We start from the raw sequence: 115,343 nt of genomic DNA on the forward strand, positions 1-115,343 counted from the left end.
TGTCGCTACCCCGTCTGGATTGGGTGATGAACTGATGAATCGTTTTAGCAGACCTCGGTCTCGCTTGTCATGACTCATCTCATCGTTCGGCGGTTCAGGGTTTTCGATCGTGGAACGGCCGGCACCTACGGTCATGGCCTCAGATGCCCCCCTTGTTGGCCCCCAATGCCCTCAACCCGTGCGCGTTGGTGCCTTATTGTTGACCTGTGCCTGATCACAATAAAAAGTGCTCCCCGCGAGGGATGCCCAACGAGAGGACAACCATGCGGGCCAGTCGAGTCTCTGAAAAGCCTAGCCTTTGTTTGGCGTTGATGGGCGGCATCTTCGCCGCGCTGCTGAGCGGTTGTGGCGATGAGCGGAAAAGCCCGGCGGTGCACGGCGACGCGGCCAACGCCATTCCCACAATAAGAACGGCGGATGCGATTCATGACGATGGATTTAACACGGCGCCAACTGCTGCAACGGGCGAGCGTCATTGGCGCCTTCACCGCGCTGGGCTCAACCCCCGCGTTGGCCGAGTTCCTGCGCGGGCCACGGCTGATTCCCTGGCGTAACTGGTCGGGCGGCCAGAGTTGCTTGCCGGCAGCCGCACCTTGCGTCGGCGCCTGACCGAACATGCGCTGACTTTCGAGACGCTGCTGGAACAAGTACGCCAGGCCCGGACGATGAGCCTGCTGGCCAACCCGGACCTGTCCATCGAGCGCATCACCGAAGAAGTCGGCTACAGCGACGTGCGCAGCTTTCGCCGAGCCTTCAAACGCTGGACCGGCATGAGCCCGAGCGCGTTTCGCAATGAATCCCCACTCTCCACAAATCCCATGTAGCAACTGACTTGTGGTGAGGGGATTTATCCCCGTTCGGCTGCGTAGCAGTCGTAAAACCTGAACGCACGGTCTATCTGGCGCACCGAGTTGTCTCATTTCACGACGGCTTCGCCGCCGAACGGGGATAAATCCCCTCACCACAAGGAAGCTGCGACAGGGAGTGCACAGAAAGGCTCATCCCCGGTTAAACTCCGCGCTCTTTTTAAGGAGTTCATATGAGTTACTACCAGCCGGGCATTCTCGCCACCCCCGTTCCGCCTCAAGCCCGTCATATGTTCTTCGCCCTCGAATCCGCCGAAGCCTTGCCAGCCGCGCTCGATAACTTGATGCAGCTGGTGGACGGAAAGTCGGTGGTGGTCGGCTTTGGTGAATCCCTGGTCAAGGCGCTGCACGCGCAGATCGATGGCCTGCGACCGTTTCCGGCGCTGACCGGTGTCGGCGTCGACAACCCGTCGACCCAACACGCGCTCTGGTGCTGGCTGCATGGCGTCGACCGTGGCGAGTTGCTCAATCGCAGCCACGCCATCGAAGACGCGCTGGCCCCGGCCCTGCGCCTGGTGCAGATGAACGAAACCTTCCGCCACATGACCGGCCACGACCTGACCGGCTACGAAGACGGCACCGAAAACCCGCACGACGAAGCCGCCGTGGCCGCCGCGCTGTTGGGCGACGGCGCTGAAGGCCTGGTCGGTGGCAGCTTCGCCGCGATCCAGCAGTGGCAGCACGACCTGAAAGGCTTCCACGCGATGCCGTCCCATGAAAAGGACAACATCATGGGCCGACGCTTGAGCGATAACGAAGAGCTGGATGACGCGCCGATTTCCGCCCACGTCAAACGCACCGCCCAGGAAAGCTTCGCCCCTGAGGCGTTCGTGGTCCGACGCTCGATGCCGTGGATCGAAGGGGATCGTGCCGGCCTGATGTTCCTGGCGTTCGGTTTTTCCCTCGATGCGTTCGAGGCCCAGCTGCGACGCATGAGCGGACTGGAAGATGGCATCACCGACGGTTTGTACCGCATCAGCCGCCCGATCACTGGCGGTTACTATTGGTGCCCGCCGCTCAAGGACGGTCATCTGGACCTGCGCGCCTTGCGCATCGGCTAAGGATCAAGGAGAAAACATGGACGTCGTACGCTGGGGCATGATCGGTTGTGGCAGTGTCGCCGAACGCAAGAGCGGGCCGGCCTTTTACAAGGCGCCCGGCTCGGCGCTGGTGGCAGTGATGGGGCGACGGCTGGAGGCGGTCACCGACTACGCCGCACGCCACGGCATCGCCAGGGTTTACACCGATGCACAGGCGCTGATCGATGATCCCGAGGTGGACGCGGTATACATCGCCACGCCCCCCGACAGTCACCATGCCTATAGCTTGATGGTCGCTGCGGCCGGCAAGCATTGCTGCGTCGAAAAACCGATGGCGCTGAATGCCGGGCAAAGCCGCGAGATGCAACAGGTCTTTGTCGACGCCGGATTGCACCTGTTCGTGTCCTATTACCGACGCTCGCTACCGCGCTTTCAACAAGTGCGGCAGTGGTTGGAGGAGGGGCGGATCGGCGAGGTGCGGCATCTGTCCTGGACCCTGACCAAAGCACCTTCCCCGAACGATCTGGGTGGCGCCGACAATTGGCGCACGAATCCGGTGATGGCCGGCGGCGGCTACTTCGCCGACCTGGCCAGTCATGGTCTTGACCTGTTCCAGTATCTGCTCGGCGATATCGTCGAAGTCGCCGGTTTCACCGCGCGGCAGGCCGGTTTGTATGCCGCCGAAGACGCCGTCAGCGCCAGTTGGCGGTTCGCTTCGGGTGCCCTGGGCATGGGCTGCTGGAATTTCGTGGCGGATCGCCGAGAAGACCGGGTCGAGCTGATCGGCAGCAAGGGCCGGATCAGTTTTTCAGTGTTCGATGAACACCCGGTGCAGCTTGAAGCGTATGAGCACCTGAGCCTGCTCATCGACCATCACGAGCACATCCAGTGGCATCACGTGCTGGGCATGAACGCTCACATCCGTGGCGTTTCGCAGCATCCGGCGGTGGCCGAACAGGCGCTGAAAACCGATTGGGTGATGGACCAGATCCTCAAGCGCACCTGAAACCTCCCGAGTTCACTCACGAAACGGAATCGCTGGATCAGCTGCCGACCACCGCGAGGCTGCGTTGTGGCGCAGTGCCGGTTATCAGCCATTGCGATGCGGTACGCCGAGCGGTCTATGCTTGCCAGTGCGCCCATCGTAATGGGAGAACTCTGATGATCAACGTACGCACCGCCCGCATGCTTGCCGATTACAAGCAATGGGCCGATCAGCGCCTCTTTGACAGCCTGGCCGCATTGCCGCCGGGAGAGGTCAACAAGGCGCGAGTGTCGGTGTTCAAGAACATGATCGGCACCCTGAACCACATCTACGTCGTGGACTGCATCTGGCAGGCTCACCTCGAAGGCCGAGGGCACGGCTTCAAAACCTCACACGATCTGCTGCATCCCGACCTCGCTGATTTGCACATGGCGCAAAGGGAGATCGATCACTGGTATTGCAACTGGAGCGCCCGACAGACAGAGAGGTCGCTGGATAAACCCGTCGAGTTCACTTTTGTCTCGGGCGAAAGCGGCACCATGAGCGCCGGGGCGATGCTGCTGCACGTGGTCAATCACGCCAGTTATCACCGTGGCTGGGTGATCCAGATGTATTTCGACATTCCCGCCATGCCGCCGATGACCGACATGCCGATCTTTCTGCGCGAGACCGATCCGGATTTCAACTCGCTCAGAGCACCGGCAGTTCAGCCGACATGTGTTGGGCAATTCGCGAGCGCAACCAACGTTCTGCCGGATCGTTATCGTTGACCCCGTTCCAGACCATGGACAGTTCGGACAGCACGATGTCAAACGGCGGGTCGTCGGCTCGCAGCTGGTTGCTGCCTTCGATCAACGCACACGCGGCGTAGTCCGGCACCGTGGCCAGCATATCGGTGCCGGTCAGCAAGGCGCGCAGCCCGGAGAACTGCGGCACCGCCAGCACCACCCGCCGCGAGCGGCCGATGCGTGCCAGATCGTTGTCGATGGCACCGGTCAAATCCCCGGAAAACGACACCAGCGCATGGGGACGTTCGCAATACTCATCCAGGGTCAATGGACCCGGACGGTTATCGCCACGCAGAATCTTCACGCTCAAGTCCCGCAACTTCTTGCGCTTGGCATTGGCCGGCAGTTCCGTGGTGTAGCTGATCCCGACGGAAATCTCCCCGGAGGAGAGCATCGGTGACATCAACAGGTAATTCACCCGCCGCACCACCACCACGACGTTCTGCGCTTCTTCGCGTATCTGCTTGAGCAGCGGCGGAAACAGACCGAACTCGGCGTCGTCGGACAGGCCGATGCGAAACACATCACGGCTGGTCGACGGGTCGAAATCCTTGGCCCGGCTGACCGCACCGGAGATGGTGTCCATCGCCGGCTGCAACTCCTTGAGAATCGCCAACGCCCGTTGGGTCGGCTCCAGCACCCGACCGTTGCGCACCAGCAACGGATCGTCGAACAGATCGCGTAACTTCGCCAGCGAAGCACTGACCGCAGGCTGACCGAGGAACAGCTTCTCCCCGGCCCGGGTCAGGTTCTTCTCGAACATCAACGTTTCGAAAATCACCAGCAGGTTCATGTCCACGCGGCGCAGGTCGTTGCGGTTCATGGAGGGGTACTCGCAGGGTTTTTGGGGTCTTTTCAGTAAAGCATCAAACCCTGTGGCGAGAGAGCGCCGGTGATGAGGGGGTTACCTGTGATGCAAGGCCCACCTGAAATGAAAGCCCTACCCGTGGCGCAGGGATTTACCTGTGGCGAGGGAGCTTGCTCCCGCTCGACTGCGCAGCAGTCGTAAACCCTGTGCATGCGGTGTACCTGAATGACCGCAGTTGCAGGTTTTGGGGCCGCTTCGCGACCCAGCGGGAGCAAGCTCCCTCGCCACAGAAAGCGGCGCTTATTTGGGCAGATCAATCTTGTCCAACACCCGGTTCGCGGTGATCTCCGCCACCATGATGCTGTTGGAGATACCCAGCAGGGCGTAGCGCGACTCTCCCTCCAGGTGATCCACCAACTGATGGACCATCACGTCGACCGAGGCGAGTATTTCGACCAGATAGACCGCCAGGGTTTCGGCCGTGGCCTCGGGGTCTACGGAGAACAGGGTGCTGCGGGTTCGCGGGGTGGCTTTGATGTCGGCGTTCGATGGGAAGTGGAAGTCGAGGGCTCGCTCGGCGGCCTCGTTGAGTTTTTTTGAATCGGGTTCATACGGGGATGCCGGATCGGCGTCCGGTGGGTTGGGCGTTACTTTGAACATAGATGCTTCCCTTTTGTAGTAGGGGCCGCAACCATCTCGCGACTAAACGAGGGGGTGGCAGCCGTGCGCAAGTTAGTCGACCGGCAAGGAAAAGCAAAAATCCGGCGCGTCCGAAGACGCCTTGCGCACAGCTGCCATAAAGTACAGGCGAATACCTGACTGACAATGCTCATGCGACCGCTTTAACTTAGCCGGGCGACTAAACCCGATCACTGATGGGCAGTGACGGGAATCAAGTTACCGAGCAGCCCCAAGGCGCACAAGCCGGCGGATTCTGGCGCAGCCGTAGGCAACGGCGCAAGGTTTTGTAGCTTTCAGGAAGTATCTTTGAGGGCGTTTAAACAAGCGCTGTTTCGGTGTTAAACAGGCGAGCGCGACAGGACCTATTCATCCACCCATCATCCCCTCGCCACAGGGGTTTTGTGAACTCCAGACATTGAGGTTTTGCAGGCCAAAAGGTTTTTGATCGCTCCCACGCGTGGGAACGATCAATGCGGGCCCGGCTCGGTCAGCACCTTCCTGAACGTCTCCACCAACGGCCGCAAATTGATCCGGTGCCACGCTGCCCACAAGGGCGTGGTAAACGAAATCCACGGCACTTCCCGCAACACCACGCCCGGCGGTGCGTTGCGGCTCAAGCCTTTCTGAATCATCGCAATCCCCAGCCCCGACGCCACCAGCCCCAACGCGGTGAAAGGCTCGGTGGCTTCCATGCGAATGTCCGGGGTGAAACCGGCGCGGATGCAGGCGCTGACGAAGTCTTCGCGGCTGGCGCAATTCTGGCGGTGTTGCACGCCGATCCATTCCTGATCGGCCAGGTCCGCCGGGGTCAGCGTGGCCTGCAGGGCCAGGGGATGGTGTTCGGGCAGGGCCAGCAGCATCGGGTCGTCCAGCACTTGAAAACCCAGCAGGTCCGGGTCATCGGCGACGGGCGGTTCACTGACCAGCGCGATATCCAGACTACGCTGGCGCAGGCCTTCGAGTTGTTCGGCGGAGCTCAGGTTGTACAGCGCAACGTGCACGCTCGGTCGGTCGACGCGCAGCACCCGCAAGGCATTGGGCAACACGCCGGCGTGCATGGCATTCTCGATGTAGCCGATGCACAAGCCGCCTTCTTCGCCGCGACCGAGGCGTTTGCCCAGGGATTCGAGGCGGCTGGCGTGGGTCAGCAGGGCGCGGGTTTCGGCGAGGAAGGTCTGGCCGTCGCGGGTCAGGCGGATGCGCTGTTGGCTGCGCTCGAACAGGGTCAGGCCCAGGCGTTCTTCGAGCTGGGCGATCTGCCGGCTCAGGGGCGACTGGGAAATGTGCAAACGTTCGGCGGCGCGACCGACGTGTTCTTCTTCGGCGACGACGACGAAGTAGCGCAATTGGCGAATGTCGATCATGTCAGACCTATCAGGACTTAAGTGCTGCGCATTATGTCTTGGACGGTCCGACCATCGCAATCTAGGATCTGCTCAACGGTCAGGCAACTGACCACTGAAACTGACGAGGATTGAATCATGAGCTTGAAAGACAAACTGCCCGGCACGCTGGGTTTCGGTACCGCTCCACTGGGCAACATGTTCCGCGCGATTCCTGAAGACGAGGCGCAGGCCACCGTTCACGCAGCCTGGGACGCTGGCGTCCGTTACTTCGACACCGCGCCGTTCTACGGCTCGGGCCTGTCGGAGATTCGCCTGGGCACCGCACTGGCCCAATACAACCGCGACGACTACGTGCTGAGCAGCAAAGTTGGCCGGGTCATCCTGGATGAAGTCGAAGACGCTGCCGCCCGCGACCTGGGTGAAAAGAGCGGGGTGTTCGAACACGGCCGCCCGAACAAGATCGTCAACGACTACAGCGCCGACGCAACGATGCGCTCGATCGAAGACAGCCTCAAGCGCCTGCAAACCGATCGCCTCGACATCGTCTGGGTGCATGACATCGCTCAGGACTTCTACGGCGATCAATGGCTGGAATACTTCAATCAGGCCCGTACCGGCGCGTTCAAAGTGCTGACCCGTTTGCGCGAAGAAGGCGTGATCAAGGGCTGGGGCCTGGGCGTGAACAAGGTCGAACCTTGTGAACTGACCCTTGATCTGACCGAAGCCCAGCCGGACGGTTTTCTGCTGGCGGGTCGCTACACTCTTCTCGACCACGACCGGGCCTTGCAACGTCTGATGGACGCAGCCCTGGCGCAGAACGTCGAGATCGTGGTCGGCGGTCCTTACAGCTCGGGCATTCTGGCCGGCGGTACGCACTTCGAATACCAGAAAGCCAGCCCGGCCATCGTCAACAAAGTCGAGCAGATCAAACGCATCGCGGCTGCCCACGGTGTCGACATCAAGGCTGCAGCCTTGCAGTTCTCGCTGGCCAACCCGGCCGTGGCGGCGGTGATTCCGGGCTCAAGCCGTCCGGACCGGATTGCTGAAGATGTTGCGGCACTGTCGGCCGTGATCCCCGCTGCATTCTGGCAGGCGATGCGTGACGCGAAACTGGTGAGCGAACGCGCTCCATTGCCAATCTGAGGAGTTTGAGCATGAAGATCGATCTGACTGGAAAACTCGCCATTGTCAGCGGCAGCACTGCCGGCATTGGCTTGGGCATCAGCAAGGCGCTGGCCGAATCCGGCGCCACGGTGGTGGTGATCGGCCGCGAGACGGCCAAGGTCGAACAGGCGCTGGCGAGCATTCGCCAGAGCGTGCCGGGCGCGCAATTGCGCGGCCTGACCGCCGACCTCGGCACGGCCGAAGGGGCTGAGCAACTGTTCGCCGCCGAACCGCGCGCGGACATCCTGGTGAACAACCTCGGGATCTTCAACGAGGTGGATTTCTTCGACACGCCGGACAGCGAATGGACGCGTTTCTATGAGGTCAACGTGATCTCCGGCGTGCGCCTGTCCCGGCATTACGTGCCGGACATGGTCAAGCAGGGCTGGGGCCGGGTGATCTTCTTGTCCTCGGAATCCGGTATCGCGATCCCGGCCGACATGCTCAATTACGGTGTGACCAAAAGCGCCAACCTTGCGGTGTCCCATGGCTTGGCCAAACGGCTGGCGGGCACTGGCGTGACGGTCAATGCGATCCTGCCGGGCCCGACGTTGACCGATGGCCTGGAGCAAATGCTCAAGGACGCCACCGCCGAATCGGGGCGCAGTGTCCGGGAAGAGGCCGACGCATTTGTACGCAAGGCGCGGCCGACCTCGATCATCCAGCGCGTGGCGGATGTCGAGGAAGTCGCCAACCTGGTGGCCTACATCGCTTCGCCGTTGTCCTCGGCCACGACGGGCGCGGCATTGCGGGTCGACGGCGGTGTCGTCGACAGCATGGCGATCTGAATTTTATTGATTGAGAGAGAGCATTACATGGCAAAGGCATCAGCGTTTATTGATATTCCGGCTTCGGCCGATGCGGTGTGGCAATTGATTGGCGGCTTCGACACGCTGCCGGACTGGCTGCCGTTTATTCCGAAAAGCGAACTGAGTGAAGGCGGGCGAGTGCGCAGTCTGCAAACGTCCGACGGCGCGGTGGTGGTTGAGCGGTTGGAGACGTTTGATAACGCTGGGAAGACGTACAGCTACTCGATTTTGCAGGCACCGTTTCCGGCGACTGAGTACCTGGCGACGATCAAGGTAGAGGCTCAAGGGCAGGGGGCTCGGGTGACGTGGTCGGGTCGGTTCACGCCCGTCGGTGTCAGTGAGGCCGAAGTTGAGGCGTTGTTTGCCGGGATCTATCAGGGCGGGCTAGAAGCCCTGCGGGCCAATTACCCAACCTGATAAACGCAGTAGATCCCCTGTGGGAGCGAGCCTGCTCGCGATTGCGTCTTCAGCTTCAACAAAGATGTTGACTGATCGACCGCTATCGCGAGCAGGCTCGCTCCCACAGGGGGGATGTGTCAGTTTGGGAAATCGGGTCAGGTCTGGGAAATCAGATCCTGTCCGCAATCGAGCACCAACCGCGCCCCACCAAGCTCACTGCTGCCCACTTCAAGCGCAAACCCATGCAGGCTGACAATCGCCGCAACGATCGACAGCCCCAACCCGAACCCGCTTTTCTGATTCCCGCCCTCGGCACGATAAAAACGCTGGAACACCGCTTCACGTTCGCTTTCCGCAATGCCGGGCCCTGAATCGAGCACCTCGATTCGCGTGCGCCCACCTTCATTGACCCCGCGCAAAATCACCTCGCCACCGGGCGGTGTGAATTTGATCGAGTTGCTCAACAGGTTCGCCACCGCTTCAAACAACAGCGCCCGATCACCGTTCAACATCGGCAGCGATGCCGGCAGTTGCAGCTTGAACACCAGTTCGCCTTCCTCCGCCAGCGGCAGGTAAAAGTCATGCAGTTCCTGCAACAACGGCACGGGGTCCAACTGGACAAAACCGGATCGGCGCTGGCGATCCTCCAGTTCGGAAATCCGCAGCAACCCGCGAAACCGTGCCATCAGCGTATCCGCTTCACCGAGGACGGAATCGAGCTGCACGGCCAGGGGCGAGCCGTCATCCGCCTGCTGTTGGATCCGGTACAACTGCGCCCGCAAGCGGGTCAGCGGTGTGCGCAGGTCGTGGGCGATGTTGTCGCACACACCCTTGACCTCGTTCATCAGGCGTTCGATGCGTTCGAGCATGGCGTTGACGATGGCGGCGAGCATGTCCAGCTCATCGCGGCGGTTGGACAGCGGCAAGCGCCGGGTCAGGTCGCCGGCGACGATGGCCTCGGCGCTGGCCTGGATCGCCCGAATCCGCCGCAGCGGACGCCGCCGCAACAGATGCCAACCGGCGATGCCGGGCAGGATGGTCAGCGTCACCCCCCAGAGCAGCGCGTGCAGAATGATCCGGGTCACGGCAAACAGCGAACCGTTATCGCGCACCAGCACCAGCCAGCGACCGTCCTTGGTCTGGGTCGCGACCGCGTCGCAACTGTCGGTGGGCAGGCTGGGGTCGTCAGACTCTGCGCAGTCGCCGAGCATGTGAATCTTGCCGTCCAGCGGCAGGCCTTCGGGCATGTGCCGCAGCGCGCCGCTGAGGTAGCGGTGCTGCGAATCGAACAGGCCGTAGGCGTCGATGCCGCGAATGTCAAAGGTCATGCTGACGGCGAGGGCGTCGGCCAATTGCTCGCCCTTAAAGTGCGAAAACAGATGCTGGCGTTGCATCAGCGAGTGCTTGGCCAGGTTGTCCAGGTACGCGGACACTTCGTAGTACATGACCCCCATCAGAATTCCGCTCCAGATCACGAACAGCGAACTGTAGAGCGCGAGCAAGCGGCTGCTGGAAGAGCGCCAGCCGTTAGAGGGGTTCAGCAATGACATAACCCGAGCCTCGCACGGTCCGAATCAGTGGGACTTTGCCAGGCGGATCGATCTTCTTGCGCAGCCGGCCAATGTGCACGTCGATCAGGTTGGTGCCCGGGTCGAAGTGATAACCCCAGACCTCTTCGAAGATCATCATCCGCGAGAGGATTTGCCCGGTGTTGCGCATCAGGAATTCCAGCAACTTGTACTCGGTGGGCAGCAGCGTCAGCAACTGATCGTCGCGACTGGCTTCATGGCTGATCAGGTTCAACTCCAGATCGGCGACCCGCAGCGTGGTCGCCTGGGCGGTCACGGTGTTCTGGCGACGAAGCAGCACTTCAACCCGGGCGGCCATTTCATCGGTGGCAAACGGCTTGGTCAAGTAATCGTCACCACCGGCCCGCAAGCCGCGCACCCGCTCATCGACGTCGGAGAGGGCGCTGATCATCAGGATCGGCGTGGCCACGCCCATGGTCCGCAGCGTGGTGACGATGGCCAGGCCATCGAGCTCCGGCAGCATGCGGTCGAGGGTGATCAGGTCGTAGTTGCCGCTGACCGCACGCTCCAGGCCTTCGCGGCCATTGTCGACCCAATCGACGTCGAGGCCATGGCTACTGAGTTCGGCGACGATTTCCCGGGCGGTCACGGCGTCGTCTTCGATGGTCAAGATGCGGGTCATAGGGCTGGCCTGATAGTCAGTTCATGGCAGAGTGTGGGGGCATTTTGCCAATAAATGCTTGCGGACTTTCTAAATAAAACTTCACGTGAAGGAAAGACAAGAACTCGCAGCCTCGTTTCACTCGACAGCGGCTACAGAGTAATGCGTATTCCCTGTAGCAGCTGTCGAGTGAAACGAGGCTGCGAGCTTTGGATCGTCCAATGCATAAAACCCGCTGCGATTGCCGCTTCCTTGCAATTTGCATGGATTTCGGAAGTTCAAAATTTATAAGTAGTTGAAATAAATCGTTTTATTGAAAGTTGGCGACTGGCACGGTGACTGCAATTACTCATTCGAAGAGTTGTAACACCATCTTTCCTGCCTGGAGCGATACAACAATGAATAGATCCTCTGATGGTTTCTATCCTGCCGCAGAAGAATCAAGCACGCTCTCGGGTGTGTCCTGGGGAGCGATCTTCGCCGGTGCCGCTGCGGCAGCTGCGTTATCGCTGATTCTGGTACTGCTGGGTTTTGGTCTTGGATTCTCGGCCGTTTCGCCTTGGGCTAACGAAGGTGTGAGTGCCAAGGGCCTGGGGATTTCAACGATTATCTGGCTGGCCGTTACACAGATCGTCGCGTCCGGGCTCGGTGGTTACATCGCCGGTCGCCTGCGGGTCAAATGGGCCAACATGCACGGTGATGAAGTCTATTTCCGTGACACGGCTCATGGCTTCCTGGCTTGGTGCGTTGCAACGCTGGTGACCGCGACGCTGGTCGTCGGTTCGGTCAGCAGCATCGTCAGCGGTGGTGTGCAAGCCGGGGCGAGTGTGGTCGGTGGCGCTGCCGGTGTTGCGACTCAAGCCGCGGGCACTGCGGCGGGCAATACCGACAGCGACCAGTATGGTTACTTCGTTGACAGCCTGTTCCGCGATGATCGTCCGGCTGCCGTCAGTGATGACGCTGCCCGTAGCACTGTGACGCGCATCTTCGTCCGCTCCCTGAGCAATGATGGTCAGCTGTCTGCCGAAGACCGCACTTACCTGGCCCAGCTGGTCGCCCAGCGCACCAACCTGACCCAAGCCGATGCCGAACGCCGTGTCGATGAAGTCTATGCCCGCACCCAAAAAGCCGTGGCCGACGCCAAACTGGCTGCACAACAAGCGGCTGACACTGCTGCCAAAGTCGCTGCCTGGACGTCGCTGTGGATGTTCATTGCGCTGCTGATCGGTGCGTTTTTCGCCAGCCTCGCCGCTACCTTCGGCGGTCGTCGTCGGGATGCCGTGGAGTATGTGGAAACTGACGCTTATGTGACCACCACTTCCGTGCCACCTGTTCGCTAACCCAGGAGAATTACCATGCGCTCATTACTGCTGTTCTTTCTTGGCGTGCCAATCCCGATCATCATCCTGATCGCCCTGTTCATGCATTGATCTTCTGAGGCTCATGCCTCTGCCGCTTCCGCCTCGGGTGGAAGCGGCGTTTTGCTTTCTGGCGTCCAATAAAGCGAAGATGCGCCCCTTAGTTTGCATTGACTCAAGAAGGGGAGAAGTACATTGGACAAAAAGGAAATCAAACGGCAACTGGTGGCGATGCTCGACGCCGGGCGTTCCAAAACCGAGACGTTCAAGGCGTTCTCCGGTGGGGCGGTCAAGGATCGGGTACTGGCTTACTGGATTGGGGCCAGGCCGGATCCGGCACTGCGCGAAAAGCACTCACTCAAGGTCAACATTCTGATCGCGCTGACTTGCGTTCAAGCCTTGCTGGGAGCGGTCTCCGGGTTTTACCTGGGCGCGATGATCGGCTCCGGTGCGGTCGTGTTCTTCACCTTGTTTGCGGCATTGGTACCGCTGGCGTTCGCCTGGGGCTTCTACAAGTACGTGCCACAGGCTTACACCATTTACGTGATTCTGACGGTCAGCCAGGTCTCGCGGATGTTCAAGGGTTATGAAGAAGACCCGGTGATGACTGTGGTCGGCGTCGCAATCACCTTGGGCATGGCGTTCTTCGTCGCCTTGGTCAAAAACCTGCTGTTCCCGGACCTGGGCTTCATCGGCGCGAAAAAGGTCAGGGGCGAGTACGTGTTCTCCAACTGATCGACGAGGTGGGGGCGGCGTCTTTCACTGGCCTGGATCAATATTCTCTTACGCAATATCTCCTACCGTAAAAGATCCAAGCCCCTACTGCGGCTTCGACTACATTGCTTTGACGCGCACCCTGTTGCGCTGTCGAAGTACCAGTGCGAGTTTTTACATAGCCGTGGCCCGCAAGGTGTAGTGCAGCAAGGAGCTGTGGAACCTCACCTGAACTCATCATGGATGAACATCGCAATGCCACGCTTAGACAGAACATTTGATATCCAGCCGCTGCTGCGCGCGGATATGACTGTGCACATCAACGGCCAGGCGGTCAGCGCCGCCCTCGGCGAAACCGTCCTCTCGGTCATTCAATCCCTTGGCCTGCGCCAGGTGGCCCGTAACGATCACGACCAAATCAGCGGCGCCTATTGCGGCATGGGCGTGTGCCAATGCTGCCTGGTGAAAATCAATGGCCGGCACAAACGTCGTGCCTGCCAGACCGTGGTGCGTGATGGCATGAGGGTCGAAACCCAAGTCAACCGCGTTGTTGAGCAGGAGAGCGTATGAGCCTGCTTCCGGTGATCGTCGGTGGTGGTCCGGCGGGGATGGCCGCGGCCATTGAACTGGCCCGACACGGCGTGCGTTGCACCTTGCTTGAAGAAGCTTCGCGGCTGGGGGGTGTGGTCTATCGCGGACCGTTGCGCGATGACGTGCAACTCGACTATCTGGGACCGCGCTACTCGCAAGCGCTGGCCACCTTGCATGGCGAGTTTCAGGAACACTCGGCGTTGATCGACGTGCGCCTGAATCACCGGGTAATCGGCGCCGAAGGCACGCGTGCGCTGGTGGTGCTGGACAGCGACGAGCAATTACTGGAAATCGACTACCCGCAACTGCTGCTCGCGGCCGGTTGCCATGAGCGCAGCGTGCCGTTTGCGGGCTGGACCTTGCCCGGCGTTATCCTGCTGGGCGGTCTGCAATTGCAGATCAAGAGCGGAGTGGTCAAGCCGCAGGGGCCGGTGGTGATTGCTGGCACCGGACCGTTATTGCCGTTGGTGGCCTGTCAGTTGCACGCGTCCGGCGTGACCGTCGCGGGTGTGTATGAGGCGTGCGCGTTCGGCAAGATCGCTCGGGAAAGCCTGTCGCTGCTGAACAAGCCGCAGCTGTTCCTCGATGGCTTGAGCATGCTCGCGTTCCTCAAACTGCATGGCATCCCGATGCATTACGGCTGGGGCGTGGTGGCGGCGCAGGGTGAGGGTGAATTGAGTTCCGTGACCGTGGCGCCGTATTCCAGCACCTGGGTGCCGGACCTAAACCGTGCCGAACAGATTCCGGCGCAAACACTTGCGGTCGGCTACGGCTTCATTCCACGCACCCAACTCAGTCAGCAGATGGGCCTGAACCACGGTTTCAGCGACGACGGTTACCTGCGGGCCAGCGCCAATATCTGGCAGCAAAGCAGCGAGCCTCACGTGCACCTGGCCGGTGATATGGGCGGGATTCGCGGTGGCGAAGCGGCGATGCTCGCGGGGCGGATCGCGGCCACGTCGATCCTGTTGCAACGGGACGTGCTGGACGCGGAGTTGGCGTTGGTTCGGCGCAACCGCTATTTGTCAAAACTCAAGGCCATCGTGCGCTTCCGTGCAGCAGTGGACCGCTACACCGAACGCGGCGCCGGGCAAACCGCGCTGCCGGCCGCCGACACGGTGATTTGCCGCTGCGAGCACGCGACCCGCGCCGATATCGACCGGGCGCTGGAGCAGGGCGTGCAAGACCTGGCCAGCCTGAAAATGCGCACTCGGGTGAGCATGGGCGATTGTCAGGGGCGGATGTGCGTCGGCTATTGCACCGACCGCTTGCGCGAAGCCACCGGTCGGCAGGACGTGGGCTGGTTGCGGCCGCGTTTTCCGATTGATCCGATTCCCTTTTCTGCGTTCCACTCCGTCGGCACGGAGGCCGCACATCATGAGTAGGTTTTATGACGTGGTCATCGCCGGTGGCGGTGTGATCGGGGCGTCCTGCGCTTATCAGTTGTCGAAACGCAAAAACCTCAGGGTCGCGTTAATCGACTGCAAGCGCCCGGGAAATGCAACCCGCGCTTCCGCCGGTGGCCTATGGGCGATTGGCGAGTCAGTGGGGCTGGGTTGCGGGGTGATTTTCTTTCGCATGATGTCGGCCAACCGCAAGCGCGAAGCCCAGGGTTCGGCAGTGGTGGTGGACGCCAGCACACCGCACATTTTGCCGCCGTCGTTCTTCGATTTTGCCTTGCAGTCCAACGCGATGTACCCGGCGCTGCACCAGGAGTTGAAAGACCACCACGGGATGGATTTCAAGTTCGAGAAGACCGGCCTGAAGTTCGTGATCTATGACGATGAAGACCGCCTCTACGCCGAGCACATCGTTGCCTGCATTCCGCATCTGGCGGATCAGGTGCGCTGGCTCGATCAGGCGGCGCTGCGCGAGGCCGAGCCGAGTGTCAGCCATGAGGCGAGCGGGGCGCTGGAGTTTCTCTGCGACCATCAGGTCAGCCCGTTCCGGCTGGCCGATGCCTACACCGAAGGCGCGCGGCAGAACGGCGTCGACCTGTACTTCAACACCAACGTCACCGGGGTTTTGCACCACGGTTCGCGCGTCAGCGGTGTGCAGACGGCCGAAGCCGGAGTGTTTCATTGCAACACGCTGATCAATGCGGCGGGTGCCTGGGCCGCGGATTTGAGCGAGCAGGCCACCGGGATCCGGATTCCGGTGAAACCGGTGAAGGGGCAGATTCTGCTGACCGAGCGCCTGCCGAAAATCCTCAACGGTTGCCTGACCACCAGCGATTGTTATGTGGCGCAGAAGGACAACGGCGAAATCCTGATTGGCAGCACGACGGAGGATAAAGGCTTCGACGTGACCACCACGTACCCGGAAATTACCGGGTTGGTGCAGGGGGCTGTTCGGTGTATCCCCGAATTGGCGGACGTCAACCTCAAACGGACCTGGGCCGGGCTGCGGCCGGGGTCGCCGGATGAGTTGCCGATTCTTGGGCCGATGAAAGGGGTGGAGGGTTATCTCAATGCTTGTGGGCATTTCCGCACGGGGATTTTGACGTCGGCGATTACCGGGGTGTTGCTGGATAAGCTGGTTAACAACGAACCGTTGCCGTTGGATATCACGCCGTTTTTGGCGGATCGGTTTGGGGTGGAGGAGGTCGGGTTGAAGAAAATGGCCTGACATCACACCGCGTTATCGTTCATCGCGAGCAGGCTCGCTCCCACAGGGATTGTGTGAACACTGAAGATCCACTGTGGGAGCCTGCTCGCGATGGCGGCATACCTGCCGCCACAAGGCTCAAACCTTACCCGCTTCCCGCTCCTCCATCTGATCCGACTCAAACAACCGCGCCAATTCCGCCCGGGCTTCCTGGGCGGTCTGCAGCACCTTCGCCGCATCGTCATACACCGCATGCTGAGCCTCCAGCACCTGTTCATCGTGATGCTTGAAGCGTTTGATCCGCGCATCGGCCTGCGCCTGGGTCAGCCCCAGCCCGACCAGGGTACGACGGCTCATTTCCAGGCTCGAATAATAGGTCTCGCGAATCGCCTCGGCGCCCAGGTCCACCAAGCGGTGCACATGCTGGCGGTTTCGTGCCCGGGCGATGATCTTGATGTGCGGATAGAGCTTGTGCACGATTTCGGCAGTCTTGATGTTGGTGTCCGGGTCATCAGTGGCGATGACGAAGTATTCCGCCTGCTCGACCTTGGCCGCGCTGAGGATTTCCGGGCGCATCGGGTCGCCGTAGAACACCGGCACGCCGCCGAAGCTGCGGGACAGCTCGATGGTTTCCACCGAGGTGTCCAGCGCCACGAACTTGATGTTCTGCGCCCGCAGGATCCGCGCCACGATCTGGCCCATCCGGCCCATGCCGGCGATCACCACACGCGGAGTGTCGGTGTCGATTTCGCGGAATTTCTCCGGCACCACCACGGGCTGCACTTTCGGCGAATACAGGCGTGCGCACAGCAGCAACAGCAGCGGCGTGACAGCCATGGACAGGGTGATCGTCAGCACCAGCAAGTCGTACAGGCGCGGCTCGAACAAACCCTGGTCGCGACCGATCTTGAACACCACAAACGCGAATTCACCACCGGCAGCGAGCACGATGCCGAGACGAATGGCGCTGACTTTGCCCAGCCCGCCGGCCAATCGGCCCACCACAAACAGCAGCGGCAGCTTGATTGCGATCAGCAACAGGGTCAGCCCCAACACCGTGATCGGTGCGCTGAGCAGCAGGCTCAGGTTGGCGCCCATGCCGACGCTGATGAAAAACAGCCCCAGCAACAGCCCCTTGAACGGTTCGATCTGCGCTTCCAGTTCGTGACGGTATTCAGAGTCTGCCAGCAGTAACCCGGCGAGGAACGCCCCGAGCGCCATCGACACGCCGACCAGGTCCATCAGCCAGGCCGTGCCGATCACCACCAGCAACGCGGTGGCCGTGGACACCTCCGGCAAACCGGTCCTGGCCACCACGCGAAACACCGGGCGCAGCAGATACCGCCCGCCGATCACCACCACCGCAATGCTGCCCAACACGCGCAAGCCGTGATTCAAGTCCTCGGCCGCCGTGGTGGTGTGATCGCCGCCCGCCAACAGCGGCACCATGGCAATCAACGGGATCGCGGCGATGTCCTGGAACAGCAGAATCGCGAACGCCAAACGTCCATGGGGACTGGTCAGTTCCTTGCGCTCGGCCAGGCTTTGCAGGCCGAACGCGGTGGACGACAACGCCAGGCCAAGGCCGAGCACAATGGCGCTGTTTAACGGCTGGCCGAAGACAAACAGCGCCAGCACGCCGATCACCGAACCGGTCAGCAGCACCTGCGCCAGCCCCACGCCAAACACCGATTTGCGCATCACCCACAAACGACGCGGCGACAATTCCAGGCCGATGATGAACAGCAGCAACACCACGCCGAGTTCGGAAATATGACTGACGCTTTGCGGATTGCCGATCAAGCCCAGCACAGACGGACCGATGATGACCCCGGCAAACAGATAACCCAGCACCGCTCCCAATTGCAGGCGTTTGGCCAAGGGCACGGTGAGCACCGCTGCGAACAGAAAAACGACAGCGGCTTGCAACAGGTTGCCTTCGTGGGGCATGACAAAAACTCCATTCACTCAGTACGGCGGGGGCAACAGGATAAAGGTTGGAACCAGACGCGTCAGCAAAGAGCTGGAGTCATGCTGTTACAACTTGCATCAATTGGTTACATTCATAGGATAAGCTGATCAATCTGTCCGTCCCACGAGTGCACACAATGGCGATCAACTTCGACCTCAACGATCTGCAAGCCTTCCGTGCCGTGGTCGAGCAGGGCAGCTTTCGCAAGGCGGCCGATACCGTGCGCATTTCCCAGCCAGCGCTAAGCCGGCGAATCGAAAAACTCGAAGATGCTCTCGGTGTGCGCTTGTTCGAGCGCACCACCCGCAAGGTCAGTCTGACCCAGGCCGGGCGCGGTTTTATGCCAAGTGTCGAGCGATTGCTCGATGACCTCGACATCGCATTGCTGGGCATCAGTGAAGTGGCTTCGACCCGGCTCGGTCATGTCACGGTTGCCTGTGTGCCGTCGGCGGCTTACTACTTCATGCCGCGCGTGATTGCCCATTACCACCGCCATTTTCCTCGGATCAAAGTCAAGGTCCTGGACTCCAGCGCCCATGACGTGCTCAGCGCAGTGGTCAACGGTGAGGCGGATTTCGGTCTGAGTTTCATGGGCACGCTGGATGCCGAGGTCGAGTTTGAGCCGCTGGTGCAGGAGGGTTACGTGGTGGCCTGTCGGCGCGATCATCCGTTGGCCGGGCGCAGCAGCGTGACTTGGGATGAGTTTTATCAGCAGGACTATATTTCGCTGGACAAGACGTCCGGCAACCGCTTTCTGCTCGATCAGGCACTGAGCGGTATCGTGCCGCAGCGACCGAGCATCTGCGAAACCCGCCATGTCACGACGATGATCGGGCTGGTGGAGGCGGGGTTGGGGGTGGCAGCGGTGCCGTTGATGGCGATGCCGGCCGCCGATCATCCGATACTGACGCGGGTGCCGCTGACCGACCCGCAGGTGATGCGCAGTGTCGGTCTGATCAAACGCCGGGGGCGAACCCTGACCCCGGCTGCGTTGGAGCTGGTACGGCTGGTGGTGGAAATGAAAGTGCAGCCACTCGTTATCAGCGGCTGACCGAGTCCAGCCCGGTTGCTTTGACGTCCGGCTGAGCGGCGGAGGAGGCCATATAGTCAAGCAGTGCCTTGGCTTCGGCCGGGTGTTGTGCATTCATCGGGATGCCGGCTGCAAAACGTGTCACCGACTGTACCGATTCCGGAATCTTCGCCACAAAACTGACCCCCGGTACGGGCAGCAATTCGCTGACTTGCTGGAATCCCAACTGGTAATCGCCCGTGGCAACCACCGAACCGACCGGGATTCTGGGGATCATGGTTGATTTGGGTTTCAATTGATCTTCGATGCCCAGGCGCTTGAACAGCTGATCCTCGATGTAAACGCCGCTGGCGCTGTCGGAATACGCCACCGACCGGGCGTCGAGCAACGTCTTTTTCAGGCCGTCCACAGAGCTGATGTCTGGCTTCGGCGCGCCTTCGCGCACCACCAAGCCGATCCGCGAGTCCGCCAGTTCCACCCGTGAAGCAGGGTCGACTTTGCCTTGCTTGATCAAGTCGTCGAGGGCGTAGCCGACCATGATCACTACGTCGGCCTTTTCACCTCGGGCGAGTCGATTGGGGATCGCTTCCGGCGCCTTGCCCATCGACGGGCCCAGGACGGTGTCGAGCGTGTTGCCGGTGGATGCGGTGAATTTAGGACCGAGGACTTTGTAGGCCGCGGTAAAACCCCCGGAGGTCATCACGCGAATCTCTTCCGCCTGGGTGACGGTACTCAGGCCAAGGCTGGCCACCAGGGCCAGGGCTGCAATATTGAATAGCTTCTTCATGGGCATTTTCTCTAAAAGGGCAGGTTCAAGACATCGCCGGTTGCAGGCGACCGGTCGAGCGACGATAGAGATACAGCGTCGCGCACAAGGCGCAGAGCGCGGCAAAACTCATCCAGTAGCCGGGCGCGGCCTTATCGCCGGTGTACTGAATCAAAAAGGTCGACATCGCTGGGGTGAAGCCACCGAATACCGCCGTGGCCAGGCTGTAGGCCAGGGAGAAACCGGCGACCCGTACCTCGACCGGCATGATTTCCGTGAGCGCGGCGATCATCGCGCCGTTGTACAAGCCGTAAATGAACGACAGCCACAGCAACACCAACAGCATGTGCATGAAACTCGGCGCGTTCACCAGGAAGGTCAGCGCCGGATAGGCGGTGGCAAGGGTCAACAACGCCATGGCAATCAGCACCGGACGCCGACCGATACGGTCGGACAAGGCTCCGCCCAGCGGCAGCCAGAAGAAGTTCGACACACCCACCAGCAACGTCACTAACAGCGCATCGGACGTGCTCAGGTGCAGCACGGTTTTGCCGAACGTCGGTGCGTATACGGTGATCAGGTAAAAGGCGGTGGTGGTCAGCGCGACCATCATCATGCCGGCGAAGACGATCACCCAGTTTTGCGCCAGTGTGCGGAACACATCGCCCATGCTCGGACGGTGCTTGCGCGCGGCGAACTCTTCGGTTTCTTCCAGGTTGCGGCGCAGGAAGAAAATGAACGGCACGATCATGCACCCAACGAAAAACGGAATTCGCCAGCCCCAATCGGCAATCATCGCCGGCGCCATCCACTGGTTCAGACCATAGCCCAGCGCGGCGGCGACAATGATCGCCACTTGCTGACTGGCCGACTGCCAACTGGTGAAGAAGCCTTTATTGCCGGGCGTGGCGATCTCCGAGAGGTAAACCGAGACACCCCCCATTTCCGCACCCGCCGAGAAGCCCTGCAGCAATCGACCGATCAGCACAATGGCCGGTGCGAACAACCCGATCGTTTCGTAACCGGGCACCAACACAATCAATATCGTGCCGCTGGCCATGATCGACAGCGTCACAATCAGTCCTTTGCGTCGGCCCACATCGTCGATGTACGCACCCAGCACCACCGCACCCAAAGGACGCATGAGGAAGCCTGCGCCGAACACTGCGAAGGTCATCATGAGTGAAGCGAATTCACTGCTGGCCGGGAAGAATACGGCGGCGATTTGCGTGGCATAAAAGCCGAAAAGGAAGAAGTCGAACTGTTCGAGGAAATTGCCTGAAGTGACCCGCAATATTGCACTGGCGCGAGAACGCCCGGAAGGTATTGATGTTGCCATTGAGCTGTACTCCACCGCTTTTATGACGTGCATTGCCTGGACGCAGTGCACGGTTCTTATTGAGGCAAATGGTGGAACAGGGCGATCGATATGATAAGTGCATTGTTGGCATGCATTAATGCGTGAAGCGGATCAATGAGCGCTGAAGGAATGATTCACCGTTCGCGCAGTCGGAGTTTGGGTATGCCATCAACGGAGGATCACCCATGAACAGCAAAACCCTCATCGCCGCCTTGGCCATTGCCGCTGGCTTTGCCGGTATCAGCCCCATCGTTCAAGCGGATGACCCACCCCAAAAAACCGTCCAGCCCGGGGTCAACAACACCCGCGAGCTGGTGGTCGGCGACCGCGCCCCGGACGTTTACCAACGCAGCGACAAAGCACTGCGCAACTGGAAGGCGAAAGGCTTGAAAGCACCGAAAGAACAGGCGCAGTGGGTGCAGATCAATGACAAGTACATGATGGTGATGGTCACCAACGGGACGATTGTGGACATCACGCCGGTGGAGCGTTAGGCCACCGAAAGACTATTCGCTGTGAGCACGCGCAGGGTTTTCAGTGCCCAACCGATACTGATTATTCCCGCTGCGTTTCGCCTCATACATCGCCAGGTCCGCAATGTGAATCAACCGGTCCATGCTCGGCGCGTGGTCCGGGAACACCGCCACGCCCAGGCTGGTGCCGATGTGGCGCTGGTCGTTGCCGATGGTGATCGGCGGTGACAGTTCGACGAAGATTTTCTGGCAGATGCGGCGTGCCTCGTCTTGCAGGCTGACGCCTTGGGGCAAGCCCTGAAGAATGACCACGAATTCATCGCCGCCGATCCGGGCGACGGTGTCGGTTGAACGGAGGATTTTCTTCAATCGTGTGGCCATAGTGATCAGCACTCGGTCGCCGGCCGTATGCCCGTAATGGTCATTGATCGCCTTGAACCCATTCAGATCGACAAACACCAACGCCACCCGCGTGGCGCTGACGCGTGCCTGTTCAAGCGCTTCGCAAAGGCGCTCTTCCAGCACCAGGCGATTGGGCAGGCCGGTCAACGGGTCGTAATGCGCCAGGTGCTGCAGATAGCTGGCCGAGGCTTTTTCCTCGGTGATGTCGCGCACCACGCCCATCATCTTGATGGTGGCGTCATGGTCGTTCTTGACCACGTTGCCGGTTTCCCGTAGCCAGCGAATGCTGCCGTCGGGCCAGACCACGCGGTATTCCTCATCATGGTTTTCGCCGGTTTCCAGGCAACGCAGTTCCCCGGCCCGGACTCTGGCCCGGTCGTCTGGGTGTACGCAAGCGCAGAACAGGGCGTAGGAGGGCGTCACCTCGCCGATCTTGAAGCCGAACATTCCATAGATGGCGTCTGACCAGTAAAGCTTGTCGGTATCGACATCCCAATCCCAGGTGCCGATGCGAGCAAAGTATTGGCTGCGCTTGAAACGCTCGGCATCGCCGTCCTGGCGGATGTGCAGCCCCTCGGACAGGCTGTCGATCAGTGCGCGTTGCTCAGCCAACTGCTTGTGCAGCGAGCGTTCGCGCCAGATCAGCGCGATGATCAGGGCAAGCATTACCGAGCCGATGGTTGCGCTGGTCCAGACGTCATTCATTCAGGAATTGCCATCGTGTCGTATTGATCCGTGTGCCTTGGTGTGCCTTGGTGTGGCTTAGCTTAGTTGAGGTTAATGCCCAAAATCGTTCCGAATGGGTTGCCAATGGCGCGCATTTCTGGGAAAACGGCGCCCATTGGGCCCTATCGGGCGAGAGAACAATAGAGTGAACGTGATGAATGATGAACTGCAGGTAATCGATCTGGAAGTGGGCGACGGCAAAGCCGCCGTGAAAGGCGCGCTGATCACCACCCAATATCGCGGCTGGCTGGAAGACGGCACCGAATTCGATTCTTCCTACAGCCGTGGCAAACCTTTCCAGTGCGTAATCGGCACGGGGAGGGTGATCAAGGGTTGGGATCAGGGAATTATGGGGATGCAGGTCGGCGGCAAGCGCAAATTGCTGGTGCCGGCGCACTTGGCTTACGGTGAGCGGACGATGGGCGCGATCACGCCGAATTCGAACCTGATTTTTGAGATTGAATTGCTGGAAGTGCTGACGCGGGATGATTGATTGGCGCGTGGGTTGAAATGGCATGTGCAGCGAGGGGGCAAGCCCCTCGCCGCAATCAAACGGTTTTAGCCACTACTCTCGCACCCCTATGAAGAGGTCCAGGTCAGTCGGTAGCTGCACATCGAGTGCCATGGCGATTTGTCGGATTTGTTCAGCGGTCAGCAAGCAGTCCCCGTACGCGCTTTCTTCAAGATTTTTCCAGCCGAGTACACGCATCATTGCGTCTTCAAACTCAGGTAGAACGGTCAATTCGTACTTTAAGACGTCACCCTCGTGATCACCCTTTGAAAATCCACTGATCCAGAAAACATAATGGGCCTCCTGATTTTTGCCCGGATAGTCCTGCGAGGTCTTGCGGGCGGCGTGCCCGTCGCCTGACGGTGGGTTTTGAATCGGAGGTATGTTTGTGTTGCTAGCCATGAGCGTCCTTGTTTCAACTTTTGTAAGCGATGCGGACGCTATCTCAATGGGCATTAAATGGATGTAGGCATTTTCTGAATATTGAGTTGTTGTTGCAAAAGGTACGGCTCGCTACGGCTCTTGTGGTGAGGGATCCGCCTCACCACAGAATTCCGCTAGCCTTTCGGATCGATGCTATCCAGCGCCCGGTTTACCGCCAGTTCGTCCAGCATGACGACCTTCGCAATCCCCAGCGCCTTGCTGCGATGCAGGCCTTTCAGCGGGTCGGCGAAGTCGCTGTAGTGATCAAGCGGCTGCACACCTTCAGACCTGAAATGTCTCCCGATAGGCATACAACCCTGGCGTTCCGCCCGTCATGACAAACAGCACATTGTCACCGCGCTGGAAACGCCCGTGCCTGAGATCGCCCAGCAGCCCGGCAAACGCTTTCCCGGAATACACCGGATCAATCAACACACCTTCGGCGCGAGCCATCAGGTGCACCGCGTTCAGCATGTCGGGCGTCGGCAGACCGTAACCGTCGCCCAACTGACTGCCATCAATGACAATATCTGAAGCCTGAACCACGGCGTTGCTGCCCAGTAACATCAGTGCGTCCTGAGTCAACTTCACGGTCCTGTCCGCTGACGTGTCCCGATCAGACAAGACCGAATACGACTTGACGATCGACGTCCCCCGACCCAGTAACTGGAACCCTGCTGCGAGCCCGGCATGGGTGCCAGCGCTGCCATTGGGCACGATCACCTGGCTAAAAATCAGGCCGAGTTCCGTTTCCTGCTGCGCGATCTCCGCTGCGCAACGCGCATAACCGAGGCTGCCGAGCGGCGTTGAGCCCCCCGTCGGTATCACCAAAACCGTGCGTCCGGCTTCTCGAAGTTGCACGGCGCGTTTCTCAGCCTCGGCGAGTGAGTCACTGCCACCGGCAAGCACCCGTATTTCTGCGCCAAACAACTGGTCGAGCAGAATGTTGCCGTTCAGCTCGTAGTCCACTTCGGATTTTGGCACCGACCGGGTCAGGATCAGTTCGCAGGCAATGCCCAGACGGGCGCACACCGCTGCGGTCAGGCGCGCATGGTTGGACTGGAGACCGCCGATGGTAATGACCGTGTCGACCCCGGCCGCGAGCGCCGCGCCAAGGTGGAATTCAAGTTTGCGCAGTTTGTTGCCACCACCACCGATCAACATGTGATCATCGCGTTTGAGAAACAGGCCGATGCCTTGCGCCTTCAAGCCCAGCAGTTGTTCCAGGCGTTCAGCCCGCTGAATCGGCGTGGGGCCTTGCAACAGGTCGGCCCGCGCAAAAGAACTCAGTGACGTGTCCAGTAGGGTTTGCATCAATGGCGCCTCGTTATGCACTTTATTACAGTGACTCTAGGGACAAAGTCCCGGGTGATAAACGCATCGGCGGTTATTACTCCTTTAACCTGATGTATTGAATGCAAGGCAGGATGATGAGCAAACTCAGGCAAATGGAAGTCTTCGTCGCCGTCGTCGAGGCGGGCAGCTTCGCCGATGCGGCCAGTGAAGTCGGCATGTCGGCGGTCATGGTCGGGCGGCACATCCAGGGCCTGGAAAAATCCCTCAATACCCAGTTGGTCAAACGCACCACCCGCCGCCAATCCATCACGGGCGAGGGGCGCTTGTTTTACGAAGAAGCCAAACTGGCGCTGGAGCAAGTGAGGTACGCGTTCAGTCGAGTGGAGGCATCAAATCCAGAGCCTAGTGGTCTGCTGCGGATCACCGCGCCGATGAGTCTCGGCGTTTCCCTGGTAGGGCCTCTGGTGGCCGAGTTCATGCAGCGTTATCCGCAGATTCAGGTTGAGTTGATTCTCAGTAATGAAGTGGTGGACTTGTACGAAACGTCATTCGATCTGGCGTTCAGAATTTCCGAACTGATCGGCGTCAACCTGCTGGCCACACCATTGCCGCCGTATCGAATGGTGATCTGCGCCTCGCCCCGGTATCTGGAAAAATGGCAGGAACCGCAGTCCCCCGAAGACCTGCACCGTCACCGAATTCTCACCCACACATCCTGGAACAACCGCTTTGCCTGGCCGCTACGAAATGGCGCCAGCGAAGTGCCATGGCCTGAAGGCGCGGTGTTGAAGAGTAATGACGGTCAGGTGCTGTTGCAGGCGGCCGTGGCCGGCGAGGGGATCTTGATGCAGCCCGATTTTCTGGTGTCGGCGGCGTTGGCCAGCGGTGACTTGGTGCGGATCATGGACGCCTACGTTCCGCCGCCCAAACCGGTGCAGATGGTGTATCCGCGCTCCAGGAAATCGCTGCCCAAGTTGCAAGCCTTCGTCGACTTTGTCGCGGGTCGACTGGCGTCCTGAAGCGCAGAAAGATGCAGGGCTAGCGCAGGGTGTAACCGCTGTCGACCACCCAATCCTGGCCGTACACGCTACGTGCGCTGCGGCTCAATTGGACCAGGCTACGCTGCCCCCCGATGGTTTCACTTCTCTACGTGATTGCCTTATTGCCAGGCCTGCCCGCATCGATGACTATGTTTGTCATATAGGGGGAGGGGGTATTGGTATGTCGCATATTCACGAACACAAAGACGATTTGCTCAACCGGGTACGGCGCATTTCAGGTCAGGTCCAGGCTGTGGAGCGCGCGCTGGAGTCCGACGCTGACTGCGCCAAGACCCTGCACCTGGTCGCCGCCATCCGGGGTGCGGTCAATGGTTTGATGGATCAGTTCATCGACGCCCACGCCCGGGAACATGTGGCCCGTCCAGGCTTGAGCGACGAAGCGCGCGCCGAAGGTCTGGAAGAGTTGCTGCAAGCCATCCGTCGTTACTCGAAATAAGGCCAAAACCCATGACACTCACGCCGCAGGCTTCGCGCTTTTCCCACGACCATGTGTTCTTGGGTGCTTCCCATGATGAAAACGCCCGCCGCACCTTGTGGGTGGTTGCGTTGACGTTTTTCATGATGATCGGCGAGATTGTCGCCGGTTACATCACCGGTTCGATGGCGCTGCTCGCCGATGGCTTTCACATGGCGACCCATGTCGGTGCCTTGGGCATCGCGGCGGCGGCCTACGGTTATGCCCGACGTCACGCCAACAACGCCCGCTACAGTTTTGGCACCGGCAAGGTGGGGGATCTGGCCGGTTTTGCCTCGGCCATGGTGCTGGGGCTGGTGTCGCTCGGCATTGCCGTGGAGTCCATCCTGCGATTATTCCAGCCGACCACCGTGGCCTTTACGGAGGCGACAGTGATTGCTGTGGTCGGGCTGGCAGTGAACATCGCCAGTGCCTTTTTACTGGCGGGCAATCATGGGCATCACGGCCATGATCATAGCCAAAGCCATCACCACGAGCACCCTCACGACAACAACCTGCGGTCGGCTTACGTTCATGTGCTTGCCGATGCCTTGACCTCGGTGCTTGCGATTGCGGCCTTGCTGGCGGGCCGTTACCTCGGCTGGGTCTGGCTGGATCCGGTGATGGGCATCGTCGGCGCCATTATCATTGCCAAATGGGCCTATGGCCTGATGCGCGACAGTGCGGCGGTATTGCTCGACACCACCGACGAGCCTGTCGCTGCTGAAATTCGGGAGTTGCTGGAATCGGCGGGTGACGTGCGCATCAGCGACCTTCACGTCTGGCAGGTGGGGCCTGATGCGCGGGCAGCGATAGTCAGTGTCGTAGCCACCGGCCAGGTCAGTGCCGACACTATTCGCGAACGTCTGGCACCGGTTCATGAGTTGTCTCACCTCACCGTGGAGTTTCGCAACGCCTGATGACGCCAGTGGAGCGATCATTGAAATGCGGCAGGCGGCTGTTGAGGGAAGGGCGGTAATGCCAGGTCAGGCAATCCCAATCGGGTTGATGGGCCAGAATCTGCGTCAACGTCGCTCTGGCAATCTGCAGTGCCAATAATTGCCCCGGACATTGATGGCGGCCTTCGCCAAAAGTAAAGCTGCGCCGACGTGGGCGATCCAGAATAAAGGCGTCGGGATCTTCATTGAGCAGCGGGTCGCGATTAGCCGAAGCCAGCAGCACCAGAATCACATCGCCTGCATTGAGGTGTACGCCCTCGATTTCGCACGGTGCCGCGACAAACCGGCGGGTGTTTTGTACGGAAGGGTCCAAGCGCTGAACTTCTGCGATCAAGGCTTCAACCGGCGTCGAGTCAGGCAGAAATAACGGGGTTCGGATCAACGCCACGATCGCGTTACCAATCAAACCGGCGGTGGCTTCATACGTCTGGGAAAACAGGCCAATCAGATTGGCAATCAGCGTGTCGTAGTCGGCCGCGAAACGCTGGCGAATCCCGGCGAGCAGTGCGCTTCTGTTGTCCGGATCATCCAGCAGTTCAACGAAATACCCCCTCAACTGTTCCGCTGCTGCATGGGAAACCTTCAGTTGGGCCTGCTCACTCAGCGGCGACAGACACGCCACGAAATCCGCCGTCAGCTCACTGATCGCCCGGCCCTGAGCCGGCGAGAACCCCAACAGCGCCGCCACCACGCAAACCGGGCCGCGAAACATCGCGTTGTACAGTCCATCGGCATCCGGCGTGATCAGCCTCGCGCTCACCAGCGCATTGACCTCGTCGACATCAATCAACACCAACCCAGGCTCAATCGCCGACCTCGGGCAACGCTGACGCTCACCCTCATTCATCCGCATCAATTGGCCAAATACCTTGCCGGCCATGCCGTCGGCAATCGACTTGGGCACCGGCTCACTGGGCGGTCGGACATGACAATCCGGATGCGCCAGCACCGCCGCAACGGCCCGGGCGCTGCTCGCCACCCACAATTTCAGTCCTTGGTGAAATACCAGCCCACCCTTGGCGCGCAGCCGGGCGTAATAGGGATAGGGGTCGGCATGAGTCGCAGCGGTGATCGGGTCCATGGGGCGCAGCCTTGTTCGTGGAGGGAGAAGTGTTGCTACTATCCCCAGTTCAAAACGGCCTTGATTCGTCCGGGAGCGAAATATGAACGTTGAACAACACGACATCGGCGTCTCGCAAGTGGCCGCGGCCATCGCGGAACCGGCCCGGACGAAAATCCTCTGCTCGCTGATGGACGGCCACGCCCGCACCAGCACCGAGCTGGCGGCGATTGCCGAAGTCAGCGCCTCCACCGCCAGCGCGCACCTGGCCAAGCTCAAGGAGCTGGCGATGCTGCGTTTGCACGTGCAGGGCCGCCATCGCTATTACAGCCTCGCGGACAAACGCGTGGCCCAGGCGCTGGAAGCGCTGATGGTGATCGGCCAGAACACCGCGCCGCCCTTCAATTCGCGCACGCCGGACCGCCTGCAATTCGCCCGCACTTGCTACGACCACATGGCCGGGACGCTGGCGGTCCTGCTACATGACCGGATGCTGGAAAAAGGCTGGTTGCTGGAAACCGACGAGCAGGTTTATCGCCTGAGTGAAAGTGGCGAGGCGCTGATGCAAGGGCTGGGCATCGAGGTCAACGACTTGAACACCTTGCGCCGCCGCTTTGCTTGTCCGTGCCTGGACTGGAGCATGCGTCGGCCGCATCTGGGCGGATCGCTGGGGGCGGCATTGCTGCAAGCGGCGATCAAGCGCAAATGGGTAACGCAGGATCTGGACAGCCGGGCATTGGCATTGACGGCGCTGGGACGCAAGGAGCTTGGCGCACGCTTCGACCTGACGCTGGCGCAGTCAACCCTGCAACCCGTCCGCGAGCAACGCCAACCGCTGCCTGCACAGGATGTGATCTGACCCGACCAAGGGTTCGCTGATGACTTGTGCCTTGGAGATCGACCCTATACTGTATATCCACACAGTAAAAGGCGTGCCCCATGGAACTCATCGACAAGCTCAGCATTCTCGCCGACGCCGCCAAGTACGACGCGTCGTGTGCCAGCAGCGGCGCGCCGAAGCGTAGCTCCGAGGGCAAGAGCGGCCTGGGGTCGACCGACGGCATGGGCATCTGCCACAGCTACACGCCGGATGGGCGTTGCGTGTCGTTGCTGAAGGTTCTGCTGACCAACTTCTGTCTCTACGACTGCCAATATTGCGTCAATCGACGTTCCAGCGACGTGCCACGCGCACGCTTCACGCCGGAAGAAGTGGTGACGCTGACCATGGATTTCTACCGGCGCAATTGTGTCAGCGGGCTGTTTCTCAGCTCCGGCATCATTCGTTCGGCGGACTACACCATGGAGCAGCTGATCCGCGTGGCCAAGCTGCTGCGCGAAGACCACGAGTTCCGCGGTTACATCCACCTCAAGACCATTCCCGAAGCCGATCCGGCGCTGATCGAGGAAGCGGGGCGCTACGCCGATCGCTTGAGCGCGAACATTGAGCTGCCCACCGACGCCAGCCTGCAAACCCTGGCGCCGGAGAAACAGTTGGGCTCGATCAAACAGGCGATGAAAACCATCTACACCGGTGTCCAGACCGTACTTAACGAACCCCGCGCGCCGAAATTCGCCCCGGCCGGGCAGAGCACGCAGATGATCGTCGGCGCCGATGACACCGATGACAGCACCATTCTCCACAGCGCCCAGGCGCTGTACGGCAACTTCAGTTTGCGGCGGGTCTATTACTCGGCATTCAGCCCTATCCCCAACAGCCCGAAAAGTGTGCCGCTGGCCGCGCCGCCGCTGATGCGCGAGCACCGCTTGTATCAGGCTGATTTCCTGTTGCGCAGTTATGGCTTCACCGCTGGCGAGTTGTTCAAAGGGCCGGGCCACCTGGCGCTCGACATCGACCCGAAACTGGCGTGGGCACTGGAGAACCGCGAGGTCTTCCCGCTCGACCTCAATCGCGCCGAAGCGTCGTTGATTGCGCGCATTCCAGGTATCGGCCTGCGTACCACCGAGCGGCTGGTGGAATTGCGCCGTCAGCGCCGCATCCGCTACGAAGATCTGGCCCGAATGCGCTGCGTGCTGGCCAAGGCCAAGCCATTCTTCATCACCAGCGATTACCACCCGCAGCAGGCGGAGGTCACCAGCCACTTGCTGTATCAGCAATTGCGCGACCGGCCGCAGCCGCAACAAATGGGGTTATGGGGATGATCAGTCTGGATTGTGATGACCTGTTCGACATTTGGCGCCAGCAGGCACGCTGGCTGCTAAGTCATGAGGTGGACCCGAGCCGGGTGAGTTGGGCCAGTGGAGGTGTGTCCGATCTGTTTGCCAGCGACGATGCGCCACCCCAAACCCAAGGCCCGTTTCACGCACGAATACCGCGAACGCTGCTGGACACTCTTGAACGCGCGGCTCGTTATCGGGGTGATCAACGTTGGAGTCTGCTGTATGAAGTGCTGTGGCGGGTCAGTCACGGCGACCGCACCGCGATGCTCGCCGGCGACAAACTAGGCAGTGAATTTCATAGGAGAATCAAACAGGTACAGCGTGAAGCTCATCACTTACATGCATTTGTGCGCTTCGTCGCGATGCCTGAAGGTGAGGAGCCGCAATACGTTGCCTGGCATGAACCGGCCCACGACATCCTGCACAGTGCCAGTGAGCATTTTGTCGGGCGCATGGGCCGGCATCGCTGGTTGATTGCAACGCCCAGGGACGGGGTTTACTACGACGGCGAGCAGTTGATCCATCAACGCCAATGCCCGGTTGAATGGCAGCGGCTGGCACAAAACGTCGATGACCCGCACAGCGACATGTGGTTGACCTACTACAGCCACATCTTCAATCCGGCGCGCCTGAACCCGAAGGTCATGCAAGGTCACTTGCCGGCCCGGTTCTGGAAAAACCTGCCGGAAGGCGCGTTGATTCCGGGGCTGATCACCCAGGCCCGCACGGGTAAGCAACAGGATGGTCAGGCGAGCGGAATCAAGGGTAGGGAAGGCAAACGTATTGCGCGGGGAGAAGCCGAACGTCGTTCATAAAAAAGCCCCCCATCGCCAATACGATGGAGGGCTTCGATGCCGCTGGGGTCAGATCAAACCTTAACGATCCAGCCCGCTGGCGCTTCGACGTCACCCGTCTGTACACCGGTCAGCTCTTTGTAGAGCTTCTGGGTGACCGGGCCGACTTCGGTTTCGCTGTGGAACACGTGCAGGTGGTCGTTGTAGCTGATGCCGCCGATCGGGGTGATCACGGCAGCAGTACCGCAAGCGCCGGCTTCCTTGAAGTCGGACAGCTTGTCGATGAACACGTCACCTTCAACCACTTCCAGGCCCAGACGCGATTTGGCGAGTTCGATCAACGACAGACGGGTGATACCCGGCAGTACCGACGGCGAGTTCGGTGTGACGAACTTGTTGTCGTGGGTGATGCCGAAGAAGTTGGCCGAGCCGACTTCTTCGATTTTGGTGTGGGTCATCGGGTCCAGGTAAATGCAGTCGGCGAAGTGGGCTTTCTTGGCCTGGGAACCTGGCATCAGGCTGGCCGCGTAGTTGCCACCGACCTTGGCTGCGCCGGTGCCTTGTGGGGCCGCGCGGTCGTAGCTGGAGATCAGGAAGTTGTGTGGGGTCAGGCCGCCCTTGAAGTAAGCGCCGACCGGAATGGCGAAGATCGAGAAGATGAACTCGGGGGCGGTGCGCACGCCGATGTTGTCACCCACGCCGATCACGAACGGACGCAGGTACAGCGCGCCGCCGGTGCCGTAAGGCGGGATGAAACGCTCGTTGGCGCGGACCACTTCCTTGCACGCTTCGACGAACTGCTCGGTGGACACCTGTGGCATCAGCAGGCGGGCGCAGCTGCGTTGCATGCGGGCGGCGTTCTGATCCGGGCGGAACAGGTTGATCGAACCGTCCTTGCAACGATAGGCCTTCAGGCCCTCGAAGCATTGCTGGCCATAGTGAAGGGCAGTGGAGCCTTCGCTGATGTGCAGCACGTTGTCTTCGGTCAGGGTGCCTGTGTCCCACTCGCCATTACGCCAGTGCGACAGATAGCGCTTGTCTGTCTTGATGTAGTCAAAACCCAACTTGTCCCAATTGATGCTTTCGTTACCCATGACACCCTCTATCACTTAACAACCGCCGAAACGGTTCAAGGCTTCTGACGTTTTTCTGGATGGGGACAACAATACTTCATTCCGGGCCGGTTTCGCAGCCCGGACTATCGGATGGCAGACAGATAAATCGAGTTGACCTCAAGAAATCGCCAGCAGGCTGGCTCCCACAGGAGAACGCATTCAAAATGTGGGAGCTAGCCTGCTAGCGATGAGGCCATCCATGCCGCCATCCATTGTTCTGAATCATAGGTGTAGCGCATGCCCCAAAGCTCGCAGCGCGGCTTCTTGCACCGCTTCGCCCAGTGTCGGATGCGCGTGGATCGTGCCGGCAATGTCTTCCAGCCGCGCGCCCATTTCCAGGCTCTGGCCGAACGCGGTCGACAACTCCGACACGCCCACACCTACCGCCTGCCAGCCGACAATCACATGATTGTCACGCCGTGCCACGACGCGCACGAAGCCGCTTTTGGATTCGAGCGTCATCGCCCGGCCATTGGCCGCAAACGGGAAGCTGGAAACGATGCAGTCCAGGCCCGCCGCCTTGACGTCGTCCGGGGTCTTGCCGACGACCACCAGTTCCGGGTCGGTGAAGCACACGGCCGCGATGGCGGTCGGGTTGAATTCGCGGGACTTGCCGCTGATCAGCTCGGCAACCATCTCGCCCTGAGCCATGGCTCGGTGCGCGAGCATCGGTTCGCCGCTCAAGTCGCCGATGGCGTATACGTTGCGCATGCTGGTCTGGCAGCGGTTGTCGATCTTGATCGCCGAACCGTTCATGTCCAGATTCAGCGCTTCAAGGTTCCAGCCCTGGGTGTTCGGCTTGCGACCGACGGCCACCAGCACCTGATCCGTTTCCAGGTTCAGGGTGTCGCCGCCCGGCTCAAGAACTTGCAGTGTATTACTGGCAGAATCAAAGCCTTGGACGCTGTGCTTCAAGTAAAGCTTAACACCGAGTTTTTTCAGTTCGTCGTGTACCGGCTGGGTCAGTTCGGCATCGTAGGCCGGCAGAATGCGCTCCTGCGCCTCGACCACACTCACGTCAGCACCGAGTTTGCGATAGGCAATCCCCAACTCCAGGCCGATGTAACCGCCACCGACCACGACCAGCCGTTTCGGCACGGACGTCGGCGCCAGGGCTTCGGTGGAAGAGATAATCGGCCCGCCAATTGGCAGCATCGGCAGGTTCACGCTTTTCGAACCGGTCGCCAGCACCAGGTGCTCGCACTGGATACGCGTATCGCCCACGTCAACGGTTTTGCCGTCGATCACTTTCGCCCAGCCTTGAATGACCTGGACTTTGTTCTTTTTCAGCAGGGCCGCGACGCCCGTGGTTAGGCGATCGACGATGCCGTCCTTCCACTCGACGCTCTTGCCGATGTCGAGGGTCGGCGCCGACACGCTGATGCCCAGGGCCGAATGCTGGCTGTGATGCTGCGTCTGGTGGAACTGTTCAGCGACGTGAATCAGCGCCTTCGACGGAATGCAGCCGATGTTCAGGCACGTACCGCCCAGTGATTCGCCTTCCACCAGAATGGTCGAGATGCCCAGCTGGCCGGCACGGATCGCCGTCACATAACCGCCAGGGCCGCCGCCGATGATCAGCAGCGTGGTGTTCAAAGTTTGCATCTCTTACTCCACAAACAGGGTGGCGGGTTGTTCGAGCAAGCCACGAACGGCCTGGATGAATTGCGCCGCGTCCATGCCATCGACCACGCGGTGATCGAAGGAGCTGGAGAGGTTCATCATCTTGCGAATCACGATCTGGCCTTTGACCACCATCGGGCGTTCGACGATTTTGTTGACGCCGACGATCGCCACTTCCGGCAGGTTCAACACCGGCGTACTGACGATGCCGCCCAACGCGCCGAGGCTGGTCAGGGTAATGCTCGAGCCGGAGAGTTCGTCGCGGCTGGCCTTGCCATTACGTGCGGCGTTGGCCAAACGGGAGATTTCGGCGGCGTTGTCCCACAGGCTGCGGGCTTCAGCGTGACGCACCACTGGCACCATCAAGCCGATGTCGGCTTGCGTGGCGATGCCCACATGGACGGCGCCGAGGCGGGTGATGACCTGGGCTTCGTCGTCGTAACGGGCGTTGATCTGCGGAAAGTCGCGCAGGGCGACGACCAGGGCGCGGACCAGGAACGGCAGCAACGTCAGCTTGCCACGGGTTGCGCCATGTTTTTCGTTCAAGTGCGCGCGCAGTTCTTCCACGGCAGTGACGTCGATTTCTTCGACATAACTGAAGTGAGCGGCGCGCTGTGTCGCGTCCTGCATGCGCTGGGCGATCTTGCGGCGCATACCGATGACCTGGATTTGCTCTTCGTCGTTACGCTGAGCGTAAGCGGCGGCTACGGTCGATTGCGGCTGCTGACCCTGGGCCAGATAAGCTTCCAGGTCTTCGTGCAACACACGACCGGCAGGGCCGGTGCCACGGACCAGGCGCAACTGGATGCCGAGGTCCAGCGCATGTTTGCGCACGGCCGGGGAGGCCAGCGGGCGTTCGTCGGCTTCGCGAGCGACCATCGGACCCTGGCAAACGGCGGCCCGTGGCGCTGCGGCCGCAACCGGTTTGCTGGCCACCACGGCTTCAGCTTTAGGCGCTGCAACCGGCGCTTCTTTAACAGGAGCAGGCTGGGCCGACTCTTTAACGTTGCCCGCGCCTTCGACTTCAATGCTGATCAGAATGCTGCCAACCGCCATGACTTCGCCCGGCTGTCCGCCCAGCGCAATCACCTTGCCGTGCACCGGCGAAGGGATGTCGACCATCGCCTTGTCGGTCATGACATCGGCCAGCACCTGATCTTCGACGACCATGTCGCCGACTTTGACGTGCCACACCGACAGTTCAACTTCTGCAATGCCTTCACCAATGTCCGGCATTTTAATAACGTGCGTGCCCATTCAGACCTCCATAACCCGTTTCAAAGCCGCGCCCACTCGGGACGGACCAGGGAAATACGCCCACTCTTGCGCGTGCGGGTAAGGAGTGTCCCAACCGGTGACGCGTTCGATCGGCGCTTCCAGGTGGTGGAAGCAATGCTCTTGGACCAGGGCGACCAGTTCGGCGCCGAAACCGCAGGTGCGGGTCGCTTCGTGAACGATCACGCAACGGCCGGTTTTCTTCACTGACTTGACGATGGTGTCCAGGTCCAGCGGCCACAGGCTGCGCAGGTCGATGACTTCAGCGTCGATGCCGGTTTCTTCGGCGGCGACTTGCGACACATAAACGGTGGTGCCGTAGGTCAGGATGGTCACTTCCTTGCCGGGACGGGCGATGGCGGCAACGTCCAGCGGCACGGTGTAGTAACCGTCCGGCACTTGGGCGGCCGGATGTTTCGACCACGGGGTTACCGGACGGTCGTGGTGGCCGTCGAACGGGCCGTTGTACAGACGTTTTGGCTCAAGGAAGATCACCGGGTCATCGTTTTCGATGGAGGCGATCAGCAGGCCTTTGGCGTCGTAAGGGTTGGACGGCATGACCGTGCGCAAACCGCAGACCTGGGTAAACATGGCTTCGATACTTTGGCTGTGAGTCTGGCCGCCGTAGATGCCGCCGCCGCAAGGCATGCGCAGGGTCATCGGGGCGGTGAACTCGCCGGCCGAGCGATAACGCAGGCGCGCGGCTTCGGAAATGATCTGGTCCGACGCCGGGTATACGTAATCGGCGAACTGAATCTCGGCCACAGGACGCAGACCGTAGGCACCCATGCCAACGGCGACGCCGACGATGCCGCTTTCGGAGATCGGTGCATCGAACACCCGGGAGGTGCCGTACTTGTTCTGCAGGCCTTCGGTGCAGCGGAATACGCCGCCGAAGTAGCCGACGTCCTGGCCGAACACCACGACGTTGTCGTCACGCTCAAGCATCACATCCATGGCCGAGCGCAGGGCCTGGATCATGGTCATGGTGGTCGTGGTCATGGCGGTTTCCAACTCGATATTGTTGTTGTGATCGTTCATGTCAGATCCCCAACTCTTGACGCTGGCGCTTCAAGTGCTCCGGCATCTCTTTATAGACGTCTTCGAACATGGTCGCGGCGCTCGGAATCTGGCCACCTGCGAGGGTGCCGTACTGCTCGGCTTCTTTCTGCGCGGCAATCACTTCGGCTTCCAGTTCGGCGCTGACGGCGACGTGCTCCTCTTCGGACCACTGGCCGATTTTGATCAGGTGCTGCTTGAGGCGCGCAATCGGGTCGCCCAACGGGAAGTAGCTCCAGTCGTCGGCAGGACGGTATTTGGACGGATCATCGGAGGTCGAGTGCGGACCGGCACGGTAGGTGACCCATTCGATCATGGTCGGGCCGAGGTTGCGGCGCGCACGTTCGGCGGCCCAGGCAGAGGCGGCATAAACCGCGACGAAATCGTTGCCGTCGACCCGCAGGGAGGCAATGCCGCAACCGACGCCACGACCGGCGAACGTGGTGGCTTCACCACCGGCAATCGCCTGGAACGTCGAGATCGCCCACTGGTTGTTGACCACGTTGAGGATCACTGGCGCACGGTAAACGTGGGCGAAGGTGAGGGCGGTGTGGAAGTCGGATTCCGCGGTGGCGCCGTCGCCAATCCAGGCCGATGCGATCTTGGTGTCGCCCTTGATCGCCGAGGCCATGCCCCAGCCCACACCCTGTACGAATTGGGTGGCGAGGTTGCCGGAAATGGTGAAGAAGCCGTAGTCCTTGACCGAATACATGATCGGCAGCTGACGGCCCTTGAGCGGATCGCGCTCGTTGGACAGCAGTTGGCAGATCAGGTCCACCAGCGGCACGTCTCGCGCCATCAGAATGCTTTGCTGGCGGTAGGTCGGGAAGCACATGTCATCGACATTCAGCGCCAGGGCCTGGCCGCTGCCGATGGCTTCTTCGCCAAGACTCTGCATGTAGAACGACATTTTCTTCTGACGCTGGGCGACCACCATGCGGTTGTCATAGATCCGCGTCTTGAGCATGGCGCGCATGCCTTTACGCAGGATCTCGGACGGAACGCCTTCAGCCCATGGCCCGAGGGCATTGCCCTGGTCGTCGAGCACGCGGATCAGGCCCTTGGCCAGGTCGGCGGTGTCGGCCGGTTCAACGTCGATTGGGGGTTTGCGCACCGTGCCGGCGTCGGTCAGACGCAGGTAGGAAAAGTCGGTTTTGCAGCCAGGACGGCCCGATGGTTCGGGAACGTGCAGTTGCAGCGGTTCGTACGCTTGGTTCATGGCTTCTACGCTCGATCTTGTGAATTTCTTGTAGTGAGCTGACCGTCATTCTTCGATAAAAGAATTCTTGTCCTACAACAATCATAGGCCCGGCGCAGAAGAATATTTATCTCTGTTTCGTTGCGTTGGCGATCATTTGAGGATAAAAAATCTGCATAAACATAAAAAGCAGGTGGTTTTGTCTCATGCGCAAACTGGACCGTACCGATATCGGCATTTTGAACAGCCTTCAGGAGAACGCCCGTATCACCAACGCCGACCTCGCACGCTCGGTCAACCTGTCGCCGACACCGTGCTTCAACCGGGTCAAGGCGATGGAGGAACTGGGGCTGATTCGCGAGCAAGTGACGCTGCTGGACGCCGACCTGCTGGGGCTGCACGTGAATGTGTTCATTCATGTCAGCCTGGAGAAACAGGTGGAGGAGGCGCTGCAGCATTTCGAGGAAGCAATTTCCGATCGCCCGGAAGTGATGGAGTGCTACTTGATGGCGGGGGACCCGGACTATCTGATTCGGGTGCTGGTCCCGACCATTCAGTCGCTGGAGCGCTTCATGATGGACTTCCTGACCAAAGTCCCCGGCGTGGCCAACATCCGCTCGAGCTTTGCGCTCAAGCAAGTGCGCTACAAAACCGCGCTGCCATTGCCCGCCAACGGCCTGACCCTCAACAACTAAACGCCCCCTCTGTAGCCGCTGTCATTGTGGCGAGGGGATTTATCCCCGTTCGACTGCGAAGCAGTCGTGAATTCAGAGAACGCGGTGCATCAAATAGACCCTGCGTTCAGGTTTTACGACTGCTTCGCAGCCGGACGGGGATAAATCCCCTCGCCACAGTGCCCTGCGCGATAGCTGCTACGGGGCGGGAAAGTCAGAGTTTATTCAGGGGGATTTTCAGGTAGGTCACGCCGTTATCTTCCGCCGGCGGCAAATTCCCCGCCCGCACATTCACCTGGATTGCCGGCAGCAAGAGCGTCGGCATGCCCAACCCGGCATCACGCTGGGTGCGCATGGCGACGAACGCCGCTTCATCGATGCCGTCATGAACGTGAATGTTGTTTTTACGCTGCTCGCCCACCGTGGTCATGCAGCGGGATTCGCGGCCTTCGGGGGGGTAGTCGTGGCAGACGTACAGTCGGACGCTGGCGGGGAAGGCCAGCAGTTTGTGGATCGAGGCGAACATCTGGTGGGCGTTGCCGCCGGGGAAATCGCAACGGGCGGTGCCGACGTCGGGCATGAACAAGGTATCGCCCACCAGGATCACATCGCCGTCGATCAAATAAGCCATGTCAGCCGGTGTGTGGCCGGGCACATGCAGGGCGGTGGCCTTGAGGTGGCCGATCATGAACGATTCGTCCGGCGCGAACAGATGGTCGAATTGCGAACCGTCGCTGCGAAATTCCGGCTCAAGGTTGAACAGGGTCTTGAACACACCCTGGACCTTGCTGATCGACTGGCCGATGGCAATTTTGCCTCCCAGTTCCCGGCGCAGATACGGTGCGGCAGACAGGTGATCGGCATGGGCGTGGGTTTCCAGCAGCCATTGCACCTGCAGTTGATGTTCGCGCACGAAGGCGATGATCTTGTCGGCTTGCGTGGTAGCGGTGCGCCCGGCGGCGGGGTCGTAGTCGAGCACCGGGTCGACGATGGCGCATTGACTGCCAGCACCTTCGTAAATCACGTAGCTGTAGGTGGATGAGGCAGGGTCTAAAAAAGCTTCAATCAAGGCGGGCATGGTGGCCGTTTCTTTCAGGACAAGCCATGAGGGTAGTGTCATTTTCCCTGCGCTGACCAGCCCCGCGTTAATTGATGAAGGAAAAAATCCGCACGGGCTCTATCCTGTCAGTCATCGATACCGGGCGTCCCCGGCTTTTTTCGCGGATCACGAGCGTTTTATGTTGTTGGCAAGTTTCTTTGGGGTGGTGATGGGTCTGGTCCTTGGATTGACTGGGGCCGGTGGCGGCATTCTGGCAGTGCCGGCCTTGGTGCTGGGACTGGGTTTGACCATGACCCAGGCCGCGCCGGTGGCCTTGTTTGCGGTGGGCAGTGCGGCGGCGGTCGGGGCCATTGACGGTTTGCGCCATGGACTGGTGCGCTATCGCGCGGCGTTGCTGATTGCACTGCTGGGGGCGGTTTTTTCGCCGGTCGGCATCTACTTCGCCCATCAACTGCCGGAAAAAATCCTGATGATCCTGTTCAGCCTGCTGATGGTCATGGTGGCCTGGCGGATGCTGCGTCGCGAGCGTCAGGAAGAAGGCCCGAGCGACCATGGCCACGCCAACTGGGGCCAGAAAAACTGCATGCTCGATCAGCAGACCGGGCGTTTTTCCTGGACCGCCAAATGCACCGCGACCCTCGCGGCGCTGGGCGCAGTGACCGGTGTTGTCTCTGGCCTGCTCGGGGTTGGCGGCGGCTTCTTGATCGTCCCGGCCTTCAAACAACTGACCGATGTGCAGATGCGCGGCATCGTCGCCACGTCCTTGATGGTGATCAGCCTGATTTCGGCCATCGGCGTGATCGGCGCGTTTCATGCCGGGGTCAGGATTGATGCATTGGGTGCCGCATTCATCGTCGCCAGCGTGGTCGGCATGATTGTTGGCCGAAAGCTCTGCGCGCGCGTGCCGGCCCGAGCGCTGCAAATCGGTTTCGCCAGCATCTGTGTCGTAGTCGCCGCTTACATGCTGTTCCGGGCGGGCGTCTAGGAAGTACCGGTTCCTGTGGCCGCCAGTCTGCCGGACGGGCGTACGTCCTAAGTTTCGGGTCCTGGTGCGACCCGGTCTTACACCGAATTTGCCGCGCTTAACCTGCCACTCCAAAGCACTTCAAAACCGCCCCCAAGGCAGCGTATGCCGCCGCCGGTCACCTTTCGATAATCGCCTCCGACATCCAGTCCCCCGCTGCGGAGCGCGTCATGCCCAACAATAAGAACTTCAAGCATCGTTACTTGCCTGCCTTCATCGCCAGCCTGTCGACCCTTGGTTTGAGCTCAATGGCCTAGGCCGAGATCGTGCTGTACGACAAGGACCAGACCACATTCTCTACCGACGGCTACATCAACGCCTTCTACGTGAACAGCGATGTGGACCGTGCCGGCGACCAGTACGACCGGAAACAGGCGCGGGTGAAAATGGGCTATCTGCCCAACTATCTGGGTTTCAACATGGGCAAACAGGTCGATGACCTGAAGCTCGGTGCGCGGGCGTCGTTCTGGGTGACCATCAACGACAGCCAGACCAATGGCACCGACACCGCCATCGACGTGCGGCAGTTCTACGGCACCGTGGCCAATCCGGAGTGGGGCGAAGTGCTGATCGGCAAGGACTTCGGCCTGTTCGCCCGCTCCAACATTTTGCTTGATGAAATGCTCGCCGGTTACGGTCAGGTCAGCGATACCCTGGGGTTGGTGGACGGTGGCGGCGTGTCGTTCGGCAATATCGGCACGGGTTATCCGTACCCGTTCCCGACCTCGCAGATCACCTATCGCACCCCGGTGATGGAGGGGTTGCGGGTGGCCGTGGGGATTCTCGATCCGGTCGACACCAACGACAGCAGCCCGTTGGGCAAGGCCTATCAGGAGAACCCGCGTACCGAGAGCGAGGTCACCTATCAGTTCGACGTCGCCGGCGCGAAGATTTACAGCTGGGTCAACGGCAGCTACCAGACTTCCGACAATACCGACTCCACCGTTGAATCGGTCACCTCCAAAGGCGTCGGCTATGGCGTGCAGGCGAAGATGGGCGGGTTGTCGCTGACCGGCTCCGGGTTCCAGGCCAAGGGCATCAACCCGTTCTTCACCAACAACGCCGGCGAACCGACCTTGCGCAACGTCGACAGCGACGGCTACTTGCTGCAGGGCTCGTACAAACTGGGCAAGAATCGCCTGGCCTTGTCATATGGCAAGACCAACGATGACGGCAACGGCGTGGTCGGCAGCGGCGCGGATTATGAGACGCGCGGGATTGCGCTGTTCCATGACGTCAACGACAACCTCAAGCTCGTGGCCGAGTACAACCAGTTCGAAATCAACGGCCACGACACCAGCGCCCAGAACGAAGACACCGACACCTTTGCGGTGGGGGCGGTGTTGAACTGGTAACGGCTTGACAGAGATGACCTGTGGCGAGGGGACTTGTCCCCGTTGGGTCGCGAAGCGGCCCCCTTCGGTTGCGCATCGACCGCAGGGGGCCTGCTACGCAGTCCAACGGGGACAAGTCCCCTCGCCACAAGGGTTCGAACGTCACACTGAACTCATCCCATCGAAGCGCCTGACCGCTACCCAAGTAGCATACGTCGCAGCCCGCAAGCTTCGTACACTCGAGCCTCATACACGCGCACCTGCGGGGGGCGACCATGCAGCAGGTCCAGAGTGAAGGAGTGGTCAGCGGCATGTCCCAGGCCACCGATGCCCAACAAGTCGCTCAGGAGCTCGCGCGGCAGTTATTGCACCCGCACCTGGGCTTCGTGCTGTTCTTCTGTTCCGCCGAGTACGACTTGCAGGCGCTGGGCCAGGCCTTGCAACAGAGCTTCGGCGGCATTCGCCTGGTGGGTTGCACCAGCGCCGGGGAAATCACGCCGCTGGGTTACGGTCGCAACTGCGTGACGGCGGTGGGATTCGACCATCGGCATTTCTCCATCGACGCCGAACTGATCTGCGAGATGGAGCGCTTCAGCCTGATCGACGCCCAGCAAATGGTCGAGCGCCTGGTCAGTGGCTGTCGCAGCAACACCCTGGCGCCGATCAAGGGCAACAGCTTTGCCCTGACCTTGCTCGATGGTCTGTCCAGCCGTGAAGAGATGGTCCTCGCGGCGTTAAGCGCGGCGTTGGGTGACATCCCGCATTTCGGCGGTTCGGCCGGCGACGATAACTACCTGACTCACACCCACGTCTATTTCGGCGGCAAGTTTCACAGCGGCGCGGCGGTGGTGGTGCTGGTCAATACCTGGCTGGATTTCGAGGTGTTCACCACTCACCACATCTTGCCGAGGGCGGAAAAACTGGTGGTCACCGGGGCTGACAGCGCCTCGCGCCGGGTCTTTGAACTCAACGCCGAACCCGCCGCCGAGGAGTACGCCCGGCACATCGGCGTGCCGGTGGCCGAGCTCGACCACCGGGTCTTCGCCGCGCACCCGTTGGCGGTGCGGATCAACGAGCAGTATTACGTGCGGGCGATCCAGCAGGTGCATCCGGACCTGAGCCTGAGTTTTTACTGCGCTGTGGAAAACGGCATCGTCCTCACCGTCATGACCCCCGGCCCGATGCTGCCGAACCTGCAAACCTTGTTTGAAGGCTTGCAGGAGCGGCTTGGCGATCTGCTGCTGACCATCGGCTGCGACTGTTTTCTCAGGCGTCTGGAGCTGGAAGACGGCGGCGGCCTGGAGCAAATCGGTACGTTTTTGCGTGACCAACGGGTGATGGGTTTCAACACCTACGGAGAACAGTTCAATGGCATGCACATCAACCAGACCTTCACCGGGGTTGCCATTGCCCGAGGCCGGTCCCCTGGACATCGTTGAATTGCAGGCGCAGCTCGCCAGTCTGCGCCACGACAACCACAAACTGCAGCGCATCAACAGTGCGCTGATCGAACGGATCGAATCCGGCATTACCCGCGGCAACGACCCGTACGCGGCCTTCCAGCATTCGGTGGTGCTGGCCGAACAAGTGCGTGAGCGCACCGATGCCTTGAACCAGGCCATGGCCGAACTCAAGTCGGGCAATCACTTGCTCAGCGAAGCGCGCCTGCGGGCCGAGACGGCGCATCAGCATTTGATCGATGCCATCGAAAGTATTTCCGACGCCTTTGTGCTGTTCGATGCCGAGCAGCGCATCGTCTTGTTCAACAGCCGCTTCAAGGCGTTCTGGGGGAACAGCCGGGTGCGGATCAACGCCGGCATGCGCCTGGCCGAGGTCAAGCGCCTGATGAGTTCCACCGGTTTGTTCACTGAAGAACCGCGCGGGCATGCCGACGAAAACCTGATCTATCGCCTGCAGAACGGCCGCTGGTTGCAGGTCAGCGAACGGCCGACCCAGGAAGGTGGGCGGGTGATCCTGTTCACCGATATTACCGACGTCAAACTCAGCGAAACCGTGCGCCGCGAGCAGGCGGTGGCGCAGAAATCCCACTTGTTGCAACGGGCGGTCGATAACCTGTCTCAAGGGGTGGCGATGGTCAACGCCGAGGGCATTCTGGAGTTGTGGAACCGTCGTTTCCTCGAGCTCAGCGGACTGGCCCCGGTGGCGGCCCATCGGCCGTTTGCCGAAGTGATCGCCGACAGCGAATTGAACCTGCTGACCCCGGCGAGTCGCGATGCCAACGGGCGGTCCGTGCAGGAATGCGAGCAGCGTCTTTACGATGGTCGGGTGCTGGAAATCCGCACCCATCCGCTGCCTACCGGCGGTTTCGTCAACACGTTCACTGACATTACCGAACGCTACCAACACGCCGAAGCACTGAGCGAAAGCGAGCGCTGGATTCGCCTGATCACCGACCATGTGCCGGCGCTGATCGCCTACCTCAATGCCGATCTGGTCTATGAGTTCACCAACAAAGTCTACGAAGAATGGTACTGCTGGCCTCGCGGCGTAATGCTCGGACAGAGCCTGCGCGAGGTCCACAGCGAGCAGCATTACCAGCGCCTCGAAGCCTACGTGGCCCGGGCCTTGGCCGGTGAGAGCGTGACGTTCGAGTTCGCCGAAACCAACATCAATAATCAGGAACGCTACATGCTGCGTTCCTACGTGCCCAATCGCCTGGCCACTGGGGAAGTGGTGGGGATTTTCGTGTTGATCCGCGACATCACCGAACGACGTCGCACGGCCGAGGCGCTGCATCAGGCTTATCAAAATCTCGAGTTGCGGGTACGCGAACGCACCACCGAACTGACCACCCTCAACGACCAATTGCTGCGGGAAATCGACGAGCGTCGGCGTGTGGAATCGCGCTTGCGCGAAGCCAAACTGGAGGCCGAGCAGGCCAACCTGTCGAAAACCAAGTTTCTTGCCGCCGTGAGTCACGACCTGCTGCAACCGCTCAACGCGGCGCGACTGTTTACCAGCGCTTTGCTGGAACGCCGCGAGCCGGTGGCCAATGCGATTCTGGTGCGCAATGTCAGCAATTCCCTGGAAGACGTGGAAAACCTGTTGTGCACGCTGGTGGATATTTCCAAACTCGATGCGGGAGTGATAAAGGCCGACATCGCACCGTTCGCCTTGAGCGAACTGCTGGAAAACCTCGCCGCCGAGTACACCCAGGTGGCCCGCAGTGAAGGGCTTGAGCTGCATTTCATCCCGTGTTCGGCGTTAGTGCGCAGCGACATCCAGTTGCTGGCGCGGATCCTGCGCAATCTGCTGAGCAACGCCATTCGCTACACCTACAGCGGTCGGGTGGTGCTCGGGTGTCGGCGTCATCATCAGCGGTTGACGATCGAGGTCTGGGACAGCGGCATGGGCATTGCCGAAAATCGGCTTGAAGAGATTTTCCAGGAGTTCAAGCGCGGCGATGTGCAGCGCCCGGATCAGGACCGTGGGTTGGGTCTGGGGCTGGCGATTGTCGAGAAGATTGCCGGGATTCTCGGTCACCGGATTCACGTGCGTTCGTGGCCGGGCAAGGGCTCGATGTTTTCCGTCGAAGTGCCGTTGAGCGCCACCGCCCCGACGGCGCAACCGGCGCTGCTGATGAGTGAGCCGATGCTGGAGCGTCTGCGCGGTGCGCGGGTGTGGGTGCTGGATAACGACGCGGCGATCTGCGCGGGCATGCGCACGTTGCTGGAAGGGTGGGGATGTCGAGTGGTGACGGCGCTGTCGGAGCAAGACCTGGCGCGGCAGGTGGACAACTATCATGAAGAAGCCGACTTGCTGATCGCCGACTATCACTTGGATGACGATCAGAACGGCGTCGATGCCGTCGCCCGGATCAACGCCCGGCGCGGTTCAGCGATCCCGGCGATGATGATTACTGCCAACTACAGCAATGAGCTCAAGCAGCAGATTCGTGAGTTGGGGCATACGTTGATGCACAAGCCTGTACGGCCGATGAAGCTGAAGACGGCGATGAGTCATTTGCTTGGGCCATCCCGTTAATCCCTCCGGACACTGAATCTGTGGCGAGGGAGCTTGCTCCCGTCCGGCTGCGAAGCAGTCGTAAATCAGGCAACTCGGTCTATCTGGAAGTTTGAAGGGGGCCGCTTCGCGGCCCAACGGGAGCAAGCTCCCTCGCCACAGGGATCAGGGGAACCCCAACATTCAACGCCGCAGGTAAGACCCGAAATCAATATCCCCGGCACTCAAGATCGCCTGCACCCGATTGTGCACGTTGAGTTTGCGCAGGATCGCCGAGACATGCGCCTTGACTGTAGTTTCGGCGATTTCCAGGGTGTAGGCGATCTGCTTGTTCGATTCACCCTTGGTCATGCGTTCGAGCACCAGCAATTGCTTGCGGGTCAAGGCCTGGAGCAATTCTGGCGGGAAGCTCGGGTTGTCATTCATGCGCCGGTGGGTGCCGCATTTTTGTGTGCGGATGATGTCCGGCGGCAAGTACACGTTGCCATTGAGAATCTGCTGGATGGCCTCGGTCATTTGCACGCGGGGTGAGGATTTGGTGATGAACCCCACCGCGCCATAGGTGATGGCTTGCAGCACGATCTGCTTGTCCTGCTCGGCCGAGACGATCACCACCGGAATGGTCGGCGCTTCGTTGCGCAGGTTGATCAGGCCGTTGAGGCCGTGCATGCCGGGCATGTTCAGGTCGAGCAGGATCAGGTCCAGGTCGTCGTGTTCCTGCGTCAGCAGCAGGGCGCTGTCCAGGTCAGCGGTTTCCATGACCTCGCTGCCCGGAAAGCCATCGCTGATGACGTTATGGATGGCTTCGCGAAACAGCGGGTGATCGTCGGCAATCAGAATTTTGTACATAGCCTTTCACCTCATTATTTTCATTATGGTGTGGCAACAACACTCACGCGTAAAGCTCAGGGGAAGGGCTCGGGCTGGGCGGGCGTCACGGGCAGATTGGCTGCCTGCCAGGCGTCCAGGCCGTCGCGATACCAATACAGTGTCTTATAGCCCATGGCGGCGGCGCGTTTGACGGCATTCCAGCTCAGCCAGCAGTCGGATCGGCAGTAGAAGACCAGCGGTTGCGCCAGGTCTCCTGCGGTCAATGTGTTCAGGTTACGCGCAAAATAGCCCTGCCAGTCAGCTGTCAGGTCGCCGTCGCCGGTATTGGCCAGCCAATGGCTGCCGGGCAGGTTCTCGTGGGGCTGGTCTTCGATGAAACGGCCTTGAAGCCATTGGCGACGGTAGACGTCGATCAGCACCGGGCGCGGTGTCTGGGTGAGCAGGGTTTGCAGGGCGGCGGTGTCGATGATGGCCGCGCCTTGCAGCTGATTTGGAGTCGGGCTGCGATAAAGATTGATGCGATAGCCGTCGGCAGAAAACAGCGGTGTCTCGGCGTGCGCGGCGCCCAGCAACAGGCTCAGCGACAGCGCAGCAAGGGAAGGGCACAACAGACGACGTTGGGCACGCGGCATGGGGGTTCAATCCTTATAGTTATGAACCCATTACATGCCAGTCTCGGTGCATTGGGAATGCGACGATAGACAGGAAAACCAGTACTAAAGTAGTAATTTCCCCCTGTCTGTCCAACACAAATCCCCACAGGGGGATTTGTGTTGTTAGCTGGTTTTGCGCAGGGCGGCGTGTTGTGGGTTGAAGGTGAGTACGGCCAGCAGGGCGAATACCAGGGTCAGCCCCACGCACACTGCCAGCGCCAGCGGATTGAAGCGCTCATACAAGGCAAACCGCACCAGCTCCACTGCGTGGGTAAACGGGTTCAATGCGCACAGCCAGTACAACCACTCGCTGGACTCGCGCATTTTCCACAGCGGATACAACGCCGATGACATAAAAAACAGCGGGAAGATCACGAAATTCATCACCCCGGCAAAGTTCTCCAATTGGCGGATCGCATTGGACAGCAGCAGACCCAAGGCGCTGAGCATCAACGCCACCAGTAGCAACGCCGGCAAGGCGATCAGCAACCCCATGGCCGGCGGCTGCACGCCATACACCCAGGCAATCGCCAGGAAGGCATACACCTGCAACAACGAAATCAGCGACGTGGCCAACAACTTGCTGCACAGCAGGAAAGTCCGGGGCAGGGGGCTGGTCAGCAGCACGCGCATGCTGCCCATCTCCCGGTCGTAGACCATCGACAACGAACCTTGCATGCCGTTGAACAGCAGGATCATGCAAGCAAGGCCAGGGATGATGTAGACCTCATAAGGAATGTAAGTGTCGTAGGGCTCGATGATCGCGATCCCCAGCGCTGCGCGAAACCCGGCGGCGAACACCAGCAACCACAACAACGGCCGCACCAGCGCACTGAGAAACCGCGTGCGTTGCAGCACAAAACGCAGCCATTCACGCAGCACGATGCCGCTGAAGCATTGCCAATAAGCATTCATCTGGCGGCTCCTGATGTGGTCAGGCGGGTGAAGGCCGAACCAAGGTCGCCACCATGTTCCTGGCTCAAGGCCTCAGCCTGACCGCTGGCGACCAAGCGTCCTTGATGGAGAATCAGCAAGTCATCGCTGGGCTGCACTTCATCCAGCAAATGGGTGGTCCAGAGCACGCTGATGTTCTGCTCGCGGCAAAGGCCGCGAATATGTTGATTGAGCGCCAGACGGCTGGCCGGATCGAGGCCGACACTGGCCTCGTCGAGCAACAACAGGCGTGGCTCATGCAACAAGGCGCGGGCGATTTCCACCCGGCGACGGTGACCGCCATTGAGTTCACGCACCCGCTCGCGACGGCGTTCGGTCAAGGCCTGGCGCGCCAGTTCGGCGTCGACCCGCAGACCGGTCTGGCGCCGGGACATGCCATGCAACGCGGCGTGATAGCGTAGGTTCTGCTCGACGCTGAGGTCCAGGTCCAGCGTGCTTTGCTGGAACACCACGCCCAATTGCTTGAGTGCCGGGCGCGCCGCATTGCGCAACGAACAACCGCCGACCCGGATGTCACCGCGCTGCACATCATAGAGCCGGGTCAACAACGCAATCAGCGTGGATTTTCCCGCGCCATTGGGCCCCAGCAGCGCCGCGAAACGCCCCGGCGCCAGGTTGAAACTCACCTGCCGCAATGCCTCCCGCGCGCCATAGGCAAAACTCAGCTCGCTGACTTCCAGTGCGTTCATGGCGTCACCACCACGCCCCACGGATAGCGTCCGACCTTCACCGATTTGGTCACCTTGAGGTTGTCGACATCAATCACCGACACATCGCCGCTGACGCCGTTGGTGGCCAGCAGTTGCTTCTGATCCGGGGTAAACGACATCTGCCACACGCGGCGGCCGACCAGCAGGTAATCAAGCACTTCAAAGGTCTTGGCATCGACCACCGCCACATGGTTGGCCGGACCGAGCGCGACGAAACCGTACTTGCCGTCGGCGCTGAGCTTGATGCCCACAGGCTGGACCTTGTCTGGGTGCACGCCCTTGATCTGGAAGGTCAAGGTCTTGAGGACCTGCCGGGTGGCGACATCGAGAATGGTCACCGTGCCGCCGATCTCCGCCGAGGCCCAGAGCTTGGAACCATCAGGGGCGAACTCGACGAAACGCGGTCGCTGATCCACCAGCGTGCTGTCGGCCAGGGTCTGGGTGCTGGTGTCGATCCAGTGCAGCATGTTGGTGGTTTCGCTGGTGTTCACCGCCCACTTGCCGTCGGGGCTGACGGCCATGCCTTCGGGTTCGACGCCGACGTTGATCTGGCTCAAGACCTTGGAGGTTTCGGTGTCGATCACGGTGACCAGCGCATCGTCTTCGTTGGAGACGTAGAGCCAGCGATTGTTAGGGTGCAGGGCGAACTGCTCGGGGTCTTTGCCCGAGGGCAACTCCTTGATGATCTTGCGCGTGGCAACGTCCATCACCTGGACCCGATCCGAGTCGCTGGCGCAGATGTACAGCAGCTTGTTGTCGTGGGACAGCAGCAAACCGCGCGGGCGCTGGCCGACGGGCAGGGTGTCGGTGACTTGCAGGGTCTGCAGGTCGATCAGGCTCAGGCTGTTGTCTTTTTCGTTGGAGACCCAGGCGGTGCTGGCCGCGACGTGCCCGGCGGCGAGCAGCAGGGCGCAAGAAAGCAGGGTGCGGCGCATGGCGGATTCCTTTTTTGTTGTCGTTGTTGTGAAGAACCGGATCAGGGAAAGCGGCAGCTGACCTCGGGCTTGTCGTAGCCGAGGCTGTCCATCTCGTTGAAGGGGTGCAGGAAACCGTCCTGCGGCGACGTGCTGACCAGCGCCCGGGGCTGGACGATGGGAATCGGTTGACGCAACTGACCGTTCCACGGCCGATAGCTGAGCTTGCGACCCTTGAAACCGTCCAGCGGCAGTTGATCGCTGATTTCCAGAGCACGGATCGCCATCGGATCGACCTGACGCAATTTGCTCACGGCACTGGCGATGCTGCGCACGGCGATCCAGGACGCGAAATCGCGGTCATTCATCCAGCGCCCGGCCAGCGCTTCGAAGCGTTTCTGCAATTGCGCGGCGCCGTAGGTTTCCACGGTTTTGTGCCAGCCCACCGGGGTCAGGCCCTGAGTGCCGGCGACCGGCCGTGGGTACCAGGTCTGGTAAGGCACGTATTCGCCAAAGTCGCCGCGTTCGTCCGCGACCAGCACCACGTCGTACTCGGCGGTCTGGGTGAACAGCGGCATGTCGGCCTGGGCGCTGCGACGTTGGTCGTTGTCGAAGCTCCAGGCCTTTTCCGCCACCAGTTTCAAGCCGAAGCGTTTGGCGGCGCGGCGCAGGGCGGCGGCGTAGGCCTGATCGTCCGGGGTCGGGCCGACGATCAGCAGCGCCCGCTGCCATTTGCGCACCACCAGAAATTGCGCCAGCGCATCGGCGAGCATCGCCCGGCTCGGCAGGCTGTGCAGCACGTTCGGCAGGCAGTCGGTGGTGCGCAGGCTGTCATCCGGGCTGCCGGCGTTAAACAGCAGACTGTCGGGCAGCACGGCGCTGAGCCTACGCAGACTCTCGACCGGTGCATTCACCACAAACAGGCGCAGACCTTGCGCATGCTGGGCCTTGGCCGCTGCGATCAGGGCGTCCGCGCTGTCGGCGTTGACGCTGACAAGGCTGTAACTCTGGTTGAGAAAACGCCCGGTGCTGTTGCTGTCGGTGATCGCCAGTTCGGCGCCGCGAAGTCCTGCATCGACCGGATCGGGAATCACGTTCGACAGCAACGGGCCGGGGTCAGGTCGAAAGCCCAGGTAGCCGATTTGCACCTGCAATGGCGCATCGGCCGCCTGGCTCTGGGTCGCCAGCCCGGCGGCGCAGGCAATCGCCAGCAGGTAGATCAAGGCGTAAGGGGCAAGCTGGCGCATTTCGGCACTCCATTACAGGTAGCGCCAGCATAGGAAGCCTGCGAGGCAGAATGAAATATGCAGAAAGTACCAGTCAGGCAGTACCAAGGTAGTAGCTCGCCCGGGACGGCGCGGTTTTAGCATGGGCAATAACGGCCATCACACAGGAGGAGATCGACCATGCGAATTCTCAAAGCATTGCTCCTGCCGTTGCTGTTGATCCTGACCCTGATCGGCGTCGACAAGCTGCACGGCCCGCGTCCGGCGCCGTTGCTGGTCTTGCCCGCGACACCGGCGCACTAAGCGTGTCGGCCCTGTGGCGGATCAACCTTTGGGTGTGCGGATTGTTCGCCCTGGTCACGCTGGCGTGCATGGGTTTGCTGGTGCACCAGGCCCTGGCGGACGTGGAGCGTGAGCTGCAATCCGCCGAAGCGGTGGTCGAATATTTGAGCGAATCCGCCGAGCGTGATCCCGCCAGTTTGCAGCCACGGTTGACCGGTAGCCTGCGGCATGTGCGGGTGCGCTGGCTGGAACCCGGCGAAGCGGCACGGCTGCCGGTTCAGGACGGGCTCGATGGGTGGCTCGGGCGTCTGTTGTTCGCCGAAGCCCGGCACAGTGCGCGGGTCCTGGATTTGCGCGATGGCCGGCGCGTACAGATCGCAGTCGATCCCCGGGATGAGATCGACGAAGTCTGGGATTCATTGCAGCAATTGCTGGGCCTGTGTGGCCTCGCCTTGATCTTGAGTCTGCTCACCATCCGCTGGGCTGTACGCCGAGGCATGGGTTTGCTCGATGAATTGCTGCGCGCGTTGCAGCAAGTCTCGGGTGGCCAGCTCAAGGTGCGATTGCGCGCGGAAGGCGTACCGGAGGCTCGGCAACTGGCGGTGCATTTCAATCGCATGACGGAGGCGTTGGAACAGGCCCGCGCCGACAATACGCATCTGACCCGGACGCTGTTGGCGGTGCAGGAACAGGAGCGCACTCATCTGGCGCAGACCCTGCACGATGATCTCGGCCAGTACCTGGCCGGCATACGCGCACAGGCCTGTCTGTTGCGGCTGGTGGCGGATCAACCCGTGGTAGTCGAACGCACGGTGCGCGAGCTGGAACACAATTGCGAACACCTGCAGCAGGGCTTTCGGGCGCTGGTGCACGACCTCTATCCGGTGGTGTTGCACCACTTGCCGCTGGCGGAAGCCCTCGGCTTGCTGGTGGAGCAATGGCAGGCGCGCCAGGGCATCGATTGCCAGTTGCGGGTCAGCGCGCAGTTGCCGGCGTTGTCCGCGTCGAACAAAACCCATCTCTATCGCCTGTTGCAGGAGTCGCTGACCAATATCGCCCGGCACGCCGACGCGACTCAGGTTCGGGTTCGCCTGCAACATCGCGGTGCGCATCTGCGCTTGTTGATCCGCGATAACGGACGCGGCGCAGCGCAGCCACAGCGGCCCGGCGTCGGTTTGTATTCGATGTTCGAACGCGCCCGCAGCCTCGGCGGCGAATTGCGGATCATCAGCCACCCCGGCGCCGGCTGGGCGCTGGCCTTGAGCATGCCTTTGGAGGCGACATGAATATTCTGCTGGTCGATGACCATGCGGTGGTCCGTCAGGGCTATGCGAGTTTGTTGCGGGCATTGTTGCCGGCGATGGAGGTGCGTGAAGCGGCCACGGGGGAGGAGGCGCTGACGCGGGTTCAGGAAGCCGTGCCGAACCTGGTGATCATGGATTTCGGTTTGCCGGGGATCAGCGGGCTGGAAACCACCCGGCGTTTGCGTCAGCGACTTCCGCAACTGAGGGTACTGTTTTTCAGCATGCACGATGAGCTGCCGCTGGTGCGTCAGGCACTGGATGCCGGGGCTTCGGGCTACTTGACCAAAAGCTCGGCGCCGCAAGTGCTGATCGAGGCGGTGCAACGGATCCTCGCCGGCCACGCCTACATTGAACAGCCGCTGGCCACCCAACTGGCGTGCCACCCGCAACAGGACGCCAGCGACCCCCGGTTGCAGAGCATGACCCAGCGCGAACTGGAGATCTTCGTGATGCTTGCCAAAGGTACCCCGGCACGCTTGATTGCCGAGCAGTTGAGCATCAGCAGCAAAACCGTCTCCAACCACCTGACCTTGCTCAAGAGCAAATTGCAGGTCACGTCCCATGCCGAGCTGGTGCATTTGGGGATTGATATGGGGGTGGTGCGGGTCGCCAGCTGACTTGGTAGCCCGGGCAACGAATTTCTAATGTGGGAGCGGGCTTGCTCGCGAAGAGGGCCTCACATCCAACATTAATGTCGACTGATACTCCGCCTTCGCGAGCAAGCCCGCTCCCACAGGGGGTTTGTGTGCATTCAGTTCATTTGTTCCAAGTCGTCGGGCAACCGGTGCAGCCCTCCATATTGGCATCCTGAAAATTCGCATAGTGCTGCCGTGAACCGCTGAGGTTGGCCTGCTCCAGATTGCTTTCGCCCAACTTGGCTTCTTGCAGGTTGGCATCGCTGAGATTGGCGCCCTTGAGATCTGCCTTGCTCAACCAGGTCATCTCCAAATCGGCAGCCCGCAGATTGGCGTTGTGCAATTTCGCACCGGAGAGGCGGGCGAATTGCAGGAAGGCGCCGCTGAGGTTGGCGTCCTGGAATTGCGCGCCTTGGGCAAACATGCCCCAGCCCTGGATCGCCATCAGCGTCGCACCAGTGAAATCAGCCAGGCGCAAGTTGCTCTGTTGCAGGCTGGCGCGGGTCAGGTTGGCACCTTGCAGTTGCGCTTTTTCCAGGTTGGCGAGGTCGAGTCGGGCGTGCCGCAGGTCGGCATCGCGCAGGTCGGCGCCGCTGAGGTTCATGTTGCGCAGGTCCTGATTGCTCAGGTTCGCGCCTTTGAGATTGGCGCCGGGGCATTGGCTGTGATCGGCGATGGTGCAGCCGTTGATGATGAGTGGGGAGTCGTCGTCGGCGAAAACCGGAAGGGCGGCGAGCAATAGCAGTAGAGGCAGATATTTCATGGCAAGTCCTCGAAAGGTGGAGGGCAGCTGGATACACACAAAATCTGTGGCTAACTGAGTTCCTGTGGCGAGGGGGTTTACCCCCGTTCGGCTGCGCAGCAGTCGTTAATCCAGGCAACTCGGTCTCCCTGGAGAATGCAGGGGGCCGCTTCGCGACCCAACGGGGGTAAACCCCCTCGCCACAGAAAGCGTCCTGAACACAGGCAAGCCCCCTGTGAGCACAGGGGGCGAGCAGATTACTTCTGCGCAGTCTTGTTGTCCCAACTCGGAATCTTGAACACCCAGAACGACCCGCCCTGAGCCACCGGTTTGGTCAATTCAGCCATGTCACCGCCCCACAACGGCACCGCGCCGCCATAACCGACGGTCACGCCGACGTACTGCTCGCCATCCTGTTCCCAGGTGATCGGCGGCGAGACGATGCCGCTGCCGGTCTGGAACTTCCACAGCTGCGCGCCGGTTTTCGCGTCGAAGGCCTTGAGGAAACCGTCGCCGGTGCCGGTAAATACCAGATTGCCTTTGGTGGCCAATACGCCGGCCCACAGCGGCAGCGCTTCCTTGTGCTCCCAAATCACTTTGCCGGTGGTCGGGTTCATGGCGCGCAAGGAGCCGACGTGGTCGTCGTACATGCGCTTGATGCGGAAACCCATGCCCAGATAGGCCGAGCCTTTCTTGTAGTTGACCTCTTCAGTCCAGTACTCCTCTTTCCACTGATTGCCCGGAATGTAGAACAGCCCGGTGTCCTGGCTGTACGCCATCGGGTTCCAGTTCTTGCCACCGAGGAACGGCGGCGACACTTCCACCGACTTGCCCTTGGTCTCGCCCGGTAGTGGCTTGGCCGGACGCTGGCCTGGGTTCTCAACCGGTTTGCCGGTCTTGAGGTCGATGTGGCTGGCCCAGGTGATGTTGTCGACGAAGGGGAAGGCGTTCTGCAATTTGCCGTTGTTTCGGTCCACCACGTAGAAGAAACCGTTGCGGTCCGCATGGCCGGTGGCCTTGATCGTTTTGCCGTCCTTGTCCTTGTAATCGAACAGCACCAGCTCGTTATTGCCGGAGAAATCCCAGGCATCGTTTGGCGTGTGCTGGTAGAACCATTTCACCTCACCGGTGCTCGGGTCGACGCCGACCTGGCCGGAGGTGTAGAGGCTGTCGTAGTCGTGGGGATTGCCGTCCTTGGACGTGCGCGCCCAGGTATTCCACGGGCCAGGGTTGCCGGCGCCGACGATGATGGTGTTGGTTTCCGGATCGAAACTCGCGCTCTGCCAAGGGGCACCGCCGCCGTGGCTCCAGGCTTCGACCTTGCCGGTTTCGGTGGTCGGATCATCCGGCCAGGACGGCGCCTTGACGTCGCCGGTGGTGGTGCTGTCCTTGCCGTTCAAGCGACCCATGTGGCCTTCGACGAAAGGCCGCATCCACACTTCTTCACCGGTGTCGGGGTCGCGAGCGAAGAGCTGCCCGACCACGCCGAACTCATCGCCGGAGCTGCCGTGAATCAGAAGGACTTTGCCGGTGGTCTTGTCTTTGATCAGCACCGGGGCGCCGGTCATGGTGTAGCCGGCGGCGTGGTCGCCGAACTTCTTGTTCCACACCACTTTGCCGGTGTTCTTGTCCAGGGCGACCAGGCGCGCGTCGAGGGTGCCGAAGTAGATCTTGTCGCCAAAGATCGCCGCACCGCGATTGACCACGTCGCAGCACGGACGAATGTTGTCCGGCAGGCGATGGTTGTAGGTCCACAGGCGCTTGCCGGTCTTGGCGTCCAGGGCGAATACCCGTGAGTACGAACCGGTGACGTAGACCACGCCGTCGCTGACGATGGCCTGGGATTCCTGGCCACGCTGCTTTTCATCGCCGAACGAGTAGGACCAGGCCGGCGTCAGTTTGAACACGTTCTTGTCGTTGACCTGGGCCAACGGGCTCCAGCGCTGGGCGTTGGTGCCCATGCCGTATTGCAGCACGTCCTTGGTGGTCAGGTGATCATTGGCAATGTCTTCCCATGTCACGTTGCGGGTGGGCGTGGCGGGAGCCGTCGCGGCATAACTTGCCGCGCTCAGCGACAGGCTGCTGACCAGCAGAAAAGCCTGCACGGCGAGGGTCAAAGGGGAAAGGGCGGGTAGCGATCTTATTGTCATGGTTGCAGTTCCCAGTGGAGGTTTTGGCCTGCACAGGGTGGTGCGCCCAGCGTGGTGGCGGATACGGAAAAAGTCCCGCTGTTGCCGGGATAACTTCCCGTGCGGCACCTGAATTGGGTGTGCGCCACAAGCCCTACTACCAAGGGACTAGACGGCGGCCACCAAAGCAGCATGGGGATTGTGCGAAGGCCGTACCAAGATGGGTGCCATAGCCTCTTCAAAGAGGTTTTGCGTGCAATCTTGAGGGCATAACAATGACAACAAAACGCAACGCCTTGCTCGTTGCCGGACTGCTGGCCGGTTTTATCAGTGCAGGCTCCGTCTGGGCCCATGGCAACGTGGTACCTCAGGCCATAGAAACCAAGGGACTGACCCCGATCAAGGAAGCCGGCTTGCAGGTGGATGCCGATGGTTGGGCGGCGGTGAACCCGTATCGCACCTCCCCGGAACACGATAAGGCTGTGGAAATCGGCTCTTCGGCCTACAACCAGAACTGTGCGGCCTGTCATGGCCTGGAAGCCAAGTCCGGCGGCATCGCCCCCGATCTGCGCATGCTCGATGTGGGCGAAGCGGGGGATGAATGGTTCGTCGAGCGCGTGCGCAACGGAGCCGTGCGCGATGGCCGGGTGTACATGCCGAAGATGGCTGATTACCTGAGTCAGGAAGCCTTGTGGGCCGTGCGCACTTACCTGGACAGTGTTCACGTCGAGGAGTAATCCATGCGCCTGTTCGCTGTGTTGATCAGCGCCGTGTTGCTGTGCTGCCAGGTCGTGCAGGCGCAGGTCCGTACCTATGACGAAATGATCGCCACCGGGGAGCTGAAAGTGGCTGTCTACAAGGACTTCGCCCCCTACAGTTTTGAAGACGCCGGCCAGCCCCGCGGGGTCGATGTCGAGCTCGCCGCAGCCTTGGCCAAAGCGCTGGGTGTGCGCCTGACGTTGATCTGGGCGCCCGCCGGCGAGAAGCTCGATGACGACCTGCGCGATTACATCTGGCGGGCCAGTCAGTTGCACGATCTGCAACTGGCCGACCTGATGATGCGCGTGCCATACGACCGCGATTACGCGCAAAAACGCAACGAAGTGGGTGAACTGGAAAACGGCCATGTGGTGATGTTCGGGCCGTACCAGAACGAACAATGGCAAGTCGCCTATGACCGCCGCCGTCTGGAATCGGTGGGCAGCGTCGCCGTGTTCGAACACCACCCGATCGGCGTCGAAGTCGACAGCGTGCCGTCGTTCTACCTGACCTCGGTGTTCAGCGGCATGCTTGCCGGCAAGACTCACCACTATCCCGGCGTGCCCCAAGCGTTTGCGGCGATGAAGGCCGGCGAAGTCGACGCAGTCATGGCCATGCGCGGCGAGATCGACTGGCAGGTTCATGAAGCCAAGGACCCACAAGTGACCTTGGCGGAAAACGCCTACCCGAACATGGGCAAGCAGCTCTGGGAGATCGGCATGGCGGTGCACGAAAGCAACCGTCAACTGGCCTATGCCGTGGAAGAGGCGCTGGAGGTGTTGATCCGCGAGGGTGCGGTCAAAACCATTTATGGCCATTACGGCCTGCGCTATGACGTGCCAGAGATGTATCAACAGTGAACTGGCGAGCGAGTTGCCTGTTGCTCTGCTGGCTACCCTTGGCCGCGCATGCTGGCGCCGTCGAGCCGGGCAAAGACCCGGTGCCGTCGGTGATGTGGGCGTTCTATCACAAGCAGATGCTCGGCGATGCACCGTTCATTTTCGATGACCGGGTGAAGCTGCTGGCACCGCCGTTTGCCGAAGACGCCCGGCAAGTGCCACTGGAAATCGACGCCCGTGCGTTCAAAGGCGAGGTGGTGAAAATCCTCGCCTGGGCGGAACTCAATCCCTTGCCGAAGATCGTTGATTTCCAACCGGTCGACCGCGTCCTGCCGTGGCTGTCGATCCGCATTCGTATCGAGCAGGCCACGCCGTTGCGCGCGGCAGTGCTGACCCGTGATGGGCTCTGGCATGTCGGCTCTACGTTGATCGATGCGGCGGGCGGCGGATGCACGGCGCCGAGTGTGGTGCGCACCCAGCCAGGCTGGGAAGACCACATCGGCGAAGTGCTGGGCGGTCGTTATCCCCGTGGCGAATTCAGCCGTGTGCGCCTGCAAGTGGCGCATCCGATGGACAACGGCATGGTCAGCGGCATCCCGGAATTTTTCATCAACCATGCCGAACTGCGCGACCAAAACGATCAGTTGCTGGCTCGTCTTGAACTGTTTCCCGCCGTCAGCGAAAACCCCAGCCTGGCCTTCGACATCGAGGGGGCAGGGCAGACGCGCCTGTTGCTGCGCGACAACAGCGGCAATCAATTCGATGCGGCCATACCCTGACCCCAAGGAGCGCGTGATGCGCTGGATGCTGCTGTTGTTTTTGAGCCTGAGCCTGCCGGCCCTGGCGGACCTTGACTATGAACTCAAGCCCCGGCAGATCGCCGAAGACACCTGGCTGCTGGAAGGCAGCACCGATAATTTCGCCAAGGCCAACGGCGGCAACATCGTCAATACCGCGTTCATCGTCACCGAACGCGGGGTGGTGGTGATCGATACCGGGCCGTCGAAACGTTATGGCGAAGCAATGCGCAAAGCCATTGCCGCGACCACCGACAAACCGGTGATCGAGGTGCTGCTGACCCATCACCATCCCGACCATGTGTTGGGTAACCAGGCCTTCAGCGACGTGCCGATCGGCGCGCTGCCCGGCACCACCGAGCTGCTGCATCAGCAGGGCGACGCCATGGCCGAGAACATGTATCGGCTGGTGGGCGACTGGATGCGTGGCACCGAGGTGGTGTTGCCGACGCGGACGCTGGCACCCGCCGTCCTCAGTTTTGGGAATCATGATCTGCGCCTGCTGAGCCTGGGTGGGCACACCGGCGCGGATCTGGCTATTCTCGACCAGCAAACCGGCGTGCTGTTTGCCGGGGACCTGGTGTTTTACCAACGGGCGCTGACCACGCCCAACAGCCCGGGGCTGTCGGTGTGGCTGGCGGACATCGCCACGCTGCAAGGCTTGCCGTGGACGCTGATCGTGCCCGGCCATGGGCCGGTGGCGACGGACACGAAACCGTTCGAGCAAATGCGCGACTACCTCGGCTGGCTCGATCAGCTGATGCGAGAGGGTGCAGCCAATGGCAGCGACATGGGCGAGATGATCCGCAGTTCCATACCTGAACGGTTCGCGGCGATCAGCCTGAGCCGCTATGAACTGATCCGCAGCGTCAGTCATCTCTATCCTCGCTACGAGCGCGCGCAAATGACCCGTGTCGATTCCACTGCAAACAAATGAACAACACAGATCCAATGTGGGAGTGAGCCTGCTCGCGATGAGGCCCTCACATTCACCATTGATGTCGTCTGACACACCGCCATCGCGAGCAGGCTCGCTCCCACAGGGGGCCGGTGTCGACCGACATATCCGGTGTTGGTCTCATCCGACCCGGTACTAAGGAACTAGCAATCTCAACACTGCGGGCAATTGTTCCAAGGGCGGCGGCGCCGAAGAATCTGCACCAGACCGGGAAAATTTCCCGGGTATAACAAAAACCGCAGAGGTAGCTGTCATGACCCACCCCGCACGTCGCCAACCCTTCGTCCTTAGCGTGCTGCTCAGTGCCATGCTGTTGTCCGGCACCGCGCTGGCCGGCGTCTCCGATCAGGACATTCTCCAGGACCCCAAGAACCCGGAGCAGATCGTCACCAATGGTCTGGGCGTCCAGGGTCAGCGCTACAGCCCGCTGGATACGCTCAACGTCAACAACGTCAAGGACCTGCGGCCGGTCTGGGCGTTCTCTTTCGGCGGGGAAAAACAGCGCGGTCAGCAAGCACAGCCGATGATCAAGGACGGCGTGATGTACATGACCGGTTCCTACTCGCGGGTGTTTGCGGTGGATGCGCGCACCGGCAAGAAGCTCTGGCAATACGATGCGCGCCTGCCCGATGACATCCGTCCGTGCTGCGACGTGATCAACCGGGGCGTCGCGCTGTATGGCGATCTGGTGTTCTTCGGCACCCTCGACGCCAAGCTGGTGGCCCTGAACAAGGACACCGGCAAAGTGGTCTGGAGCAAGAAAGTCGCCGACCACAAGGAAGGCTATTCGATCAGCGCCGCGCCGTTGGTGATCAACGGCAAACTGATTACCGGCGTGGCCGGTGGTGAGTTCGGCGTGGTCGGCAAGATCGAAGCCTACGACCCGAAAAACGGCGACCTGCTGTGGACCCGACCTACCGTCGAAGGCCACATGGGTTACACCTACAAGGACGGCAAAGCGGTAGAAAACGGCATCTCCGGCGGTGAAGCCGGCAAGACTTGGCCTGGCGATCTGTGGAAGACCGGCGGCGCTGCACCTTGGCTGGGCGGTTACTACGACCCGGAAACCAATCTGCTGCTGTTCGGCACCGGCAACCCGGCGCCATGGAACTCGCACCTGCGTCCTGGCGACAACCTCTACTCGTCGTCACGTCTGGCGCTGAACCCGGACGACGGCACCATCAAGTGGCACTTCCAGAGCACGCCACACGACGGTTGGGACTATGACGGCGTGAACGAACTGGTGTCGTTCAACTACACCGAAGGCGGCAAAGAGATCAAAGCTGCCGCCACCGCTGACCGTAATGGTTTCTTCTACGTGCTCGACCGCACCAACGGCAAATTCATCCGTGGCTTCCCGTTCGTGGACAAGATCACCTGGGCCACCGGCCTCGATAAAGAGGGGCGGCCGATCTACAACGAAGCCAGCCGTCCAGGCGCGCCCGGCACCGAAGCCAAGGGCGGTTCGGTGTTCGTAGCGCCGGCATTCCTCGGTGCGAAAAACTGGATGCCGATGGCCTACAACAAGGACACCGGGCTGTTCTACGTGCCGTCCAACGAGTGGGGCATGGACATCTGGAACGAAGGCATCGCCTACAAGAAAGGCGCGGCGTTCCTCGGCGCCGGTTTCACCATCAAGCCGTTGAATGAAGACTACATCGGCGTGCTGCGTGCAATCGATCCGAAGACCGGCAAGGAAGTCTGGCGCCACAAGAACTTCGCGCCGCTGTGGGGCGGGGTGCTGACCACCAAGGGCAACCTGGTGTTCACCGGTACGCCGGAAGGTTTCCTCCAGGCCTTCAATGCCAAGACCGGCGAGAAAGTCTGGGAATTCCAGACCGGCTCCGGCGTCCTCGGTTCGCCTGTGACCTGGGAAATGGATGGCGAGCAGTACGTCTCGGTGCTGTCCGGCTGGGGCGGCGCCGTACCGCTGTGGGGCGGCGAAGTGGCCAAGCGCATCAAGGACTTCAACCAGGGCGGGATGCTCTGGACCTTCAAACTGCCCAAAGACCTGGTCGTGGCCAAGCACTGATTGCTGCCACTGATCTAAATACCTACACAACCTGTGGCGAGGGAGCTTGCTCCCGCTCGGCTGCGAAGCAGTCGTAAAACCAGCCGATGCGGTATGACAGATGAACCGCAACGTCTGGGTTTGGGAGCGCTTCGCACTCCAGCGGGAGCAAGCTCCCTCGCCACAAAAACCTGCTGATCCCCGGACACCTTCTACTACCAAATAACGAGAGTCCCCCTGCCAACGGCGCATTCGTCTGGCGCGCGAGGCTCTCTACTATCGGTTCATCGCCTGTTTGCCCGACAGGCATCGACCCAGACAGAGGCCCACCATGATCTATGCACAACCTGGAACACCCGGCGCCGTCGTGACCTTCAAACCGCGCTACGGCAATTTCATCGGCGGCGAGTTCGTTGCCCCGGTCAATGGCGAGTACTTCACCAATTCTTCGCCAGTCACCGGCGAAGTGATCGCTGAATTCCCGCGCTCCAGCGCCGCCGACATCGAAAAAGCCCTCGACGCCGCCCATGCTGCAGCAGATGCCTGGGGCAAGACCTCGGCTCAGGATCGCTCGTTGGTGCTGCTGAAAATCGCCGACCGCATCGAACAGAATCTGGAAATCCTCGCGGTCACCGAAACCTGGGACAACGGCAAAGCCGTGCGCGAAACACTGAACGCCGACGTGCCGCTGGCCGCCGACCATTTTCGTTATTTCGCCGGCTGCATCCGCGCTCAGGAAGGCGGCGCCGCCGAGATCAACGAACTGACCACCGCCTATCATTTCCACGAACCGCTGGGCGTGGTCGGGCAGATCATCCCGTGGAACTTCCCGCTGCTCATGGCCGCGTGGAAACTCGCCCCGGCCCTCGCTGCCGGTAACTGCGTGGTGCTCAAACCCGCCGAGCAGACGCCGCTGTCGATCATGGTCTTTGCTGAGTTGATCGCCGACTTGCTGCCACCTGGCGTGCTGAACATCGTCCAGGGTTTCGGCCGCGAAGCCGGTGAAGCGCTGGCCACCAGCAAGCGCATCGCCAAGATTGCCTTCACCGGTTCTACCCCGATCGGCGCGCACATCATGAAATGCGCGGCCGAGAACATCATTCCAAGCACCGTCGAGCTGGGCGGCAAGTCGCCGAACATCTTCTTCGAAGACATCATGCAAGCCGAGCCGCAGTTCATCGAGAAGGCCGCCGAAGGCCTGGTGCTGGCGTTCTTCAACCAGGGCGAAGTCTGCACCTGTCCGTCCCGTGCGCTGGTGCAGGAGTCGATCTACGACGACTTCATGAAAGTGGTGATGCAGAAGATCGTCAAGATCAAGCGCGGCAACCCGCTGGACACCGAAACCATGGTCGGCGCCCAGGCGTCCGAGCAGCAGTACGACAAGATTCTCTCGTACCTGAAAATCGCTCAGGAGGAGGGCGCCGAGCTGCTCACTGGCGGCGCGGCCGAACGCCTTGAAGGCGATTTGTCGACGGGTTATTACATCCAGCCGACCCTGCTCAAGGGCCACAACAAAATGCGCGTGTTCCAGGAAGAAATCTTCGGCCCGGTGGTGGGTATCACCACCTTCAAGGACGAAGCCGAAGCCCTGGCGATTGCCAACGACAGCGAGTTCGGCCTCGGCGCCGGCCTGTGGACCCGCGACATCAACCGCGCCTACCGCATGGGCCGGGCGATCAAGGCCGGGCGTGTCTGGACCAACTGCTATCACCTGTACCCGGCGCATGCTGCGTTCGGCGGCTACAAGAAGTCCGGTGTCGGCCGTGAAAACCACAAGATGATGCTCGACCATTATCAGCAGACCAAAAACCTGCTGGTGAGCTACGACATCAACCCGATGGGGTTCTTCTGATCTCTTAAGCACACTGAAAAACCTGTGGGAGCGGGCCCTGTGGCGAGGGGGCTTGCCCCCGTTGGACTGCGAAGCAGTCCCCTTTTTCGGGGCCGCTTCGCGACCCAACGGGGGCAAGCCCCCTCGCCACAAAAGCCCGCTCCCACAGTGTTATGTGTGGTGTTGAAGACCGCGCTAACACCCCCTACCAACGCACGCCGCCCTCTCGTCCCAAAGTAGCATTCGATCACTTGGCGCCCCGTGCATTAATGGCTTTACCGGAATCACCCGGCACAAGAAGAGGATTGACCCATGTGGAATAAACCCGCGTTCACCGATCTGCGCATTGGTTTCGAAGTGACGATGTATTTCGCCAACCGTTGATTGTCCACCCGGCCAACCGTGGCGTTGGCCGGGCCTGCCTTCTGGAGGCTCCCATGCACATCCGCGTTCTCGGTTCCGCCGCTGGTGGCGGTTTTCCGCAATGGAACTGCAACTGCCGCCAATGCGCCGGGATGCGCAATGGCAGCCTGCGGGCGCAACGGCGCACGCAGTCGTCGATTGCCCTGAGCGACAACGGTGTGGAGTGGGTGCTGTGCAATGCGTCACCGGACATTCGCGCGCAGCTTGAAGGTTTCCCGGAGCTACAACCGGCCCGTCGCTTGCGCGATACGGCGATCGCCGCGGTCGTCCTGCTGGACAGCCAGATCGACCATTGCACCGGTCTGTTGAGCCTGCGCGAAGGCTGCCCGCATTCGGTCTGGTGCACGGAGCGTGTTCATCAAGACCTGAGCAGTGGCTTTCCCTTGTTCCCCATGCTTGAACACTGGAACGGCGGGTTGCAGTGGCAACCGGTCGCGCTCGACCGTGAATCGTTCACCATCGCGGCCTGCGAACACCTGCAATTTCGTGCGATTCCCCTGGTGAGCAACGCACCGCCGTACTCGCCCAATCGCGGCAATCCGCAGCCGGGCGACACCATTGGCCTGTTTATCGAAGACCTGCGCAACGGCGCCAGCGTGTTCTACGCCCCGGGCCTTGGGCAAATCGACGACGAAGTCCTGAGCTGGATGCAGCGCGCCGATTGCCTGCTGCTGGACGGCACGTTGTGGCGCGACGACGAGATGCGCGTGTGCGAAGTCGGCCAGAGCCTGGGCAGTGAAATGGGGCATCTGCCACAGAGCGGTCCTGGCGGGATGCTTGAGGTGCTTGATGACTTCCCACGCCAGCGCAAGGTGCTGATCCACATTAACAACACCAATCCGATTCTCGATGAAGACTCGGCTGAGCGGGCGTTGCTGGAGCGGCGGGGGATTGAAGTGTCCTACGACGGCATGAGTATTGAGTTGTAGCCGCTGGCCCCATCGCTGGCAAGCCAGCTCCCACAGGGTTCTGCGGTGTTTACAAAAACCTGTGGGAGCTGGCTTGCCAGCGATGAGGCCAGACCAAGCACCGCAGAGCTCCCAGGAGAACCACCATGACAGACCAACCCATGTCCCCCGCCGAATTCGAGCAAGCCCTGCGCGCCAAAGGCGCCTATTACCACATCCATCACCCGTTCCACCAAGCCATGTACGCCGGCCGCGCCACCCGCGAGCAGATCCAGGGCTGGGTCGCCAATCGCTTCTACTACCAAGTCAACATCCCGCTGAAAGACGCCGCGATCCTCGCCAACTGCCCGGACCGCGACGTGCGCCGTGAATGGCTGCAACGCATCCTCGACCACGACGGCGTCCCCGGCAGTGAGGGCGGCATCGAAGCCTGGTTGCGTTTGGGCGAGGCGGTGGGGCTGGACCGTGAGCAAATCCTCTCCCAGGAATTGGTGCTGCCTGGCGTGCGTTTCGCCGTGGACGCCTACGTCAATTTCGCCCGACGCGCCTGTTGGCAGGAAGCGGCCAGCAGTTCGCTCACCGAGCTGTTCGCGCCGCAGATCCACCAGTCCCGTCTCGACGCCTGGCCCGCGCATTACCCGTGGATCGACCCGGCCGGTTATGACTATTTCCGCACACGCCTGAGCCAGGCGCGGCGCGATGTCGAGCATGGTTTGCGCATCACCCTGGCCCACTACGTCACGGTCGAAGGCCAGCAACGCATGCTGGAAATTCTGCAGTTCAAGCTCGACGTGCTGTGGAGCATGCTCGACGCAATGAGCATGGCCTACGAACTGGGGCGCCCGCCGTATCACACCGTGACCTCGGAAAATGTCTGGCACCGGGGGATCGCCCTGTGAACCTGATCGAACAGCCACCCGGGCCGCCCTTGTGGTTACTGGCGGAGCTGACGTATCGCTGCCCGTTGCAATGCCCGTATTGTTCCAACCCGCTGGATTTCGCCCAGCAGGGTGAGGAATTGAGCACCGAAGAATGGATTCGGGTGTTCCGCGAAGCTCGGGAGATGGGCGCCGCGCAACTGGGCTTTTCCGGCGGGGAGCCGCTGGTGCGTCAGGACCTGGCCGAGCTGATCAAGGCTGCGCGGGACATGGGTTACTACACCAACCTCATCACCTCGGGCATCGGCCTGACCGAGCAAAAAGTCCGCGACTTCAAGGTCGCCGGGCTGGACCACATCCAGATCAGCTTTCAGGCCGCTGACGAGCAGGTCAACAACATGCTCGCTGGCTCGCGCAAGGCCTTCGCCCAGAAGCTTGCCATGGCACGGGCGGTGAAAGCCCAGGGTTACCCGATGGTGCTGAATTTCGTCACCCACCGGCACAACATCGACCAGATCGCGCAGATCATCGACCTGTGTCTGGAACTGGAAGCGGACTTCGTCGAACTGGCCACGTGTCAGTTCTACGGCTGGGCCGAACTCAACCGCGTCGGCCTGTTGCCGACCCGCGAGCAATTGCAGCGTGCCGAGCGCATCACCAACGAATACCGTGAACGTCTTGAGGCCGAGGGCCATCCCTGCAAACTGATCTTCGTCACCCCGGACTACTACGAAGAACGCCCCAAGACCTGCATGAACGGCTGGGCCAACCTGTTTCTCGACATCACCCCGGACGGCACGGCGTTGCCTTGTCACAGTGCGCGGCAATTGCCGGTGGAGTTTCCCAACGTGCGCGAGCACAGCATCGCGCACATCTGGACCGAGTCATTCGGCTTTAATCGCTTTCGTGGCGATGACTGGATGAAAGAACCGTGCCGCTCCTGCGATGAAAAGCACAAGGACCTGGGCGGCTGTCGCTGCCAGGCGTTCATGCTCACCGGCGATGCCGAGAATGCCGACCCGGTGTGCAGCAAGTCGGCACACCATGGGGTGATCCTCAAGGCTCGCGATGAAGCGGATGCGCCGGGGCACGGGATGGAACACCTGACGTTGCGTAACGAGAAGGCTTCGCGGCTGATCTATCGCGGCTGAATCAAGGACGACACAAATCCCCTGTGGGAGCGGGCTGCGGTGTTCAGGCGGGAAATGCTACCCATTGGTCTGATTGCATTCGCGGAGGGATGGGTTAGTGTGGTTCTACCTTCAAAACAATAAAAACAGGCTTTCCAATGAGCCAGAGTCTCAGCCAGCTGCGTAAATTCGTTTCGCCTGAAATCATTTTCGGTGCCGGTTGCCGGCACAACGTCGGCAACTGCGCCAAGACCTTCGGTGCCCGCAAGGTATTGGTGGTCAGCGACCCCGGTGTGATTGCCGCCGGTTGGGTGGCCGATGTCGAAGCCAGTCTGCAAGCCCAGGGCATCGATTACTTTCTGTATAGCGACGTTTCGCCCAACCCGCGGGTCGAGGAAGTCATGCTCGGCGCCGAGCTGTACAAGGAAAACCATTGCGATGTGATCGTCGCGGTCGGCGGTGGCAGCCCGATGGATTGCGGCAAAGGCATCGGCATCGTCGTCGCCCACGGACGCAGCATCCTTGAGTTCGAAGGCGTCGATACCATCCGCGTGCCCAGCCCGCCGCTGATCCTGATTCCGACCACCGCCGGCACCTCGGCGGATGTCTCGCAGTTCGTGATCATTTCCAACCAGCAAGAACGCATGAAGTTCTCCATCGTCAGCAAGGCCGTGGTGCCGGATGTGTCGCTGATCGACCCGGAAACCACCTTGAGCATGGACCCGTTCCTGTCGGCCTGTACCGGCATTGATGCGCTGGTGCATGCCATCGAAGCGTTCGTCTCCACCGGCCACGGGCCGTTGACCGACCCGCACGCGCTGGAAGCCATGCGCCTGATCAACGGCAACCTGGTGCAGATGATCGCCAACCCGACCGACATCGCCCTTCGCGAGAAGATCATGCTCGGCAGCATGCAGGCCGGCCTGGCGTTCTCCAACGCGATCCTCGGCGCGGTGCACGCGATGTCCCACAGCCTCGGCGGCTTTCTCGATTTGCCCCATGGCTTGTGCAACGCGGTGCTGGTGGAGCACGTGGTGGCGTTCAACTATAGCTCGGCGCCGGATCGCTTCAAGGTGATCGCCGAGACCTTCGGCATCGATTGCCGTGGCCTCAATCACCGGCAGATCTGCGGGCGTCTGGTCGAGCACCTGATCGCCCTGAAACATGCGATCGGCTTCCATGAAACCCTCGGTTTGCACGGGGTCAGTACCGCCGACATTCCGTTCCTGTCGCAACACGCCATGCACGACCCGTGCATCCTCACCAACCCGCGTGAGTCCAGTCAGCGTGATGTCGAGGTCGTCTATGGCGAAGCCCTCTGACGAGCAGCAACGCGCGCTCGCCGGGCTACTGGGATTAGGCAGCCACTCGGCGCGCAAGAGCCACTACCCGGAACTCGCCGCACGACTGGACGAGCTGGAAGCCGAGCGCAATCGCTACAAGTGGCTGTTCGAAAACGCCGTCCACGGGATCTTCCAGGCCAGCCTCATGGAAGGCATGCGTGCCGCCAACCCGGCCCTGGCGCGGATGCTTGGCTATCAGGATCCGCAAGAGGTGCTGTTTTCGCTGGCCGACCTGGCGAGCAACCTGTTTGTCGGCGGCGCTCAAGAGCTGGAGAAAATCCGTGAAATGCTCCAGCGCGAGCGCAGCCTGCACGGCTATGAAACCCAGTTGCGACGCAAGGACGGCACCAGCCTCGACGTGCTGATGAACCTGCTGCTCAAACCCGACCAGGAGGGGCTGGTGGAGGGTTTTGTCGCCGACATCACCGAACGCAAATTCGCCCAGCAGCGCCTGCAACAACTCAACGACGAACTGGAGCAGCGGGTCACCGCGCGCACCGACGAATTGCTGGAAGCCAACCGCAACCTGCAACAGCAGATCACCCAACGTAAACAGATTGCCCAAGACTTGCGCGATGCCCGGGACGCCGCCGAGGCCGCCAACCGCAGCAAGGACAAATACCTCGCTGCCGCCAGCCATGACTTGCTGCAACCCCTCAACGCCGCGCGTTTGCTGATCTCGACGTTGCGCGAGCGCAAGTTGCCGGATGTCGAGCAGGTACTGGTGGAGCGAACCCATCAGGCCCTGGAAGGCGCTGAAGATTTACTCACCGACTTGCTGGATATTTCCCGGCTCGATCAAGCAGCGGTCAAACCGGACGTCGCGTTGTACCGCCTCGACGAATTACTCGCGCCGCTGGTCTCGGAGTTCCAGTCGGTGGCCGAGGCCGCCGGGTTGAACCTGCGGGTGCACATGGGCGATTACGCCATTCATACCGACCTGCGCTTGATGACGCGGATCCTGCGCAACTTCCTCAGCAACGCCTGCCGTTATACAGATGAGGGCGCCATTCTGCTGGGGGCCAGGCGGCGCGGCGATATGCTGCGCCTGGAAGTGTGGGACACCGGGCGCGGGATCGCGGCGGACCGGCTCGACTCGATCTTCCTCGAATTCAATCAACTGGATGTCGGCCGCGCCGCCGACCGCAAGGGCGTGGGTCTGGGGCTGGCCATCGTTGAGCGCATCGCCAAGATCCTCAACTACCGGATTCAGGTTCATTCGCGGCCGGGACGTGGCTCGGTGTTCAGCATCGACGTGCCGATTTCCCATGAGATCCCGTTGCCGATCAGCCTGGCAGCACCGCAGCCGGGCACGGGCAATCCGTTGCCGGGCAGGCGCCTGCTGGTGCTGGACAACGAAGTGAGCATTCTGGACAGCATGAGCGCGCTGCTCGGGCAGTGGGGCTGCGAGGTGGTGATTGCCACGGATGAACACTCAGCGTTGGCCGCTTTGAAGGGGCGGGCGCCGGAACTGATTCTGGCGGATTACCACCTCGATCACGGCGTCGTCGGCTGTGACGTGGTGCGGCATTTGCGCGAGCATTTCAGTCAGGCGATTCCGGCGGTGATCATCACTGCCGACCGCACCGACCAGTGCCGGCGTTCGTTGCAGCGACTCGACGCGCCGCTGCTGAACAAACCGGTGAAACCCGGCAAGTTGCGTGCGGTACTGAGTCAGATGCTGGGCTGATCAAGCTGGCGATAGTGCAGGCTGAAGCCGAGTTCGACGGATTGACCTTGCTCCAGCAAACGCAGCCCCGGCCGCCCGGGCAAGTGATGGGCGTTGACTGGGTGGCTGACCGGTTCGATGCAGAAAAATCCCATACCCACCGGGCAATAGAGTAGGTAGTAATCGCTGCCGCTGGCCTGGCATTCCAGCTCATAACCGAGCTCGGGTTGCTGGATCAGGCAATGACCGTCCCATTCGCAGAAACCATTGTCGACCAGTGTGTCGGGCAGCACTTTGAGCTGATAAAAGTCCCACTCCGCAGGCAGTGCCATGCGTTCAGTTGGCAGTTTCGATCCATCGCATAGCCAGGCTTTTTCAGCCTTGGCCTTTAGCCGGGTGTTGGCGGTGCGGGGAAAGTACGGGTGCAGTCCGAGGCCATGCCACGCGGGGTGTTTGGCCAGGTGAGTGACGTGCAAATCGATGCTCAATCGGCCCTCGCTCAGATGAAACCGCTGCCGGGCGCGATAGGCGAAGGGGTTTTTGCTGTTGAGTTGCAAGACGACTTCGTCATGGGCCTGCGACACCACCTGCCACGGTTGTTGCCAGGCGCTGCCGTGAATCGGCAGTGGATCGGTGAGGCTGTTGGGCTTCAAGGCGAGCCAGCCATCGGGACAGTCGAAGCCCCCTTCGGCGATTCGGTTCGACCACGGAATCAAGGGGTAGCAACCGAGTTTGCCTGGCAGGCCGGTGTTCAGCGCGTGGGCGTCGTTGTGGCGCAGCAGCGGCTGCCCGGTGCTGCGAACGGTCCAGTTGACGAGGCTGCCACCGAGTTCGGGGGCGAGGGTGAGGTGGGTGAGTTCGTCTGTGAGTTCGATGAGAGTCGTTTTCATGGCGTTCTGCAAAGGAATGTGAAAGTGCTTTTGTGGCGAGGGAGCTTGCTCCCGCTCGGCTGCGCAGCAGTCGCAAAGTCAGGCAACTCGGTCTTCCTGAAAAATTGCAGGGGGCCGCTGCGCGACCCTGCGGGAGCAAGCTCCCTCGCCACAGGGAGTCTTGCTCACCAACCGGTTTTACAACACCAAATGCGGCAACCACAGCGACAGCGCCGGAATGTAGGTCACCCCCAACAGCACCAGGAACAGCACGGCGTAGAACGGCAGCAGCGCTTTCACGGTTTTTTCGATGCTGACTTTGCCCACGGCCGACCCCACAAACAATACCGCGCCCACCGGCGGCGTGATCAATCCGATCCCCAGGTTCACCAGCATGATCATGCCAAACTGCACCGGGTCCACGCCAATGCCCAGAATTACCGGCATCAGGATCGGCGTCAGGATCAGGATCAGCGGCGCCATGTCCATCACGGTGCCGAGCAACAGCAGCATGACGTTGATGCACATCAGGATCACGTATCGGTTGTCCGACAGGGTCAGGAACATCGTGGTGATCTTCGACGGAATCTGCATCAGGGTCATGATGTAGCCGAAGCTCGCGGCGAAGCCGATCAGGATCATCACGATCGAAATCGTCCGCACCGTGCGGTGCATCAGTTTTGGCAGCTCGCTCCACTTGTAGTCGCGGTAGATGAACATGGTCACGAAGAACGACCACAGCACCGCAATCGCCGCCGATTCAGTGGCGGTGAAAATACCCGAGAGAATCCCGCCGAGGATGATGACCATGGCCATCAGGCCCCACATCGCTTCGCCGCAGATTTTCAGCGCCTGCTTCAAGGGAATGACTTCGCCCTTGGGGTAGTTGCGCTTTTTCGCGAAGATCAGGCACAGCACCATCAGGCACGCGCTCATCAGCAAACCAGGGACCACGCCGGCCATGAACAGCGACGCAATCGACACCGTGCCGCCCGCGGCCAGCGAGTAGAGCACCGAGTTGTGGCTGGGCGGCGTCAGCAGCGCTTGTACCGAGCCGCTGACCGTCACGGCCGTGGCGAATTCCCGCGGGTAACCACGGCGTTCCATTTCTGGAATCAGCACCGAACCGACAGAGGCCGTGTCGGCCACCGAAGAACCGGAGATCGCGCCGAAGAAGGTCGAGGCCATGATGTTGACCAGCGACAAGCCGCCACGGACAAACCCGACCAGCACACCGGCAAACGCCACCAGCCGCCGGGACATGCCGCCCTCGGCCATGATCGCGCCCGCCAGGACGAAGAACGGAATCGCCAGCAAGGAGAATTTGTTCACACCGCCGGCGACCTGAATCATCAGCGCCTGGAACGGGATGTCGATCCACCACGCGCCGATCAGGGCGGAAAGCCCCAGTGCATAGGCGACCGGCATGCCGATCAGGATCAACGCAATAAAACTGCCCAACAGAATCAACGCGTCCATTCAGGCAGCCCCTTCGCTTTCTTCAACCAGGTCGAAACGCACGACCCGGCGGTTGCTCTGGTCACCGAGCAAGAGTTTTTCCAGGACAAAGATCAGCGTCAGCACACCGCCAATCGGGATCGGCATGTAGGTGATGCCCACGCGCAGCGTCGGCATGGCGCTCATGAACTGGTTCCAGGTCGACAGGCACAGCTTGGTGCCCCAGATGGTCATGAACAGGCAGATGGTCGCCATCAGCAATTGCGAGAAAATCGCCATCGCATTGCGCAGTCGGGGCGCCATGCGGTCAGTGAGCATCGCCACGGCCATGTGCGCGCCGGCGCGGTAACTCGCGGCGGCGCCGATGAAGGTGAAGACCATCATCAGCAAGATGGCGGTGGGCTCCGGCCAGCTTGAGCCGGTGCCGAGCACGTAACGGGCGAAGACGCCCCAGGGAATGATCAGGGAAATCGCCAGGACCGACAGACCGGCGACCCAGATGCAGGCCATGTAAATCCTGTCGTTGATGCGTAGCAGCAGATTCTTCATCGGGTTCCACCGTAACCGGGCGCGCGCTGACATACACCAACGTCAACGGCGCCGGGCCTTTCATGAGGGCAGGGAGGGTTACTGAACGGCTTCGATGCGCTTGATCAGGTCGACGTAAGGCGCGCCGTATTTCTCGCGGATCGAGGCGGTGGCCTCATAGAAAGGTTTTTTGTCTACGGTGATGAACTTGACCCCGGCGGCCTTGAGTTTTTCTTCACTGCTGGCCGTCTTCGCGTCCCACAAAATGCGTTCTTGCGCCTGTGCGGCTTTGGCGGCTTTCTTCACCAGCGTCTGCTGCTCGGGGGTGAGTTTTTCCCAGGTGATTTTCGACATCACGATAGGCTCGGGCAGGATCAGGTGGCCGGTCAGGCTGTAGAACTTGGCGTTTTGATAGTGGTTGTGCTCAAGCAGCGTTGGCGGGTTGTTTTCCGCGCCATCTATCACACCGGTCTGCAGGGCACTGAAGATTTCGCCCGTGTCCATCGCGATACCGTTACCGCCCATGGCGTTGATGGTTTCGATGAACATGGGGTTGCCCATTACGCGGATCTTCATGCCTTTGAGATCCTCGGGGCTGTTTACCGGTTTTTTTGTGTAGATGTTGCGCGTACCGCCATCCATCCAGGCCAGGGCAACCAGGCCAAACTCGGAATCGGTGATTTTGGCCAGGATTTCGTCGCCGACTTCACCGTCAATGACCTTGCGCATGTGCGCCTGATCGCGGAACACGAACGGCATGTTGAACACGTTCACATCCGGCACCACCGGCCCGACGATGCCGAGGCTGACCCGGGCCATCTGGATGGCGCCGACCTGGGCTTGTTCAACCACTTCTTTTTCCGAGCCGAGCACACCGCCGGCGAACATCTTGAAAGTCAGCGTGCCGTTGCTGTCGGCCACCAGGGTTTTGCCCAGTTGTTCTTCGGCCACCACGGTCGGGTAGCCGGCCGGGTGGATGTCGGCGAATTTGATTTCCAGCGCCTGGGCGGCACTGCTGAGGGTGAAGGCCAAGGGGAGTGCAGCGGCGAGCAAGGTGCGTTTGAAGTCCATGGGGGTGTCTCCAGTTTGTTATTTTTTTTGTATTCAAGGCGCAGCGGTGCAGCAGAATCGGTTAAAGCAGATCGTTGAACAGCGGTTCCGGTAAACCTTTGATGCCGGGGTCGAGCGCGAACACGCCGCCGGCCAATGACTGAGGGTCATGGTCGTCACCGGGGCGGATCGAGGTCACGAACAGCGTGTCCAGTCGACTGCCACCGAAGGCGCACATGGTGGGTTTTTTCACGGGGACGGCGAGGGAACGGTCCAGTCGGCCGTCCGGGGTGAAGCGGTGAATCAGTCCGGCGTCGTTGGCGCAAATCCAGTAGCCGCCTTCGGCATCAACGGCGGCGCCGTCGGGGCGGCCGGGGAACTGGTTCATGTCGACGAACAGCCGCCGGTTGGACGGGGTGCCGCTGTCGATGTCGTAATCGAAGGCCCAGATCTGCTGGACCAAGGGATGGGAATCGGACAAGTACATCGTCCGGCCGTCCGGGCTGAAGCCCAAGCCGTTGGGCACGATGAAGCCATCAAACCGCGCTTCGAGCGGCCCACGCTGTCCGGCGCTGTAGCGATACAACGTGCCGTCGGCGGCGTTGGCGCCCATGTTCAACACCATGCTGCCGGCCCAGAAACGCCCCTGACGATCACAGCGACCGTCGTTCAGGCGCATGTCGACGCGGGCGTGATCGACATGCGCGAGCAGCTCGGCGTCGAGGCTGCCGTCGTTGTGCGGCTGCAAATGGAAGAAGCCGCTTTCCATCCCGGCCACCCAGCCGCCGTCGCTGTGACGGGCGATACAGGCGAGCATTTCCGGGGCGGTCCAGGCATGGACATGCCCGCTGTCGGCGCTCCAGCGCTGCAGTCCACCGGCAGGAATATCCACCCAATACAGGGCGTTTTCCTCGGGGACCCAGACCGGGCTTTCACCGACCGCGTTTCGGGCATCGACAATCAATTCGGCTTGCATGGCGACTCATTCCCTTGGGTTTTTGTTGTGGGGATCAAGTGAGGTCAGCGGGTTCAGTCACCGAAAGGGCCGGACGACACAAACGCGCCACCCTGGTAAACCATGGCCGGGTCATCAGCGGCGGGCATCGGCTGCGCTTCGACTTTTTCGCGGAACACTTCGGAGCTGTCCTGAGGAGCAAAGCCCAGCACGGTGGCGAAACGGTTGTCCCACCAGACGTTCTTGTTGTCGGACATGCCGTAGACCACGGTATGGCCGACGTTCGGCGCGTACAGCGCGCGTTCGAGCAAGTGGGTCAGGTCGCCGAAGCTCAGCCAGGTGCTCATCATTCGGCGGTTTTGCGGTTCCGGGAACGAGGAGCCGATGCGGATGCTGACGGTCTCGATGCCGTAGCGATCGAAGTAGAAACTGGCCATGTCTTCGCCGTAGGACTTGGACAAACCGTAATAGCTGTCCGGGCGGCGAGGGCAGTGGGCGTCGATGGTTTCGCCTTGTTTGTAGAAACCGATGACGTGGTTGGAACTGGCGAAAATCACCCGCTTCACGCCATGGCGGCGCGCGGCTTCGTATATATGGAAGACGCCGCAAATGTTGGCGCCGAGGATTTCTTCAAACGAGTGCTCCGTCGATACGCCACCGAAATGCAAGATCGCGTCCACGCCTTCGACCAGTTGGTGCACGGCCTGCTTGTCTGCCAGATCGCAGGTAACGACTTCTTCGCGGTCATCGACGGCCGATGCCATGTTGGCGATGTCCGACAGGCGAATGACGTTGGCATAAGGACGCAGGCTTTCGCGCAAGACTTTACCCAGGCCACCGGCGGCACCGGTCAGCAGCAGGCGATTGAAAGGGGCTGAAGGAGTGCTGGTCATGGAAGTCCCTGAGTACGCAATTATTGTTGTAGGTTGTCGTATGACTATGCCGAAGTATCGTTAGGCTTTCCGAGTCTTGTCAACGCGACTTTGGTTGAAAATGACGGAGGGTCATTTCACACATCTCTGTGGCAAGAAGGGCTTCTGTGGCGAGGGAGCAAGCTCCCTCGCCACAAAGTTAATGTGAGCATGCAAGGAGTGTCTGCTTTACAACAACGAAATCGGGTAGCTGATGAAAATCCGGTTTTCGTCGAACTCGTTGGTGCTGAAGCTCTTGCGGATGGTTGCGTTGCGCCATTTTACATTGAGGTTCTTCAGCGGGCCGCTTTGCACGGTGTAGGCCAGTTCCGATTCGCGGCCCCATTCCTTGCCGTCGGTGATCGCCCCGGTGTGCACGTTATCGCCGCTAATGTAGCGGTTCATCATTGTCAGGCCGGGAACGCCGAGGGCGACGAAGTTGTAGTCGTGGCGCAGTTGCCAGGATTTTTCCTTGGCGTTGTCGTAGCTGGAGTTGTAGCTGTCGTTGGCCAGGGTGCCGCCGCTGGTGCCGTTGACCCGCATCCAGACATCGTCGCCGCTGAGTTTTTGCAGGCCGACGTAGAAGGTGTTGCCGCCGTATTTGGCCGAGAGCATGGCGAACGCGGTTTTGTTGTCCAGGTCGCCGGCGAAGGCGCTGCCGTCTTCCTTGCCGATGAAGTAACCGAGGTTGGCGCCCAGGGTCCAGTCGCCGATGGGCTGGCTGTGGCTCAGGTTGAAATACTGCTGCTGATAAATGTCGCTGAGCTCTGAGTACCAGACGCCGACCTGGGTGCGCTTGTCATTGAAGGCGTATTCGCCGCCGCCGAAGTTGAAGCGGTCCGAGGTGAACGCGGCTTTGGTGTTCATGGACATGTCTTCCATGCTCGCATCGTTGCGCGGGCTGTTCTGGCGGAACTGGCCGCCGTAGAGCGTCAGGCCGCTGATCTCGGTGGACGTCACCTGGCCGCCACGGAAGGTTTGCGGCAGCGAGCGGCCATCGTCGGAACGCAGGATCGGCAGCACCGGCATCCATTCCCCGACCTTCAATTCGGTCTTCGAGATTTTGCCTTTCAGCGCCACGCCCATGCGACCGAAATTGTCGGCAGGGCGGCCGTCGTCGTGGATCGGCAGTAGCTGTGTGCCGCCAGTGCCTTTGCCGCCATCGAGTTTTTGCGAGTACAAGCCCAGCACGTCCACGCCGAATCCGACGGGGCCCGGAGTGAACCCGGACTTGGCGTCGAGGATGAAGTTTTGCGTCCACTCTTCAGCTTTGCCCTGTGGGTAGGCCGGGTTGGTGTAGTTGCGATTGATGTAGGCGTTGCGCAGGTTCAGCGTGGCTTTGGCGTCATCGACGAACCCTTCTGCATTGCTGGTCATGGGCAAGGCGAAGGCCAGGCTGCTGCAACCGATCAGGCTCAGGGTGTGGCGGCGTACGAAGGTCGGGCGAAGGGTGCTGGCGAAGGAGTTGCGGACGAGTTTGCTCACAGTGACGCTCCCTTTTTTCTTGTTGTTTTTATTTTTTGTCATACGTCGTCGTACAACATCGGGGGCGATTATTTGCGAGGCTTTCAGGGGTTGTCAATCAGAAGTTATACGATGACTTAGACAGCTGCCGATATCTGAAGGGCGAACATCGGTTGCGCCAACGGCTGATACGGCGACGAGTCATGGCTCGGAAGCAGAGGTCGCCGCGAGGTAGAGCGGATGCTAGTCTTGGCCAACGCTGTTGCCAGGGAGCCCTCATGGGCAATCACAAGATCGAGATTCGTCGCAGTAACGTCGAGAAGATTTTGCTGGGGGCCGAAAAGGTCTTCGCCGAAAAAGGCTTCGGCGGCACCGCCATGGCTGACATTGCTGCAGAAGTGCAACTGCCGCGCTCCAACCTGCATTACTACTTCAGCACCAAAAGCGAGCTGTACAGCGCCGTGCTGTTGGGTTTGCTGGAAGTGTGGAAGCAGGACGCGTTGTGCTTCGAGATGTTCGACGACCCGCGCGTGGTGCTCAGCAGCTACATCCGCGCCAAGATGAACCACTCCCGCAGCCGGCCTTATGGCTCGAAAGTCTGGGCCAATGAAATCATCCACGGCGCCCCGACGCTGGGCGTGGCGCTGGACGCGAGCCTGTACGACTGGGCCAAGATGAAAGAAGCGAAAATCCGCCAGTGGGTGGACGACAAACGCATCCTGCCGGTGGAGCCTTCAAGCCTGCTGTACATGATCTGGGCTTCGACCCAGCATTACGCGGACTTTGATCATCAGGTGAATATCCTCAATGATCATCAGCCGCTGTCGGACATGCAGTTCGAGCGGGCGGTGCAGACGGTGACGAGTGTGATATTGCGGGGGATTGGGTTGGAGCCTTGAGAATATCGGTGTTCTTTAGAGCCACCCCCTCACCCCAGCCCTCTCCCCAAAGGGGAGAAGGGGAAAGGGAGCTGATCTTCGTTGTATTCAAACCTGAGTTCGACTCAGATTTCCCCGGTCGCAAACTATCTAAAAAACACCTCGGTCAGTCTCCTCGCCCCTTTGGGGAGAGGGTTAGGGTGAGGGGCGGATTTCTGATCAATCAAACATTCAAAGGGCGACATGGTACGGATTCCTCGGATCATGATTCCAATCCAGAAACGGCTTGCCGTTCTCCATCGGCACCATCTCGATGCAATCCTCCACCGGGCAGGTAATCTGGCACAGGTTGCAGCCCACGCACTCGTCATCAATCACTTCGTACTTATGCGTCCCGTCCGCCTGCTTCAGGCTCGCCACCGCCTGGTGCGAAGTGTCTTCGCAAGCGATGTGGCAACGCCCGCAACCGATACACGCCTCCTGATCAATCTTCGCGATCACCTGATAGTTGATGTCCAGGTACTTCCAGTCCGTGGTGTTGCCCACCGCGCGGCCGGAAAATTCCGAAATGCTGGCGTAACCCTGACTGTCCATCCAGCGTGACAACCCATCCTTCATTTCTTCGACAATCCGGAAGCCATGCAGCATCGCCGCCGTGCACACCTGCACCGAGCCGCTGCCCAGGGCGATGAATTCCGCGGCATCGCGCCAGCTGCCGATGCCGCCAATGCCGGAGATCGGCAGGCCTTGGGTCTGCGGGTCGCGGGCGATTTCGGCGACCATGTTCAGCGCAATCGGCTTCACCGCCGAGCCGCAATAACCGCCATGGGTACTTTGGTTGCCGACGGCGGGATTGGCGACCATGCGCTCCAGATTGACGCTGGTGATCGAGTTGATGGTGTTGATCAGCGATACCGCATCTGCTCCACCGCGATGGGCTGCTCGGGCGGCAACGCGGATGTCGGTGATGTTCGGCGTGAGCTTGACGATCACCGGCAGCGAGCAATACGTCTTGCACCAACGGGTGACCTGCTCGACGTACTCCGGCACCTGGCCGACCGCCGCGCCCATGCCGCGTTCCGGCATGCCGTGCGGACAACCGAAGTTCAGCTCGATGCCGTCGGCGCCGGTGGCTTCCACCAGCGGCAGGATGAATTTCCATGACTCTTCGACGCAGGGCACCATCAGCGAAACGATCAGCGCGCGGTCCGGCCAATCCTTTTTGACCTGGGTGATTTCCCGCAGGTTGATCTCCAGCGAGCGGTCGGTAATCAGCTCGATATTGTTGAAACCCACCACTTCACGGTTGGCGCCGAAGAGCGCGGAGTATCGCGAGGACACGTTGACCGCCGCCGGGTCTTCACCCAGGGTTTTCCAGACCACGCCGCCCCAGCCAGCCTCGAAGGCGCGAACCACGTTGTAAGCCTTGTCGGTCGGCGGCGCGGAGGCCAGCCAGAACGGATTCGGGGATTTGATGCCAGCGAAGACAATCGAAAGATCGGCCATTTACGCAGCCTCCACGTTGAGCATCAGTTGAGCGTTGATGGCCTCGGCCGCCTGTTTGCCATGCTGCACGGCTTGCACGGTGAGGTCCTGGTCGAGGCTGGTGCAGTCGCCACCGGCATACACGCCGGGAATGCTGGTACGCAGCTGTTCATCGACCTGGATTCGATCGCCCTGACGCTTGAGTTCGCGTGCCAGTGGATCGGCTAGGGCGCTGGCATCGAAGGCCTGGCCGATGGCTTTGAAAATCGCGTCGGCCGCCAATTCGAAGGTTTCGCCGGTGGTTTGCAAGCGACCTTCTACCAGGTGCGTGCGGGCGAAACGCATGCCGCGCACGTTGCCTTGGTCATTGAGCAGCACTTCTTCGGGCTGCGCCCAGGTCAGCAAACGCACCTGATTGGCTTTGGCGATGTCCTGTTCGTGGCCGGTGGCGCCCATTTCCTCGACGCCGCGGCGGTACACCAGATTCACGTCGCGAGCCCCGAGGCGGGCCATTTGCACGGCCATGTCGATGGCCGTATTGCCGGCGCCGAGGACGATGCAATGATCCGCCAACGGCAGTTGACTCAGGTCATCCGCCTGACGCAGTTCGCGGATGTAGTCGGTGGCCGCGAGCAGGCCGGGCGCATCTTCGTGAGGCAAGCCGAGTTGTTTACTGGCGGCCAGACCGAGGCCGAGGAACACCGCGTCGAATTGCTGATGCAGTTCGCTGAGGCTCAGGTTTTCGCCGAGTTTCTGCCCGTGACGGATTTCGATGCCGCCAATCTGCAGCAGAAACTCAAGTTCCTTTTGCGCGTAGTCATCCACCAGTTTGTATTTGGCGATCCCGTACTCGTTGAGGCCGCCAGCCTTTTCCCGCGCCTCGAAAATCACCACGTCGTGGCCATGCATCGCACTGCGGTGAGCGCAGGACAAACCGGCCGGACCGGCACCGACTACGGCAATGCGTTTACCGGTGGCGGCGGCGCGCTGGAAGGGGTGTTCGCTGAAATGCGCGTTGTCGACCGCGTAACGTTGCAACAGGCCGATCAGCACCGGTGCGCATTCGTGGTCGTTGTTACGCACGCAGGCTTGCTGGCAGAGGATTTCCGTCGGGCACACCCGGGCGCAACTGCCGCCGAGGATGTTCGCCGAGAGGATTTTCTGCGCGGCGCCCTGGACGTTTTCCTGATGGATATTGCGAATGAACGACGGAATATCGATCTCGCTCGGACAGGCGTTCACGCATGGCGCGTCGTAGCAATACAGGCAGCGCGAGGCTTCAAGATGGGCCTGGCGGTCGTTGAGTGGCGGCGCCAGGTCGGTGAAATGGCCGGCGAGGGTGGCCGCATTCTCATAGGGATGCGGGAGGTGGTTCAGGGTCTTGATCACGGTGTTGGCCTCACGGTTATTGAGGTGATGCCTCTGATGGGCATTGATTTTTGTGGCGCTTGTACTGGCGCCATCGCGAGCAGGCTCGCTCCCACAGGGGAGCGCATTTCAAATGTGGGAGCGAGCCTGCTCGCGATGGCCGAAGGCCTCGATTTCAGCGTTTCACAGCAGTCGGCTTATTTTGTTCAGCCCGCTTGCTCAGCAAATCAAACACCGCCGGATACGCCGGTCGTTCGACATACCGCCCGGCACCACGCTCGGCCCGCAAGTCGCCATCAGCCCACACCACCCGGCCCTGGCTCACGGTATGGCTCGGTACGCCACGTACGGTCTTGCCTTCGAAGATGTTGAAGTCGACCTGCTGGTGGTGAGTTTTCGCCGAAATGGTCCGTGTCCCCTCCGGGTCCCACAGCACCAGGTCCGCATCCGCACCCACGCGAATCGCCCCTTTGCGCGGGTAGAGGTTGAAGATCTTCGCGGTGTTGGTGGAGGTCAGCGCCACGAAGTGCTGCATCGACAAACGCCCGGTGTTGACCCCTTCATCCCAGAGCACGGCCATGCGGTCTTCGATACCGGCGGTGCCGTTGGGGATCTTGCTGAAGTCATCGCGGCCGGCGGCTTTCTGCTCGGCGCAGAAGCAGCAATGGTCGGTGGCGGTGGTGTGCAGGTTGCCCGATTGCAGGCCATGCCAAAGCGCTTCCTGATGGCCGCGAGGACGGAAGGGCGGGCTCATCACGTAACCGGCGGCGGTCTGCCAGTCCGGGTGTTGGTAGACGCTGTCGTCCAGCAGCAAATGCCCGGCCAGTACTTCGCCGTAGACTTGCTGGCCCTTGCTGCGGGCGTAGGTGATTTCGTCCAGCGCTTCCTTGGTCGAGACATGCACCAGGTACAGCGGCGTGCCCAGGGTTTCGGCGATACGGATCGCCCGGCTGGCGGCTTCGCCTTCCACTTGGGAAGGGCGCGACAGCGGATGCGCTTCAGGCCCGGTCATGCCCTGGGCCATCAGCTTGCGTTGCAGGTGGTAGACCAGCTCGCCGTTTTCCGCGTGCACCGTCGGCACCGCGCCGAGTTCCAGGCAGCGCTCGAAACTCGCCACCAAGGTGTCATCGGCCGCCATGATCGCGTTCTTGTACGCCATGAAATGTTTGAAGCTGTTGACCCCGTGCTGGCTGACCAGCTCGGCCATTTCCTCGCGAACCTGTTCGCTCCACCAGGTTATCGCGACGTGGAAACCGTAATCCGACGCCGATTTCTCGGCCCAGCCGCGCCATTGATGAAACGCTTCCATCAAGGATTGCTGCGGATTGGGAATCACGAAATCGATGATCGACGTGGTGCCACCGGCAAGGCCTGCCGCCGTGCCGCTGAAAAAGTCTTCACTGGCGACGGTGCCCATGAAGGGCAGTTGCATGTGCGTGTGCGGGTCGATGCCGCCGGGCATCAGGTATTGGCCGCTGCCGTCGAGCACTTCAGCGCCCGCCGGAACATCAAGGTTGTCGCCAATGGCTTTAATCACGCCATCAGCGCAATAGACGTCGGCGCGATAACTTTCATCATGGGTAATAACGGTGGCGCCACGGATCAACAGAGACATTCCGAGTTCCTCGCAGGCAATGACCGACTTATGCCGGTTCTAAATGTTTTATATGAAGCTGACGCAAACAGGAGTATTCCTGTCAACGCTGTCAGGAATAGAAGCTAGTCTGAGTTTATGGAATGAGCAAGAATATTTTTTATAAGCTTATGACTGTTTTAATATATTGATAATTAACGATAAAAACGTTAACTCACCAAAATGGTGTGGCTTCGAACCATTTTGACGCACTTGACAGGTTCTAAAAATGAACGAGATTTCTTATGTGAAATCAGCTGCTTGAGGATGGTCTATGGTTGATGCGCAACTTTGAAAAAAAGATGTATGCACCAGATTGAGCCCTGACTGTTCGGACAACTTGCCTGGCATTCGGCCTGAGTGAACAGGCAAGTCACCGAGGACTTATCCGGACTGTATATAAAAACTGATAAACATCAGTGGGTTGCGGAGTTTTTGTGGAACTGCCCGATGCGCAACAGGGGTGCCCGGCACGCTTATTGATGCCGCCAGCCCCTGATGAGCAAAAAATAATTCAAAGAACAGTGGAGCGGCCATGCAACAGATCAGATCGCAAGTGACCGAGCGCGACGGCTTGTTTGAGCTCGAAGCCGGCAGCGACGTCCTCGACAGTCCCCGTTACAACCACGACATGGCACCGACCAAGGTGCACGAGCGAACCTGGAACAAATGGCACATCACAGCGTTGTGGGTTGGCATGGCGATTTGCGTGCCGACCTACACCCTCGGCGGCGTACTCACCGCCTATTTCGGCTTGAGTGTCGGTGAAGCGCTGCTGGCGATTCTGTTCGCCAACATCATCGTGCTGATCCCGCTGACCCTGAACGCCTTTCCCGGTACCAAGTACGGCATTCCGTTTCCGGTGCTGTTGCGCTCGTCCTTCGGCATTCTTGGCTCCAACGTTCCGTGTCTGATCCGAGCGCTGGTGGCGTGCGGCTGGTTCGGCGTTCAGACGATGTTCGGCGGGCTGGCCATTCACCTGTTTCTCGGTTCGGTGTTCGACGGTTGGAAAGCCCTCGGCGGGACCGGTGAAGTGATCGGCTTCATGGTGTTCTGGGCCTTGAACCTGTGGGTGGTGATTCGCGGTGCGGACTCGATCAAATGGCTCGAAACCCTTTCCGCGCCTTTATTGGTGCTGGTGGGCGTGGGGCTGCTGGTGTGGGCGATGCCGAACGTGTCGATGACCGAATTGATGGCGATCCCACCCAAGCGTCCGGAAGGGGCCAGCGTGGTCAGTTACTTTGCCGCCGGGTTGACCGCGATGGTCGGGTTCTGGGCCACTTTGTCGCTGAACATCCCGGACTTCAGCCGCTATGCGAAAAGCCAGAAAGACCAGATCGTTGGACAGATTATCGGCTTGCCCCTGACCATGTTCCTGTTCGCCTCGCTGGGCGTGGTGATGACTGCCGCCTCGGTCAAACTGGTGGGCGTCACCGTCTCCGATCCGGTCACCCTGATCGGCCACATCCAGAGCCCGGTCTGGGTCGCATTGGCCATGGCACTGATCATCATCGCGACATTGTCGACCAACACCGCGGCCAATATCGTTTCGCCGACCAACGACTTCCAGAACGTCGCGCCCAAGCTCATCAACCGCACCAAAGCGGTGATCCTCACCGGCCTGGTCGGCCTGGCGCTGATGGCCCATGAACTGCTGAAGAAGCTCGGGTTGATCGTCTCGGATGTGAGCCTGGAGACCGTGTATTCCAACTGGCTGTTGGGCTATTCGAGCCTGTTGGGCCCGATCGCCGGGATCATGGTGGTGGACTATTTCCTGATCAAGAAACAGCAACTGGACCTGGCCGGGTTGTATCGCGATGACGTGTACCCGGCGTGGAACTGGTTCGGCTTTATCGCGTTTGGCGTGCCAGTGGCGTTGACGCTGCTGTCGCTGGGCAGCGATGCATTCAGCTGGTTCTACAGCTATGGCTGGTTCACCGGCTCGGCGCTGGGTGGGCTGATTTATTACGGGTTGTGCTCGATGCGGCCTAATCCGACTGTCGTGAAATCGGCGGTGTGAACACTGGCCTCTTCGCGGGCAAGCCCGCTCCCACAGGGATTGAGGTCGTACACAAATGCTGTGTACACCCGATTCACTGTGGGAGCGGGCTTGCTCGCGAAGACGGCCTTCCAGACGCCCAAGAAAATCCCTGAAGAAATCCATAAGAACTGCCTGAGGAGATCATCATGAACGCTGCTGTAGACGTTCTGCAGTCCACCCATCAGCACATCAACCGCGACCGCTTGTGGCAGTCGCTCATGGACCTGGCCAGACTCGGCGCCACGGTCAAGGGGGGCGTCTGCCGCCTGGCCCTGACCGATCTGGACCGTCAGGCCCGGGACATCTTCGTCAACTGGTGCGAAGAGGCCGGTTGCACCGTCAGCATCGACGCCGTCGGCAACATCTTCGCCCGCCGCCCCGGGCGCAATCCGAACCTGCCTCCCGTCATGACCGGCAGCCACATAGACACCCAACCCACTGGCGGCAAGTTCGACGGCTGCTTCGGCGTTCTGGCCGGCGTTGAAGTGCTGCGTACCCTCAACGACCTCGGCGTGGAAACCGAGGCGCCGCTGGAAGTGGTGGTCTGGACCAACGAAGAAGGCTCGCGCTTCGCTCCGTGCATGATGGGCTCCGGCGTGTTCGCGGAAAAATTCACCCTCGAAGAAACCCTGGCCAAGGTCGATGCCGAGGGCGTCACCGTTGGCGAAGCCCTCAACGCTATCGGCTACGCCGGCCCACGCAAGGTCAGCGGCCACGCCGTCGGTGCTTATTTCGAGGCGCACATCGAACAAGGCCCGATCCTCGAGGACGAACACAAAACCATCGGTGTGGTGATGGGCGCTCTCGGCCAGAAATGGTTCGACCTGAAACTGCGCGGCGTCGAAGCTCACGCGGGCCCGACGCCTATGCACCTGCGCAAGGATGCCCTGGTCGGCGCCGCCGTGATTGTCGGCGCAGTGAACCGCGCCGCCCTCGGCCATCAGCCGCATGCTTGCGGCACCGTCGGTTGCCTGCAAGCCTATCCGGGCTCACGCAATGTCATTCCTGGTGAAGTGCGCATGACCCTGGATTTTCGTCATCTGGAACCGGCGCGCCTGGACTCGATGATTGCTGAAGTCCGCGAAGTCATCGAAACCACCTGCGAAGAACACGGCCTGACCTTCGAACTCACGCCCACTGCCGACTTCCCGCCGCTGTACTTCGACAAGGCTTGCGTCGAAGCGGTACGCGGCGCGGCGCAAGGCTTGGGGTTGTCGCACATGGACATCGTCAGCGGAGCAGGGCACGACGCGATCTTCCTCGCCGAACTCGGCCCGGCCGGGATGATCTTCGTGCCGTGCGAAGGCGGCATCAGCCACAACGAAATCGAAAACGCCGCGCCGGATGATCTGGCGGCCGGGTGTGCGGTGTTGTTGCGGGCAATGCTGGCGGCGTCGGCGGCGATTGCCAGCGGCCAATTGGCGGCCTGAAGCGCGAACACGGTCGTAGGCTTTGGCAGCGCATGCGCCGCCCAAACCTGCGATCGACCGTGACTCAGTGGCGCGCTTGCTTCGCTTTGAAGATCAGCATCCCCGCGAGCATCGCCATGAAAAACACCCAGGCCTGCCAATGCCCCGTTGGCAATAACACCAGCGCGGGCCCAGGGCAGATGCCCGCAATGCCCCAGCCGACTCCGAACAACAGGCTGCCAGCGATCAGGCGTCGATCCAACTCGCGACTGACCGGCAGTTGCATCGGCGCCCCCAGCAAAGACGTGGCGTGTTTCACCGCCCAATGAAACGGCGCCCAGGCCACCGCAATGGCAGCGATCATCACCAGTGCCAGGGAGGGATCCCATCGCCCGGTGATATCGAGAAACCCCAGCACCTTGGCCGGGTTGGCCATGCCGGCCAACAGCAGGCCGATGCCGAACACCAGGCCGGCGAGGAAAGCGGTCAGCTTTTTCATGCTCAAACCCCCAACAGATGACGCACCACAAACACGGTCACAAAGCCTGTGAACATAAAACACAACGTCGCAACGATGGAGCGTGGTGACAGGCGCGAGATGCCGCACACCCCGTGGCCGCTGGTGCATCCCGAGCCATATCGGGTGCCGATCCCGACGCACAATCCAGCGATGATCAGTCCCACGGCGCCCGTCTTGAATTCAATGGTCGGCCACGCCTGAAACAGCGCCCAAAGCAGGGGGGCGGCCAGCAGTCCGAGGATGAACACGGCTTTCTCACCTCGACCGGAATCGCCGGATGACATCAGGCTGCCCAGCAATCCACTGATCCCGGCAATCCGTCCATTGGCCACGATCATCACGCTGGCCGCCAAGCCGATCAGAGCACCTCCGGCCAACGCGGGCCACGGGGTGAAGTTAATCGTATCGAGCATCATCGCCATTCTCCGGTCCGGTAAAAATCAGCATGCAGGCACGCGTTAGCTTGAGCTTAGAGCAGCACCTGCAAGAAAACCCTACGACCAAAGATCCCAATGTCTGCCGACGCGTCACAAACCTAATCCGGATAAGTTGACGAGGCTGGAAGCGTCTTTGCTGGTGCAGTAATTAACATCCTCCTCACACGGTCTGTAGCAGCGGCTGCACCTGCTTTGCACTATCCCACCCCCTCGCGGTCGTAATCTTCACAGGGCGGCGCGTCGCTGCGCCGCTGCACCCGTGGAGATCCAATGAGCCAGGACGTCCTGACCACCGAAACCAATCGCCGCCAGTTGCAGCAGATCATCGCCGGTTTGTCCGACGGGGTGATTCTGCTGGAGCTCGACCAGACCATCCTGTGGGCCAATGAAGCCGCGCTGGCCATGCACGGCGTCAGTCGGATCGGCGAATTGGGCGTGAATGCCAAGGAATACGCCAGGCGCTTTGCCTTGCGCTATCGCAATAATCACCCGGTGGCGCCGGAGAACTACCCGATCAGCCGCGTCGCCAAGGGCGAGACGTTCGCCGATGTGCTGGTTGAGGTGACACCGACCGACGACGAAGAACGTACCTGGGTGCATAACGTGCGCAGCATGGTGCTGGCCGACAGCGCAGGCGAGCCGGAGTCGCTGGTGTTGATCATGGACGACGTCACGGAGTGGGCCAGCGCCGAGCAGCGATTCGAGAAGACTTTCAACGCCAACCCGGCGCCGGCGGTGATCTGTCGCCTCAGCGATTTGCGTTACATCAAGGTCAATGCGGGCTTTCTGGAAATGACCGGCTATGCCCGCGACCAAGTGATCGGGGCGTCGACCTATGAGCTGGACATCCTGGACGGGGTAGAAAACAGAGACCTGGCGATCGAGCGTCTGCGCGATCACGCCACGATCCCGCAGATGCAGGCCGAACTGAAACTGCCCGAAGGCGGCAGCAAACAGGTGATCGTCGCCGGCCAACCGCTGGAGTTCAACGAGGAAGACTGCATGCTCTTTTCCTTCGTCGACATGGAGCCGCGTCACAAGGCCGAGGTGGCCTTGCGTCAGAGCGAGGAACGATTTGCCAAGGCGTTTCGCCTGACGCCAGTGCCGACATTGGTCTGCGATGCGCAGGACCAGGTGGTGATCGACGTGAATGAGGCCTTCCTGGACACCCTCGCGTACCCCAGTGAAGAAGTGCTTGGCAAGACCGTTGCCGAACTCGACTTTATCGATGACAAGAGCGCGCGCACCCGGCTGTTTGCGGCGCTGGAGAAGGCCGGAAGCCTGGATAGGGTCGATGTCAGAATCCGCCGGAAAGACTCGACCTTGATCGAATGCACGGTGTCGGCCGACACCGTGAACATTCAGGACAATCCTTGCTACCTGCTGGTGCTGATGAACATCACCGAACGCAAACGCACCGAGCTGGAGCTGGTGGCGGCGATCGAGGAGGTGATGAAAGACGCCTCCTGGTTCACCCGCACGCTCATCGAAAAGCTCGCCAACGTGAAGAACATCAACTCGCCGCAGTTGCCCAGCGTGTCCTTCACCGACCTGACTGCCCGAGAGCGCGATGTACTCGGGCTGATCTGCGAAGGCCTTGCGGACAAGGAAATCGCAGCGCGCCTGAAACTGGCGCCAAACACCGTACGCAACCACGTATCGACGGTTTATTCCAAGCTGGATGTGCACAGCCGCAGCGAGGCGATTGTGTGGGCGCGAGAGCGCGGTCTGTTCTCCAGCGAGTGGCGGCCCAAAGGTCAGCGTTAAGGTGCAAATGCACTAGGCCGGGCAGTGCAAATGGATGTTCTGGCGGGTCGTGGCAGTTCTTAATCTGTAAGGGTGCGAAACGGGCTTTTGGTCGGTATCGCGTCCTCTACGAAACAGCTTAAGGAACAGTCGCATGCTCGGCCAATTCAACAGGTTTTCAGTCGACGGGGTCAGCCGGCCCATGGGTGAATCGCAATGATTTATCTGACGCAATTGCGTGCGCAACTGGAACAGCACTTTTCCCCTCTTGCTTGTGATTGCAGCGTGTCGGGTGACAACTCGGTGACGGTGAAGCTGTATCACCCGGTGTCGGGGCAGGTGGATCTGGTGGTCAGTGGCCTGAGTGTCACTCAGCTCAGAACCCCGGAGGCGGTCGCCTCATTGATTGAGGAGCTGCGTTACGAGCTCGAGAGCAACAACTTGCATCAGCGGCAGGACTCGGTTTCGTAGCTGTCGTTTTTCGCGTTGAAAAGGGGCTAAGGGCCTCATTTGCTGGAATTGGCGGCTGGCTAGGCTATAAGAAATGCGAGGGTATTATTTTCTGTGACCAATCCGCGGCTTCGCGGTAAGGGCGTCGGGTCGCGGAAAGTGTCGATGACTTATCGCGGGACAGCCTATGAACAGTCTTGGGAAACGTGCTTTTTCGTCTCTGTCGCTCGCCTTTTGCGTAGCGATTCTCAGTGGTTGCGCCAGTCCGCCACCACCAGCACCCGTCGCACCGCCGCCCGCGCCTCAACGCACGTGTGAAACCACTGAACAGAAAGAAGTGATGGGCGACGCCCGAGTGACCGAAGAGGTGACCCGGGAGACGACGATCACCCGTTGCGTCACTCAGTAATCCTGAGCGGCTGCGTCGTTGCCTTCTTCGTTGCGTTGAGTGCGACTGACCCGGCACCCTCACGGGTGCCGGAAGCCGTGGGCGTCTGAACCTCAGATGTCCTCGATCCTGATCCAGCGTGATTCGTCTGCCGCCAGCCGGATTGCCGTCGCCAGGCGTTCGACTTCCCACGCTTGCTCAAAGTCAGTGCCACTCTGGGACAGGCCGGCCAGCGCCAGTACCAGGTCGTGCACTTCCAGCGTCTTGAGTTCGTTGTACCCCAACTGATGCCCCGCCGCCGGGCTGAACGCGGCGTAACCCGGCAGGTTCGGCCCAGCGAGCAAACGCTGGAAACCGTCCTGACCGACGCGATACAACCGCAGCTCGTTCAAGCGTTCCTGGTCGAACGCCAGCGTGCCTTGCGTGCAGCTGATCTCGAAGCTCAGGTGATTCTTGTAGCCATGCTTGAGCCAACTGCTGCTGAACGTACCTCGTGCGCCGTTGGCAAACCGCAGCAGCGCGTGGACCTGATCGTCGACCGCAATATGCCGCTGTTCCTGGCTGCCCGCCGTCGCAGGACGCTGGAGATGCACGGTCTGAGTGTCGGCGCACACCGATTCGACATCGCCCACCAGGTAGCGCGCCATCGCCAGCAAATGGCTGCCCAGATCCGCCAGCGCACCGCCGGCGTGATCAGCATCGCAACGCCACGACCACGGTGAAGCAGGATCGGCCATGAAGTCTTCGCTGAACTCACCCTGAAAACTGATGATCTGCCCCAGCTTGCCGCTGTCGATCAGCTCCCGCGCGAGCCCGATCATCGGGTTGTGCTGATAGTTGTAACCCACCCGCGTCACTACTCCCGCGGCTTTTGCGGCCTGACGCATGGCGTTGGCTTGCTGCAGATTCACCGCCAAAGGCTTCTCGCAATACACCGGTTTGCCGGCGGCAAGGGCGGCCATGGCCATGGGGAAGTGGAGGTGATTGGGGGTGGTGATGGCGATCAGATTGACCTTCGGGTCATCGATCAGCTGTTGCCAGTCGGTGTGCGCGGTTTCAAAACCCCAGGCATCGGCACAGTGCCGGGCGCGGTTTGGATCGGCGTCGGCGAGGGCGGCTAGTCTGAGCTTAAGCGGAAGCTCGAACACCGCGCTGACGTTGCGAAACGCCAGGGCGTGGGCGCGGCCCATGAAACCTGTGCCGATGAGTCCTATACCGAGTTCGCGCATGATGGAAGGCCTTTAGATTTTTATTTTCAGAAGGCACTTTATGGAATAAAAATTCTGTTAATGCAATATGCGGAATAAATATTCATCAGGTTGATGGCTTGATCATTCCCACGCGTGGGGGCGAACGGAGCGAACAAAAAAGGCAGCCCCAAGGCTGCCTTTCGTTCATCCGGAGAAATGAATCAGGACAAGAACCCGCCATCCACGTTCAACGAAACCCCGGTGGTGTAGCTCGACGCATCACTCGCCAGATACAGCACCGCACCCGCCATCTCACTCGGATCAGCCACACGCTTGAGCGGGATCTGTTGCAACGCGGTGTTCAAGATCGCCTCGTTCTTCACCAGTGCCGATGCAAACTTGGTGTCGGTCAGGCCAGGCAACAGGGCGTTGCAGCGGATGCCGAACTGCGCGCATTCCTTGGCGAACACCTTGGTCATGTTGATCACGGCGGCCTTGGTCACCGAGTAGATGCCCTGGAAGATGCCGGGCGAGATGCCATTGATCGACGCGACGTTGATGATGCTGCCGCCGCCGTTTTCGCGCATCAGTTTGCCGGCTTCGACCGACATGAAGAAGTAGCCGCGGATGTTGACGTCGACGGTTTTCTGAAAGGCGCTGAGGTCGGTGTCCAGCACGTTGCAGAACTGTGGGTTGGTCGCGGCGTTGTTGACCAGGATGTCCAGGCGTCCGAACTGTTCCTTGATACCGGCGAAGACCTGGCTGATCTGTTCCATTTCACCGATATGGCAAGCAACAGCGGTGGCTTTGCCGCCGGCGGCGATGATCGCATCGGCCACGTGCTGGCAGCCGTCGAGCTTGCGGCTCGAAACGATGACGTGGGCGCCTTGCTGGGCCAGCAGTTTGGCGATGGCCTCACCAATGCCACGGCTGGCGCCGGAAACGAATGCGATTTTGCCGTCGAGGTCGAACAACTGAGTCTTGGACATGGGATTCTCTTGTAAAAAGTCTTGTTATTGGGGCCAGGGGGGGCAATCAGCGCCGCGATCAGAGCGTAGATTTCTGGATGACTTGCAGGCTCATCTGCTCCAGCAGTTTGTTCATGTGAATGAACTGCGCGAAGCGTTTGTCCTGGGTTTGACCGTGGAAGAAGCGGTAGTAGATCTGCTGCACGATGCCGGCCAGGCGGAACAGGCCGTAGGTGTAGTAGAAGTCGAAATTGTCGATCTGGATGCCTGAGCGCTCGGCGTAGTAGTCGACGAATTCGCGGCGGGTCAGCATGCCCGGGGCGTGGCTCGGTTGGCGACGCATCAGTTGCACCGGCGCCGGGTCGGCGGCCTCGATCCAGTAGGCGAGGGTGTTGCCGAGGTCCATCAGCGGGTCGCCGAGGGTGGTGAGTTCCCAATCGAGTACGCCGATGATTTGCATCGGGTTGCTCGGGTCGAGGATCACGTTGTCGAAGCGGTAGTCGTTGTGGACGATGCTGGAAGTCGGGTGATCGGCCGGCATCTTGTCGTTAAGCCAGGCCTTGACCGCTTCCCACTTCGGCGCGTCCGGGGTCAGGGCTTTGTCGTAGCGATCACTCCAGCCTTTGATCTGCCGCGCCACATAACCTTCGGGCTTGCCAAGGTCGCCCAGGCCGTAGGCTTTATAGTCGACCCGATGCAGCTCAACGAACTTGTCGATGAAGCTCTTGCACAAGGTTTCGGTTTGCGCCGAGTCCAGGCCCAGTTCCGGCGGCAGTTCGGAGCGCAGGATAATCCCGTTGACCCGTTCCATCACATAGAACTCGGCGCCGATCACCGACTCGTCGGTGCAGTGCACATAGGCTTTGGGGCAATACGGGAAACCGTCGCGCAACTGATTGAGGATGCGAAATTCGCGGCCCATGTCGTGTGCGGACTTGGCTTTGTGGCCAAACGGCGGGCGACGCAGGACAAATTCCTGCTCCGGGTATTCCAGCAGGTAGGTCAGGTTTGACGCGCCGCCGGGAAACTGGCTGATCACAGGCAAGCCACTCAAGCCCGGAATGTGAGCCTTGAGGTATGGATCGATCAGGCTGGCATCGAGTTCTTCGCCGGTACGGATACGGGTGGACTGGTCAGTAAGCGCCATGCTTATCCCTTCTGCTTATTTTGGAGGCCAGACATCATTGGCTAATCTAATGGTGCGCCGGGGCAGCCACAAGCGTGGCACGGTCTTATAGGTTAGCGTGTTGCTGGATAATCAGCCTTCCTGATGTGCGGGAACGGGCGCGGGGTGGGGCAGGGCTCACGGGGCGAACAGCGCCCCGGCTCTGGACGCTGTCGAGCGTCCCTTCAGTCAGCGAACGAGAACGGCGGAACCGGTGCGGGTAATTCAATGGGGGTCAACACCGGTTGACCGGAAAAGAACGCCACCAGGTTTTTTCCTACCAGCTCAACGGTGCCTTGGGTCGCTTCCGGGGACAAGCCCGCGACATGCGGCGTCAGGATCACGTTGGTCAGCGCCTTGAGTGCCTCCGGCACGTGGGGCTCTGCATCGAACACATCCAGCGCGGCACCGGCAATGCGTCGCTGTTCAAGCGCGCTCACCAGGTCTGCGGTGGCGATCACTGAGGCTCGGGCAATGTTCACGACGAACCCCTTTGGCCCCAAGGCCTCGAGCACTTGTCTGTTGATCAGGTGTTTGGTGCCCAGGCCGCCGGGCGTGGCGACGACCAGAAAGTCCGAAGCGCGTGCCAGTTCGGTCGGCGTCGAGCAGAAGGTATAAGGGACGTCGCTGCGATGCTGGCGGTTGTGGTAACTCACGGTCATGTCGAAACCGGCGGCGGCGCGTTTGGCGATGGCCATGCCGACCGCGCCGAGGCCGAGAATTCCCAGGCGCTTGCCGGCCAGGGAAGGGCGCATGATCTTCGGCCATTCGCCGCGGCGTACGGCGGCATCGCAACGGGGAATGTCGCGCACCAGTGCCAGCAGCATGGCCATGGCATGGTCGGCGACTGAAGAGGCATTGACCCCGGCGCCATTGGTGACGGTGATGTCGCGGTTGGCCGCGGCTTGCAGGTCGACGTGTTCGTAACCGGCACCGATTACGCAAATGATCTTGAGGTTGGGCAAGGCGGCGATTTCATCGGCGTACAAACCCAGGGGGCCGCGGGTCAGCACGGCATCGATCTGGGCGCCATGTCGTGCGATGGCGTCGGCGCGCTCGGCCGGTGTCGGAGCCAGAATCAGGTGAAAGCCCTGATGTTCGAGAATCGGCAAGTAATCATTAATGGTTTCAACCAGTACCAGAACGGTTGCAGGCATGCTGGGCTCCTGTGGGTATTGAATGTCGGATCTCGAATGTTGCTTCAGACTGCTGATTCCAGAGGAGTTTAGCAACGCCCGGGGATTGCACACGCCGTTGATCAGACTGATTGACCTGGTGAGGTCAGAAAATTCCGGGCGGCGTCGAGAATCTCATCGGACAACCCGTCCCCGCGTGTGGCACGCGCCAGCGTCAGCGCACCGACCATCAAGGAATAATCGACCAAGGCTTGCTGGCGATTGGCTTCGGGCTGGTCCGCACCCATCAAGGGCGTAAGTATCTGCAGAAAGGCTTCCAGGCCATGGGTGTAGGTCTGGTACAAACCGCTTTCGGCGGTTACATGGCACATGTCACCGGCAAACGCCGCGACCGGGCAGCTTTCGCCCGGGTTGTCACGATTGGCCGCCGACAGGTAAGGCGCGATGATGCTGGCGCGGGCGGAGACGTTGTCGTCGCTGGCGTCGATTTTCTGCTTCCAGCGTTCCATCGACTGCGTGAACGCCCGGGTGCAAGCCTCTTTCGCCAGCGCTTCCTTGGAGTCGAAGTGACCATAGAACCCGCCATGGGTCAGCCCGGCCGCGCCCATCACATCGACGACGCTGATCCCGTGCAGGCCGCGCTCGCGAAGCAGCCGTGAGGCGGCTTCGACGATGATCTCGCGGTTGAGGTCAGCTTGTTTGCGGGAGACTCGGGGCATGGCGGCTCACAGGTAGGGAAGGTTGATAGATGACGGGCATCATAGCGAACGGTGGGGCGCGCGTCTGGCCGTCACTTCGGCACTGCTGTTAGACCGCTCAAAGCGCGTATTGAGCGATGCCATTGCCAAACGACCAGTTCTCTTTTTTCACTTCCACCAGATTGATAAAGACGTCTTCCAGGCGCACCGCCAGTTCCGTGTTAAGGCTATCGGCGATGGTTTTGTAGAGGAGTTTTTTCTGCTCGATGGTTCGGCCTTCGCTCAGGGTGATCTGAATCACCACCAGGCTGTCGGTACGGCTGATGCCCAGGTAGCCGGGATCAAAGATGAAATGCTGCTCATCGTGCTCGGAAAGAATCTGGAAATTATCGTTTTCCGGCACGCCAATCGAGCTGTGCATGGCAGCGTAGATCAACTGCCCGACACGTTTTGCGAAAGTAGGGTCTTGATGCTTTTTGATGTCGACGCGAACGAGTGGCATGAGAGGCTCCTTAATCAGGGCTGCCGATCAGCAGTCAGGGTTGAAATTACCTGACGCTCATCCTTTATCAAATAGATTTTTTGGAACCATCGTCTTCCAATATATATAGGCATGTTGGGAACGGCGGTAGGTGAACTATAAAAGTTGCCGTTTACTCTTAATCGAATAACAAGCCGATTAGATTCCAGCCTACCCCTATAGTAAAAATGAGAAGAATCAGTATAGATGTAAGCGTTATCGACTCATGGGGCATGATGGTAGCTCCCTAATATAGCAACGTACTATGAGCGGCGAACTTCGGCGTGGGTATTTCATTACCTGCTGAGTGCAGATGCCTTGGAAGTGCCGCTTACCCCGATCTCTTGATTAATATCATAATTAAGATTCAGCAAGCTCTATGCCACACTTATAGAGCCTGAAGTCTTGCCGGTTTAACCAGTTTTATGGGGCTCTTTCGATATAGGGTTGGGGTAAATAAAGCCCGTTTATGGGGGTGTTTCCTCTGAAATGGGGAGGCATTTTCAAGTTGGTTTCGGAGGAGGCGTTGGGCGGATATCAGCCGGTTTGGCGAAGCCCTGTAGCAACTGGAAGAGTGAATGTTTTAGAGGCTTTGGACAGAATGTTGCCGATCGCGTTTGGATGAAATCGATAGCTGCCCCATGAAAGGCAGCTATCGATCCATTGAGATTTTTCGCCCAAGAACACATCACAAACACAACACAACCTGCCACGCTGCGAGCAGCCCTTCAGGCAATTCCTGAGCAGGGCTGCGGCGTTGCTGTCATGTCAGCGTGTTACCGGGGTGCCGAGACCGCCACGGTCACCGTCGCCGGTGTCGATAACGCGCCCTTGGTATCGCTGGCCTGATAGGTAAAGCTGGCGACGAACGACGCTGCGATTGTGGCTGGTGGTGTGTAGATCACACGTGCGCCGTCGGTGCTGACCGCGACCGTGCCCTTGCCGGCGCTCGGTTGCGTTAACCCCACTACTTTAAGTGGCACATGACCGTCTGGATCGGAGTCGTTCGCCAGGACATTGATGGTCAGCGGTTTGCCGTCTCTGCTGCTGGCGCTGTCGGGTTTGGCGACAGGTTTTTTGTTTTCGCCTTCGCCCGTGCGGAAGGTCGGCAGCGCCGCGGAGTTTACATAGGTGACGCCGTCCCAGCCGGGCAGGGGCGTTGGCATCAACTGAAACTGGCCGGGCCTCTCGATGTCCCAGCGCAGCAGCATCGAAGTGTCCTCATGCTGGGTGTTGTGGCAGTGCTCCATGTAGGTCCCGGCGAACTCGCGGAAGCGGATGGCTATTTCCACGTCCACCGAACTGTCGATGCCCTCGCCAATGCGATAAACGTCCTTGCGCGCCCCTTTCTCCCATTCCGGCGGCGCCTTGCCGTCGCGGTTGAGGACGATGCCTTCTTCGAAATGCACGTGCACCGGGTGGCTCCAGCCGTTGCCGCCGTTCTTGATTTTCCACACCTCGAGGGTGCCGTCGCCGGAGAACCCGGCATCGGTCGGACCGTTGGCCAGTTGCGGGGCGGCGCTGATTTGCCGTGAGTCCATCTGGTAGCCAAAACCACCGTCGGTCTTGATGGTCCAGGGTTCTTCGTCGGTGCCATCGGAGCGGCCGAAGATGAACTCGCGATGCCGCGCCAGTTTGAGTTTGGCCTGCACCGTCGGATCGTCACGGTTGAGGGTCAGCGGAATCATGATTTTACCCTCCGGCTTGCCCGGTTTGGCCGGCTCGTACTCGGCAGGGTTCATGCTCACATCCGTGCCGCTGTAAGGCTGAACCACCAATTGCAGGAATTTGCCCACCACCGGGTCGCCGTTGTCCCATTCCAGTCCTTTGCTACCCAGCTTGAGTACTGCTTTGTACTTCCCGGACAGTACATCGGCCAGGCTCACCGGCTCTATCTCCGGCCCCCTGCCGCCCTGGTGCACCATCAGGTTGACGAAGTACAGCTTGTCGCCGGTCTTGATCCCGTTTTTCGCGAAGTTGACGATGATGTCGTAACGCTCGGCGATGCCCTGGGTCGGCAGGATAGCGTTGTGGTCCTGCAGGTCGCCGTCGGCGTCGAGGTCCATGCTGCCGTCGAATGGCACGGCGTGTTCCATGATGTTTCCGTCGTTGCCGATCATGTGGAACGGCACGCGCGCAAAAGACACGTTGGAACCTGCCGGTCCGGGGAATTCACCGCCGGTGCCGGCGATTTCACGCACCAGCGCAATCCTGAAGTAGCGTGATATCGAGCCGTTGAGTATGCGGAAACGATAGCTGCGAGCGCGCACATTCAGGCGCGGCTGGTACTGCCAGTTGACCAGGATCTGATCGCCGAGGAAGCCGTCGGTGTTGAACGGGTTGAACCACAACTGGCCGTTCTTATCCCAGGCTTTGTCGGCCACCATGAGGTTGACGTCATAGTCGCGGTTGCCCCAAGGCAGCGCCGAACCGCTCGGCAGACGCAGGTTGACGCCGTCCTCGACCGCCTCGTTGCCGCGATCCAGGGCGCTGTAGTAATTCATCATCACTGCGTTGCCCTTGTAGACGTTCTGCGCGGTGAAATCGAGCATGTGGTCGTGAAACCAGTGAGTGCTCATGGTTTCGCGCCAGTCGCCGCGGATCTTGATGGTGCCGTTGTTGCAGGTCTTCAGGCCCGGGGTGGCGTCGTTGACGAACAGGGTTTCGCCCGGCGCGCAGGGGAACGCCGCGCGAGGATCTTCAGCCTTGGTGTTGATGGTGTCGTAGCCGGCCAGTTGCATTGGCCAGCGATAGTCGTAGTACTGCCCCGGAAAGAAAAACGCATTGGTATAGCCGTCGCTTTCGGCCGGGTTGTGGCCGTTGTGTTCGTGGGTGCTGAGGGTGTGCAGGCCGAAACCCATGTTTGCGGCAGGGTCTATCGGCAGGGCGTTGTAGTGACGCATCAGCACCGGTTGGCCGTAGCGCACCATCAGCAGTTTTACCGGAAAGGTGCCGTCGAAGGTCCATAGCGCCTTGTGGTTCTGAATCGGCATTTTGGGGTGAAAACGGGTGTCGATGCCTTTGGTGGTGCCCGTGGTGGTCGGGATGTCCGAGGTCTTGTAGTAGAGCCCGCCAGGCCCGAACTCACCGGCGGCGTAGTTGTGCAGTTGTCGGCGGTCGCGCATGCCGCCGTTGAGTTTGGCGCCGACTTGCACGGTTTTGAAGGCGACCTGCGGGTAGAACTCGTTCCAGCGTTGATGGGACCAGCCTTTTCCTGGCGGACGACCTTCGGCTGGCGAACCGACCGGATGGCGGTTGAGGAAGGCTTCAATCTGCGATTTCCAGGGGTTGCGATCCAGCACGTTGGAGTACTGCGACGGAAACGGGTAAAGCCCGGGTTGGCGCATGAAGGCTTCCAGTGCCGCACTCGACGGGCCGCTGCGAGCGATGCTGTTCGGGTCCTGCTGTGGTGCCGGGCCGGCAAGGGGCACAGGGAAGGTCAGTGTCGGTGCGGGCAGGGTCGGGTCGAGTTTTTCCGTGCCGAATTCCTCCATCAGCAGCAGTTGCTGGGTGAAGGGCTGCGCCCCGAACAACGGGCTGGGTTTGCCGTTGGTGGGGACTTTGAACGAGGTTTGCAGGCTCGGCGGCAGTGCGTTACCAGCGAGTGGGGTGTAGCGGTCACCGTACGCGCCGTTGGGCAGGGCAATTGCGCCCTGGTTGGTCGGCGGCATTGTTTTCAAGGCTTCCAGCGCTGCCGCAGGGTCGGCGGGTGGATTGGTGTACGCCGAGGGGTCCGTCGGTGACGGCTGGCTGACATCGTCGAGCGGCACGGCATTGGCAGTGTTGAGAGTAAGGAGCATCGCACAGGGCAGGCTTGACCTGCACAGCAAGTGGATGGAATTGCATGGTGGTTTTGCGCGTTTCATTTTTCACCCCTCGCGTGATGCCCCGCCGTCTCCATGCTCGGGACGACAGCTAATGCGGGTACAAGGAGTGGAGCAACAATTGAGCCATTACAGCAGCGCGAAGAAAAAGTTCAGTTTTATTGACCGGCGGCTTTGAGTGTGACAAGTGATCGAAAAACAGGGTGGGTGACATTCCTCAAATACGGTGGAAAGTCCCCGTTTATGGTGGGTGTAGTGCCCCATTTCTGGGAGTGGTAATTGCCCGTTTTCGACAGTGAAAAATCAGGCCGTCAACAACTGCGAATGCGATTTCATCAGTGCCAGAGCGTTGAGAGTGGTTCAGAGAGGCGGTGATGAATGGCGGGTATTTGATTGATCAAAGTTACCCGGAAGTGGGGGGGGGGCGGTCGGCCCTCATTGGCTCAACCGGCCGACAGGCGAACGTCAGTTGGTGACCAGCAGTTCCGGGCCAAGGTAGTTGTTGATCTGGTCGATATCATCGTCACCCAGGCTGCCCACCGAAGAGGCCAGGCGCAGGCGTGACATCAAATAACGCAACTTGGCCTCGAACAGATCGTGTTGCGCAACGAAGAGCAGTTCTTGGGCGTTGAGGACATCCGAATTGGTACTGGTGCCGCCTTCCTTGAAACCCTTGCGTGTCGAAGTCAGTGAGCGTTCGTTGGACTCCACGGCCCGCTCCAGCGCTTGAATTCGTTTGGCGCCGCTGTGTATGCCGGCATACTCGCGGGTGGTTCCGGAGATGACTTCCTGTCGCGTGGCGTCGAGCTCGTCCAGGGCCTTGAAACTGTTGGCGCTGGCTTGGCGTGTCAGTGCGCTGGTACCGCCACCGTTGTACAGCGGGAAATTGACTTCCAGCCCGATTGAACCGTAGCGGTTGCGTTGATTGAGCTCGGAGATTGATTGGCTATCGCCCGCCGTGTAGCCGGCAACGAAATCCAGTGTCGGCCAGTGGCCTGCCCTGGCGCGCTTCACTTCTTCTTCAGCGAGGTTGCTGCTATGGCGGCGTGCATGGATCAGCGGGCTATCGGTCTGAGCCTTGACCAGCCAGTCTTGCAGGTTGCTCGGTTGTAGCGGTGGCGTATCGAAGGTCGGACGCAAGGTGGTCAGCGATTCGGGCGTTTCTCCGATGAATTCCTCAAGCTTGCGGCGCGCATTGATCAGGTTGTCCTGAGCTTCGATCAGCTCGGCTTCGGCGAGGTCGCGGCGAGCGACCGATTCGTCGATGTCGGTGACCGTACCGGCCCCCAGCTCCATGCGCCGTTTCGCCGAGGCGAGCTGCTCATCGAAGGCACTCAGTTTTGCCTTGGCGAGAATGATGGTTTCGCTGGCCAGGAGCACGTCGAAATAGCTTTCGGCCAGGCGCACTGCGGCGTCCTGACTCTTGGCATCGAACACCGCGACGCTGTAGTCGGCACGCTGTTGACCTTGGCGGTATTCGGCCATTTTCTGTTTGTTGAACAGTGGCTGGCGCAAGCGCACATTGGCGCCCTTGGAGTCGTAGTCCAGATCCCTTTCGATGCCGCTCTGGCGCTGGGTGCCATTGACCTTGTTGTCGTAGGCCGAGGCACTGATCTGCGGTAGCAGGCCGGCCTGGCCAATGGCGCGGTTTTCCAGGCCGGCCTCTTTTTCATGCACGGCGGCGCGGTAGACGGGGCCTTGGTACTGCAGCAGATCCCAGGCTTGTTTGAGGTCCATGGCGCTGGCCGGGAGAGACAGCCCCAGCAGGCAGAAGATCAGGCAATGACGGTCCATTTCATTGCTCCTTGAACGAGCTGTCGACACGCTCGAGCATGGGTTTGAGAAGGTAGCTCATCAAGTTGCGCTCGCCGGTCTTGATGGTGACGCTGGCGGGCATACCGGGACGAATGTGATTGCTGCCAAGCAGGCTCATGCCTTCGGGTGTGACTTCTACCTGAGCCAGGTAGAACGGTTGCTTGCTTTCCTCGTCGAGCAGGCGGTCGGCGGAAACGGTCTTCACGCGGCCAGGGATGTTCGGCGTCTGGGCATGGTTGAAGGCCGGAAAGGCAATGTCCACGGCCAGGCCGGGGGCCATCTTGTCGATGGCCTGTACGGGAATCATCGCGTCGACCTGCAGCGGTTCGTTGTCCGGAACGATTTCCATGATTTTGAAGCCGGGCTGAATGATCCCGCCGATGGTCGCAATGCTCAGTGACTGGACCATGCCATCGATGGGCGAGCGAATCACCGTGTGGGTCACTTCATAGTCCAGCGCACGCAAGCGGTCGGCCAGGGTGGTGTTTTCCTTGGCGGTGTCGGTGAGCTGCGATTCGACTTCCTTCTGGTAATCGTGCTGGCGCTGCAGGATGCGCAGCTTGATTTCGGTGGTCTGGCTCCGTATGCGAGCAATGTTGTTGAGGTTTTCGGCCTGGCCTGCGGAGAGGTCGGCGTTGCTGCGTTCCAGCTCAAGCAACCGGTTGCGCGGCACGTAACCTTCGGCTGCCAGCACGCGGGTGCCTTGTAGTTCCTGGTTGAGGAAGTTGATCTGCGAGGCGCGGGCGCCATAGACCTGCTGCAGACCCTTGAGCTGCACCGCCGACGCTGCGAGGTTTTCCTGCAGGATGCTGATTTCGCCAGCGAGGCCGGCGCGCCGGGTATCGAGCAAACGTTGTTGCAGATTCATGGCGGCCACCAGGCGGTGGTCATGACTGAAGCGCTTGAGCAATTCGGGGTCGTAGTTCACTACATCGCGGCCGTCGCGTTCCGCTTCCAGGCGGTTTTCCACGGTCTTGCTGACGATGTACTGGGCGCTGACCGCACCTTGTTCGGCAACGGCACGCAGTGAGTCGAGGCGGACCAGCTCCTGGCCTTTTTTCACTGCATCGCCTTCGCGTACAAGAATGGCCTCCACGGTGCCGCCGCTCAGATGTTGCACGGCTTTGCGATTGCTGGTGACTTTTACCGTGCCTGTCGCTACCACGCCGGCATCGAGTGGCGCCAGCCAGGACCACAGGAGAAAGCCGCCGAAGCCGGCGAGCACCAGCCAAATGCCCCTGCGCATGGGTTTGCCGACGTCCAGATCCACCACGTTTCTGGGGTCGGTGTGAATCATCTCAATGTGTTGGTTCATTTGCATGATCGGTCACTCCCGTGCTTTGACGGAGGCCAGCGGAGTCGACGCGCCTGCAGGCATCACATTGGACTTGCGCAGCGCTGCGAATACTTCGTCACGTGTGCCAAGCATCTGAACGCCGCCGTCGCGCAGCATCAGCACTTTGTCGACGGCGCAGAGCACGTTGGGACGGTGGGAAATCAGAATGACGGTGGCGCCACGGCCCTTGAGTTGGGCCAGCGCATCGACCAGGGCTTTTTCACCGACGTCGTCGAGGTTGGCGTTCGGCTCATCCAGCACAATCAGATTGGGCTCTCCGTACAGCGCGCGGGCCAAGGCGATGCGTTGCTTCTGGCCACCGGAAAGCGGGCTGCCATCGGTGCCCAGACGGGTCTCATAACCCTGCGCAAAACGCAGGATCATCTCGTGCACTCCCGTCGCTCTTGCGGCGCGGATGACTGCGTCGCTGTCCACTTCACCAAAGCGCGCAATGTTATCGGCGATGGTGCCCTCGAACAGCTCCACATCCTGTGGCAGGTAACCGAGCCAGGGGCCAAGTTCGCCCTTGTTCCAGGTGAATATGTCCGCGCCGTCCAGGCGCACCTTGCCGGCCTGCGCCGGCCAGACGCCGACCAACAGGCGGGCGAGGGTGGATTTGCCCGAGGCGGATGGGCCGATAATGCCAAGGCTTTCGCCGGGCGAGAGGTTGAAGCTCACCCCGCGCAGAATCGTGTTGCCGGTGCCGGGGGCGCCGGCATACACATTCTCCACTGACAGCATGCCAAGCGGCCGCTGCAGCGACATGCTGGGTGGCCGGCGCGGATAGTCTTCAAGCATCTCGTTGAGCCGGCCCCAGGCCGAACGGCAACCGAGCAGTTGTTTCCACGACGCGATGACTTGTTCCACCGGGGCCAGCGCTCGGCCGGTGAGGATCGAGCAAGCAATCATCATCCCGGGGGTGATCTTGCCTTCGATCGCCAGCAGTGCGCCGGCGCCGAGGATCAGCGACTGCAACGTGATACGCACGAAGCGCCCGGTGCTGCTGATCAGGGCGGCACGGTCGGAGGCCAGGGTCTGCATTTCCAGGATGCGCAAATGGCTTTGGTACCAGCGCTTGCCAATCGACGGCAGCATGCCCATGGCTTCGATCACCTCGGCGTTGCGCAGGTTGTTGTTGGCGTAGCAGGCGGAGGAGAGAGCGGCCTGATTGGCTTCGGCCAGCGGCTTCTGCGTGGCCTTTTCGGTGAGATAAGCCAGGAACACCAGAATCAGCGAGCCGATCAGGGTGATCAGTCCGAGCAGCGGGTGGATCAGGTAGGCGACCAGCAGGTACAGCGGCGTCCAGGGCGCATCGAAAAAAGCGAACAGGGCATTGCCGGTGAGGAACTGACGAACTTGCGCGAGATCTTGCAGGGCCTGGGCCGGATTGCCTCCGGCGCGGCTCAGGTTGCGCTCGAATGCGGCCGTGAAAATGCGTCGGTTCAGGTCCATGTCGAGGCAATTGCCGACCCGGATCAACACGCGGGTGCGGACCAGTTCCAGGGTGGACATCAGCAAGAACAGGCCTATCACCAGCAAGGTCAACATCGTCAATGTCGTGACGTTGCGACTGACCAAGGCCCGGTCGTAGACCTGCAGCATGTACACGGCTGGCGTCAACATCATGACGTTGATGACGCCACTAAACCCTGCCAGCGAATAAAAACTGCGGCGCAGGCGAAAAATCGCGTCGGCCAGTTCGGATCGGGTGCTTGAGAGCTTGTGCATTTGATAGTCCCTCACCGAAAAAGCCGGTAGTGCTTGCGGCAAAACCGCATCAGCAAATGTTGTGGCAAACCATAGATGTAGTTGCGAATGCTTATCGTGGACACAAGCGATAGCGTTCTTTGAAAAGTTCCATAAATTTTTATATTCACAAGCAGCAGCGTAGGTGGCGTTTGTCTCTCTAGCGATACAGTTTGAAATAACATTTCGCTCTATTGGTTCATCTGAATATCTATATCTCGTTTAAGAACAGTAAGTTGGCGGGTCAGATGCCAATCGTCTTTTTTTACGTCGTAATATTGACAGCGCATGTCTATAGAACTTTAGTCATGTGCAAGGGCGCCCGTCTGAAGCTTGCCATCGCTTCGAAAGTGCAAGGCACGGTGGTCCTGAAGGAGCACCGCATGTCGATCATTTCGTTCTGTAACACCGTGACGGAGCTGTTCAGGAAGTTCGCTTCGACTTCCCGATTCCATGGCCCACCAGTGGCTCGGAATCGCTCTGCCTAATCGCTCAGCGAGCAATTCCTCCAGCGAATTCCAGGCGCGCATTCACCGGCGCAGGGGACGGCTTTGCCTGCCCCACGCCTGCTCTCGCCAAACACTGAACCAACGAACTGCGCAAGCCAGCACGTGACTTGGCGCGGGAGGATTTATTCGTCCCGAGCCTTTCCCATATAGATCGAGGGCAATCGAAATGGCCAATTTCAACAAGTCGGACCTGGAATTCATCCTCAAGCAAATCTTCATCGCAGAAGCGCATGCCAACGGAACCAGCCTTGGTGATTTATTACCCAACAGTCAGGTGCCATTCGGCCTGCGAACCGTCGATGGCAGCTTCAACAACCTGGTCGCCGGGCAAAGCGAGTTTGGCGCTGCGGACAATTCCTTCCTGCGCCTGCTTGATGCTTCGTATCGTGCGTCGTACGCCGGGACAGGGACGGTGGTCGACCCGCAGCCACGGATTATCAGTAACCTGATTAACGACCAGACCGCCAACAACCCGGCCGCGGTTGCGGCGAACGGCGGTGCCACCCCGATCATCAGTCCCGGTCTGGATGGCGTGTTCGGCACGGACGACGACAAGGAAGTGTTCTTTATCCCCAACGAGTCGCCGGACGTGGGTCTGACCGCCGGCTTCAACTCGTGGATGACTTTCTTCGGCCAGTTCTTCGACCATGGCCTCGACCTGGTCAGCAAGAGCAGTACCGACATCGTATTTATTCCGCTGATGCCGGACGATCCGTTGTTCACACCGGGCAGCCCGACCAATTTCATGGTGCTGTCACGAGCAGTGCGTACGGCCGGCGCGGACGGAATAGTCGGCACTTCCGATGATGGCCAGCCCAATACCACCTCGCCATTCGTAGACCAGAGCCAGACCTACAGCTCCCACCCATCGCATCAGGTGTTCCTGCGCGAGTACGTCCTGAACGCAGCAGGTGACCCTGTTGCAACGGGGCGCTTGATTACCAACCGCGATCTCGGCGCTGATGGCAAATTCGGCACGGCCGATGATGGCGACGGCGAAAGCGGCGGCATGGCGACCTGGGCAGTGGTAAAAGCCCAAGCCCGTGACATTCTCGGCATCAACCTGACCGACCTCGATGTGCACAACGTGCCGCTGCTGGCAACGGATGCCTATGGCAGCTTCATCCGGGGGCCGAACGGCATGCCTCAGGTGGTGATGCGCACCAGTAATGGTGCCGACGGTATTGCCGGGACGGCTGATGACGTCACGCAACTGGTCGAAGGCAACCGGGATGCTCCGATCAGTCTGGCAAGCGCCGTAAGCACCGGGCATGGTTTCCTCGACGACATCGCCCACAATGCCGCGCCGGTAGTCGTCGGAGGGGTTCTGCAGGCGGATGCCGACGCCGATGTCGGCAATGCGCAGCCCGTTGGTGCGGGCGGCAATAACCTGACCTATGACAACGAACTGCTCGACGCCCACTACATTGCCGGCGACGGCCGGGCGAACGAAAACATTGGCCTGACCGCCGTGCACCATGTGTTCCACTCCGAGCACAACCGCCTGGTCCAGCAGTCCAAGCAAACCATCCTGGCCGCCGGAGATCTGGCGTTTCTCAATGAGTGGCTGGTGGACGATGTCGCCGCAATGCCGACGACGCTCGCCGAAATCTCAGCCTTGGTGTGGGACGGTGAACGCCTGTTCCAGGCCGCCAAGTTTGGCACCGAGATGCAGTACCAGCACCTGGTGTTCGAGGAGTTCGGGCGTTCCATTCAGCCGCAGATCGATGCATTCCTTGCACCCAACGGGTATGACACCTCGATCAACCCGGCCATCCTCGCCGAGTTCGCCCACGTGGTGTATCGCTTCGGTCACTCGATGTTGACCGAGACCGTCGATCGTTTCGACCCTGAATTCAATCCGCTGCTCACTGACCCGAACAACCCGGACTCGCAAATGGGTTTGATCGCGGCCTTCCTCAACCCGCTGGCGTTCGCCGGCAGCGGGGCCACTGCTGACGAAGCGGCAGGGGCGATCATTCGCGGTGTGACCCGCCAGCTCGGCAACGAGATCGACGAGTTCGTCACCGAAGCGTTGCGCAACAACCTGCTCGGTCTGCCGCTCGATTTGCCGGCGCTGAACCTGGCGCGTGGTCGCGACACGGGCATCCCCACGCTGAATGAGGCGCGCCGTGAGTTCTACGCATCGACCGGCGACAGCCAACTCAAGCCGTATATCAGTTGGGCTGACCTGGCAGACAACCTCAAGCACCCCGAGTCGCTGGTTAACTTCATCGCCGCCTACGGCACGCATGACACGATTACCTCGGCGACCACGCTGGCCGACAAACGCGATGCAGCCTTGGCGCTGGTATTCGGTGGTCCGGGTGCACCGGCTGACCGCCTGGACTTCCTCAATGGCAGCGGTACCTGGGCCAACGTGACGAAGGCCGGCAAGGATGGGGTGCTGGGCACTGCAGATGACCTGACGGGTGTAACGATCACGGGTGTCGACGACATCGATTTCTGGGTCGGTGGCCTCGCCGAGCAGAAAATGCCGTTCGGCGGCATGCTCGGCTCTACGTTCAACTTCGTATTTGAAACCCAGATGGAAGCGTTGCAGGACGGCGATCGCTTCTACTACCTGTCACGCACCGCTGGCCTGAACTTCGGCACCGAGCTGGAAAACAACTCCTTTGCCAAGCTGATCATGCTCAACACCGATGTGACCCACCTGTCGAACACCGTGTTCTTGACGCCTACGTACACCCTGGAAGTGAATCAGGCCAATCAGTTCACCGGCCTTGGCGCCAACGGCGGCGCCGACCCGACTGGCGGCCTGATGATCAACGGCGTGGAAATCGTGCCACTGGTGATCCGAAACAATCCCGACACCGTTGGTGCGGACAGTAATTATCTGCAATACACCGGCGAAGACCATGTCGTCCTCGGCGGCACCGCCGGCAATGACATTCTCATCTCCGGTGACGGCGATGACACCCTTTACGGCGACGGCGGCAACGACCGTCTCGAAGGTGGCGCCGGGAACGATGCGGTACTGGGTGGCGCGGGCGATGACATCATTACTGACTCCTTCGGCGACAACCGTCTGGAAGGCAATGCCGGCAACGATGTAATCGTGGCCGGTAGCATGCTGGCTGGAGGTAACCTGATCCTGGGCGGCGATGGGCAGGACTTTATCGTCACCACAGAAGACATCAGCACCACTTTTGGCGGTCAGGGCGACGATTTCATCCTGGGTGCCAAGACCAACCTGCCAGCCACCGGCAACGAAGGCGATGACTGGATCGAAAAGGGCACCCAGGACGGTGCGCCTGGCGATAACGCCTCGCCCTTGCTCAACGATGATGTGATCGGCAACGACATCTTCATAGGGGGCGCTGGCTTCGACGAAATGATCGGCGAGGGTGGCGATGACATCTTTGTCGGCAGCGATGCCCAGGACAATATGGACGGCATGTCCGGTTTCGACTGGGTGACCCACAAAAATGACCGGATCGGCGTCACTGTTGATCTGACCATGGCCGCGCTGGCTCAGCCACACGGCAACGCGCCAAACCAGAACAACGGGCCGTTCAATCCAGTCGGCGCATCGCCGGCCTCGATCCTCGACCGGTTTGCCGAGGTCGAAGGCTTGTCCGGTTCGAAATTCGGCGATGTGCTCAAGGGCGATAATATCGATGCAGTCACTATCGTCGACCACGGTGGTACCACCGGCAGTGCGCTGACCAACGTGGCGTTGATCCGGGGGCTGGAGCAGCTTCTGGCGGATGCCGGTTTGCCGACCACCGGCTTTGCCACGGGTAACATCATCCTGGGTGGCGACGGCAGTGACCTGATCGAAGGACGCGGGGGTGATGACCTGATCGACGGCGACAAATGGCTCAACGTCAGGATTGCGGTTTATGACGCCGGCGATGTCAATCATACCGGTCCGGAGATCGCCAGTTTCGACAGCATGGTCGACATGATCCCTTTCATGCTGGACGGTACCTATAACCCGGGCCAGCTCAAGGCAGTGCGGGAAATCCTGCCCGGTACCTCGACGGGCGGGGCGGCTTTCGATACCGCCTTTTTCTCCGGCGTCCAGTCCGAGTATGTGGTGACACGGGACGACCGCGGCACGGCCAGCCTGGCGGACGATGTCTGGACGGTGGCCGATACCGTGGCGGGTCGCGACGGCGTCGATACCCTGTTGCATATCGAGCGCCTGCAGTTCGCCGATACCCAGCAAGTGCTGGTGCCGGGGCTTAATGCGCAACCCGTTGGCAGACCGACCATTGCCGATGGAAACGGCGGGGCGATTACGGTGGGCGACATGCTGACCGTCAGTGTGGCCGGGGTGACCGATGCCAACAACGTCGGGGGTACTCTGAACAATTCTTCGGTGTCCTACTATTGGCAGTTCGAGGCCGATCCAGGCACTGGCGTGTTCGAGGACATCATCCTGCTACCTGCCGGTGACCTGGCGTTCCAGAGTGCCGACGGCACCTCGTTCAAGGTCTCTCCAGATCTCGCCGGGTTGTCGTTGCGGGTCAAGGCGATCTACCAGGATGGTCATGGCACGACAGAAGTGGTGTTCTCGCAACCGACTGCCGTGGTCGCTCCCGGCGCCCCGGTTGTGCCGGTGGCGCAGGCACCTGTCGTCGATGCGACCGCGGGCGGCGAGGGCCTCAACATGGTCCGCTCCGACCTCAACTTCATTCTTGATCAGATCAAGATTGCCGAGGCTGATGCGGCCGGTCAGGACATGCTCTCATTGATCCCGAATATCCGCGCACCCTTGGGCTTGCGTGCGGTCGATGGATCGAACAACAACCTGTTGAACCTCAATGGCATCAACAACACCCAGTATGGTGCTGCCGATAACGTCTTTCCGCGGCTGACCGATCCGGTGTTCAATCCGGCCGAAGGTGCTCCTGCCGGATTCTTTGGCCCCGGCTCGCCGGCCATCCCGGGATCGTCCTATCAGCAAACCAGCGGGGCTGTGTTTGACTCGCAGCCGCGCACCATCAGTAATCTGATCGTCGACCAGACGTCGAACAACCCGGCGGCCTATGCCACGGCGTACGACGCGGGGGCGGACGGTGTGCTCAATTACGGCGTGCCGGACAATGATGACGTGCTCAAGGAGGGTGTGCGGATCGTCGCCAGCCCCGGCATGGATGGCCAGTTCGGTACGGGCGACGACCACGATGTTTACCTGTTCGAGAACACCACCGCGGATGCGGGATTGTCCGCGCCGTTCAATGCCTGGATGACTTTCTTCGGGCAGTTCTTCGACCATGGTCTGGACCTGCTTACCAAGGGCGGTTCGGGCACCGTCTACATTCCGCTGCAACCGGATGATCCGCTGTATGTACCCGGCGGCCACACCAACTTTATGGTGCTGACCCGCGCGACCAACCAGCCAGGGGCGGATGGCGTGCTCGGCACGGCCGACGATGTCCGTGAGCACACCAACACCACCACACCGTTCGTGGACCAGAACCAGACCTACAGCTCGCACCCCTCGCATCAGGTTTTCCTGCGCGGTTATGAGCTGACTGACAATGGCCCCATCGCGACCGGCCGACTGATCACTAACCGTGACCTGGGGGCGGACGGCAAGTTCGGGACTTCAGACGACACCGAAATCGGTGGCATGGCCACCTGGAAGGTGGTCAAGGCGCAGGCCAATGACATTCTGGGTATCCGCCTCACCGATGCCGATGTCGATAACTCTCCGTTGTTGGCAACCGACGCCTATGGCAACTTCATCAAGGGGCCAAACGGCTTCCCGATGGTTGTGATGAAAGGGGCTGACGGTCTTGGCGGCACGGCGGATGACGTTCTGGTCGAAGGCAATCCGCTTGCTCCCGTCGACCTGACCAATGCGGTGCGCACCGGTCACCAGTTCCTCGCCGACATTGCCCACAATGCAGCGCCGGTGTTCAGCGGTGGCGTGCTCGTGCCTGATGCGGATTCCAACATCGGCAACGCAGTGCCGGTCAATCCGCAGACCGGGGCTAACCTGGCCTACGACAACGAGTTGCTGGATGCTCACTACATCGCCGGCGACGGCCGGGTCAACGAGAACATCGGTCTGACCGCCGTGCATGCGATCTTCCACGCCGAGCACAACCGGCTGGTTGCGCAGACGATGGACACCGTCCTCGATTCGGCTGACCTGACCTTCCTCAACGAGTGGCTGCTGGCTCCGGTGAGCGCGTTGCCCGTCAACCAGGCCGAGATCGATGCGCTGGTGTGGAATGGCGAGCGCTTGTTCCAGGCGGCCAAATTCGGCACCGAGATGCAGTATCAGCACCTGGTGTTCGAGGAGTTTGCACGGACCATTCAGCCCCGAGTTGACCTGTTCTTTGCACCGACCCAGGTCTATGACGTCGACCTCGATGCCTCGATCGTCGCCGAGTTCGCCCACACCGTTTACCGGTTTGGCCACTCGATGCTGACCGAAACCGTCGATCGCTACGATGTCGATTTCAACGTGGTGGGCGATCCGAACAGCGCTGATCCCGATCAGCAACTTGGCTTGATCGCGGCGTTCCTCAACCCGTTGGCGTACGCCGCCAGTGGCGTGACGCCTGAGGATGCGACCAGTGCGATCATCCGTGGGGTGACTCGGCAAGCCGGTAACGAAATCGACGAGTTCGTGACCGAGGCGCTGCGCAATAACCTGCTCGGCCTGCCGCTCGACCTGCCGGCGATCAACATCGCCCGTGGCCGCGACGTGGGGATTCCCTCACTCAACGAGATCCGCCGCGACATCTACAGCCAGACCGGTGATACCCAACTCAAGCCTTACACCAGCTGGGTCGACCTGGTCCAACACCTCAAACATCCGGAGTCGTTGATCAACTTCATCGCCGCCTATGGCACGCATGACACGATCACGGCCGCGACCACCCTGGAAGCCAAACGCGCTGCTGCCATGGCGCTGGTATTTGGCGGTACGGATGCGCCGGCTGACCGCATGGACTTCCTCAACAGTACTGGCACTTGGGCCAACGTGACGCGTGCCGGCAAGGACGGGTTGCTGGGGACTGCCGACGATCTGAAGGGTGTGACCGTTACGGGCGTCGATGCCATCGACCTCTGGATCGGTGGCCTGGCCGAAGAGAAAACGCCGTTCGGCGGCATGCTCGGCTCGACCTTCAACTTCGTGTTCGAGAACCAGATGGAAAAACTGCAGGACGGCGACCGCTTCTATTATCTGGAGCGTACCTCCGGCCTGTCGATGAATGCCGAGCTGGAAAGCAACTCGTTTGCCAAGCTGATCATGGCCAACACCTCGGCCACGCACTTGCCAGGCCTGGTGTTCTCGGACCCGGGGTTCTATCTGGAAAGGGACCAGAGCAAGCAGTTCAACGATGGCCTGGGCAACGCCGATCCACTGGGCGAGAACGGCGAGCAGGTGGTCTTCCGCGACAACCCGCTGACCGCGGGGCCGGACACCAACTACATCAGGTACACCGGTGATCAGCACATCGTACTGGGTGGCACCAACAACGCAGACATCCTCATCGCCAGTGAAGGCGATGACACGGTCTGGGGTGACGGCGGCAACGATCGCATCGAAGGGGGTGACGGTAATGACCAACTGCGCGGTGGTGCCGGCGACGACATCATCAGCGACCGCGGTGGCGACGATAACATTCAGGGTGGCGACGGCAACGACGTGCTGCACGGTGGCAACGGCGTCAACCTGATCATTGGCGGTTTTGGTAATGACTTCATCGTCACCGGCGAGGACGCGTCCGAGGCCATTGGTGGCCAGGGCAACGACTTCATCCTGGGCAGCAAAGCCAACGAACAGGACATGGGTAACGAAGGCGACGACTGGATCGAGAAGGGCACCTCGGACGGTGCACCTGGCGACAACTTCGACCCGCTCGGCAACGACCCTGTCATCGGCCACGATGTGTTCATCGGCGCCAGCGAAAACGACAAGTTCAACGGTGAGGGCGGCGACGACATCATGGTTGGCAGTCTCGGCTTTGGTGACCGCTATATCGGTGGTTCCGGCTATGACTGGGCGACTTTCAAGGACCTTGCCCAAGGCGTGTCCATCGATTTCACCGACCGCTTTTTCGATGTACCTCCGGTGCCGGGATCGGGTGCCTCGGCGCTCGTGCGTTTCGACATCATGGAGGGTCTGTCGGGGTCGGCGCACGGTGACTTCCTGCGCGGTAATAGCGAAGACGCAACCTCGCTACCCACCGCCGGCGCGACCGGCAGTGTGTTGACCAACATCAACCTGATCGACGGCCTGGCTGATCTGTTGCCCGCCGGAGCGACATTCTTCGACGGCGGCAACATCATCCTCGGTGGCAGCGGCAGCGACCTTATCGAAGGTCGCGGTGGTGACGACATCATCGATGGTGACAAGTGGTTGAACGTACGCATCAGCGTACGGGCAAACATTGATGGCACTGGCCCGGAAATCGCCACGTTCGACAGCATGGAACCGATGGTGCCGCTGATGCTCAACGGTACTTACAACCCGGGCCAGTTGGTCATCGTGCGGGAGATTCTGACCGGCAATGATCGCTACGACACTGCGGTGTTCTCTGGTAATTCCTCGGAATACCTTGTCGAAGTCCAGGGCGACACCGTTATTGTGACCGACCTGGTGGCGGGGCGTGATGGCGTCGATCGACTGACGGGCATCGAGCGTCTGCAGTTCTCTGACCTGGCGCAAGAGTCCGGAGTGGGCACCGCCTTGAACGAAGGCCCATCGGGTCATCTGGCGATCCTCGACGATGCTACCGGTCTGCGTGACGACACGCCGGTCGCCGGCCAGTTGCTGCGCGTCAGCAATCGGGCGGTACACGACGCGGACAACCAAACCCTGGCCAATCCGACCGGCGCAGTGACCGGTGCGGTGGCTTACTACTGGCAGGTCGAAAACATTCCTGGCACGGGCATCTATGAAGACATCACCGTGGTTGCTGCCGGCGAAGCTACGCGAGCAACCGGCACCACCTACCGGGTGGCGGATGATATAGCGGGCCTGAACATCCGCGTCAGGGCGGTGTATCAGGATACCAAGGGCACACTGGAGATCATCGACTCTTCGGGGAACAGCACGCCGACCGTAGGGCCGACCGTCAACGGGCTTTTGGTGCAAAACCAACTGTTGACCGCTGACCCGTCGAGCATCATTGACCTTGATGGCCTCAGCAATCCGCAGTTCACCTACCAATGGCAGGCGACCAATGGAGTCAGCTTCGTCGACATCGCCGGCGCCACCGGGAGCACGTTCACGCTTGGCCAGGACCAGGTCGGCGATCAAGTGCGCGTGGTGGTCAGTTACGTGGATGACTTCGGTGTGGCCGAAAGCGTGGCGTCCGACCCTTCGGACCCGGTGGCCAACGTCAATGACGCACCGACAGGCGCGTTGCTGATCAGCGACACGACGCCTGAACAAGGCCAGGAGCTGACCGCGCTGACGGCCGGGATTGCCGATGCGGATGGGTTGGGCACCTTCAGCTTCCAATGGCAGCAAGGTATCGGCACTTCCTTCACCAACATCACCGGAGCGACCGCTGCGACGTTCACCCCGGGTCTGTTGCAGAGCAATCTGCAACTGCGGGTGATCGTGCGTTATACCGATGGCTTCGGCACGCTGGAGACGGTGACCTCTGCGGCAACCGCAGCCGTTACGCTACCGCCTGGCGTGGTGCTAGTGGGTACCGCTTTGGCCGACACCCTCACCGGTGGCGCGGGTGCCGATGTGCTGCTTGGCCTGGGCGGGAACGATACGCTCAATGGTCTGGCCGGCATTGACCAGTTGTTTGGCGGCACTGGCAACGACATTCTCAACGGCGGAGACGGCAACGACGTCCTCAATGGCGAGGACGGCAACGACACCCTCAACGGTGGGCTCGGCGCGGATGCCATGAACGGCGGTGCCGGCAACGACACCTTTGTGGTGGACAACGTCGGTGACACCGTCATCGAGGCACTGAATGGCGGTACCGATCTGGTGCAAACCAGCCTGGCCAGCTATGTGCTCGGCGCCAACGTCGAAAACCTGACCTATACCGGTGCCGGTAACTTCACTGGTACCGGTAATGCGCTGGCCAACACCCTCACTGGTGGGGTCGGTAACGACGCCCTCAATGGCGGGGACGGCAACGACATCCTCAACGGCGGGCTCGGCGCAGATGCCATGAACGGTGGTGCCGGCAACGACACCTTTGTGGTCGACAACGTCGGTGACAGCGTCATCGAGGCACTGGGCGGTGGTACCGATCTGGTGCAAACCAGTCTGGCCAGCTACGTGCTCGGCGCCAACGTCGAAAACCTGACCTATACCGGAGCCGGTAACTTCACCGGTACCGGTAACGCGCTGGCCAACACTATCACCGGCGGGGTCGGTAACGACGCCCTCAGTGGCGGGGACGGCAACGATATCCTCAACGGTGGGCTCGGCGCGGATGCCATGAACGGTGGTACCGGCAACGACACCTTTGTGGTCGACAATGTGGGTGACACTGTTGTCGAGGCGCTGGGTGGCGGTGCCGATCTGGTGCAAACCAGTCTGGCCAACTACGTACTGGCTGCCAACGTCGAGAACCTGACCTTTACTGGAGCCGGTAACTTCACCGGTACCGGTAATGCGCTGGCCAACACCCTCACGGGCGGTGCCGGTAACGACGTGCTTAATGGCGGTGCGGGTGCAGACCAGATGGTTGGGGGAACCGGCAACGATACCTACGTCGTCGATGTTGCAGCGGACGTGGTGGTTGAATTGGCGGGTGGCGGTACGGATACCGTGCAGACGTCGCTGGCCAGTT

At 60.6% G+C, this 115,343-nt stretch carries 94 protein-coding genes and 4 pseudogenes (2 of these 98 only partly in view); 48 read left to right on the plus strand and 50 right to left on the minus strand.

From position 1 onward, the window contains the following. Position 1, minus strand: a 1-nt sliver of a protein-coding gene (locus tag DJ564_RS13760) for an NADP-dependent glyceraldehyde-3-phosphate dehydrogenase (protein ID WP_109630126.1). Its footprint begins 1,625 nt before the window's first position; a 1-nt sliver of its 1,626-nt coding sequence is all that appears in the window; its start codon straddles the left edge of the window (only 1 of its three bases is visible, at position 1); its stop codon lies beyond the left edge, outside the window. Between the two features lie 431 nt (positions 2-432). Between DJ564_RS13760 and DJ564_RS13765 the strand changes: the two are divergent. From DJ564_RS13765 to DJ564_RS13785, 5 genes and pseudogenes are all read left to right on the plus strand, one after another. Then, a pseudogene (locus tag DJ564_RS13765) lies at positions 433-588 on the plus strand (twin-arginine translocation signal domain-containing protein); the annotation flags it as partial. Next, positions 570-824, plus strand: a pseudogene (locus DJ564_RS13770) (helix-turn-helix transcriptional regulator); the annotation flags it as partial. The pseudogenes DJ564_RS13765 and DJ564_RS13770, both read left to right, overlap by 19 nt. Before the next feature lie 215 nt (positions 825-1,039). Further along, positions 1,040-1,927: a Dyp-type peroxidase gene (locus DJ564_RS13775; RefSeq protein ID WP_109630129.1), complete on the plus strand. Its 888-nt coding sequence runs from the start codon at positions 1,040-1,042 to the stop codon at positions 1,925-1,927. 16 nt (positions 1,928-1,943) lie between these two features. Beyond that, a complete protein-coding gene (locus tag DJ564_RS13780; protein WP_109630132.1) occupies positions 1,944-2,912 on the plus strand; it encodes a Gfo/Idh/MocA family protein in 969 nt (322 codons plus the stop codon). 155 nt (positions 2,913-3,067) lie between these two features. Next, positions 3,068-3,661, plus strand: coding sequence for a DinB family protein (locus tag DJ564_RS13785; protein WP_109630134.1), 594 nt, complete (start codon positions 3,068-3,070; stop codon positions 3,659-3,661). Here DJ564_RS13785 and DJ564_RS13790 read toward each other — a convergent pair. From DJ564_RS13790 to DJ564_RS13800, 3 genes are all read right to left on the minus strand, one after another. Next, on the minus strand, positions 3,582-4,502 hold the full coding sequence (locus tag DJ564_RS13790; RefSeq protein ID WP_109630137.1) for a LysR substrate-binding domain-containing protein: 921 nt from the start codon (positions 4,500-4,502) through the stop codon (positions 3,582-3,584). The genes DJ564_RS13785 and DJ564_RS13790 overlap by 80 nt on opposite strands. 285 nt (positions 4,503-4,787) lie before the next feature. After that, a complete protein-coding gene (locus DJ564_RS13795) occupies positions 4,788-5,147 on the minus strand; it encodes a DUF6124 family protein (RefSeq protein WP_109630140.1) in 360 nt (119 codons plus the stop codon). A gap of 488 nt (positions 5,148-5,635) precedes the next feature. Then, positions 5,636-6,532: a LysR substrate-binding domain-containing protein gene (locus tag DJ564_RS13800; RefSeq protein WP_109630143.1), complete on the minus strand. Its 897-nt coding sequence runs from the start codon at positions 6,530-6,532 to the stop codon at positions 5,636-5,638. A 117-nt stretch (positions 6,533-6,649) separates the two neighbouring features. Between DJ564_RS13800 and DJ564_RS13805 the strand changes: the two genes are divergently transcribed. From DJ564_RS13805 to DJ564_RS13815, 3 genes are read left to right on the plus strand one after another with little or no spacing between them, the layout of a single operon-like run. Then, positions 6,650-7,657: an aldo/keto reductase gene (locus tag DJ564_RS13805; protein WP_109630144.1), complete on the plus strand. Its 1,008-nt coding sequence runs from the start codon at positions 6,650-6,652 to the stop codon at positions 7,655-7,657. Positions 7,658-7,668: 11 nt separating this feature from the next. Further along, a complete protein-coding gene (locus DJ564_RS13810; protein ID WP_109630147.1) occupies positions 7,669-8,466 on the plus strand; it encodes an SDR family NAD(P)-dependent oxidoreductase in 798 nt (265 codons plus the stop codon). A 27-nt stretch (positions 8,467-8,493) separates the two neighbouring features. Further along, the gene (locus DJ564_RS13815) at positions 8,494-8,904 is read left to right on the plus strand and encodes an SRPBCC family protein (protein ID WP_109630149.1); all 411 of its coding nucleotides are present in this window, start codon (positions 8,494-8,496) and stop codon (positions 8,902-8,904) included. A gap of 137 nt (positions 8,905-9,041) precedes the next feature. Here DJ564_RS13815 and DJ564_RS13825 read toward each other — a convergent pair whose 3' ends face one another. Both DJ564_RS13825 and DJ564_RS13830 read right to left on the minus strand, forming a co-directional pair. Next, positions 9,042-10,436 (minus strand): HAMP domain-containing sensor histidine kinase, encoded by a 1,395-nt coding sequence (locus DJ564_RS13825; protein ID WP_109630155.1) that lies wholly within the window; start codon positions 10,434-10,436, stop codon positions 9,042-9,044. Then, the gene (locus tag DJ564_RS13830; RefSeq protein ID WP_109630157.1) at positions 10,414-11,097 is read right to left on the minus strand and encodes a response regulator transcription factor; all 684 of its coding nucleotides are present in this window, start codon (positions 11,095-11,097) and stop codon (positions 10,414-10,416) included. Before DJ564_RS13830 ends, DJ564_RS13825 begins: the two co-directional genes overlap by 23 nt. Positions 11,098-11,474: 377 nt before the next feature. Here DJ564_RS13830 and DJ564_RS13835 point away from each other — a divergent pair, with 377 nt between their 5' ends. From DJ564_RS13835 to hcnC, 5 genes are all read left to right on the plus strand, one after another. Beyond that, positions 11,475-12,416: a hypothetical protein gene (locus DJ564_RS13835; protein ID WP_109630160.1), complete on the plus strand. Its 942-nt coding sequence runs from the start codon at positions 11,475-11,477 to the stop codon at positions 12,414-12,416. Between the two features lie 213 nt (positions 12,417-12,629). Further along, positions 12,630-13,169, plus strand: a complete 540-nt coding sequence (locus DJ564_RS13840; RefSeq protein ID WP_109630163.1) for a hypothetical protein — start codon at positions 12,630-12,632, stop codon at positions 13,167-13,169. A gap of 234 nt (positions 13,170-13,403) precedes the next feature. After that, positions 13,404-13,718 carry a cyanide-forming glycine dehydrogenase subunit HcnA gene (gene hcnA / locus DJ564_RS13845; protein WP_109636029.1) on the plus strand — a complete coding sequence of 105 codons (315 nt, stop codon included), beginning with the start codon at positions 13,404-13,406 and terminating at the stop codon, positions 13,716-13,718. After that, positions 13,715-15,124: a cyanide-forming glycine dehydrogenase subunit HcnB gene (gene hcnB, locus DJ564_RS13850; RefSeq protein WP_109630166.1), complete on the plus strand. Its 1,410-nt coding sequence runs from the start codon at positions 13,715-13,717 to the stop codon at positions 15,122-15,124. Before hcnA ends, hcnB begins: the two co-directional genes overlap by 4 nt. Further along, complete coding sequence (hcnC, locus tag DJ564_RS13855; RefSeq protein ID WP_109630169.1) at positions 15,117-16,367, plus strand: cyanide-forming glycine dehydrogenase subunit HcnC; 1,251 nt, start codon at positions 15,117-15,119, stop codon at positions 16,365-16,367. The genes hcnB and hcnC overlap by 8 nt, the downstream gene beginning before the upstream one ends. 117 nt (positions 16,368-16,484) lie before the next feature. Here the strand turns inward: hcnC and DJ564_RS13860 are convergent, their stop codons facing one another. Continuing rightward, positions 16,485-18,296, minus strand: a complete 1,812-nt coding sequence (locus DJ564_RS13860; protein ID WP_109630172.1) for a monovalent cation:proton antiporter-2 (CPA2) family protein — start codon at positions 18,294-18,296, stop codon at positions 16,485-16,487. Positions 18,297-18,454: 158 nt separating this feature from the next. Between DJ564_RS13860 and DJ564_RS13865 the strand changes: the two genes are divergently transcribed. Then, positions 18,455-19,369 (plus strand): LysR family transcriptional regulator, encoded by a 915-nt coding sequence (locus tag DJ564_RS13865; protein WP_109630175.1) that lies wholly within the window; start codon positions 18,455-18,457, stop codon positions 19,367-19,369. Here the strand turns inward: DJ564_RS13865 and DJ564_RS13870 are convergent. Continuing rightward, complete coding sequence (locus DJ564_RS13870; protein ID WP_109630178.1) at positions 19,359-20,135, minus strand: substrate-binding domain-containing protein; 777 nt, start codon at positions 20,133-20,135, stop codon at positions 19,359-19,361. The genes DJ564_RS13865 and DJ564_RS13870 overlap by 11 nt on opposite strands. A gap of 25 nt (positions 20,136-20,160) precedes the next feature. Further along, the gene (locus DJ564_RS13875; protein ID WP_109630180.1) at positions 20,161-21,453 is read right to left on the minus strand and encodes an MFS transporter; all 1,293 of its coding nucleotides are present in this window, start codon (positions 21,451-21,453) and stop codon (positions 20,161-20,163) included. A 206-nt stretch (positions 21,454-21,659) separates the two neighbouring features. On the opposite strand from DJ564_RS13875, the gene DJ564_RS13880 reads away from it, so the two are divergent. Then, positions 21,660-21,968, plus strand: a complete 309-nt coding sequence (locus DJ564_RS13880; RefSeq protein ID WP_109630182.1) for an RcnB family protein — start codon at positions 21,660-21,662, stop codon at positions 21,966-21,968. 12 nt (positions 21,969-21,980) lie between these two features. Here DJ564_RS13880 and DJ564_RS13885 read toward each other — a convergent pair whose 3' ends face one another. Next, on the minus strand, positions 21,981-23,054 hold the full coding sequence (locus DJ564_RS13885) for a sensor domain-containing diguanylate cyclase (protein ID WP_109630184.1): 1,074 nt from the start codon (positions 23,052-23,054) through the stop codon (positions 21,981-21,983). Positions 23,055-23,229: 175 nt separating this feature from the next. On the opposite strand from DJ564_RS13885, the gene DJ564_RS13890 reads away from it, so the two are divergent. After that, entirely contained in the window at positions 23,230-23,568 is a 339-nt protein-coding gene (locus tag DJ564_RS13890; RefSeq protein ID WP_007895103.1) for an FKBP-type peptidyl-prolyl cis-trans isomerase, read from the plus strand. A gap of 72 nt (positions 23,569-23,640) precedes the next feature. Here the strand turns inward: DJ564_RS13890 and DJ564_RS13895 are convergent, their stop codons facing one another. From DJ564_RS13895 to DJ564_RS13900, 3 genes and pseudogenes are all read right to left on the minus strand, one after another. Continuing rightward, entirely contained in the window at positions 23,641-23,988 is a 348-nt protein-coding gene (locus DJ564_RS13895; RefSeq protein WP_371922066.1) for a pyocin S6 family toxin immunity protein, read from the minus strand. 155 nt (positions 23,989-24,143) lie between these two features. After that, positions 24,144-24,266, minus strand: a pseudogene (locus tag DJ564_RS32015) (DUF6124 family protein); the annotation flags it as partial. Positions 24,267-24,291: 25 nt separating this feature from the next. Further along, positions 24,292-25,323, minus strand: coding sequence for a D-cysteine desulfhydrase family protein (locus tag DJ564_RS13900; RefSeq protein ID WP_109630185.1), 1,032 nt, complete (start codon positions 25,321-25,323; stop codon positions 24,292-24,294). Between the two features lie 116 nt (positions 25,324-25,439). Between DJ564_RS13900 and DJ564_RS13905 the strand changes: the two genes are divergently transcribed. From DJ564_RS13905 to dmeF, 3 genes are all read left to right on the plus strand, one after another. Continuing rightward, positions 25,440-26,324 (plus strand): LysR family transcriptional regulator, encoded by an 885-nt coding sequence (locus DJ564_RS13905; RefSeq protein ID WP_109630187.1) that lies wholly within the window; start codon positions 25,440-25,442, stop codon positions 26,322-26,324. A gap of 202 nt (positions 26,325-26,526) precedes the next feature. Next, complete coding sequence (locus DJ564_RS13915) at positions 26,527-26,802, plus strand: metal/formaldehyde-sensitive transcriptional repressor (protein WP_109630190.1); 276 nt, start codon at positions 26,527-26,529, stop codon at positions 26,800-26,802. An 11-nt stretch (positions 26,803-26,813) separates the two neighbouring features. Next, positions 26,814-27,740 (plus strand): CDF family Co(II)/Ni(II) efflux transporter DmeF, encoded by a 927-nt coding sequence (gene dmeF / locus DJ564_RS13920; RefSeq protein ID WP_109630192.1) that lies wholly within the window; start codon positions 26,814-26,816, stop codon positions 27,738-27,740. On the opposite strand, the gene DJ564_RS13925 is transcribed toward dmeF, so the two are convergent. Beyond that, positions 27,715-28,860: a cytochrome P450 gene (locus DJ564_RS13925; protein WP_109630195.1), complete on the minus strand. Its 1,146-nt coding sequence runs from the start codon at positions 28,858-28,860 to the stop codon at positions 27,715-27,717. The two genes, dmeF and DJ564_RS13925, sit on opposite strands and share 26 nt — an antisense overlap. 82 nt (positions 28,861-28,942) lie before the next feature. On the opposite strand from DJ564_RS13925, the gene DJ564_RS13930 reads away from it, so the two are divergent. From DJ564_RS13930 to DJ564_RS13940, 3 genes are all read left to right on the plus strand, one after another. Beyond that, on the plus strand, positions 28,943-29,698 hold the full coding sequence (locus DJ564_RS13930; RefSeq protein ID WP_109630198.1) for a helix-turn-helix transcriptional regulator: 756 nt from the start codon (positions 28,943-28,945) through the stop codon (positions 29,696-29,698). Between the two features lie 80 nt (positions 29,699-29,778). Beyond that, positions 29,779-30,999, plus strand: a complete 1,221-nt coding sequence (locus DJ564_RS13935; protein ID WP_109630201.1) for a putative DNA modification/repair radical SAM protein — start codon at positions 29,779-29,781, stop codon at positions 30,997-30,999. Continuing rightward, positions 30,996-31,832 (plus strand): TIGR03915 family putative DNA repair protein, encoded by an 837-nt coding sequence (locus tag DJ564_RS13940; RefSeq protein ID WP_109630204.1) that lies wholly within the window; start codon positions 30,996-30,998, stop codon positions 31,830-31,832. The genes DJ564_RS13935 and DJ564_RS13940 overlap by 4 nt, the downstream gene beginning before the upstream one ends. 53 nt (positions 31,833-31,885) lie before the next feature. On the opposite strand, the gene DJ564_RS13945 is transcribed toward DJ564_RS13940, so the two are convergent. From DJ564_RS13945 to DJ564_RS13965, 5 genes are all read right to left on the minus strand, one after another. Beyond that, the gene (locus DJ564_RS13945) at positions 31,886-32,905 is read right to left on the minus strand and encodes a branched-chain amino acid aminotransferase (RefSeq protein WP_109630208.1); all 1,020 of its coding nucleotides are present in this window, start codon (positions 32,903-32,905) and stop codon (positions 31,886-31,888) included. A 243-nt stretch (positions 32,906-33,148) separates the two neighbouring features. Then, positions 33,149-34,531: a dihydrolipoyl dehydrogenase gene (gene lpdA / locus DJ564_RS13950; protein ID WP_109630210.1), complete on the minus strand. Its 1,383-nt coding sequence runs from the start codon at positions 34,529-34,531 to the stop codon at positions 33,149-33,151. Positions 34,532-34,534: 3 nt separating this feature from the next. Beyond that, a complete protein-coding gene (locus tag DJ564_RS13955) occupies positions 34,535-35,806 on the minus strand; it encodes a dihydrolipoamide acetyltransferase family protein (protein WP_109630213.1) in 1,272 nt (423 codons plus the stop codon). Next, on the minus strand, positions 35,807-36,865 hold the full coding sequence (locus tag DJ564_RS13960; RefSeq protein WP_109630216.1) for an alpha-ketoacid dehydrogenase subunit beta: 1,059 nt from the start codon (positions 36,863-36,865) through the stop codon (positions 35,807-35,809). A gap of 1 nt (position 36,866) precedes the next feature. Continuing rightward, on the minus strand, positions 36,867-38,102 hold the full coding sequence (locus tag DJ564_RS13965; RefSeq protein ID WP_109630219.1) for a 3-methyl-2-oxobutanoate dehydrogenase (2-methylpropanoyl-transferring) subunit alpha: 1,236 nt from the start codon (positions 38,100-38,102) through the stop codon (positions 36,867-36,869). A 185-nt stretch (positions 38,103-38,287) separates the two neighbouring features. Here DJ564_RS13965 and bkdR point away from each other — a divergent pair, with 185 nt between their 5' ends. Then, a complete protein-coding gene (bkdR, locus tag DJ564_RS13970) occupies positions 38,288-38,776 on the plus strand; it encodes a Bkd operon transcriptional regulator BkdR (protein WP_008005367.1) in 489 nt (162 codons plus the stop codon). Positions 38,777-38,969: 193 nt separating this feature from the next. Here the strand turns inward: bkdR and DJ564_RS13975 are convergent, their stop codons facing one another. Next, a complete protein-coding gene (locus DJ564_RS13975; RefSeq protein WP_109630222.1) occupies positions 38,970-39,833 on the minus strand; it encodes an MBL fold metallo-hydrolase in 864 nt (287 codons plus the stop codon). A 160-nt stretch (positions 39,834-39,993) separates the two neighbouring features. Between DJ564_RS13975 and DJ564_RS13980 the strand changes: the two genes are divergently transcribed. The 4 genes and pseudogenes from DJ564_RS13980 (at position 39,994) to nahK (ending at position 46,178) form a co-directional block, all read left to right on the plus strand. Beyond that, positions 39,994-40,800, plus strand: coding sequence for a sulfite exporter TauE/SafE family protein (locus tag DJ564_RS13980; protein ID WP_109630224.1), 807 nt, complete (start codon positions 39,994-39,996; stop codon positions 40,798-40,800). Between the two features lie 209 nt (positions 40,801-41,009). Next, a pseudogene (locus DJ564_RS13985) lies at positions 41,010-42,194 on the plus strand (porin). 254 nt (positions 42,195-42,448) lie between these two features. Continuing rightward, the gene (gene nosP, locus DJ564_RS13990) at positions 42,449-43,612 is read left to right on the plus strand and encodes a nitric oxide-sensing protein NosP (RefSeq protein WP_109630227.1); all 1,164 of its coding nucleotides are present in this window, start codon (positions 42,449-42,451) and stop codon (positions 43,610-43,612) included. After that, positions 43,581-46,178: a hybrid sensor histidine kinase/response regulator NahK/ErcS' gene (nahK, locus tag DJ564_RS13995; protein WP_109630229.1), complete on the plus strand. Its 2,598-nt coding sequence runs from the start codon at positions 43,581-43,583 to the stop codon at positions 46,176-46,178. Before nosP ends, nahK begins: the two co-directional genes overlap by 32 nt. A gap of 162 nt (positions 46,179-46,340) precedes the next feature. On the opposite strand, the gene DJ564_RS14000 is transcribed toward nahK, so the two are convergent. The 6 genes from DJ564_RS14000 to DJ564_RS14025 all read right to left on the minus strand — a co-directional run bounded on the left by DJ564_RS14000 (position 46,341) and on the right by DJ564_RS14025 (position 51,466). Beyond that, on the minus strand, positions 46,341-47,006 hold the full coding sequence (locus DJ564_RS14000) for a response regulator transcription factor (protein ID WP_094471953.1): 666 nt from the start codon (positions 47,004-47,006) through the stop codon (positions 46,341-46,343). Positions 47,007-47,062: 56 nt separating this feature from the next. Beyond that, positions 47,063-47,620, minus strand: a complete 558-nt coding sequence (locus DJ564_RS14005; protein WP_109630232.1) for a PQQ-dependent catabolism-associated CXXCW motif protein — start codon at positions 47,618-47,620, stop codon at positions 47,063-47,065. A 144-nt stretch (positions 47,621-47,764) separates the two neighbouring features. After that, entirely contained in the window at positions 47,765-48,556 is a 792-nt protein-coding gene (locus tag DJ564_RS14010) for an ABC transporter permease (protein WP_109630233.1), read from the minus strand. Then, positions 48,553-49,284 carry an ABC transporter ATP-binding protein gene (locus DJ564_RS14015; protein WP_109630237.1) on the minus strand — a complete coding sequence of 244 codons (732 nt, stop codon included), beginning with the start codon at positions 49,282-49,284 and terminating at the stop codon, positions 48,553-48,555. Before DJ564_RS14015 ends, DJ564_RS14010 begins: the two co-directional genes overlap by 4 nt. Then, positions 49,281-50,240 (minus strand): YVTN family beta-propeller repeat protein, encoded by a 960-nt coding sequence (locus tag DJ564_RS14020; protein ID WP_109630239.1) that lies wholly within the window; start codon positions 50,238-50,240, stop codon positions 49,281-49,283. Before DJ564_RS14020 ends, DJ564_RS14015 begins: the two co-directional genes overlap by 4 nt. A gap of 41 nt (positions 50,241-50,281) precedes the next feature. Continuing rightward, the gene (locus tag DJ564_RS14025) at positions 50,282-51,466 is read right to left on the minus strand and encodes an ABC transporter substrate-binding protein (protein WP_109630242.1); all 1,185 of its coding nucleotides are present in this window, start codon (positions 51,464-51,466) and stop codon (positions 50,282-50,284) included. A gap of 159 nt (positions 51,467-51,625) precedes the next feature. On the opposite strand from DJ564_RS14025, the gene DJ564_RS32390 reads away from it, so the two are divergent. From DJ564_RS32390 to DJ564_RS14035, 3 genes are read left to right on the plus strand one after another with little or no spacing between them, the layout of a single operon-like run. After that, positions 51,626-51,748, plus strand: a complete 123-nt coding sequence (locus tag DJ564_RS32390) for a hypothetical protein (protein WP_256597502.1) — start codon at positions 51,626-51,628, stop codon at positions 51,746-51,748. Positions 51,749-51,750: 2 nt separating this feature from the next. Next, positions 51,751-53,013, plus strand: a complete 1,263-nt coding sequence (locus DJ564_RS14030; protein WP_109630244.1) for a sensor histidine kinase — start codon at positions 51,751-51,753, stop codon at positions 53,011-53,013. Continuing rightward, positions 53,010-53,648 (plus strand): response regulator transcription factor, encoded by a 639-nt coding sequence (locus DJ564_RS14035; protein WP_109630247.1) that lies wholly within the window; start codon positions 53,010-53,012, stop codon positions 53,646-53,648. Before DJ564_RS14030 ends, DJ564_RS14035 begins: the two co-directional genes overlap by 4 nt. A gap of 139 nt (positions 53,649-53,787) precedes the next feature. On the opposite strand, the gene DJ564_RS14045 is transcribed toward DJ564_RS14035, so the two are convergent. Beyond that, positions 53,788-54,429 (minus strand): pentapeptide repeat-containing protein, encoded by a 642-nt coding sequence (locus DJ564_RS14045; protein ID WP_109630250.1) that lies wholly within the window; start codon positions 54,427-54,429, stop codon positions 53,788-53,790. A 236-nt stretch (positions 54,430-54,665) separates the two neighbouring features. Beyond that, a complete protein-coding gene (gene exaA, locus DJ564_RS14050; protein ID WP_109630253.1) occupies positions 54,666-56,558 on the minus strand; it encodes a quinoprotein ethanol dehydrogenase in 1,893 nt (630 codons plus the stop codon). A gap of 254 nt (positions 56,559-56,812) precedes the next feature. Between exaA and pedF the strand changes: the two genes are divergently transcribed. From pedF to DJ564_RS14115, 12 genes are all read left to right on the plus strand, one after another. After that, complete coding sequence (pedF, locus tag DJ564_RS14055) at positions 56,813-57,274, plus strand: cytochrome c-550 PedF (RefSeq protein WP_109630255.1); 462 nt, start codon at positions 56,813-56,815, stop codon at positions 57,272-57,274. Positions 57,275-57,277: 3 nt separating this feature from the next. Then, on the plus strand, positions 57,278-58,156 hold the full coding sequence (locus tag DJ564_RS14060) for an ABC transporter substrate-binding protein (protein ID WP_109630258.1): 879 nt from the start codon (positions 57,278-57,280) through the stop codon (positions 58,154-58,156). Continuing rightward, entirely contained in the window at positions 58,153-58,914 is a 762-nt protein-coding gene (locus DJ564_RS14065; RefSeq protein WP_109630260.1) for a quinoprotein dehydrogenase-associated SoxYZ-like carrier, read from the plus strand. Before DJ564_RS14060 ends, DJ564_RS14065 begins: the two co-directional genes overlap by 4 nt. A gap of 16 nt (positions 58,915-58,930) precedes the next feature. Further along, the gene (locus tag DJ564_RS14070) at positions 58,931-59,869 is read left to right on the plus strand and encodes a quinoprotein relay system zinc metallohydrolase 1 (protein ID WP_109630263.1); all 939 of its coding nucleotides are present in this window, start codon (positions 58,931-58,933) and stop codon (positions 59,867-59,869) included. Positions 59,870-60,143: 274 nt separating this feature from the next. Next, positions 60,144-61,922 (plus strand): PQQ-dependent methanol/ethanol family dehydrogenase, encoded by a 1,779-nt coding sequence (locus tag DJ564_RS14075; RefSeq protein WP_109630266.1) that lies wholly within the window; start codon positions 60,144-60,146, stop codon positions 61,920-61,922. A gap of 310 nt (positions 61,923-62,232) precedes the next feature. After that, a complete protein-coding gene (locus tag DJ564_RS14085) occupies positions 62,233-63,753 on the plus strand; it encodes an aldehyde dehydrogenase family protein (protein WP_109630268.1) in 1,521 nt (506 codons plus the stop codon). 291 nt (positions 63,754-64,044) lie between these two features. Beyond that, on the plus strand, positions 64,045-64,116 hold the full coding sequence (gene pqqA, locus DJ564_RS14090) for a pyrroloquinoline quinone precursor peptide PqqA (protein ID WP_010455123.1): 72 nt from the start codon (positions 64,045-64,047) through the stop codon (positions 64,114-64,116). Between the two features lie 53 nt (positions 64,117-64,169). Continuing rightward, a complete protein-coding gene (gene pqqB / locus DJ564_RS14095; protein ID WP_109630271.1) occupies positions 64,170-65,084 on the plus strand; it encodes a pyrroloquinoline quinone biosynthesis protein PqqB in 915 nt (304 codons plus the stop codon). 125 nt (positions 65,085-65,209) lie between these two features. Next, a complete protein-coding gene (gene pqqC / locus DJ564_RS14100) occupies positions 65,210-65,962 on the plus strand; it encodes a pyrroloquinoline-quinone synthase PqqC (RefSeq protein WP_109630274.1) in 753 nt (250 codons plus the stop codon). Beyond that, a complete protein-coding gene (gene pqqE, locus DJ564_RS14105) occupies positions 65,959-67,092 on the plus strand; it encodes a pyrroloquinoline quinone biosynthesis protein PqqE (protein WP_109630277.1) in 1,134 nt (377 codons plus the stop codon). The genes pqqC and pqqE overlap by 4 nt, the downstream gene beginning before the upstream one ends. A gap of 137 nt (positions 67,093-67,229) precedes the next feature. After that, positions 67,230-68,393 (plus strand): alcohol dehydrogenase-like regulatory protein ErcA, encoded by a 1,164-nt coding sequence (gene ercA / locus DJ564_RS14110; protein ID WP_109630280.1) that lies wholly within the window; start codon positions 67,230-67,232, stop codon positions 68,391-68,393. Continuing rightward, positions 68,377-70,104: a NahK/ErcS family hybrid sensor histidine kinase/response regulator gene (locus DJ564_RS14115; RefSeq protein ID WP_109630282.1), complete on the plus strand. Its 1,728-nt coding sequence runs from the start codon at positions 68,377-68,379 to the stop codon at positions 70,102-70,104. The genes ercA and DJ564_RS14115 overlap by 17 nt, the downstream gene beginning before the upstream one ends. Here the strand turns inward: DJ564_RS14115 and DJ564_RS14120 are convergent. From DJ564_RS14120 to DJ564_RS14150, 7 genes are all read right to left on the minus strand, one after another. Continuing rightward, positions 70,089-70,973, minus strand: coding sequence for an aldose 1-epimerase (locus DJ564_RS14120; RefSeq protein ID WP_109630284.1), 885 nt, complete (start codon positions 70,971-70,973; stop codon positions 70,089-70,091). The genes DJ564_RS14115 and DJ564_RS14120 overlap by 16 nt on opposite strands. A 177-nt stretch (positions 70,974-71,150) precedes the next feature. After that, a complete protein-coding gene (locus DJ564_RS14125) occupies positions 71,151-72,431 on the minus strand; it encodes a TRAP transporter large permease (protein WP_109630287.1) in 1,281 nt (426 codons plus the stop codon). After that, a complete protein-coding gene (locus DJ564_RS14130; RefSeq protein ID WP_109630290.1) occupies positions 72,432-72,959 on the minus strand; it encodes a TRAP transporter small permease in 528 nt (175 codons plus the stop codon). It abuts the gene before it with no gap. Positions 72,960-73,037: 78 nt separating this feature from the next. After that, positions 73,038-74,009: a TRAP transporter substrate-binding protein gene (locus DJ564_RS14135; RefSeq protein WP_109630293.1), complete on the minus strand. Its 972-nt coding sequence runs from the start codon at positions 74,007-74,009 to the stop codon at positions 73,038-73,040. Positions 74,010-74,070: 61 nt separating this feature from the next. Further along, positions 74,071-74,964 (minus strand): SMP-30/gluconolactonase/LRE family protein, encoded by an 894-nt coding sequence (locus tag DJ564_RS14140; protein WP_109630296.1) that lies wholly within the window; start codon positions 74,962-74,964, stop codon positions 74,071-74,073. 53 nt (positions 74,965-75,017) lie between these two features. Next, a complete protein-coding gene (locus tag DJ564_RS14145; protein ID WP_109630299.1) occupies positions 75,018-75,836 on the minus strand; it encodes an NAD(P)-dependent oxidoreductase in 819 nt (272 codons plus the stop codon). A 207-nt stretch (positions 75,837-76,043) separates the two neighbouring features. Further along, positions 76,044-77,339: an OprD family porin gene (locus tag DJ564_RS14150; RefSeq protein WP_109630302.1), complete on the minus strand. Its 1,296-nt coding sequence runs from the start codon at positions 77,337-77,339 to the stop codon at positions 76,044-76,046. Between the two features lie 257 nt (positions 77,340-77,596). Between DJ564_RS14150 and DJ564_RS14155 the strand changes: the two genes are divergently transcribed. After that, positions 77,597-78,217, plus strand: coding sequence for a TetR/AcrR family transcriptional regulator (locus tag DJ564_RS14155; protein WP_010455096.1), 621 nt, complete (start codon positions 77,597-77,599; stop codon positions 78,215-78,217). A gap of 210 nt (positions 78,218-78,427) precedes the next feature. On the opposite strand, the gene preA is transcribed toward DJ564_RS14155, so the two are convergent. From preA to hydA, 3 genes are all read right to left on the minus strand, one after another. After that, complete coding sequence (preA, locus tag DJ564_RS14160; protein ID WP_109630305.1) at positions 78,428-79,702, minus strand: NAD-dependent dihydropyrimidine dehydrogenase subunit PreA; 1,275 nt, start codon at positions 79,700-79,702, stop codon at positions 78,428-78,430. Beyond that, positions 79,703-81,070, minus strand: a complete 1,368-nt coding sequence (locus DJ564_RS14165) for an NAD(P)-dependent oxidoreductase (protein WP_109630307.1) — start codon at positions 81,068-81,070, stop codon at positions 79,703-79,705. 154 nt (positions 81,071-81,224) lie between these two features. Further along, a complete protein-coding gene (gene hydA, locus DJ564_RS14170) occupies positions 81,225-82,664 on the minus strand; it encodes a dihydropyrimidinase (RefSeq protein ID WP_109630310.1) in 1,440 nt (479 codons plus the stop codon). Between the two features lie 553 nt (positions 82,665-83,217). Here hydA and DJ564_RS14175 point away from each other — a divergent pair. After that, positions 83,218-84,702 carry an NCS1 family nucleobase:cation symporter-1 gene (locus DJ564_RS14175; RefSeq protein ID WP_109630313.1) on the plus strand — a complete coding sequence of 495 codons (1,485 nt, stop codon included), beginning with the start codon at positions 83,218-83,220 and terminating at the stop codon, positions 84,700-84,702. A gap of 167 nt (positions 84,703-84,869) precedes the next feature. After that, a complete protein-coding gene (locus DJ564_RS14180; RefSeq protein WP_109630315.1) occupies positions 84,870-86,153 on the plus strand; it encodes a Zn-dependent hydrolase in 1,284 nt (427 codons plus the stop codon). A 64-nt stretch (positions 86,154-86,217) separates the two neighbouring features. On the opposite strand, the gene DJ564_RS14185 is transcribed toward DJ564_RS14180, so the two are convergent. After that, positions 86,218-86,631 carry a DUF6691 family protein gene (locus DJ564_RS14185; RefSeq protein ID WP_109630318.1) on the minus strand — a complete coding sequence of 138 codons (414 nt, stop codon included), beginning with the start codon at positions 86,629-86,631 and terminating at the stop codon, positions 86,218-86,220. 2 nt (positions 86,632-86,633) lie between these two features. Continuing rightward, positions 86,634-87,068, minus strand: a complete 435-nt coding sequence (locus DJ564_RS14190; protein WP_109630321.1) for a YeeE/YedE family protein — start codon at positions 87,066-87,068, stop codon at positions 86,634-86,636. Between the two features lie 291 nt (positions 87,069-87,359). Here DJ564_RS14190 and DJ564_RS14195 point away from each other — a divergent pair, with 291 nt between their 5' ends. Next, on the plus strand, positions 87,360-88,856 hold the full coding sequence (locus tag DJ564_RS14195; RefSeq protein WP_109630324.1) for a helix-turn-helix transcriptional regulator: 1,497 nt from the start codon (positions 87,360-87,362) through the stop codon (positions 88,854-88,856). 195 nt (positions 88,857-89,051) lie between these two features. Beyond that, positions 89,052-89,306 carry a DUF1652 domain-containing protein gene (locus DJ564_RS14200; RefSeq protein WP_109630326.1) on the plus strand — a complete coding sequence of 85 codons (255 nt, stop codon included), beginning with the start codon at positions 89,052-89,054 and terminating at the stop codon, positions 89,304-89,306. Positions 89,307-89,786: 480 nt separating this feature from the next. Here DJ564_RS14200 and DJ564_RS14205 read toward each other — a convergent pair whose 3' ends face one another. From DJ564_RS14205 to DJ564_RS14250, 10 genes are all read right to left on the minus strand, one after another. Beyond that, entirely contained in the window at positions 89,787-90,902 is a 1,116-nt protein-coding gene (locus DJ564_RS14205) for a Gfo/Idh/MocA family protein (RefSeq protein WP_109630329.1), read from the minus strand. Positions 90,903-91,084: 182 nt separating this feature from the next. Further along, positions 91,085-91,852 (minus strand): SDR family oxidoreductase, encoded by a 768-nt coding sequence (locus tag DJ564_RS14210; protein WP_109630332.1) that lies wholly within the window; start codon positions 91,850-91,852, stop codon positions 91,085-91,087. Positions 91,853-91,910: 58 nt separating this feature from the next. Next, entirely contained in the window at positions 91,911-92,978 is a 1,068-nt protein-coding gene (locus DJ564_RS14215; protein WP_109630334.1) for a phosphotransferase family protein, read from the minus strand. Between the two features lie 203 nt (positions 92,979-93,181). Next, positions 93,182-94,153 (minus strand): 2-hydroxyacid dehydrogenase, encoded by a 972-nt coding sequence (locus DJ564_RS14220; RefSeq protein WP_109630337.1) that lies wholly within the window; start codon positions 94,151-94,153, stop codon positions 93,182-93,184. Positions 94,154-94,254: 101 nt separating this feature from the next. Further along, positions 94,255-94,851, minus strand: coding sequence for a TetR/AcrR family transcriptional regulator (locus DJ564_RS14225; protein WP_109630341.1), 597 nt, complete (start codon positions 94,849-94,851; stop codon positions 94,255-94,257). A 97-nt stretch (positions 94,852-94,948) separates the two neighbouring features. Then, complete coding sequence (locus DJ564_RS14230) at positions 94,949-95,332, minus strand: tautomerase family protein (protein WP_109630344.1); 384 nt, start codon at positions 95,330-95,332, stop codon at positions 94,949-94,951. A gap of 794 nt (positions 95,333-96,126) precedes the next feature. After that, entirely contained in the window at positions 96,127-99,150 is a 3,024-nt protein-coding gene (locus tag DJ564_RS14235; protein WP_256597503.1) for an Ig-like domain-containing protein, read from the minus strand. A 489-nt stretch (positions 99,151-99,639) separates the two neighbouring features. After that, on the minus strand, positions 99,640-100,968 hold the full coding sequence (locus tag DJ564_RS14240; protein WP_109630347.1) for a TolC family outer membrane protein: 1,329 nt from the start codon (positions 100,966-100,968) through the stop codon (positions 99,640-99,642). A gap of 1 nt (position 100,969) precedes the next feature. After that, entirely contained in the window at positions 100,970-102,310 is a 1,341-nt protein-coding gene (locus tag DJ564_RS14245; RefSeq protein WP_109630350.1) for an HlyD family type I secretion periplasmic adaptor subunit, read from the minus strand. A 6-nt stretch (positions 102,311-102,316) separates the two neighbouring features. Beyond that, positions 102,317-104,053, minus strand: coding sequence for a type I secretion system permease/ATPase (locus tag DJ564_RS14250; RefSeq protein ID WP_109630352.1), 1,737 nt, complete (start codon positions 104,051-104,053; stop codon positions 102,317-102,319). 693 nt (positions 104,054-104,746) lie between these two features. On the opposite strand from DJ564_RS14250, the gene DJ564_RS14260 reads away from it, so the two are divergent. Beyond that, positions 104,747-115,343 carry the 5' portion of a peroxidase family protein gene (locus DJ564_RS14260; protein WP_109630358.1) on the plus strand. Its footprint extends 1,172 nt past the window's final position, so the window shows 10,597 of its 11,769 coding nt (coding positions 1-10,597); the start codon lies at positions 104,747-104,749; its stop codon lies beyond the right edge, outside the window.

The sequence above is a fragment of the Pseudomonas sp. 31-12 genome (assembly GCF_003151075.1).
Lineage (GTDB): Bacteria > Pseudomonadota > Gammaproteobacteria > Pseudomonadales > Pseudomonadaceae > Aquipseudomonas.

Excerpts from the sequence above, each read along its gene's own strand:
- DJ564_RS13775 (WP_109630129.1), top strand. The coding sequence starts at position 1,040 with ATGAGTTACTACCAGCCGGGCATTCTCGCCACCCCCGTTCCGCCTCAA.
- DJ564_RS13780 (WP_109630132.1), top strand. The coding sequence starts at position 1,944 with ATGGACGTCGTACGCTGGGGCATGATCGGTTGTGGCAGTGTCGCCGAA.
- DJ564_RS13785 (WP_109630134.1), top strand. The coding sequence starts at position 3,068 with ATGATCAACGTACGCACCGCCCGCATGCTTGCCGATTACAAGCAATGG.
- DJ564_RS13790 (WP_109630137.1), bottom strand. The coding sequence starts at position 4,502 with ATGAACCGCAACGACCTGCGCCGCGTGGACATGAACCTGCTGGTGATT.
- DJ564_RS13795 (WP_109630140.1), bottom strand. The coding sequence starts at position 5,147 with ATGTTCAAAGTAACGCCCAACCCACCGGACGCCGATCCGGCATCCCCG.
- DJ564_RS13800 (WP_109630143.1), bottom strand. The coding sequence starts at position 6,532 with ATGATCGACATTCGCCAATTGCGCTACTTCGTCGTCGTCGCCGAAGAA.
- DJ564_RS13805 (WP_109630144.1), top strand. The coding sequence starts at position 6,650 with ATGAGCTTGAAAGACAAACTGCCCGGCACGCTGGGTTTCGGTACCGCT.
- DJ564_RS13810 (WP_109630147.1), top strand. The coding sequence starts at position 7,669 with ATGAAGATCGATCTGACTGGAAAACTCGCCATTGTCAGCGGCAGCACT.
- DJ564_RS13815 (WP_109630149.1), top strand. The coding sequence starts at position 8,494 with ATGGCAAAGGCATCAGCGTTTATTGATATTCCGGCTTCGGCCGATGCG.
- DJ564_RS13825 (WP_109630155.1), bottom strand. The coding sequence starts at position 10,436 with ATGTCATTGCTGAACCCCTCTAACGGCTGGCGCTCTTCCAGCAGCCGC.
- DJ564_RS13830 (WP_109630157.1), bottom strand. The coding sequence starts at position 11,097 with ATGACCCGCATCTTGACCATCGAAGACGACGCCGTGACCGCCCGGGAA.
- DJ564_RS13835 (WP_109630160.1), top strand. The coding sequence starts at position 11,475 with ATGAATAGATCCTCTGATGGTTTCTATCCTGCCGCAGAAGAATCAAGC.
- hcnA (WP_109636029.1), top strand. The coding sequence starts at position 13,404 with ATGCCACGCTTAGACAGAACATTTGATATCCAGCCGCTGCTGCGCGCG.
- hcnB (WP_109630166.1), top strand. The coding sequence starts at position 13,715 with ATGAGCCTGCTTCCGGTGATCGTCGGTGGTGGTCCGGCGGGGATGGCC.
- hcnC (WP_109630169.1), top strand. The coding sequence starts at position 15,117 with ATGAGTAGGTTTTATGACGTGGTCATCGCCGGTGGCGGTGTGATCGGG.
- DJ564_RS13860 (WP_109630172.1), bottom strand. The coding sequence starts at position 18,296 with ATGCCCCACGAAGGCAACCTGTTGCAAGCCGCTGTCGTTTTTCTGTTC.
- DJ564_RS13865 (WP_109630175.1), top strand. The coding sequence starts at position 18,455 with ATGGCGATCAACTTCGACCTCAACGATCTGCAAGCCTTCCGTGCCGTG.
- DJ564_RS13870 (WP_109630178.1), bottom strand. The coding sequence starts at position 20,135 with ATGAAGAAGCTATTCAATATTGCAGCCCTGGCCCTGGTGGCCAGCCTT.
- DJ564_RS13875 (WP_109630180.1), bottom strand. The coding sequence starts at position 21,453 with ATGGCAACATCAATACCTTCCGGGCGTTCTCGCGCCAGTGCAATATTG.
- DJ564_RS13880 (WP_109630182.1), top strand. The coding sequence starts at position 21,660 with ATGAACAGCAAAACCCTCATCGCCGCCTTGGCCATTGCCGCTGGCTTT.
- DJ564_RS13885 (WP_109630184.1), bottom strand. The coding sequence starts at position 23,054 with ATGAATGACGTCTGGACCAGCGCAACCATCGGCTCGGTAATGCTTGCC.
- DJ564_RS13890 (WP_007895103.1), top strand. The coding sequence starts at position 23,230 with ATGAATGATGAACTGCAGGTAATCGATCTGGAAGTGGGCGACGGCAAA.
- DJ564_RS13895 (WP_371922066.1), bottom strand. The coding sequence starts at position 23,988 with ATGGCTAGCAACACAAACATACCTCCGATTCAAAACCCACCGTCAGGC.
- DJ564_RS13900 (WP_109630185.1), bottom strand. The coding sequence starts at position 25,323 with ATGCAAACCCTACTGGACACGTCACTGAGTTCTTTTGCGCGGGCCGAC.
- DJ564_RS13905 (WP_109630187.1), top strand. The coding sequence starts at position 25,440 with ATGAGCAAACTCAGGCAAATGGAAGTCTTCGTCGCCGTCGTCGAGGCG.
- DJ564_RS13915 (WP_109630190.1), top strand. The coding sequence starts at position 26,527 with ATGTCGCATATTCACGAACACAAAGACGATTTGCTCAACCGGGTACGG.
- dmeF (WP_109630192.1), top strand. The coding sequence starts at position 26,814 with ATGACACTCACGCCGCAGGCTTCGCGCTTTTCCCACGACCATGTGTTC.
- DJ564_RS13925 (WP_109630195.1), bottom strand. The coding sequence starts at position 28,860 with ATGGACCCGATCACCGCTGCGACTCATGCCGACCCCTATCCCTATTAC.
- DJ564_RS13930 (WP_109630198.1), top strand. The coding sequence starts at position 28,943 with ATGAACGTTGAACAACACGACATCGGCGTCTCGCAAGTGGCCGCGGCC.
- DJ564_RS13935 (WP_109630201.1), top strand. The coding sequence starts at position 29,779 with ATGGAACTCATCGACAAGCTCAGCATTCTCGCCGACGCCGCCAAGTAC.
- DJ564_RS13940 (WP_109630204.1), top strand. The coding sequence starts at position 30,996 with ATGATCAGTCTGGATTGTGATGACCTGTTCGACATTTGGCGCCAGCAG.
- DJ564_RS13945 (WP_109630208.1), bottom strand. The coding sequence starts at position 32,905 with ATGGGTAACGAAAGCATCAATTGGGACAAGTTGGGTTTTGACTACATC.
- lpdA (WP_109630210.1), bottom strand. The coding sequence starts at position 34,531 with ATGCAAACTTTGAACACCACGCTGCTGATCATCGGCGGCGGCCCTGGC.
- DJ564_RS13955 (WP_109630213.1), bottom strand. The coding sequence starts at position 35,806 with ATGGGCACGCACGTTATTAAAATGCCGGACATTGGTGAAGGCATTGCA.
- DJ564_RS13960 (WP_109630216.1), bottom strand. The coding sequence starts at position 36,865 with ATGAACGATCACAACAACAATATCGAGTTGGAAACCGCCATGACCACG.
- DJ564_RS13965 (WP_109630219.1), bottom strand. The coding sequence starts at position 38,102 with ATGAACCAAGCGTACGAACCGCTGCAACTGCACGTTCCCGAACCATCG.
- bkdR (WP_008005367.1), top strand. The coding sequence starts at position 38,288 with ATGCGCAAACTGGACCGTACCGATATCGGCATTTTGAACAGCCTTCAG.
- DJ564_RS13975 (WP_109630222.1), bottom strand. The coding sequence starts at position 39,833 with ATGCCCGCCTTGATTGAAGCTTTTTTAGACCCTGCCTCATCCACCTAC.
- DJ564_RS13980 (WP_109630224.1), top strand. The coding sequence starts at position 39,994 with ATGTTGTTGGCAAGTTTCTTTGGGGTGGTGATGGGTCTGGTCCTTGGA.
- nosP (WP_109630227.1), top strand. The coding sequence starts at position 42,449 with ATGCAGCAGGTCCAGAGTGAAGGAGTGGTCAGCGGCATGTCCCAGGCC.
- DJ564_RS14000 (WP_094471953.1), bottom strand. The coding sequence starts at position 47,006 with ATGTACAAAATTCTGATTGCCGACGATCACCCGCTGTTTCGCGAAGCC.
- DJ564_RS14005 (WP_109630232.1), bottom strand. The coding sequence starts at position 47,620 with ATGCCGCGTGCCCAACGTCGTCTGTTGTGCCCTTCCCTTGCTGCGCTG.
- DJ564_RS14010 (WP_109630233.1), bottom strand. The coding sequence starts at position 48,556 with ATGAATGCTTATTGGCAATGCTTCAGCGGCATCGTGCTGCGTGAATGG.
- DJ564_RS14015 (WP_109630237.1), bottom strand. The coding sequence starts at position 49,284 with ATGAACGCACTGGAAGTCAGCGAGCTGAGTTTTGCCTATGGCGCGCGG.
- DJ564_RS14020 (WP_109630239.1), bottom strand. The coding sequence starts at position 50,240 with ATGCGCCGCACCCTGCTTTCTTGCGCCCTGCTGCTCGCCGCCGGGCAC.
- DJ564_RS14025 (WP_109630242.1), bottom strand. The coding sequence starts at position 51,466 with ATGCGCCAGCTTGCCCCTTACGCCTTGATCTACCTGCTGGCGATTGCC.
- DJ564_RS32390 (WP_256597502.1), top strand. The coding sequence starts at position 51,626 with ATGCGAATTCTCAAAGCATTGCTCCTGCCGTTGCTGTTGATCCTGACC.
- DJ564_RS14035 (WP_109630247.1), top strand. The coding sequence starts at position 53,010 with ATGAATATTCTGCTGGTCGATGACCATGCGGTGGTCCGTCAGGGCTAT.
- DJ564_RS14045 (WP_109630250.1), bottom strand. The coding sequence starts at position 54,429 with ATGAAATATCTGCCTCTACTGCTATTGCTCGCCGCCCTTCCGGTTTTC.
- exaA (WP_109630253.1), bottom strand. The coding sequence starts at position 56,558 with ATGACAATAAGATCGCTACCCGCCCTTTCCCCTTTGACCCTCGCCGTG.
- pedF (WP_109630255.1), top strand. The coding sequence starts at position 56,813 with ATGACAACAAAACGCAACGCCTTGCTCGTTGCCGGACTGCTGGCCGGT.
- DJ564_RS14060 (WP_109630258.1), top strand. The coding sequence starts at position 57,278 with ATGCGCCTGTTCGCTGTGTTGATCAGCGCCGTGTTGCTGTGCTGCCAG.
- DJ564_RS14070 (WP_109630263.1), top strand. The coding sequence starts at position 58,931 with ATGCGCTGGATGCTGCTGTTGTTTTTGAGCCTGAGCCTGCCGGCCCTG.
- DJ564_RS14075 (WP_109630266.1), top strand. The coding sequence starts at position 60,144 with ATGACCCACCCCGCACGTCGCCAACCCTTCGTCCTTAGCGTGCTGCTC.
- DJ564_RS14085 (WP_109630268.1), top strand. The coding sequence starts at position 62,233 with ATGATCTATGCACAACCTGGAACACCCGGCGCCGTCGTGACCTTCAAA.
- pqqB (WP_109630271.1), top strand. The coding sequence starts at position 64,170 with ATGCACATCCGCGTTCTCGGTTCCGCCGCTGGTGGCGGTTTTCCGCAA.
- pqqC (WP_109630274.1), top strand. The coding sequence starts at position 65,210 with ATGACAGACCAACCCATGTCCCCCGCCGAATTCGAGCAAGCCCTGCGC.
- ercA (WP_109630280.1), top strand. The coding sequence starts at position 67,230 with ATGAGCCAGAGTCTCAGCCAGCTGCGTAAATTCGTTTCGCCTGAAATC.
- DJ564_RS14115 (WP_109630282.1), top strand. The coding sequence starts at position 68,377 with ATGGCGAAGCCCTCTGACGAGCAGCAACGCGCGCTCGCCGGGCTACTG.
- DJ564_RS14120 (WP_109630284.1), bottom strand. The coding sequence starts at position 70,973 with ATGAAAACGACTCTCATCGAACTCACAGACGAACTCACCCACCTCACC.
- DJ564_RS14125 (WP_109630287.1), bottom strand. The coding sequence starts at position 72,431 with ATGGACGCGTTGATTCTGTTGGGCAGTTTTATTGCGTTGATCCTGATC.
- DJ564_RS14130 (WP_109630290.1), bottom strand. The coding sequence starts at position 72,959 with ATGAAGAATCTGCTGCTACGCATCAACGACAGGATTTACATGGCCTGC.
- DJ564_RS14135 (WP_109630293.1), bottom strand. The coding sequence starts at position 74,009 with ATGGACTTCAAACGCACCTTGCTCGCCGCTGCACTCCCCTTGGCCTTC.
- DJ564_RS14140 (WP_109630296.1), bottom strand. The coding sequence starts at position 74,964 with ATGCAAGCCGAATTGATTGTCGATGCCCGAAACGCGGTCGGTGAAAGC.
- DJ564_RS14145 (WP_109630299.1), bottom strand. The coding sequence starts at position 75,836 with ATGACCAGCACTCCTTCAGCCCCTTTCAATCGCCTGCTGCTGACCGGT.
- DJ564_RS14155 (WP_010455096.1), top strand. The coding sequence starts at position 77,597 with ATGGGCAATCACAAGATCGAGATTCGTCGCAGTAACGTCGAGAAGATT.
- preA (WP_109630305.1), bottom strand. The coding sequence starts at position 79,702 with ATGGCCGATCTTTCGATTGTCTTCGCTGGCATCAAATCCCCGAATCCG.
- hydA (WP_109630310.1), bottom strand. The coding sequence starts at position 82,664 with ATGTCTCTGTTGATCCGTGGCGCCACCGTTATTACCCATGATGAAAGT.
- DJ564_RS14175 (WP_109630313.1), top strand. The coding sequence starts at position 83,218 with ATGCAACAGATCAGATCGCAAGTGACCGAGCGCGACGGCTTGTTTGAG.
- DJ564_RS14180 (WP_109630315.1), top strand. The coding sequence starts at position 84,870 with ATGAACGCTGCTGTAGACGTTCTGCAGTCCACCCATCAGCACATCAAC.
- DJ564_RS14185 (WP_109630318.1), bottom strand. The coding sequence starts at position 86,631 with ATGAAAAAGCTGACCGCTTTCCTCGCCGGCCTGGTGTTCGGCATCGGC.
- DJ564_RS14190 (WP_109630321.1), bottom strand. The coding sequence starts at position 87,068 with ATGATGCTCGATACGATTAACTTCACCCCGTGGCCCGCGTTGGCCGGA.
- DJ564_RS14195 (WP_109630324.1), top strand. The coding sequence starts at position 87,360 with ATGAGCCAGGACGTCCTGACCACCGAAACCAATCGCCGCCAGTTGCAG.
- DJ564_RS14200 (WP_109630326.1), top strand. The coding sequence starts at position 89,052 with ATGATTTATCTGACGCAATTGCGTGCGCAACTGGAACAGCACTTTTCC.
- DJ564_RS14205 (WP_109630329.1), bottom strand. The coding sequence starts at position 90,902 with ATGCGCGAACTCGGTATAGGACTCATCGGCACAGGTTTCATGGGCCGC.
- DJ564_RS14210 (WP_109630332.1), bottom strand. The coding sequence starts at position 91,852 with ATGTCCAAGACTCAGTTGTTCGACCTCGACGGCAAAATCGCATTCGTT.
- DJ564_RS14215 (WP_109630334.1), bottom strand. The coding sequence starts at position 92,978 with ATGGCGCTTACTGACCAGTCCACCCGTATCCGTACCGGCGAAGAACTC.
- DJ564_RS14220 (WP_109630337.1), bottom strand. The coding sequence starts at position 94,153 with ATGCCTGCAACCGTTCTGGTACTGGTTGAAACCATTAATGATTACTTG.
- DJ564_RS14225 (WP_109630341.1), bottom strand. The coding sequence starts at position 94,851 with ATGCCCCGAGTCTCCCGCAAACAAGCTGACCTCAACCGCGAGATCATC.
- DJ564_RS14230 (WP_109630344.1), bottom strand. The coding sequence starts at position 95,332 with ATGCCACTCGTTCGCGTCGACATCAAAAAGCATCAAGACCCTACTTTC.
- DJ564_RS14235 (WP_256597503.1), bottom strand. The coding sequence starts at position 99,150 with ATGCTCCTTACTCTCAACACTGCCAATGCCGTGCCGCTCGACGATGTC.
- DJ564_RS14240 (WP_109630347.1), bottom strand. The coding sequence starts at position 100,968 with ATGGACCGTCATTGCCTGATCTTCTGCCTGCTGGGGCTGTCTCTCCCG.
- DJ564_RS14245 (WP_109630350.1), bottom strand. The coding sequence starts at position 102,310 with ATGCAAATGAACCAACACATTGAGATGATTCACACCGACCCCAGAAAC.
- DJ564_RS14250 (WP_109630352.1), bottom strand. The coding sequence starts at position 104,053 with ATGCACAAGCTCTCAAGCACCCGATCCGAACTGGCCGACGCGATTTTT.